This window comes from Enterobacter sp. CRENT-193, assembly GCF_002787395.1.
Taxonomy (GTDB): domain Bacteria; phylum Pseudomonadota; class Gammaproteobacteria; order Enterobacterales; family Enterobacteriaceae; genus Enterobacter; species Enterobacter hormaechei_C.
In genome coordinates this window covers 2685412-2794607 of the sequence record NZ_CP024812.1, presented here as the reverse complement: position 1 = coordinate 2794607, position 109196 = coordinate 2685412, and the positions used below count along the sequence as shown (strand labels likewise).

At 54.4% G+C, this 109196-nt stretch carries 133 protein-coding genes, 1 tRNA gene and 3 pseudogenes (1 of these 137 running past the window's edge); 43 read left to right on the top strand and 94 right to left on the bottom strand.

The features are described from left to right. Positions 1–521, bottom strand: the 5' portion of a protein-coding gene (gene pphA, locus CU081_RS13975) for a protein-serine/threonine phosphatase (protein WP_003859884.1). The gene continues 124 nt to the left of window position 1, outside the view; 521 of the gene's 645 nt are visible here — the first part of the coding sequence; it begins with the start codon at positions 519–521; its stop codon lies beyond the left edge, outside the window. Between the two features lie 167 nt (positions 522–688). Between pphA and CU081_RS13970 the strand changes: the two genes are divergently transcribed. Continuing rightward, entirely contained in the window at positions 689–1669 is a 981-nt protein-coding gene (locus tag CU081_RS13970) for a VirK/YbjX family protein (RefSeq protein ID WP_003859879.1), read from the top strand. 477 nt (positions 1670–2146) lie between these two features. Further along, on the top strand, positions 2147–2818 hold the full coding sequence (locus CU081_RS13965) for an SOS response-associated peptidase (protein ID WP_047724439.1): 672 nt from the start codon (positions 2147–2149) through the stop codon (positions 2816–2818). Positions 2819–2884: 66 nt separating this feature from the next. Here the strand turns inward: CU081_RS13965 and CU081_RS13960 are convergent, their stop codons facing one another. The 3 genes from CU081_RS13960 to CU081_RS13950 form a co-directional block, all read right to left on the bottom strand. Then, positions 2885–3292 carry a cell envelope integrity TolA C-terminal domain-containing protein gene (locus CU081_RS13960; RefSeq protein WP_032666022.1) on the bottom strand — a complete coding sequence of 136 codons (408 nt, stop codon included), beginning with the start codon at positions 3290–3292 and terminating at the stop codon, positions 2885–2887. A 142-nt stretch (positions 3293–3434) separates the two neighbouring features. Beyond that, positions 3435–4703: a Y-family DNA polymerase gene (locus CU081_RS13955; RefSeq protein ID WP_003859872.1), complete on the bottom strand. Its 1269-nt coding sequence runs from the start codon at positions 4701–4703 to the stop codon at positions 3435–3437. Further along, positions 4703–5008 (bottom strand): hypothetical protein, encoded by a 306-nt coding sequence (locus CU081_RS13950; protein ID WP_003859869.1) that lies wholly within the window; start codon positions 5006–5008, stop codon positions 4703–4705. The genes CU081_RS13955 and CU081_RS13950 overlap by 1 nt, the downstream gene beginning before the upstream one ends. Before the next feature lie 112 nt (positions 5009–5120). Between CU081_RS13950 and CU081_RS13945 the strand changes: the two genes are divergently transcribed. From CU081_RS13945 to CU081_RS13935, 3 genes are read left to right on the top strand one after another with little or no spacing between them, the layout of a single operon-like run. Then, positions 5121–5483, top strand: a complete 363-nt coding sequence (locus CU081_RS13945) for a GtrA family protein (protein ID WP_003859867.1) — start codon at positions 5121–5123, stop codon at positions 5481–5483. After that, positions 5480–6409 carry a glycosyltransferase family 2 protein gene (locus tag CU081_RS13940; RefSeq protein WP_003859865.1) on the top strand — a complete coding sequence of 310 codons (930 nt, stop codon included), beginning with the start codon at positions 5480–5482 and terminating at the stop codon, positions 6407–6409. Before CU081_RS13945 ends, CU081_RS13940 begins: the two co-directional genes overlap by 4 nt. After that, entirely contained in the window at positions 6402–7712 is a 1311-nt protein-coding gene (locus tag CU081_RS13935; protein WP_039268929.1) for a DUF3329 domain-containing protein, read from the top strand. The genes CU081_RS13940 and CU081_RS13935 overlap by 8 nt, the downstream gene beginning before the upstream one ends. 679 nt (positions 7713–8391) lie before the next feature. Here the strand turns inward: CU081_RS13935 and CU081_RS26140 are convergent. The 23 genes and pseudogenes from CU081_RS26140 to CU081_RS13820 form a co-directional block, all read right to left on the bottom strand. After that, positions 8392–10815 (bottom strand): SGNH/GDSL hydrolase family protein, encoded by a 2424-nt coding sequence (locus CU081_RS26140; RefSeq protein ID WP_003859861.1) that lies wholly within the window; start codon positions 10813–10815, stop codon positions 8392–8394. Between the two features lie 55 nt (positions 10816–10870). Continuing rightward, positions 10871–13348 (bottom strand): host specificity factor TipJ family phage tail protein, encoded by a 2478-nt coding sequence (locus tag CU081_RS13925; protein ID WP_047724443.1) that lies wholly within the window; start codon positions 13346–13348, stop codon positions 10871–10873. Beyond that, positions 13335–13700: an NlpC/P60 family protein gene (locus CU081_RS13920; RefSeq protein ID WP_047724445.1), complete on the bottom strand. Its 366-nt coding sequence runs from the start codon at positions 13698–13700 to the stop codon at positions 13335–13337. The genes CU081_RS13925 and CU081_RS13920 overlap by 14 nt, the downstream gene beginning before the upstream one ends. A gap of 13 nt (positions 13701–13713) precedes the next feature. Beyond that, positions 13714–14184 (bottom strand): hypothetical protein, encoded by a 471-nt coding sequence (locus CU081_RS13915; protein ID WP_015571561.1) that lies wholly within the window; start codon positions 14182–14184, stop codon positions 13714–13716. Continuing rightward, positions 14184–14681: a hypothetical protein gene (locus tag CU081_RS13910; RefSeq protein WP_047724447.1), complete on the bottom strand. Its 498-nt coding sequence runs from the start codon at positions 14679–14681 to the stop codon at positions 14184–14186. Before CU081_RS13910 ends, CU081_RS13915 begins: the two co-directional genes overlap by 1 nt. After that, the gene (locus tag CU081_RS13905; protein ID WP_047724448.1) at positions 14681–17008 is read right to left on the bottom strand and encodes a tape measure protein; all 2328 of its coding nucleotides are present in this window, start codon (positions 17006–17008) and stop codon (positions 14681–14683) included. The genes CU081_RS13910 and CU081_RS13905 overlap by 1 nt, the downstream gene beginning before the upstream one ends. A 57-nt stretch (positions 17009–17065) precedes the next feature. Beyond that, positions 17066–17440, bottom strand: coding sequence for a membrane lipoprotein lipid attachment site-containing protein (locus CU081_RS13900; protein WP_032619448.1), 375 nt, complete (start codon positions 17438–17440; stop codon positions 17066–17068). 72 nt (positions 17441–17512) lie between these two features. Next, a complete protein-coding gene (locus tag CU081_RS13895; protein WP_047724452.1) occupies positions 17513–18256 on the bottom strand; it encodes a DUF6246 family protein in 744 nt (247 codons plus the stop codon). A gap of 50 nt (positions 18257–18306) precedes the next feature. Next, positions 18307–19062 (bottom strand): Ig-like domain-containing protein, encoded by a 756-nt coding sequence (locus CU081_RS13890; RefSeq protein ID WP_047724454.1) that lies wholly within the window; start codon positions 19060–19062, stop codon positions 18307–18309. 58 nt (positions 19063–19120) lie between these two features. Then, positions 19121–19504 (bottom strand): phage tail termination protein, encoded by a 384-nt coding sequence (locus CU081_RS13885; RefSeq protein ID WP_047724455.1) that lies wholly within the window; start codon positions 19502–19504, stop codon positions 19121–19123. Then, positions 19501–19869 carry a hypothetical protein gene (locus CU081_RS13880; RefSeq protein WP_047724457.1) on the bottom strand — a complete coding sequence of 123 codons (369 nt, stop codon included), beginning with the start codon at positions 19867–19869 and terminating at the stop codon, positions 19501–19503. The genes CU081_RS13885 and CU081_RS13880 overlap by 4 nt, the downstream gene beginning before the upstream one ends. 2 nt (positions 19870–19871) lie before the next feature. Beyond that, a complete protein-coding gene (locus CU081_RS13875) occupies positions 19872–20222 on the bottom strand; it encodes a hypothetical protein (RefSeq protein WP_047724459.1) in 351 nt (116 codons plus the stop codon). Beyond that, positions 20222–20395, bottom strand: a complete 174-nt coding sequence (locus tag CU081_RS13870; RefSeq protein WP_047724461.1) for a hypothetical protein — start codon at positions 20393–20395, stop codon at positions 20222–20224. The genes CU081_RS13875 and CU081_RS13870 overlap by 1 nt, the downstream gene beginning before the upstream one ends. Then, complete coding sequence (locus tag CU081_RS13865; RefSeq protein WP_047724463.1) at positions 20395–20775, bottom strand: DUF7370 family protein; 381 nt, start codon at positions 20773–20775, stop codon at positions 20395–20397. The genes CU081_RS13870 and CU081_RS13865 overlap by 1 nt, the downstream gene beginning before the upstream one ends. A gap of 2 nt (positions 20776–20777) precedes the next feature. Continuing rightward, a complete protein-coding gene (locus CU081_RS13860; RefSeq protein WP_047724465.1) occupies positions 20778–21143 on the bottom strand; it encodes a hypothetical protein in 366 nt (121 codons plus the stop codon). Between the two features lie 9 nt (positions 21144–21152). Beyond that, positions 21153–22250: a major capsid protein gene (locus CU081_RS13855; protein ID WP_014884000.1), complete on the bottom strand. Its 1098-nt coding sequence runs from the start codon at positions 22248–22250 to the stop codon at positions 21153–21155. Between the two features lie 9 nt (positions 22251–22259). Continuing rightward, positions 22260–22694 (bottom strand): hypothetical protein, encoded by a 435-nt coding sequence (locus tag CU081_RS13850; RefSeq protein ID WP_047724469.1) that lies wholly within the window; start codon positions 22692–22694, stop codon positions 22260–22262. 362 nt (positions 22695–23056) lie between these two features. Beyond that, positions 23057–23894: pseudogene (locus tag CU081_RS13845) on the bottom strand (DUF2213 domain-containing protein); the annotation flags it as partial. A gap of 92 nt (positions 23895–23986) precedes the next feature. Next, positions 23987–24181 (bottom strand): hypothetical protein, encoded by a 195-nt coding sequence (locus CU081_RS13840; RefSeq protein WP_044704353.1) that lies wholly within the window; start codon positions 24179–24181, stop codon positions 23987–23989. 31 nt (positions 24182–24212) lie between these two features. Beyond that, a complete protein-coding gene (locus CU081_RS13835; RefSeq protein WP_163270229.1) occupies positions 24213–25193 on the bottom strand; it encodes a phage minor head protein in 981 nt (326 codons plus the stop codon). Beyond that, complete coding sequence (locus CU081_RS13830) at positions 25147–26538, bottom strand: DUF1073 domain-containing protein (protein ID WP_205913759.1); 1392 nt, start codon at positions 26536–26538, stop codon at positions 25147–25149. Before CU081_RS13830 ends, CU081_RS13835 begins: the two co-directional genes overlap by 47 nt. An 80-nt stretch (positions 26539–26618) precedes the next feature. Next, positions 26619–28091, bottom strand: coding sequence for a terminase (locus CU081_RS13825; RefSeq protein ID WP_044704357.1), 1473 nt, complete (start codon positions 28089–28091; stop codon positions 26619–26621). Continuing rightward, positions 28091–28606 (bottom strand): terminase small subunit, encoded by a 516-nt coding sequence (locus tag CU081_RS13820; protein WP_044704358.1) that lies wholly within the window; start codon positions 28604–28606, stop codon positions 28091–28093. Before CU081_RS13820 ends, CU081_RS13825 begins: the two co-directional genes overlap by 1 nt. Before the next feature lie 27 nt (positions 28607–28633). Here CU081_RS13820 and CU081_RS13815 point away from each other — a divergent pair, with 27 nt between their 5' ends. Then, positions 28634–28969 carry a hypothetical protein gene (locus tag CU081_RS13815; protein WP_022651103.1) on the top strand — a complete coding sequence of 112 codons (336 nt, stop codon included), beginning with the start codon at positions 28634–28636 and terminating at the stop codon, positions 28967–28969. Positions 28970–29028: 59 nt separating this feature from the next. On the opposite strand, the gene CU081_RS13810 is transcribed toward CU081_RS13815, so the two are convergent. The 25 genes and pseudogenes from CU081_RS13810 to CU081_RS13680 all read right to left on the bottom strand — a co-directional run bounded on the left by CU081_RS13810 (position 29029) and on the right by CU081_RS13680 (position 39496). Beyond that, entirely contained in the window at positions 29029–29244 is a 216-nt protein-coding gene (locus tag CU081_RS13810) for a hypothetical protein (RefSeq protein ID WP_046695771.1), read from the bottom strand. Between the two features lie 319 nt (positions 29245–29563). Further along, positions 29564–29659: pseudogene (locus tag CU081_RS26835) on the bottom strand (Rz1-like lysis system protein LysC); the annotation flags it as partial. Beyond that, on the bottom strand, positions 29643–30029 hold the full coding sequence (locus CU081_RS13800) for a DUF2570 domain-containing protein (protein ID WP_044704953.1): 387 nt from the start codon (positions 30027–30029) through the stop codon (positions 29643–29645). The pseudogene CU081_RS26835 and the gene CU081_RS13800, both read right to left, overlap by 17 nt. Then, positions 30026–30466: a lysozyme gene (locus CU081_RS13795; protein ID WP_044704956.1), complete on the bottom strand. Its 441-nt coding sequence runs from the start codon at positions 30464–30466 to the stop codon at positions 30026–30028. The genes CU081_RS13800 and CU081_RS13795 overlap by 4 nt, the downstream gene beginning before the upstream one ends. Further along, positions 30453–30758 (bottom strand): phage holin family protein, encoded by a 306-nt coding sequence (locus CU081_RS13790; protein ID WP_122008274.1) that lies wholly within the window; start codon positions 30756–30758, stop codon positions 30453–30455. The genes CU081_RS13795 and CU081_RS13790 overlap by 14 nt, the downstream gene beginning before the upstream one ends. A gap of 189 nt (positions 30759–30947) precedes the next feature. After that, positions 30948–31022 (bottom strand) — tRNA-Ile (locus tag CU081_RS13785). A 474-nt stretch (positions 31023–31496) separates the two neighbouring features. After that, a complete protein-coding gene (locus tag CU081_RS13775) occupies positions 31497–32186 on the bottom strand; it encodes a bacteriophage antitermination protein Q (RefSeq protein ID WP_058663714.1) in 690 nt (229 codons plus the stop codon). Beyond that, on the bottom strand, positions 32183–32299 hold the full coding sequence (locus tag CU081_RS26545) for a hypothetical protein (RefSeq protein WP_023330677.1): 117 nt from the start codon (positions 32297–32299) through the stop codon (positions 32183–32185). Before CU081_RS26545 ends, CU081_RS13775 begins: the two co-directional genes overlap by 4 nt. After that, positions 32286–32486 carry a hypothetical protein gene (locus CU081_RS13765; protein WP_072206104.1) on the bottom strand — a complete coding sequence of 67 codons (201 nt, stop codon included), beginning with the start codon at positions 32484–32486 and terminating at the stop codon, positions 32286–32288. Before CU081_RS13765 ends, CU081_RS26545 begins: the two co-directional genes overlap by 14 nt. Next, entirely contained in the window at positions 32483–33088 is a 606-nt protein-coding gene (locus CU081_RS13760; RefSeq protein WP_058663713.1) for a recombination protein NinG, read from the bottom strand. The genes CU081_RS13765 and CU081_RS13760 overlap by 4 nt, the downstream gene beginning before the upstream one ends. After that, positions 33081–33251 carry a NinE family protein gene (locus CU081_RS13755; RefSeq protein WP_058663712.1) on the bottom strand — a complete coding sequence of 57 codons (171 nt, stop codon included), beginning with the start codon at positions 33249–33251 and terminating at the stop codon, positions 33081–33083. Before CU081_RS13755 ends, CU081_RS13760 begins: the two co-directional genes overlap by 8 nt. Continuing rightward, positions 33244–33693: a recombination protein NinB gene (locus tag CU081_RS13750; protein ID WP_058663711.1), complete on the bottom strand. Its 450-nt coding sequence runs from the start codon at positions 33691–33693 to the stop codon at positions 33244–33246. The genes CU081_RS13755 and CU081_RS13750 overlap by 8 nt, the downstream gene beginning before the upstream one ends. 210 nt (positions 33694–33903) lie before the next feature. After that, positions 33904–34185: a hypothetical protein gene (locus tag CU081_RS13745; protein WP_023330682.1), complete on the bottom strand. Its 282-nt coding sequence runs from the start codon at positions 34183–34185 to the stop codon at positions 33904–33906. 145 nt (positions 34186–34330) lie between these two features. Further along, the gene (locus tag CU081_RS13740) at positions 34331–34585 is read right to left on the bottom strand and encodes a hypothetical protein (protein ID WP_058663710.1); all 255 of its coding nucleotides are present in this window, start codon (positions 34583–34585) and stop codon (positions 34331–34333) included. A gap of 276 nt (positions 34586–34861) precedes the next feature. Continuing rightward, positions 34862–35056, bottom strand: coding sequence for a hypothetical protein (locus CU081_RS13730; RefSeq protein WP_058663708.1), 195 nt, complete (start codon positions 35054–35056; stop codon positions 34862–34864). A 3-nt stretch (positions 35057–35059) separates the two neighbouring features. Further along, complete coding sequence (locus tag CU081_RS26540) at positions 35060–35581, bottom strand: hypothetical protein (protein ID WP_058663707.1); 522 nt, start codon at positions 35579–35581, stop codon at positions 35060–35062. 3 nt (positions 35582–35584) lie between these two features. Then, positions 35585–35788, bottom strand: coding sequence for a hypothetical protein (locus tag CU081_RS13720; RefSeq protein ID WP_047724863.1), 204 nt, complete (start codon positions 35786–35788; stop codon positions 35585–35587). Between the two features lies 1 nt (position 35789). Further along, a complete protein-coding gene (locus tag CU081_RS13715) occupies positions 35790–36176 on the bottom strand; it encodes an ead/Ea22-like family protein (protein ID WP_047724860.1) in 387 nt (128 codons plus the stop codon). Next, a complete protein-coding gene (locus CU081_RS13710) occupies positions 36173–36481 on the bottom strand; it encodes a hypothetical protein (RefSeq protein ID WP_053004007.1) in 309 nt (102 codons plus the stop codon). Before CU081_RS13710 ends, CU081_RS13715 begins: the two co-directional genes overlap by 4 nt. Further along, on the bottom strand, positions 36478–36774 hold the full coding sequence (locus CU081_RS13705) for a DUF4406 domain-containing protein (RefSeq protein ID WP_047724857.1): 297 nt from the start codon (positions 36772–36774) through the stop codon (positions 36478–36480). Before CU081_RS13705 ends, CU081_RS13710 begins: the two co-directional genes overlap by 4 nt. Beyond that, positions 36771–37070, bottom strand: coding sequence for a hypothetical protein (locus CU081_RS13700; protein ID WP_047724854.1), 300 nt, complete (start codon positions 37068–37070; stop codon positions 36771–36773). The genes CU081_RS13705 and CU081_RS13700 overlap by 4 nt, the downstream gene beginning before the upstream one ends. Continuing rightward, complete coding sequence (locus tag CU081_RS13695) at positions 37067–37861, bottom strand: replication protein P (protein WP_047724852.1); 795 nt, start codon at positions 37859–37861, stop codon at positions 37067–37069. Before CU081_RS13695 ends, CU081_RS13700 begins: the two co-directional genes overlap by 4 nt. Then, a complete protein-coding gene (locus CU081_RS13690; protein WP_047724849.1) occupies positions 37843–38571 on the bottom strand; it encodes a helix-turn-helix domain-containing protein in 729 nt (242 codons plus the stop codon). The genes CU081_RS13695 and CU081_RS13690 overlap by 19 nt, the downstream gene beginning before the upstream one ends. Before the next feature lie 133 nt (positions 38572–38704). Further along, positions 38705–39247: a toxin YdaT domain-containing protein gene (locus CU081_RS13685; protein WP_047724847.1), complete on the bottom strand. Its 543-nt coding sequence runs from the start codon at positions 39245–39247 to the stop codon at positions 38705–38707. Positions 39248–39277: 30 nt separating this feature from the next. Then, entirely contained in the window at positions 39278–39496 is a 219-nt protein-coding gene (locus CU081_RS13680; protein ID WP_022650973.1) for a helix-turn-helix transcriptional regulator, read from the bottom strand. Positions 39497–39604: 108 nt separating this feature from the next. On the opposite strand from CU081_RS13680, the gene CU081_RS13675 reads away from it, so the two are divergent. The 3 genes and pseudogenes from CU081_RS13675 to CU081_RS26530 all read left to right on the top strand — a co-directional run bounded on the left by CU081_RS13675 (position 39605) and on the right by CU081_RS26530 (position 41314). Further along, entirely contained in the window at positions 39605–40264 is a 660-nt protein-coding gene (locus CU081_RS13675; RefSeq protein WP_058663706.1) for a LexA family protein, read from the top strand. 192 nt (positions 40265–40456) lie between these two features. After that, positions 40457–40810 (top strand): annotated as a pseudogene (locus tag CU081_RS26535) (hypothetical protein); the annotation flags it as partial. A gap of 63 nt (positions 40811–40873) precedes the next feature. Beyond that, the gene (locus CU081_RS26530) at positions 40874–41314 is read left to right on the top strand and encodes an NYN domain-containing protein (protein WP_226343055.1); all 441 of its coding nucleotides are present in this window, start codon (positions 40874–40876) and stop codon (positions 41312–41314) included. 137 nt (positions 41315–41451) lie between these two features. On the opposite strand, the gene CU081_RS13665 is transcribed toward CU081_RS26530, so the two are convergent. Beyond that, positions 41452–41649: a hypothetical protein gene (locus tag CU081_RS13665; RefSeq protein ID WP_058691551.1), complete on the bottom strand. Its 198-nt coding sequence runs from the start codon at positions 41647–41649 to the stop codon at positions 41452–41454. Positions 41650–41977: 328 nt separating this feature from the next. Between CU081_RS13665 and CU081_RS13660 the strand changes: the two genes are divergently transcribed. From CU081_RS13660 to CU081_RS13575, 19 genes are all read left to right on the top strand, one after another. Further along, positions 41978–42511 carry a hypothetical protein gene (locus CU081_RS13660; protein WP_072203011.1) on the top strand — a complete coding sequence of 178 codons (534 nt, stop codon included), beginning with the start codon at positions 41978–41980 and terminating at the stop codon, positions 42509–42511. 158 nt (positions 42512–42669) lie between these two features. After that, positions 42670–42939: a hypothetical protein gene (locus CU081_RS13655; RefSeq protein ID WP_058663634.1), complete on the top strand. Its 270-nt coding sequence runs from the start codon at positions 42670–42672 to the stop codon at positions 42937–42939. After that, on the top strand, positions 42936–43094 hold the full coding sequence (locus tag CU081_RS26290) for a hypothetical protein (protein ID WP_057059821.1): 159 nt from the start codon (positions 42936–42938) through the stop codon (positions 43092–43094). The genes CU081_RS13655 and CU081_RS26290 overlap by 4 nt, the downstream gene beginning before the upstream one ends. Then, the gene (locus tag CU081_RS13650) at positions 43091–43300 is read left to right on the top strand and encodes a cell division protein FtsZ (protein WP_006809788.1); all 210 of its coding nucleotides are present in this window, start codon (positions 43091–43093) and stop codon (positions 43298–43300) included. Before CU081_RS26290 ends, CU081_RS13650 begins: the two co-directional genes overlap by 4 nt. A gap of 71 nt (positions 43301–43371) precedes the next feature. Further along, the gene (gene gamL / locus CU081_RS13645; RefSeq protein WP_045330311.1) at positions 43372–43656 is read left to right on the top strand and encodes a host nuclease inhibitor GamL; all 285 of its coding nucleotides are present in this window, start codon (positions 43372–43374) and stop codon (positions 43654–43656) included. Positions 43657–43673: 17 nt separating this feature from the next. Continuing rightward, positions 43674–44519 carry a phage recombination protein Bet gene (bet, locus tag CU081_RS13640; RefSeq protein ID WP_058663635.1) on the top strand — a complete coding sequence of 282 codons (846 nt, stop codon included), beginning with the start codon at positions 43674–43676 and terminating at the stop codon, positions 44517–44519. Then, the gene (locus CU081_RS13635) at positions 44516–45196 is read left to right on the top strand and encodes a lambda exonuclease family protein (RefSeq protein WP_058663636.1); all 681 of its coding nucleotides are present in this window, start codon (positions 44516–44518) and stop codon (positions 45194–45196) included. The genes bet and CU081_RS13635 overlap by 4 nt, the downstream gene beginning before the upstream one ends. Continuing rightward, a complete protein-coding gene (locus CU081_RS13630; RefSeq protein ID WP_058663637.1) occupies positions 45193–45621 on the top strand; it encodes a hypothetical protein in 429 nt (142 codons plus the stop codon). The genes CU081_RS13635 and CU081_RS13630 overlap by 4 nt, the downstream gene beginning before the upstream one ends. Next, positions 45618–45767, top strand: a complete 150-nt coding sequence (locus CU081_RS13625) for a DUF1317 family protein (protein WP_058663638.1) — start codon at positions 45618–45620, stop codon at positions 45765–45767. Before CU081_RS13630 ends, CU081_RS13625 begins: the two co-directional genes overlap by 4 nt. Next, positions 45764–46291: a hypothetical protein gene (locus CU081_RS13620; protein WP_058663639.1), complete on the top strand. Its 528-nt coding sequence runs from the start codon at positions 45764–45766 to the stop codon at positions 46289–46291. Before CU081_RS13625 ends, CU081_RS13620 begins: the two co-directional genes overlap by 4 nt. After that, positions 46267–46929 carry an MT-A70 family methyltransferase gene (locus CU081_RS13615; protein WP_058663640.1) on the top strand — a complete coding sequence of 221 codons (663 nt, stop codon included), beginning with the start codon at positions 46267–46269 and terminating at the stop codon, positions 46927–46929. The genes CU081_RS13620 and CU081_RS13615 overlap by 25 nt, the downstream gene beginning before the upstream one ends. Next, positions 46926–47642, top strand: coding sequence for a DNA cytosine methyltransferase (locus CU081_RS13610; protein ID WP_072058660.1), 717 nt, complete (start codon positions 46926–46928; stop codon positions 47640–47642). Before CU081_RS13615 ends, CU081_RS13610 begins: the two co-directional genes overlap by 4 nt. Positions 47643–47651: 9 nt before the next feature. Continuing rightward, the gene (locus CU081_RS13605) at positions 47652–47870 is read left to right on the top strand and encodes a hypothetical protein (protein WP_047720562.1); all 219 of its coding nucleotides are present in this window, start codon (positions 47652–47654) and stop codon (positions 47868–47870) included. Further along, entirely contained in the window at positions 47867–48088 is a 222-nt protein-coding gene (locus tag CU081_RS13600; protein WP_047725134.1) for a hypothetical protein, read from the top strand. The genes CU081_RS13605 and CU081_RS13600 overlap by 4 nt, the downstream gene beginning before the upstream one ends. Continuing rightward, positions 48085–48315 carry a hypothetical protein gene (locus CU081_RS13595; protein WP_047725137.1) on the top strand — a complete coding sequence of 77 codons (231 nt, stop codon included), beginning with the start codon at positions 48085–48087 and terminating at the stop codon, positions 48313–48315. Before CU081_RS13600 ends, CU081_RS13595 begins: the two co-directional genes overlap by 4 nt. 91 nt (positions 48316–48406) lie before the next feature. Further along, positions 48407–48622 (top strand): TraR/DksA family transcriptional regulator, encoded by a 216-nt coding sequence (locus CU081_RS13590; protein ID WP_053004013.1) that lies wholly within the window; start codon positions 48407–48409, stop codon positions 48620–48622. A gap of 56 nt (positions 48623–48678) precedes the next feature. After that, on the top strand, positions 48679–49200 hold the full coding sequence (locus CU081_RS13585; protein ID WP_047725139.1) for a hypothetical protein: 522 nt from the start codon (positions 48679–48681) through the stop codon (positions 49198–49200). 120 nt (positions 49201–49320) lie between these two features. After that, positions 49321–49593, top strand: a complete 273-nt coding sequence (locus tag CU081_RS13580) for an excisionase (protein ID WP_023300430.1) — start codon at positions 49321–49323, stop codon at positions 49591–49593. Continuing rightward, positions 49562–50647 (top strand): tyrosine-type recombinase/integrase, encoded by a 1086-nt coding sequence (locus CU081_RS13575; RefSeq protein WP_039268953.1) that lies wholly within the window; start codon positions 49562–49564, stop codon positions 50645–50647. Before CU081_RS13580 ends, CU081_RS13575 begins: the two co-directional genes overlap by 32 nt. 322 nt (positions 50648–50969) lie before the next feature. Here the strand turns inward: CU081_RS13575 and CU081_RS13570 are convergent, their stop codons facing one another. From CU081_RS13570 to yobA, 3 genes are read right to left on the bottom strand one after another with little or no spacing between them, the layout of a single operon-like run. Beyond that, positions 50970–51308 carry a YebY family protein gene (locus CU081_RS13570; protein ID WP_003859787.1) on the bottom strand — a complete coding sequence of 113 codons (339 nt, stop codon included), beginning with the start codon at positions 51306–51308 and terminating at the stop codon, positions 50970–50972. Between the two features lie 16 nt (positions 51309–51324). Beyond that, positions 51325–52194, bottom strand: coding sequence for a copper homeostasis membrane protein CopD (gene copD / locus CU081_RS13565; protein WP_022651438.1), 870 nt, complete (start codon positions 52192–52194; stop codon positions 51325–51327). Between the two features lies 1 nt (position 52195). After that, complete coding sequence (gene yobA / locus CU081_RS13560) at positions 52196–52567, bottom strand: CopC domain-containing protein YobA (protein WP_022651439.1); 372 nt, start codon at positions 52565–52567, stop codon at positions 52196–52198. Between the two features lie 137 nt (positions 52568–52704). Between yobA and CU081_RS13555 the strand changes: the two genes are divergently transcribed. From CU081_RS13555 to exoX, 3 genes are all read left to right on the top strand, one after another. After that, entirely contained in the window at positions 52705–52935 is a 231-nt protein-coding gene (locus CU081_RS13555; protein ID WP_003859784.1) for a DNA polymerase III subunit theta, read from the top strand. Positions 52936–53046: 111 nt separating this feature from the next. Then, the gene (locus tag CU081_RS13550) at positions 53047–53697 is read left to right on the top strand and encodes a carbon-nitrogen hydrolase family protein (RefSeq protein ID WP_003859783.1); all 651 of its coding nucleotides are present in this window, start codon (positions 53047–53049) and stop codon (positions 53695–53697) included. A 24-nt stretch (positions 53698–53721) separates the two neighbouring features. Beyond that, complete coding sequence (gene exoX, locus CU081_RS13545; protein ID WP_015570288.1) at positions 53722–54384, top strand: exodeoxyribonuclease X; 663 nt, start codon at positions 53722–53724, stop codon at positions 54382–54384. Here the strand turns inward: exoX and ptrB are convergent. Beyond that, positions 54366–56441, bottom strand: coding sequence for an oligopeptidase B (gene ptrB, locus CU081_RS13540; RefSeq protein ID WP_022651440.1), 2076 nt, complete (start codon positions 56439–56441; stop codon positions 54366–54368). The genes exoX and ptrB overlap by 19 nt on opposite strands. 75 nt (positions 56442–56516) lie before the next feature. Then, positions 56517–57167 carry a tellurite resistance TerB family protein gene (locus CU081_RS13535; protein ID WP_022651441.1) on the bottom strand — a complete coding sequence of 217 codons (651 nt, stop codon included), beginning with the start codon at positions 57165–57167 and terminating at the stop codon, positions 56517–56519. Positions 57168–57338: 171 nt separating this feature from the next. Between CU081_RS13535 and purT the strand changes: the two genes are divergently transcribed. Beyond that, entirely contained in the window at positions 57339–58517 is a 1179-nt protein-coding gene (gene purT / locus CU081_RS13530; RefSeq protein ID WP_022651442.1) for a formate-dependent phosphoribosylglycinamide formyltransferase, read from the top strand. A gap of 74 nt (positions 58518–58591) precedes the next feature. Here the strand turns inward: purT and kdgA are convergent, their stop codons facing one another. The 3 genes from kdgA to zwf form a co-directional block, all read right to left on the bottom strand. Continuing rightward, the gene (gene kdgA, locus CU081_RS13525) at positions 58592–59233 is read right to left on the bottom strand and encodes a bifunctional 4-hydroxy-2-oxoglutarate aldolase/2-dehydro-3-deoxy-phosphogluconate aldolase (RefSeq protein ID WP_003859774.1); all 642 of its coding nucleotides are present in this window, start codon (positions 59231–59233) and stop codon (positions 58592–58594) included. 39 nt (positions 59234–59272) lie between these two features. Next, the gene (gene edd / locus CU081_RS13520; RefSeq protein ID WP_015570284.1) at positions 59273–61084 is read right to left on the bottom strand and encodes a phosphogluconate dehydratase; all 1812 of its coding nucleotides are present in this window, start codon (positions 61082–61084) and stop codon (positions 59273–59275) included. A 233-nt stretch (positions 61085–61317) separates the two neighbouring features. Further along, positions 61318–62793 (bottom strand): glucose-6-phosphate dehydrogenase, encoded by a 1476-nt coding sequence (zwf, locus tag CU081_RS13515; protein ID WP_022651443.1) that lies wholly within the window; start codon positions 62791–62793, stop codon positions 61318–61320. 356 nt (positions 62794–63149) lie between these two features. Between zwf and CU081_RS13510 the strand changes: the two genes are divergently transcribed. Together CU081_RS13510 and pyk are read left to right on the top strand one after the other, a co-directional pair. Next, the gene (locus tag CU081_RS13510) at positions 63150–64019 is read left to right on the top strand and encodes a MurR/RpiR family transcriptional regulator (protein ID WP_003859769.1); all 870 of its coding nucleotides are present in this window, start codon (positions 63150–63152) and stop codon (positions 64017–64019) included. A 114-nt stretch (positions 64020–64133) separates the two neighbouring features. Beyond that, positions 64134–65576 carry a pyruvate kinase gene (pyk, locus tag CU081_RS13505; protein ID WP_058647327.1) on the top strand — a complete coding sequence of 481 codons (1443 nt, stop codon included), beginning with the start codon at positions 64134–64136 and terminating at the stop codon, positions 65574–65576. Between the two features lie 43 nt (positions 65577–65619). Here the strand turns inward: pyk and lpxM are convergent, their stop codons facing one another. The 3 genes from lpxM to znuA all read right to left on the bottom strand — a co-directional run bounded on the left by lpxM (position 65620) and on the right by znuA (position 68988). Next, positions 65620–66591 (bottom strand): lauroyl-Kdo(2)-lipid IV(A) myristoyltransferase, encoded by a 972-nt coding sequence (gene lpxM / locus CU081_RS13500; RefSeq protein ID WP_022651444.1) that lies wholly within the window; start codon positions 66589–66591, stop codon positions 65620–65622. Positions 66592–66708: 117 nt separating this feature from the next. After that, the gene (gene mepM, locus CU081_RS13495) at positions 66709–68028 is read right to left on the bottom strand and encodes a murein DD-endopeptidase MepM (protein ID WP_003859762.1); all 1320 of its coding nucleotides are present in this window, start codon (positions 68026–68028) and stop codon (positions 66709–66711) included. Between the two features lie 15 nt (positions 68029–68043). Next, the gene (znuA, locus tag CU081_RS13490) at positions 68044–68988 is read right to left on the bottom strand and encodes a zinc ABC transporter substrate-binding protein ZnuA (protein WP_003859760.1); all 945 of its coding nucleotides are present in this window, start codon (positions 68986–68988) and stop codon (positions 68044–68046) included. A 77-nt stretch (positions 68989–69065) separates the two neighbouring features. On the opposite strand from znuA, the gene znuC reads away from it, so the two are divergent. Both znuC and znuB read left to right on the top strand, forming a co-directional pair. After that, a complete protein-coding gene (gene znuC, locus CU081_RS13485) occupies positions 69066–69821 on the top strand; it encodes a zinc ABC transporter ATP-binding protein ZnuC (protein ID WP_003859757.1) in 756 nt (251 codons plus the stop codon). Further along, entirely contained in the window at positions 69818–70603 is a 786-nt protein-coding gene (znuB, locus tag CU081_RS13480) for a zinc ABC transporter permease subunit ZnuB (RefSeq protein WP_003859755.1), read from the top strand. Before znuC ends, znuB begins: the two co-directional genes overlap by 4 nt. Positions 70604–70655: 52 nt before the next feature. On the opposite strand, the gene ruvB is transcribed toward znuB, so the two are convergent. The 6 genes from ruvB to aspS form a co-directional block, all read right to left on the bottom strand. Beyond that, positions 70656–71666 (bottom strand): Holliday junction branch migration DNA helicase RuvB, encoded by a 1011-nt coding sequence (ruvB, locus tag CU081_RS13475; RefSeq protein WP_003859753.1) that lies wholly within the window; start codon positions 71664–71666, stop codon positions 70656–70658. An 8-nt stretch (positions 71667–71674) separates the two neighbouring features. Next, the gene (ruvA, locus tag CU081_RS13470) at positions 71675–72289 is read right to left on the bottom strand and encodes a Holliday junction branch migration protein RuvA (RefSeq protein WP_003859751.1); all 615 of its coding nucleotides are present in this window, start codon (positions 72287–72289) and stop codon (positions 71675–71677) included. A gap of 80 nt (positions 72290–72369) precedes the next feature. Further along, positions 72370–72891 carry a crossover junction endodeoxyribonuclease RuvC gene (gene ruvC, locus CU081_RS13465; RefSeq protein WP_003859749.1) on the bottom strand — a complete coding sequence of 174 codons (522 nt, stop codon included), beginning with the start codon at positions 72889–72891 and terminating at the stop codon, positions 72370–72372. A 34-nt stretch (positions 72892–72925) separates the two neighbouring features. Further along, positions 72926–73666 carry a YebC/PmpR family DNA-binding transcriptional regulator gene (locus CU081_RS13460; RefSeq protein WP_003859747.1) on the bottom strand — a complete coding sequence of 247 codons (741 nt, stop codon included), beginning with the start codon at positions 73664–73666 and terminating at the stop codon, positions 72926–72928. 27 nt (positions 73667–73693) lie between these two features. Further along, positions 73694–74137 carry a dihydroneopterin triphosphate diphosphatase gene (gene nudB, locus CU081_RS13455; RefSeq protein ID WP_003859745.1) on the bottom strand — a complete coding sequence of 148 codons (444 nt, stop codon included), beginning with the start codon at positions 74135–74137 and terminating at the stop codon, positions 73694–73696. Between the two features lies 1 nt (position 74138). Then, positions 74139–75911, bottom strand: coding sequence for an aspartate--tRNA ligase (gene aspS, locus CU081_RS13450; RefSeq protein ID WP_003859743.1), 1773 nt, complete (start codon positions 75909–75911; stop codon positions 74139–74141). A 262-nt stretch (positions 75912–76173) separates the two neighbouring features. Between aspS and CU081_RS13445 the strand changes: the two genes are divergently transcribed. From CU081_RS13445 to cmoB, 5 genes are read left to right on the top strand one after another with little or no spacing between them, the layout of a single operon-like run. Next, positions 76174–76740 (top strand): hydrolase, encoded by a 567-nt coding sequence (locus CU081_RS13445; protein WP_003859741.1) that lies wholly within the window; start codon positions 76174–76176, stop codon positions 76738–76740. Beyond that, entirely contained in the window at positions 76737–77555 is an 819-nt protein-coding gene (locus CU081_RS13440; protein WP_100185495.1) for a DUF72 domain-containing protein, read from the top strand. Before CU081_RS13445 ends, CU081_RS13440 begins: the two co-directional genes overlap by 4 nt. Before the next feature lie 51 nt (positions 77556–77606). Beyond that, positions 77607–78002 carry an MAPEG family protein gene (locus tag CU081_RS13435; RefSeq protein ID WP_003859737.1) on the top strand — a complete coding sequence of 132 codons (396 nt, stop codon included), beginning with the start codon at positions 77607–77609 and terminating at the stop codon, positions 78000–78002. A 40-nt stretch (positions 78003–78042) separates the two neighbouring features. Then, on the top strand, positions 78043–78786 hold the full coding sequence (gene cmoA, locus CU081_RS13430) for a carboxy-S-adenosyl-L-methionine synthase CmoA (RefSeq protein WP_003859735.1): 744 nt from the start codon (positions 78043–78045) through the stop codon (positions 78784–78786). After that, a complete protein-coding gene (cmoB, locus tag CU081_RS13425; protein WP_022651447.1) occupies positions 78783–79754 on the top strand; it encodes a tRNA 5-methoxyuridine(34)/uridine 5-oxyacetic acid(34) synthase CmoB in 972 nt (323 codons plus the stop codon). Before cmoA ends, cmoB begins: the two co-directional genes overlap by 4 nt. Positions 79755–80014: 260 nt before the next feature. Here cmoB and cutC read toward each other — a convergent pair whose 3' ends face one another. Both cutC and CU081_RS13410 read right to left on the bottom strand, forming a co-directional pair. After that, the gene (gene cutC / locus CU081_RS13415; RefSeq protein ID WP_003859732.1) at positions 80015–80758 is read right to left on the bottom strand and encodes a copper homeostasis protein CutC; all 744 of its coding nucleotides are present in this window, start codon (positions 80756–80758) and stop codon (positions 80015–80017) included. A gap of 78 nt (positions 80759–80836) precedes the next feature. Further along, a complete protein-coding gene (locus tag CU081_RS13410) occupies positions 80837–81397 on the bottom strand; it encodes a VOC family protein (protein ID WP_003859731.1) in 561 nt (186 codons plus the stop codon). A 238-nt stretch (positions 81398–81635) separates the two neighbouring features. On the opposite strand from CU081_RS13410, the gene argS reads away from it, so the two are divergent. Then, positions 81636–83369 carry an arginine--tRNA ligase gene (gene argS / locus CU081_RS13405; protein ID WP_003859730.1) on the top strand — a complete coding sequence of 578 codons (1734 nt, stop codon included), beginning with the start codon at positions 81636–81638 and terminating at the stop codon, positions 83367–83369. Between the two features lie 34 nt (positions 83370–83403). Here argS and bglB read toward each other — a convergent pair whose 3' ends face one another. The 16 genes from bglB to CU081_RS13325 form a co-directional block, all read right to left on the bottom strand. Further along, positions 83404–84543, bottom strand: coding sequence for a beta-galactosidase BglB (bglB, locus tag CU081_RS13400; protein WP_003859729.1), 1140 nt, complete (start codon positions 84541–84543; stop codon positions 83404–83406). Between the two features lie 4 nt (positions 84544–84547). Continuing rightward, positions 84548–86131, bottom strand: a complete 1584-nt coding sequence (locus tag CU081_RS13395; RefSeq protein WP_003859727.1) for an MFS transporter — start codon at positions 86129–86131, stop codon at positions 84548–84550. Positions 86132–86392: 261 nt separating this feature from the next. Then, entirely contained in the window at positions 86393–86785 is a 393-nt protein-coding gene (flhE, locus tag CU081_RS13390) for a flagellar protein FlhE (RefSeq protein ID WP_003859725.1), read from the bottom strand. Further along, complete coding sequence (flhA, locus tag CU081_RS13385; protein ID WP_003859723.1) at positions 86785–88863, bottom strand: flagellar biosynthesis protein FlhA; 2079 nt, start codon at positions 88861–88863, stop codon at positions 86785–86787. Before flhA ends, flhE begins: the two co-directional genes overlap by 1 nt. After that, positions 88856–90004: a flagellar biosynthesis protein FlhB gene (flhB, locus tag CU081_RS13380; protein ID WP_003859720.1), complete on the bottom strand. Its 1149-nt coding sequence runs from the start codon at positions 90002–90004 to the stop codon at positions 88856–88858. Before flhB ends, flhA begins: the two co-directional genes overlap by 8 nt. 150 nt (positions 90005–90154) lie before the next feature. Further along, a complete protein-coding gene (cheZ, locus tag CU081_RS13375) occupies positions 90155–90799 on the bottom strand; it encodes a protein phosphatase CheZ (RefSeq protein WP_003859718.1) in 645 nt (214 codons plus the stop codon). A 10-nt stretch (positions 90800–90809) separates the two neighbouring features. Next, on the bottom strand, positions 90810–91199 hold the full coding sequence (gene cheY, locus CU081_RS13370; protein WP_000763862.1) for a chemotaxis response regulator CheY: 390 nt from the start codon (positions 91197–91199) through the stop codon (positions 90810–90812). 17 nt (positions 91200–91216) lie between these two features. Beyond that, on the bottom strand, positions 91217–92266 hold the full coding sequence (locus CU081_RS13365; RefSeq protein WP_003859716.1) for a protein-glutamate methylesterase/protein-glutamine glutaminase: 1050 nt from the start codon (positions 92264–92266) through the stop codon (positions 91217–91219). Next, positions 92263–93129, bottom strand: coding sequence for a protein-glutamate O-methyltransferase CheR (cheR, locus tag CU081_RS13360; protein ID WP_003859714.1), 867 nt, complete (start codon positions 93127–93129; stop codon positions 92263–92265). The genes CU081_RS13365 and cheR overlap by 4 nt, the downstream gene beginning before the upstream one ends. Before the next feature lie 19 nt (positions 93130–93148). After that, on the bottom strand, positions 93149–94750 hold the full coding sequence (gene tap / locus CU081_RS13355) for a methyl-accepting chemotaxis protein IV (RefSeq protein WP_100185494.1): 1602 nt from the start codon (positions 94748–94750) through the stop codon (positions 93149–93151). Positions 94751–94794: 44 nt separating this feature from the next. Then, positions 94795–96462 carry a methyl-accepting chemotaxis protein II gene (tar, locus tag CU081_RS13350; RefSeq protein WP_022651451.1) on the bottom strand — a complete coding sequence of 556 codons (1668 nt, stop codon included), beginning with the start codon at positions 96460–96462 and terminating at the stop codon, positions 94795–94797. Positions 96463–96547: 85 nt separating this feature from the next. Beyond that, positions 96548–97510 carry a Csu type fimbrial protein gene (locus tag CU081_RS13345; RefSeq protein WP_100185493.1) on the bottom strand — a complete coding sequence of 321 codons (963 nt, stop codon included), beginning with the start codon at positions 97508–97510 and terminating at the stop codon, positions 96548–96550. After that, positions 97507–99891, bottom strand: a complete 2385-nt coding sequence (locus CU081_RS13340; RefSeq protein WP_022651453.1) for a fimbria/pilus outer membrane usher protein — start codon at positions 99889–99891, stop codon at positions 97507–97509. The genes CU081_RS13345 and CU081_RS13340 overlap by 4 nt, the downstream gene beginning before the upstream one ends. Then, a complete protein-coding gene (locus CU081_RS13335) occupies positions 99867–100628 on the bottom strand; it encodes a fimbrial biogenesis chaperone (RefSeq protein WP_022651454.1) in 762 nt (253 codons plus the stop codon). The genes CU081_RS13340 and CU081_RS13335 overlap by 25 nt, the downstream gene beginning before the upstream one ends. 16 nt (positions 100629–100644) lie before the next feature. Further along, positions 100645–101193, bottom strand: coding sequence for a Csu type fimbrial protein (locus CU081_RS13330; protein WP_032609535.1), 549 nt, complete (start codon positions 101191–101193; stop codon positions 100645–100647). A gap of 7 nt (positions 101194–101200) precedes the next feature. Further along, on the bottom strand, positions 101201–101773 hold the full coding sequence (locus CU081_RS13325) for a Csu type fimbrial protein (RefSeq protein ID WP_003859701.1): 573 nt from the start codon (positions 101771–101773) through the stop codon (positions 101201–101203). A gap of 425 nt (positions 101774–102198) precedes the next feature. Between CU081_RS13325 and CU081_RS13320 the strand changes: the two genes are divergently transcribed. Beyond that, positions 102199–103458, top strand: coding sequence for a dicarboxylate/amino acid:cation symporter (locus CU081_RS13320; RefSeq protein ID WP_003859700.1), 1260 nt, complete (start codon positions 102199–102201; stop codon positions 103456–103458). Positions 103459–103503: 45 nt separating this feature from the next. Here CU081_RS13320 and cheW read toward each other — a convergent pair whose 3' ends face one another. The 6 genes from cheW to flhD all read right to left on the bottom strand — a co-directional run bounded on the left by cheW (position 103504) and on the right by flhD (position 108909). Continuing rightward, positions 103504–104007 (bottom strand): chemotaxis protein CheW, encoded by a 504-nt coding sequence (cheW, locus tag CU081_RS13315; RefSeq protein ID WP_003859699.1) that lies wholly within the window; start codon positions 104005–104007, stop codon positions 103504–103506. Between the two features lie 19 nt (positions 104008–104026). Then, a complete protein-coding gene (cheA, locus tag CU081_RS13310; RefSeq protein ID WP_003859698.1) occupies positions 104027–106036 on the bottom strand; it encodes a chemotaxis protein CheA in 2010 nt (669 codons plus the stop codon). A 4-nt stretch (positions 106037–106040) separates the two neighbouring features. Then, on the bottom strand, positions 106041–106970 hold the full coding sequence (motB, locus tag CU081_RS13305) for a flagellar motor protein MotB (protein WP_100185492.1): 930 nt from the start codon (positions 106968–106970) through the stop codon (positions 106041–106043). Further along, positions 106967–107854, bottom strand: a complete 888-nt coding sequence (gene motA, locus CU081_RS13300; protein ID WP_003859696.1) for a flagellar motor stator protein MotA — start codon at positions 107852–107854, stop codon at positions 106967–106969. The genes motB and motA overlap by 4 nt, the downstream gene beginning before the upstream one ends. 123 nt (positions 107855–107977) lie before the next feature. Continuing rightward, positions 107978–108556 (bottom strand): flagellar transcriptional regulator FlhC, encoded by a 579-nt coding sequence (flhC, locus tag CU081_RS13295; RefSeq protein ID WP_003859695.1) that lies wholly within the window; start codon positions 108554–108556, stop codon positions 107978–107980. Between the two features lie 2 nt (positions 108557–108558). Then, positions 108559–108909 (bottom strand): flagellar transcriptional regulator FlhD, encoded by a 351-nt coding sequence (gene flhD / locus CU081_RS13290; RefSeq protein WP_003859693.1) that lies wholly within the window; start codon positions 108907–108909, stop codon positions 108559–108561. Positions 108910–109196 lie beyond the last annotated feature (287 nt).

Here is a 109196-nt window from a genome sequence, read left to right as displayed (position 1 = left end):
CTAATGCCCTGCCCTTTGCCCACCATAAAGCCCATTAACCGGTCGCGATCCCACAGCACGCGCTGGGCATCCACCGGCTTATGCCAGCCATATTCGGCGGAGGGATAATCCGCATGAGCAATCACGTTGAGACCGTTTTTGCAGGTTATTTCAATAATGTGCGGTAAGTCCCGACACGCGTCGAGTAAACCCTTCGCCTGTTTTTGTTGAGCGTCCTTAAGCCCGGTAAACCAGTTACCACCATTTATCGACCAGAGACTAAAATCATTATTTTTAAGCGCATCTAACGCCATTTGCTCGTGATTACCGCGTACCGCATAAAACCAGTTTTCCTGCATCAGCTGTAAACATTTTACGCTGTCAGGCCCGCGGTCGATAATATCCCCCACCGAGATCAGCAGATCCGTATCAGGATTAAAATGTCGTCGTTTCAGCTCATCCATAAGCCACTGATAGCAACCATGAATATCGCTGGCAACCCAGATATGACGCCAGTGTTCTCCCTCTATTTTCTGATACATAACGCCTCCTGTAAGAAGTATAGCTGCCACAGAAAATGTCATGAACTGGCGTCGGATTTCGCGAATCCAAACAAACCATAAACCAGCCGGAAATAAAGATCGCTGCGCTATTAATCCCTTATTCCCTGGCCTTTAAAATAGAGCGGAATAAAAAGAGGGATTTTCACGTGTCAAACATACACCTGCAAAACGATGTTTTTTATCCGCATCGCACAAATATTATTTCTGAACTGGTGAGAGGAAAACGCGTTCCCGGCCCAATCTGGCACAAACGTGATTACCGGTTAAAGTTCCTTCTGCGCTCGCTTTTATTCTGGTCCTCCACCCATCGCATGCTGGAGGCCCTGTCCGGGCGCGATGATTTCGACAGGCTGCTCACCTCTCAAATTACCTTGCCGAGCAAAACTCACCGCCAGTATCTGATGCGCGGCCTGAACTCAAACGACCGGGCCGATGCTATCGTCAGCCACTATCAGTGGATTGATAGTCTGAAAAACATCGCCCTCGCCCACGCGCTGACCAGCCCGCAAGAGGTGCCGGTTGTCCGGTTCGAGGCAAAAAACGGCGAAATCTATACCGTCCACGCCTCGTCCGCAGGTAAGGCCGAACGCGAAGGCGAAAGCACGCTTTGGCTGCACGACAATGACAATACGCTGCTTGCCAGCCTGACGTTCTGTGTCGCACGCAGTAACGGCCGTACGGTGCTGGTGATCGGCGGCCTTCAGGGTCCACGTCGTCATGTTTCACGGGAGGTGATTAAACAGGCTACCCGTGCCTGCCATGGTCTTTTCCCGAAACGCGTGCTGATGGAGGTGATCTTCCAGCTTGCCTCACGCTCGAACATCAGCGCGATTTTTGCCGTCAGCGATGAAGGCCATGTTTTCCGCGCGCTGCGCTACCGTCTGAGCAAAGGCCGTCATTTTCACGCCAGCTACGACGAGTTCTGGGAAGGCCTGAACGGAAAGAAACTCTCCCCCTTCTGCTGGCAGTTGCCGCTCCAGATGGAGCGTAAAGCACTGGAGGAGATTGCCAGCAAAAAACGCGCCGAATACCGTCGCCGCTTTGCGTTACTTGATGATATTGCGGCTTCCGTACAGGCGCGCATTGATCCCGCAGTCGTCTCAGGCAAAATACAAACAAAAATTTAACAAAACAGCCAAAAAGGACTGGACTTACGCCTGCCGGGTTGTGGTATGTTTGAGGCAGGCGCACAGGAAGTGAACCTTCTGCTGAGACGAAAACCGGATTTTATCGTTTATTTTCATGCGGATAAAAAGAGACCGAATACGATTCCTGTTTCCGCTTCAACCAGTCTTTTTTGAATTTATTCAAATACTTACATACCAGAAACCCGTTTTTAACGGGTTTCAATGCTTACCAATACATCCATTCAAGATCAAACCGTTGCCATCTTTTTCGTGTGGGCGACGAGTGAACTTCGGGATCGCTTCGATTCGAAATCTCCCCAACTTTGCGTAGCTCCTTCCAGTTTCGTAACACGCTGCTTTACGCCTTCCCATACCATCAGCATAATCCCCACCGATCCGATTGTAAGACTTAACTAGCGCGCGCTACTTTTTCTCCCTGCCCTATACTTTCAGTCTGACATCCGACTGGAGGTTTCTATGTGTGGACGTTTTGCACAAGCACAAACCCGTGAAGAATATCTGGCCTACCTTGCCGATGAAGGCGATCGCGACATTGCATATGACCCGGAACCTATTAGCCGGTACAACGTGGCGCCCGGCACCAAAGTGCTGCTGCTGAGCGAACGCGATGAGCAGTTACATCTCGATCCGGTGTTCTGGGGCTACGCGGCCGGGTGGTGGGATAAAGCACCCCTGATAAACGCGCGCGTCGAAACCGCAGCCATCAGCAGAATGTTTAAACCTCTGTGGCAGCATGGCCGGGCGATCTGTTTTGCGGATGGATGGTTCGAATGGAAGAAGGAAGGCGACAAGAAACAACCCTACTTCATTCACCGGGCCGACGGGCATCCAATATTCATGGCGGCGATCGGCAGCACGCCTTTTGAACGCGGCGATGAAGCTGAGGGCTTTCTGATCGTGACATCTGCTGCTGACAAAGGTCTGGTCGACATTCACGACCGCAGTCCTCTTGTTCTGTCACCAGAAGCCGCCCGGGAGTGGATGCGTCAGGATGTTGGCGGGAAGGAAGCCGAGGAGATAATTGCCGACGGAACAGTTCCCGCCGACAAGTTTATCTGGCACGCCGTTACGCGTGCCGTGGGGAATGTTAAGAACCAGGGGCAGGAACTAATCGAGGCAGCACAATAAAAAGTTAAAGAAACCAGGCGCGTTCTAAATGAGCGAGAAGTGAACATTTAGATAGGCATCGCCTTGCTATCCGCCCATATTAAAGCCGGATTTTTGAAAATCTCTGTAGACTTCCGGATTGTTGAAGGCCGGGAATTTAGCTTTATGAGCTGCTGATTCAATCGCTTCGCAATAGGCTTTATTACCATTGCTGGTTGATATTTTTAAAGCCGTGCCATCCTGAGCAAATTCAATATGCAACCTGCATTTTTTTCCCTTCCATTTCTGAGGCTCATCAAGTTTGTCATTTATTGCCGCCCTGATTGCCCGAGCTTGCTTACCCCATTCATCCTGATCATCCCAGCGTCCTGAACTGCAATTACCCGTAGCTGTGGTCTTATGGCAGTCAGAAGGATGCAACGGCGCACATCCCGCGACCAGGCTGAACGCAATGGTTGATATAACGATTTTCTGTACTGTATTAGACAATCCCATATCTTGCCCCTAAATCCCTTTAAACCTCAGCAATATTGGCACATTCTTCCTTCATTCTGCCATCTTTTCAACTACTAATTTTTTTGCAATAGCAATTCTTCGTCCCCTTCTGGAATAAAGCGGACCAAGACATCAAGAAAATTTATCGGACTCTAAGCAAATCTGAATATCTCGTGGTATATCGAGGCGACAGCATTTCACGCTTCATCTGCCACTGCTGCTGTATACCCTGCCCGGCAAAGTAGAGCGTTCCCTTTCCGTCCTTTGCATTCAGGTGATCCAGCACTTCCATTAACTTCTCGCTACCAGCCCGAGGCGCACTGTCGTCGAACAGGTTGAGCTGAGCCACGCCCTGACTGAAGAAGTCACCAAGCATGACACCCGCTTTCTGGTACCGGTGACCGTCCTTCCATATTTTGTCCAGACACTTTACCGCGGCGTTGATGATGTCTCTGCTGTCCTGAGTTGGCGTGAGCAGCCTTACCGATGCGCTGTTTCCGTAATACGGCTCATTAAGGGCAAATGGAGAGGTCTTGACGAAAGCGGAGATAAAACGGCAGTACTGATGCTCACCACGTAGCTTTTCAGCTCCACGGGCCGCATAACTGCAAATCGCCTGCCGCATGTGTTCATAGTCAGTAATACGTTCGCCAAACGATCGGCTGCATACAATTTCCTGCTTTACCGGGGCGAACTCCTCCAGATCCAGGCATGGCTCGCCGCGCAGCTCCCGGACGGTTCGCTCCAGCACAACGTTAAAGTGCTTGCGGATAATCCACGTGCTTTGTTCTGAGAGGTCCAGTGCGGTTTTGATGCCCATAGCGTTCAGCTTCTTGCTGATGCGCCGGCCAACTCCCCAGACATCCTCCACAGGAACAAGCGCCAGTAGCCTTCGCTGCCGGTCGACGTTTGAGAGGTCAACCACCCCGCCGGTCTGCCGTTGCCATTTTTTCGCAGCATGGTTAGCCAGCTTCGCCAGCGTCTTGGTCTGGGCTATGCCGACGCCGACTGTAAGATGCGTCCGCTGTAAAATAGTCGCGCGGATCTCTTTCCCGAACTCAGTCAGGTCCCGGCAGTTCCTTACTCCGGTCAGGTCGCAAAAGGCTTCGTCTATGCTGTAAATTTCCACGCGCGGGCTCATTTCTTCCAAGGTGGTCATTACCCGGCTGGACATGTCTGCATAGAGCTCGTAGTTGCTGCTGAAGCAAACAACACCAGCGCGCCGGAATAACTCCTTCTGCTTGAAGAACGGCTCACCCATCGCTATCCCGGCAGCCTTTGCCTCGGCGCTGCGTGCTATTACGCAACCGTCGTTATTCGACAGAACGACAACAGGTCTTCCGCGCAGATCGGGCCTGAATATTGTCTCACAGCTCGCATAAAATGAGTTCACATCGACAAGGGCAAACATCACATCACCGGATTGTCGTCTGTGAACGCCGCAGCGCCATTGATAAAAAAGGTCACCACTCCCATTACATCGACTTCATCTAAAGCATCACCTTCTATGCTTTCACCGTCTTCGGTGATGAGCGCCCCGCCCATAACGACCGCGAACTGTAGTTGTCCGAACGCATTTACCAGCACGCGTGTTCCGTTGGATGGCACAAGATCAGGCTGAAAAAGCGCATAACCGCCTGACGTTTCAACCAAGCAGGAGTAGCGGTTAACGCCACATAATTTTTCAAGCCTGAATCGCTGAGCTTTTGCCTCCATGGCCACCTCCCAAAACAACTGTATTTATATACAGTATCGTCAAATATGAGAGTCGATCAAGTTGGACAGTGATGCTAAACTTCAGACCTTTCCGAATTCACTGATTTCTATAATGTTAAAGTTATTCGCCAAGTACACATCAATAGGTGTTATCAACACGCTCATTCACTGGGTTGTGTTCGCTGTTTGCATCTACGCATTTCATACAGGCCAGGCACTTGGCAACTTTGCCGGATTCGTCGTGGCGGTGTCATTCAGCTTCTTTGCAAACGCCAGGTTCACTTTTAAGTCCTCCACAACCACGATGCGCTACATGCTGTATGTCGGGTTTATGGGATCCTTGAGCGCAGCTGTTGGTTGGGCTGCCGATAAGTCCGGTATGGCTCCGATTGTGACTCTCATTCTCTTCTCCGCCATCAGTCTGGTGTGCGGTTTTAGTTATTCAAAGTTCATTGTCTTTAGGGATGCGAAATGAAAATTTCTCTGGTAGTTCCTGTCTTTAACGAAGAAGACGCGATACCTATTTTTTATAAAACTGTTCGGGAATTTGAAGGGCTTCAGCAGCATGAAGTAGAAATAGTCTTCATCAATGATGGCAGCAAAGATGCTACAGAGTCGATAATTAATGCGATTGCTGTTGCAGATCCACTTGTAGTTCCGCTGTCATTCACAAGAAACTTCGGTAAAGAGCCTGCTCTGTTCGCCGGCCTTGACTACGCGACCGGTGAAGCGATTATCCCGATTGATGTAGATTTGCAGGACCCTATCGAAGTCATTCCTCATTTGATTGAGAAATGGCAGGCCGGGGCTGATATGGTTCTTGCTAAACGCTCAGATCGCTCAACAGATGGCCGACTGAAGCGCAAGACAGCTGAGTGGTTCTATAAACTCCATAACAAAATCAGCAACCCGCAGATCGAAGAAAACGTTGGTGACTTCCGCCTGATGTCGCGTGATGTTGTGGAAAATATTAAGCTCATGCCAGAGCGCAACCTTTTCATGAAGGGCGTGCTGAGTTGGGTTGGCGGCCGCACAGATGTAGTCGAGTATGCCCGAGCCGAGCGTGTTGCAGGTAGCACGAAATTCAACGGCTGGAAGTTATGGAACCTGGCACTTGAAGGTATCACCAGCTTCTCTACATTCCCTCTTCGAATGTGGACTTACATTGGCCTGTTTGTTGCTGGAGTGGCGTTCGTTTACGGCGCGGGGATGATTTTCGACACCTTAGCATTCGGTAATGCTGTCCGTGGTTATCCTTCTTTATTAGTATCCATACTTTTCCTTGGTGGCATCCAGTTGATCGGCATTGGTGTGCTTGGTGAATACATTGGCAGGATATACATTGAAGTAAAAATGAGACCTAGATACATAATTAAGGACAGGGGAAAATATAATGATTAACAAGTTGATAAAAAACAACTTTTTTTCCTTAATTGTATTAAGCACAGTGTTCATCTTGATTTATTCATTAAATCATATGACGATGTATGTTGCTGATGACTTTGTGTATAGATTTGTATACCAGACAAATCCATCTCCCACTGCTGTTCCTATTGACGGAATTCAGTCAATCATTGAGTCTCAGATTCGTCACTATGAAATATGGAATGGACGGTTCGTGGCTCACTCGCTAGTGCAATTTTTCATGCAATTCGACAAACCAATATTCGATATATTTAATTCGATTGCATTCATTATCATAGGCATGCTGGCTTTGCTGGTAGCAAAGTCAATTTCGAATATTAAGGAAATTGGCTTTGCAGTTCTGATTACATTTATGATGTTATGGCTTATAATTCCAGAGTTTGGTTCATCAGTTCTTTGGATATCTGGCTCCATGAATTACTTATGGATGTCTATAATTTATACTGCATTTATATTGGTAAGCATGAGAGAGGATAGGCCTCGAGCATTCAAACTTTTCCTGTATCTAATCTTAAGCTTCTTGGCTGGCGCTACAAATGAAAACAGCGGCCCAGCCTCCGCACTTATCGTTGTGATGCTGGCGGGTTATGAATACATGGTAAATAGACGAATCAGTTGGTGGAAAATAAGCGGCGCTGTTATCGCAATGGGGGGGTTTATCCTAATGATGAGCTCCCCTGGTTCGCAGAAGAGGGGTGGTAGCAATTTCTCGTTAGATATTTTCGCCTCTCGTTTTGCTGACATATTATACTCCAGCATTTCTTTATTTTTGCCTTTTTATGCACTCCTAACTTTCATACTAGTGGTATGCACATACAAAAATTTAGTTTCCAAAAGAGATGTGTCGTTCACCATAATCTTTCTTACCGGGCATTTTGCGTCAATATATAGCATGGTAGCGGCACCTTCTTTCCCTGAAAGAACGGCTTTCGGGGCGGCCATCATGCTACTAATATTATTGGTTCATTACATATGCAAGATTAGCTCTTCATCAGCATTGTTTAAGGCAATAGTGTTTTCTTTATACACGTCATGCATTGCCACCTATACTTATGCAGCCACTGACATTCACAACACATACAAAGAGTTGAGGATGCAAGTTAATGTAATACAGGCTTCCGCGCCTGGTTCTGATATCATTGTGCCGATGATTTCTAAACCAAAATCACAAGCTAATGCTTATAGAAATGCGATATATTTAACACACCGTAAAAATTCATGGATGAATATGTGGGCGGCAAGGTTCTATAATATGAAATCAATATCTGGGAAAGACTAAAAAAAGGCCCTTACGGGCCTTTTTTATACTCATTCAGCATATGCCGTACAGTAAGTCAGTCTGGTACTGTTAATCTTTATTGGTACCTCACTTGTATTAAGGTGGTGAAAATGAAATTTTTATCACCTGTGGCACCTTTAGTTCTATAGGCTTATTTTCCCAAACTGCAAATTAATTACTTTATTTTAGAGGCATTCAGTAGTAGCTTTCGGAGCAAACAATTCATATATATTAGGTAATAATTATGTTGCTGGTTTACTGAAAAAATAAATTTGATCGATATCGGTTCATGGCACTTTTTTTTGCATCGCAAGCCGCCATAAGTGTAATGGAGCATGCATGCATCAAGTAAATTCGTGGTATGACTTAAATTTGCCTGCGCAACAGCACTATTTGTGCTGCTTAACTCCAAGTTTGGATGGGTGTAAGCCATGCCGACTTACTTTTCCTCGGTCTCTTTGGCACCTAGTCTATTCAATGGTGCTTAGAAGATGATATCTCATTTTACTTTTGGTAATCTAGATATAATACTAACGTTTTTTAATAGTCACTCAGACCGCTTAATAAGGAATGCGCTGAAATCAACGCACACGCCCTGATGACCCATCTGTTCATATTTTCCCCAGTCACATCTAAAATTTTCTCTATGATAACAGTTGACATCCATGTCATGAAATACTTATGAGCCCATATCGTAGGCGTTGTAAGTTACGTTGAAAGTCGCGCTAGATGATGAGGCATTCATAACCCCTAACACCCCGCCTGGCTTTTTATAGAATGCTGAATATGTATTTGTACCAACAATGTTCATAGAAGCACCGTTGATAGGACTTACTGTCTGGTAGAAGTACACCTGAAAGACTTTAGTGGCATCTACAGTGGTATTTGTCCAAGTAGACACTACACCAGAAACCATTTCACCAACCCGAAGCACTGCACCATTACGTTGAATGGCATACCCATTTTTTTCATCAGGATCGTAAAATAGTATCATTCCAGTTTGATCTGATAAGGGCTCATTTATCAGAAGACTTCCAGCGAGATTCTGTCCAGCACTAAACCAGTTTGGTAATGAAGCATATTGTGATCCATCAAAGAGATTCGATGTTATCCCATCCAGTGCATTTACACGCTCTATTAATGTTCCACTAAAGCCGGCTTGCTTTGCAAGCCTGAGGTTATTTATCGAAACCTTTGTCTGGTTCATTTTTCCAGTGATCAACGCTGGAACATACACCAGATTTGGGCTCCCGTCGTAACGTACACTGATGTAATTGATCCCATACCGTAGCCTTCCTATATAAGTGGTCAATGTTTTCTTTTCGCCCAAAACACCAGATGCAAGGCGCTGAGAGTTATGTAATCTACGCAGGTTTTCAGGCTCTGCCTCTGCCATATCTTTGCCAGCTGGTGATCTGACATTTATGATGTGGTTTCTTCCTGCCGCAGTAAAATCACTGTCACGAGTATATGGCTCCAGAAGGAACAGGCTCATATCATCTTCTTCACAAAATATGAAAGTAGACAATGTTACGTTCTCTGATGAAACGGTTGCTTGAGCAACTTTACTCATCTTGTTTAACGCGGGAGTACCTGCCGCATTCTCCCATGTGAATTGATAATGCGTTCCTGAGCTAGCTCCTACGCAATCCCAGAATTTGTCAGCATTTGCCCATGAAACCATTTCCCCCGGCTTTACAGAAGGTATAAACGTGTCTTTACATACCTCCCAAAGCATTGCGTTACCCATATCTGCCTGACCGAGTGGCTGCGGATGTGTGTAGTCAAATGTACCGTCTGACTTAACGTAATAGTTCTTGAGGTTTCGAAGATCTGAGCTGCCTCGTTTACGTAAATACGTTCCAAGGTCAAAATATTCAACTCCAGGGTACTTCGATGCCAGTGTGCGCTTAATTGCTCCCTCAAGCCCAGAGCGGCTACTATCATTCATATTGCAAGTAACCAATCCCACGGAACAACCATAGCCCCACGATTTTCTGATTAAGGCATCAAAATTATCTAGATAACTTTCGAAATTAACCCCATCGACGTCATTCCATCCCATAGAAATAAGCAGTGTATCAGGTGCTGTATTACCATATGCCGCATTCTGGAAGAATCCGTAATCGAAATTACGATAGCCCCAGCCATCAGTTAATTTAGCACCAGACTTTGCGCAGTTGTAACCTTTAAATGCAGGGTTTGAAGTCCATCGGCTGATTGTCATGTTTAAAGTGTAAACAAAATGAGCAAACCAGGAATGACTTCCTCCATTATCAGAATGATTATAATTAGTTGAGCTGAGGTTTCTTTCTGTTCCGCCAGAATTTGGGTTGATTGTCCATGTCTGCTTGCCCCATGCACCGTCAGTAATAGAATCACCAATAACCCCAATGCTTACTTGCTGCGCACCCTTTTTCTCCATGCCTTGATGAATTACGCCGCGCACTGTAAACAAGCTGCCTTTGCAGGATTTTGAAACATCGAATTCATGATCAAATCCCCAAGGATCTCTCGTTAAAATCTTACCTTCACCGATGAATTTACGAACATCATCTTCTGGAAGAAAGTTACAGCGTACAGTTACATCTTCAGGGATATAAATTACCCCTTGGAAGGCATAAGCTGCATTTCTGTTATCCGTGGTTTGATCAACGACAAAACCCGGCACATAGAAGCAGGATGTTGCATCTTCCCTGTACTGCCCTCTGCTCAGCTCCGTGCGAAGCGAAGCATCCCCTACACTTACCCACTTCCCTTCACCTATCCCGCCAGTGCTATTTGGTGTAGAACCAGCGGGAACTACTTTGGGGAGTGCGCCGTCCCACCTGTAGAACTCCCCATTACTTTCCCACTGGAGAGCAGTGTTAATATTGTCGACGGTAGCACCAATTTCAAAAGACTTCTTCGTGATGTAGCCATAACCCAGAATTGCCTGATTTGCATCGTAATTTATTCCAGTGATTGTACGATGCCGGTCACCAAATCTATCAACATAAGCATGATTTTTTGAAGTCACAAACTCATCAATTTTCCCCGCATTAAACTTCAGGTCACGTGGTGATTCGCTTGGAACAGGAAGGTTTGTTGGTGTCGTAGCCATATTAATTCCATAAAAAACCCGGCGCGAGGCCGGGTGTTGTTTGTTGGGATGGGGCTTATTCGTAGATGGCGTCGCTGTATTCTGCGACGGTCAGAGATACCGTGTTATCTGTGTTCGGTTTGATGCTGTTGACCGTCCATAGCTGACTGTCCAGTTCCTCCACGGTCGCAATGAGGTAGCGCGACGGAAGCTGCACAGTGTCTCCGTTCCAGATATTGAGCTGAATGTTGGGGATAGCCGCGGTGAATCCGTACTTCGTGTCGCTACGGGCGGTGGCCGGATAGCGCAGACTTGGGTTACCCAGGCTGTCGGTAACCAGCACATACATCGAGCCGGTAAACGTGATCGGCTCGCTGGTATCGAAGTCATTCCCGGAGCGGCCGGTGACGTAACCACCCTGCTGGTTGCTGTCGTAGATGTCTGGCATCTGAATGACGCTACCGACCTGGATAATGCCGTCCTCAAACACTTTGGCGTTCATCTTCACGCGCGAGTAGATCAGGCGTTTGGTTTCGCGTAATGCGCGCTCCCGGGCCTGATACTCGTTACGGAAGCCGACTATCTCCAACTTATTCGGGTTTTCCGCTTCCTGCTCGACGATGGCGCCGTTCAGCACGCGGTAGTTGATGTACGTCTTATTGTTCGTGGTCGGGTGGACGTAGGGCACCTGTACGCCGTCGTAGCCGCCAGGAAGTGTGGCCTCGTACGTCATTTTGTAATCGTCCGTCTTCATGTTGGCCCGGTTGAATACGGCCGCCGGGTAATCAACTTTCTGATCTCGGGTGAATGTCAGCACGCCGTCGTCCCAGTACGCCACAACAGACGCCGCATTGCAGATCGCCTGCACACGGTCGCCCAGCGAGTCGTTCTCGTCATCAAACGTGTAGTCGAAGTAACCCAGGCGCTCATCAGGCAGGCTTTCGGCGATCGAGTACAGCCCGTACAGGTCAATGCTGCTTACCGGCTGCTCACCCATGATGAGCCAGGTGTGAGCCACCGCATCAGCGAACGAGCGCGACGGCCTCAGGGTGTAATCCACCATCTGCGTGTCCAGGTCGTACGTAATGGTATGGCGCGTCACCAGGGCGTTATATTTGCGCTCACGGCTCCCCAGGGCATTCTCGGTCGCCCGGACTTTTACGCGCACCAGCGTGTCGGTCGGGTGAACGACGTTTGTCCTGATGTTGATGCTGTGGATCTCTTCAACCTTGAGCAGTGACGCGTCACCGGAGTTATCCGTGCGCTGGAAACTGACCGCATACTTTCCAAATCCGCCGGTCGGAGTGATTTTGTCGGTTCGGTAGAAGACTTCGCTGGTCGACTGGTGCGGCGTCGTCTGCCGGTACGTAAACGTCTGCTGCGTACCCGGGACCTGGTTGTAGTCGTCGTCGATTTTCCAGATGACAACCTTCCAGTTGGTCTCTTTCTTCCCGCCGAGGCTGGACTGTGTATGCAGCCACAGCTGAGTTGACTCGACCGGGGAAAAGAACGGCCCAACCACCAGCGCCTCGTTATCGTTAAGGATGAATTTCGTGGTGTTGATCGTGGCATTCGCCGGGATGTCCTGCGGTCCTTCGAGCTGGTTCATCGTAAACGTGTACCAGCGCACCGGGTTAACCACTGCACCGTCGTTTGTTTCAACGGCGGAAATCAGCGTGCCGGAGAATGTAGCATCGGTAGTCACGTTGCCGGAGGCCGTGCTGTACGTCACATTGATGGTGAAGGTCACCGCGTGCGGCAGCACCAGCCCCATGAAATAGTCGAACTCAGCTTGTTTCACGATTTTCATCGCTATCTGGCCGCCGGAATACGTTCCGCTGACCACCGTGTTTGCCGTTGCTGTTTCTATAGGGAAGTCGCTGGCTTCGTTCTGCCCGGGGACCTCCTGCCCGTCGACGTCATCGAACCCGTATCCCTCGACGATCTGCGGGATAACTTCTCCTGGCTGGAAAAACTGGAATTCGGCACCGGCCAGAGAGCCCAGGCTCGATTCTGAGTAGCGCACAGACTCGTAATCGTATTTGCCGATCCCGATGCACATCCATTCAGTGACGTACTTCAGGCCGCCGTCTGTGGAAGTCTGGTGTACATATTCGAATACCGACTCCTGAATCAGATCCGGGAACGAACGAATCTGGCCATAGATATCCGGCTTGGCCTTGTAAACGCGAGCGGTATTTGTCTGACCGGTCAGGCTATTGTTGGGCGAGTCGACGGTATTACCGCCGTTGTTCGCTATAGCTGGCTTCGGCGCCAGGAACGAAAATACCTGGCCCACCACTTTAAAGATCGGGCTCAGGATGTCGTCGACAATGCCCTTTGGCTGGTCGAATATCTGGATGTGGTCCAGCTCGCTCAGTTCAAACGCCAGCTCATCATCGTCTCCCAGCTTTACGCCGTTGCGGACGATCAGCAGGTCGCGGTGAAAAGTAGCGTCATTGGCCGCCAGCCAGTCATAAAAAAGGGTGCCGTTTGGCACCCTGCAACGCAGCTTAGGCGTTCCTGGAAAATTCGATATCTCAACCAGCGCCATATTCGAAAAACTCCACTTTGGTGAATGCCCGCTGAATGACCAGCAACGAGTCCATGCGCACGCTTCCGTTCTCTCCACGCGAGTGTAGCGCCTGCCGGTTCAGTACCAGGCCAACGTGTGCCGGTTGCGTGCCGCGGTACCCGACGAATATCCCGCCCTCGACCGGTTTATCGACCTTGCGCCAGAAAACGACGTCTCCCTGATAGCAGGTGAAGAAATCTTCCCCGGCTTCGTAACCTGGCGTCTGGTGCAGCTCAATGTCGAGCACATGTCGGTAATACAGCACAACCAGCCCCCAGCAATCAGTCTTTACGAATGAGCAGGCGCGGTTAGACCACGGCACGCCGATCATCCTGCTGATAAAATCAGAGGTACTGAAGCCCCGTGTATTCGACTGGATCATATGGTTGGCCAATGTTGTTATTTAGCGGGTTTGTCATTGATAAAGTAACTGATGCGTTATCTGAAACAACATCGACAGTTTTTACAAATAATGTCCAATTCTTCATTGGCGTAGAGGTATCAACTCTATCGAAAACCTGACGAGTTGCCGTGATAGGCGACAGCCTGGAAACACCACTCCACTTCTTCATCAGCGTTTTGATATCTGAAGACAGTCGCCCAAGCTTCACCGTTGCGTCGATTACCGGAGTTCCGCTCTGCTGGCTCTCTTCGATTTCAAACCGCGCAGGCGTGTACGTCTGGCCGCCAAGCGTCTTCGGGAAGAACTGTTTGTCGACGAGGCGGACGTAACCAAAGGAGGGGTGATAGAACGTGATGGTGTTGTAACAGCCGCTAATCGGGCGCTTCTGATTATATTCACGATATGAAGGCATCAGGGAATCCTCGGAAGACTTTCTGGATCGCGTCCGTCCGGATAGCCAGTCACCACGATATCAAGCACTGAAGGCCACGGCGGCGGCAGCTCAACAATTACGTCGTCAAACTCGTCGTCAGCGTTGTACAGATGGTTGGCAATAACGGTTCCTGTCCATGTCACCACCCCGCCGTCGATACTGGTTTGCACCGGCATCTGCGTGAAGTGAAGCTCTTGCAACTGGAGACCACTGCCGCCCAGATTGATATTCATCCTGAACCAGTTCAGGCCCCGGTTGAGATAGTTTGGGCTGCGTAGCCACTGCTGGAATGCTCGTTCCTCAGCCAAGGTGAAAATCCACGTCAGGGACCAGGTCACTTTCAGGTCGTCAGTAAGGTTCTGGAAGATAGCCGGGCCGACCGCTGGCTGATCGGTCTGGAACCCGGTATCGAGCGTCATGTTTTTGCTGGCCTTCTGCGCCAGCGGTAGCCAGTCGGGATAGTCGATAATTGGCATCAGCCCTGCCCCCTTGGCGTGCGTTTAACATTCATGTTGCTGGTTATGGCGTTACTGATTGGCCCGCCGTTGTTCAGGTCAGCGACAATTACATCCACAGTCACTCCACCATTAGCATCCGTACCAGCCTGCGCATCGACCGAGGATGACGTGTAGTTCTGAATGTTGATTACCACCCCACCACCTCCACCGGCTGTCATTTCTTTATTGCTGATCACCCTGCCGTTGTCGCCCGGTATCATGTACTGCTTACCGGTGCTGGCCTGGTAAATCTCTGGCATGCCACCTTCGCCGACCTGATACATCCCACCAGCCGAGACAGGCCCGCCGTTTTTACGTTTTCCTGACAGTGCCAGGATGCCAGCCATCGCACCAAGACCAATAGCCACTGCACCGCCGAATGAAGCCACGGAGGACATGATGGCCGCCGGAGTCCATGCCGCCGTAGTAGCCGCAGCCGCAGCCGTCGAAGTCGCTGTCGTGGTTGCGATGCCTGCCGCCTGTGCGGTGGTGGATGCTGCAACCGCCGCGGTAGTGGCCGTCTGGCCCATAATGGCCGACTTAACCCACTCGACGCCCATCTGCACAAAAGTGTTTACTAGGCTATTTAAAACAGTTCTTCCTAAAGATTTAGCTGCCTCTTCAGCGTCCATGCTTTTGGTGATAAGACCAGTCAGAGTGTTAGAGGCATTATTGCCGAATGCGGTAAATGCCGCCGCTGCTGCCTGAGTGGCCGCGTTCTGTTGCGCCCATTCTTCCCACATTGCAGCGTTACGCTGATCACGATACTGCTGCTCAATAGCGGCACGCGCTGCCTCAGCCTCCCCGATCTTCTGCGGGTAAAGCTGGGCGTAAAGCTGGATGTCAGCAATGTCTTTCTGATACTGGCTATCCAGCCCGGCAGTTTTGCTGGTTTTACCCTGGATGGTACTGAACTTATTTGCAGCCTCTGTGCGCTCCCGTTCAGCCTTGGCCTGCTCACGCAATGCGTTGGCATTGTCCCAGGCTTTTCCTGCCAGTTGCCCGGCCAGCAGAACTTGTTCCTGCGTGGCTGTGTTACCGAGAGACTGTTGCGCATTAAGCACGGCCTGCGCTCTGGACAGTTCACCAACACTGCCAGCCGACAGCTCGGCCTTGTGCCTCAGTTCATCCAGCTTTTGATTAACAGATTCTTGAGCTTTGGCGTATTGCTCAGCTTCTTTCTGTGCCGCAGACTTTCCGCCCTTCGCTTTAGAACCACCTGTAGTGGCAGTGGCTTTTATTTCGATAGGTTTAGTGGCTGCGGCTGTTTTCTGAACCGCATCCCAACCGGCGCGAGAGGCCTTCTCCCACGCTTCAGCTGTAAGTTGCGCGGATTTCTCCTCGTTCTCTTTCTGCCAGTCACCAAAGCCAAGCCAACTCCATGTTCTCGCTCGCTTGGCGTACATTTCGGCTTCAGAGCGCAGATCTGCTATTTGCTGACTGGCGGTAGCGGCCTGCCCAGTAAGCCTGCCAATGGCAACAGCAAGAGAATCGATAACCAGAACCATCCCGTTGCTTGCCCCTGTAGCCTGGTTAATATTATCAACCATGGTCAGGAAAGAGTTGGTGAGAGCGGTATTCGCCTGGGAAAGAGTGCGCGGGAGTTTCTCGAATTCTGCGTTCACTGAGCCGGTTTGCTTCTGAATGGCGTTCAGAGCATCTTCTGCCGTCAGTTTCCCGTCCAGCATCAGTTGACGCAGTTCGCCGATACTTACGCCCATCCCGGCGGCGATCTGCCGCGCCAGTTCCGGCATTTGCTCAAGGATGGAGTTGAACTCCTCCGCCCGAACCGTACCGGATGAAATTGACTGGCCGAACTGACGAAGAGCATTCGCCATTTCTTCGGAAGAGGATCCGCCAATGCGACCTATTTTCTGAAGTGTTTCGGTGAGCTGGATGATCTGGCCGTTCGTCGCGCCGGTATCGCGCAACGCCGTGCTGAGAGTCTCCCACAGCTTCGCTGTATCCTGTAGCGAACCACCCGTTGCCGAACTGATGCGCATCAGACTCTGCATAGTCTGCGAGGCTGTCGCTGCGCTACTAGTGAGCCTCTCTATACGCGCGTTGAGCTGGCTCATGTTGTCAGCAGCAACGAGAAACGCCTTACCCCAGTCAACTACGAGTGAGGCGGCAATTGCCCCGGCGACTCGGTTGATGTTCGTCTGCAACTCATCCATCTTTTTGGCTGCATTGGTCGCCGAGTTGCCGATGGAGTCGAGCGACTTATTGGCCTTTCCCTGGGCCTTGAGCAAGCCAGATACATCGGCCTCGATGTCGTAATAAATCTCGCCTGCTTTCTCAGACATCAGTTTTCTCCGGGCATAAAAAAACCCACCGAGTGGTGGGTTAGTTATTCGTGTCGTTTATTGGCATCGTTCTGTGTAGGCCGGTGGTGGAGGCGTATCTTTCGAACTGAGGAAGTGATCACCAAGGGTGTAGTCGACGCCTTTTGAGAACATCCCCTTCGATTTCATTTTCAGCTCAACAAAGAAAGGATGGAACCCTGCATAGGCACCGAAACCGTTCTTTCCGTTAATTTCCCCGCAAACAACAGCATTAACATGACCGTCATCGGCATCTGTCATCTTCACGACTTTCACGTTACGGAATTGTGCGCTGTCAGGATCCAGTAGATTGGCGGACACTTCAGATTGTGCCAGCGAAATTGCCTTCTCCTCGCCCGGCTTGCAGCCAGCCAGAACCAGTGGAATCACCAAAGCCAACAGTATTTTTTTCACTCTTATCCCCTGAGTTTTATTGTCGAGCCATATTACGCCCGGTCAGGCGATTAAGGTACATCCATTATTAACTCAGGCCGCTTTCTTTGCTGATTTTTCGCGCTCAATCATTTCCTGCCAGCGGCGATCGTCATCGTCCATAACAGCGTCATACTCTTCCCTGGTGAAGCCCTTCTGGTCAGGGTATTTGGCGTTAAGCATCATGGCAAACTCGGTCATAGTAAGGTTTTCAGCCTCTTCTCTGCTGATCCCGAAATGGTTTCGCGCCGCCATGATGTATTCAGTCGCATGAAACTCCGGCGTCGTTTCCTTGCTTTCGTGCTTCTGCAACTTACGAACCTTCGCCCGTCCGATAACGCCATGCATGATCAGCGACTGAGCTATCAGAATCAGGTTCTCAGGCGGAAGCGCGCCGCGGTGCCATACAAATGTGCGCCTGCCAGTACGTGAAATCTCATGCCAGCCTGTCAGCTCAGAAACGTCCTCGTCACAGCAGGACTGAATGACGTTAATAGCCGAGAGCAATGCCTCACGCACAAACGCGGCAGAGCCTGCTGCATCAAGTGCCCAGCGTGGCAGCGAAACGTCACCGAAATAATGGGCGTAAAATCTGCGCTGATGCTCTGGTATCGCACTGTGAATTTCGCGCGCCGCCTCAAGCATCTTTGCCACATCGTCATTGAACAGTGCATAGAAAGTGCGAACGATATGTTCTGGCTCGCCGATCCGAGTCATGTTACGGAACGATGGCCGGAAGAAGTATTCACGGCCGCCAGCACCAATCAGGCACTCTCCAATTTCTTTCAAAGGGGTCATATCGCTCTCCATAACCAGTATCAAGGGCAGCACGCCGCCCTTTGTAGTGATTACGGCGCGGCAGTCACGGTCACAGCACAGGTGTCGGTGAAATCACCGTCAGCAGTGGTAGCCGTAATAGTCGCGGTGCCCTCGGCTACTGCTGTCACCAGGCCGGTTGAACTGACAGTGGCTATGGAAGGTGCCGAAGTGGTCCAGGTGATCGCTTTGTTAGTCGCATCTGTTGGCTGAACCGCGCCGCTCAGTTGCTGGGTTGCGCCAACGACCAGAGAAGCAGTTGCGGGTGTAACCTCAACGCCAGTGGCCGCGATAGAATCAGCTACCTCAAACACAACAGTGTCAGCGTCGTAGACCTTCCACTCGCCGGAGAAGGTGGAGATATCGTTAGTACCGAAATCACCAGACCATGACGTGGTGTTCATGTAGCCCTGGATGTATGTGCCAGCATCTTCGCCAGCAAAATCAAATCTAACCCACAGAGTCGGCTGTCGACCGGCTTGCAATTCATCGAAGATGTATTTGCCCATTCTCCAGGCGCCAATTTCTGTACTTTTGTCCCTCTTGCGAGCCTCGCCTTCACCAGAAATTGTAATGTCCATGTTATTGACCAGGTTCTCAACCAACGCCTTGGAATCATCAGCCTCGGAATTAATTGTGTTCATCGAATAATCAAAACCCTTGGTCGTCATAGCGCCGAGACGCTTCCATTCAGAAAGCGCTGGCACTGCGTCGGGGCAGCCATAGGCCATGCGTAGCACAGCTACTTTCCCGATCAGCTTGCCAAAATCATTAGCACAGCCTTGCATGTGTACCTCTCAAATAAAAAAGGCCGCCGGATGGCAGCCTGATGGGTTGGTGATTGGGTTATTCGCCGTAGACGCACATGAACTGGAGCCGGAAGACCAGGCGGCCCTCTTCGGTCAGGATAGGTGCAGGCACATTTCCGAGGTTTTGAATCAGGCCAAGGCATTCGTCGGTAATGTCGTTCTGTTCGACATAATTGATAATCTCCTGAGCCTTCTCAGCGGCTGCGCGGCGCTTGTCCTTAGCGGAGATGACATCCACCAGCACGTAGTGGTCAGATCCGAGGTCATTTCGGATGTCGGTACCACCGTTAGGACGGAACACGATGAATGCGTCGGTTAACTTGGCTGTATCGTCCCAAGCCAGCATCTGAACAATGAAGCCAGTGGTAAGCCCGGCATCAACGAAGTAGTTACGCACGCGCTCGTACATGGCTGGTGTCATACTGAAAGCTCCTTGCGCATTACGGCATCAATCTGGCTGCGAGTGTCTTCAAAGCCTTTAGTGAGGAACTCTTTCTGCGCAGTTGCGCGGCGGAAGGTTTGCGGCACGTTCGGATCGTGAACGAAAACAGCGTAGTTCGCGGTGTATCCAACTCGCCCTGTCAGTCGAACGCCGTTGTTAATCAACTCCCGATACTGGCTATTAAGCAGCGTTGAGGTATCGATCGGCGTATAAAGTGCGGCCTGTGAGCTGCCGATTATCATCGCTGACTGTAATGCCCGGACAACTTTGCGCCCTTTCACGTCGTTGATAATGAGGTTTAGCCCGGCTTTCGACTGCTTAACGCCGCGTACTTTGATGCCCATGGCTACACTCCAGTCAGGATGGCGTAATCATCCGCCAGTCGTTCAAACGTGTCGGCATAGCGAATAACCTGCCGCACCTCGTCGGCACCAGCCACAACCGGGTCGGCTTCCGTCGATACGCCAATCAGCAGGTAATCACCCGCAGCCGCCAGCGCGAACTCCGTCCAGATAGTATTCTTCACGACGATTTCGGCGCCCAGGCTGGCTAACTTTTTGCTGAGTCCGCCCTCGTAATCACAGAGAATTTGCTCAGGCACGGCATAGCCCAGCGGGTCGCCGTATTCGTCATTGCCTTCCAGCTTTCGCCAGATGGTCGCCGTGGCGGTATAGCTCCAGTTCGCTACCGATGACATCAGCCCTCCTTCCAGCGCAGCACCTTCGCGCCAGTCGCCCGGATGCGCGGGCAGTTGATGAACCACTCGCCATCCGATTTCACGTAGCCGGTTGTCTCCCGCCCGGTGTCGGTCATCACCCAGACGCGGGTGAACGAGCGCGGAAGACCGTGCTTAACTGATTTGTACATCATCAGCAGCCCCCGACCACCATGAACAGGCCGACGCTGTTACCAGCGCTGATCGGCAAGTCACCGGTGCATCCGCTGGTATCGAGCCGGGCCAGTGAGTCGCGAAGCCAGGTGATGCTGTCGTCGCCATATTCAAACGAGCGGGACGCACCAGACGGTGCACCCTGCGATTTGATGCGGCGCGCACCGGAAGACGTAGCCATCAGCGCTGCTGAGTACATCAGGATCAACTTCGCGGTGCACTCGTCATACCCCGCGCCATCAAGGCACGGGATAATCTTGTTTACCACGCAGAGGATCGGATCCAACAGCGCCCCCGGGATGGAGTAACCCAATTCACCGAGGAACGCCTGCACGTCTGCCGCTGTGATTGGGTCAGCCATGGTTATTTCGCCTTCTTGATAGCTTCTGCCAGTGCTGCTTCGGCTTCGTCAGCGCGTTTTGTTTCTGCTGCCAGCGCGTCGGCATGAGCCTTGTCTTTAGCTTCACCATCGGCGATTAGCTTTTGGTTCTGCTCCAGTGCGTCGGCGAGTTGCTTTTGAAGGGCCGTCAGATCTGCCGCAGGAGCGGAAGGAGTAGCCACTTCGAAGGTAAGCTTCTCGCCTTTCTTCTTGTCGGTCTCCTTCGCCTTGCCAGTGCTGATCCAGCGCTCAGCTGTTGCATCGTCCACATCCACCACTGAACCAACCTCCAGCTTGCGGAGGTTGGCACCGGCGTGCAGGTTGCTTGTCACGATTTCTACCAGTGCCATGATTTATCCTTAGCTTGATGCGTGAATTACGGAGTATTTGTTGTTGATGTCCTGCTTGACCATCAACCCCATTGCACCCCAGGTGCGCCAGATGTAGTCGCTGTTGTACTCCGGCCGCGGAGATGCAACGGTACCGATAGCCTGGCCGACGATTGGAGCGATGACGCCTGCACTCAGTGGAACGATGACGATTTCGTTACCTGTGAGCTGGCTGTCTTCTTTAATCGCTGCAACACCGGTCAGTTTCAGGATTTCATCCATGATCGTGCCGGACTGGAAGTTGTCGGAGAAGTAGCGTTCCAGGTTGGAGATGATTTCACCGGATACGTACCAGGTCTGCTCTGCATACTGGTTGTTCACGCGGCGCATCTGATCACGCAGTGCGATTGCGCCAGCGCGGATGTCCTGAGACGTTGCTGTGCCAGAGGTAAAATCGATGTTCAGGCCTGAAGCGCCAAGGTCGATCTGCGCTACGCGCTCATCGTCACGCAACCCTTTCCAGGTCAGACCGTCAAACACTGCGAAGTTGCCAGCTTTGTCGCGGAAGCCGTTGAAGATGTAGTCAACGTAACGACGCTGAACGTCTTCAACCGAACCACGCTGCGCATCAGCCTGCGACTGCAATGCCTGCGGGCTGTTGAAGATTGGATCACGCCATTCGAACTTAAAGCCCGAGTCGTGGATAGGCACCATGGTGCCATCGAAGGAATAGCTACGAGCATCGAGTGCCGCGCCGACCTGTCCGGACATGGAGGTGTGAGCCCAGCCGCGGCCACCGGTACGAGCGTAGTCGTAACGAGACTGTTCGATTCGAACGGAGCGAGAAAGCGGCATTAGATCGTTCAGCAGAGTGAACTCGGTATTCGGCTCGAACTGCTGAAGAACAGTTGTGTCGAAAGCGCGATACAGGCGACGAATATCGTCAACTGCGTTCACCGCATCGAGATAAGGAGCGTTTTCTGCATCGCCACGGAACTGAGTGCGCGCCAAGAAATCCGCTGCTGCCTGAGCACTGGCGTTTCGCTCAATTTCAAGAGCGCGCCATTGCGCCTGATTTACCGCGAGGTTACCGGTCTTTTCACCGATAGACTTGGAGAATACAAACATATCCGCTCCTTATTTAATTACGACACGAAGCAGATCGCCTGCCGCCGTTGTGTATGATTTATCTTCCTCGACGTAGCAGCGAACCGACTCGTCGCCAGCAGCCACTTTGACTCGGCCGTTTGCAATCGAGAGCGCTTGCCCCTTCGTGTAGGTACCGGCTGCTGCACGAACGTTTAAGAACATGCCCGGCAGAGGCTGAATACCTACGACAAGCTCGCCAGCAGGGATAGCGTCGTCCACTGACAGGCAGCGCAGATAGTCTTTGTTGGCCACATACAGAATTGCAGCCTCATTGCCATCCACAGAGGCAGTGAACTTGTCCGCTGCACTGAAGAAGCCAATGGTACCCGGCGGAGTAGATGCCGCGGCCGCGCCTTCACGGTTAAGCAGCGGATTAGGGAACACGCCGCCGGCGTGGATGATATGCTTTCCGTCTTTAGCCATTTTTTACTCCGGCATTTCGCTGACTGATTGGGTGTTAGTAGCCTGATGGCGGAATGCACCGTTCAGGCCAAAAGATGTCTGGCACTTGGCATACATGGCGTCGAGCGCCTTACCATCCAGATCTGAGACTTCTTCATCGCTCATGTTCATCGCCAGCTTCACAGCCGCGCGCTTTTCGCCTTTCTCTTTGTCGGCGTTCGCGTTCAGGCTGTTGAAAACGACGTCCACGCGATCGGCGAGTGTTTTCGCCCACGCTGGCATCTCTTCGCTGTTGGTGGTCTGCTCTTTATCCTTCTTGTCATCCGCCTCTTTCTTCTCACGTGCGGACTTCTCTTCAGGCGTTTCTTCTTTGCTGTCGGCGTTTTCTGCCAGCATCTGGTTGTATGCGTCCATCAGTTCGGCATCGGTTTTACCGTCAACCGATTTACCTTTGGCCTTCAGCGCATTAACGATGAGCTCTTTCATCGGGTCTGTTTCCTTCTGGGTTGAATCGCTGTTGGCGCCGAAAAACGCCTTTAGCTGGTTGAAAAATGATTTGAAAGCGGGGTCTTGCGAGTCTGGGTTATTGGACTCTTCGAGATTGACGACCTCGATTTCAAGTTCGTCACCTTCGGCGTTTACGAAGATGCCCACGCCCTCCTCCGGCGTACCGGCGCCAGGCTCATCGAGCAGCACAGCAACATGGTCAAACATCATGTTTGTGGCAATCTCGTTGTACTTCTTGCCCTTCGATTCGCCGTTGGCGGCGATACCTGAATAGAGCAGGCCTGTGGAGATGTGGATCGGGTCAGAGTTGGTGCCGGCCAGCATCTCATCCAGGCGGTTGATCAGGCGCTTGCCCTTGTCGCTCGACTCGGCGTACTGGCGGTTAACGTACATGTCGCCCGTAACCTTCCCGTCTTTGTGGCTGACGTTCTGTAGCCAGGCGCCGACGTGGTATTCGTTCACCGCCCTGACATCGCGCGCCGATACATGCTTGCCGTCCACTTTTGGGTGGCCCAGCGGCATCGGGTTACGTTCAAGCGTGTTGTAGGCCTTTTCGATTTCTGCTGCCGGGTACAACTTCCGGTTCATCACGATATCGTCCACGACAGGCGTGATGCCGCGAACCACGATATGTGGCTTGCCGTCGATGGTTTCAGTGGTGATGTTTGAAGCGGAGTTGACGACGGTCAGCACGTTAACGCGGTTGCGCTTCATGCTGGGTCCTCGTTAGTGGATTTCAGGCAATAAAAACCCAGCACTATGGCTGGGTCGCTAATGGTTTAGGTTGCTCTGAAACTTACTTGTAGTTAATTTACCCGATTGAATGCGGTAATGATTACTGCGTCAGGCATTACCATTCTTTGTTTGGCTATTTCTTTTGCTGTATTCATAAAGAAAACATCCGGCTCCAATCCTTCAGGATCGGCTACAACTGTCGATCCTGTAAGGTAGACCTGTCCATTTTTCAAGATTTGGTAAGCTACAAAATATTTGTTAAGCATGACTACCTCTATCGCTCTGAATGAACGGTTATTATGCCCCTTCTTTCCAGCTTATCCTCTCTTTTTTTAGCTTATCCGCCAGCCCCTCGTTGAAGATGCTGCCGTCGTCGTTGAGCAGCACCGGAATCTGGCTGCAATAGCAGTTGTACCGGTTGCCATTCTCAGCGTAGAAGTCGCGTACCTCTTCTGTGGTGTAGACCTTTCCGTGACGGCTGGCGTGCCAGGTGCGCGTAGTTGGCTTGAGCGCCGACAGCCACAGAAGGCCGGCATTCATCCCCAATCGGTCAGCAGCCCAGTCCGTTTCATTCCACTGAGCCTGCCGCAGCGCGCCGACCTGCTCAGTCTGAGCGATGGTTTTGGCCTTCGACATCGACACATCGAGGCGCTTGCTGATTACGCTGGCCGTCTCGCGAGGATTCACCCCGCGCGCTACCGCATCGGTGATGATGTTTGTCAGGTCGCCGCGGGCGGTGTCGCTGATGACCTTCCAGTCACTGAACGTTGTCAGTCTTGCCGCCGCTATCTGGTTCAGGTAGCCGAGGCTGCTTAAAAGCTGCTGGAGCGTCGTCTGACTGGCGTACGCCTGCGACTGCACCGACAGGTTGGTGAAGGCGTTTAGCGTGCCGCGGTCATATTCCGCAATGACGTAGTCCATCGCCCACAGGTTCTGACTGCCGCCCTCGAGAAGCTCATCATCCAGAATCGACTGCACCACCTGGAGCAGGTCGGCCAGTTCAGCAGCTGTCATGTCATAGATGAACTTACCGGCATTGACCTGATACAGCGAAGGCTCTGCACCTTCGTTGTTGCACATCATCCATGACCGCTGTGCGTTCGCCTCTCGCTGCTGTCCTGTCAGCCTTTGGTCAAAGAGTGCCTTCAGCCTGCGCTTAATGTTCAGATACCGATCTTCGATAACGTTGAACATCCGACTGACCTGCCGCGATGATTGCGTCGGGTCAGCTTTATTGCGCGGTACGATTGGCGTCCCGATTCTGGTTTGCGCTGTCATCATCATCTGTCAGCGGATCCTTATCGGCTTGCTTTACATCAGGGTTAGGTGGCGACACGACCTTGCGAGGCTCCAGCTCACCGACTGCGCGGATTTCGTTTTCATCCACCGCCGGAGTGCCGTATGCCTGCTGTGTGTCTTTCGCCACGACGGCCATTGCCTGCATGTTGGCAATCTTCTCTTTTTCGCTCGGCGCGAGCAGATCAGACCATGCCAGCGTGACCTCTCCGGATGATGGCGGGTCAATTACTCCTACGGTCCAAAAGCGCTCAAGCACGCTCTCGATCACCGTCGACTGGAATCCCCAGCGGCGGCCGTTACAGCGCTTCGCCCAGTCTGTTTTGTCCTCATCGGAAGCAAGTCGCCCCGTCTGCTGACCAAACAGTATGGTGAACGGGCACTGGATCGAAGATGCAAACTCGTTGGCGGCCACTGTCCAAGTCGGGGATGGGTCTGCCGCCGCAACGGAGAGAACAGACGGCGTGCCGGCCTGCATAACCAGGGCCGCATCCGTGCCACGGTTCATCTTGGCGACTTTGTCGTTAAGCGCCTCGCCCAGGTCTTTGTAGCCAGATTCTATGGCTTGCTTTGACAGGTTCGCAATGTTGGTTTCTTTGTCGAACGCAATCCCGAGCTGGCGACTTGCATTCTTCAGGAAACCTTCGGCACTACCACCAGATACCTTTTCGAGGTCGAGAAGTTTGTTGTAACCAGCGCGCAGGAAAGGCACGCCAGAGAGCATGTTCTCGTCTTCTGAGCCTTCGCAGAGAATGATGATTCTCTCTGGGTGCACGGTAACGCCGCGCACCGGGCCATACGTGCCATCATCACCAACTGGCTGCTCGTTGAAGTTGTACGAGATTGGCTGGCCGTACGTTTCTGAAAGCGTGTCTGTATCGAAGTTGCCTGGCTTGATCTGCGATTCCCACGCGGGGATTAGCTTAACGATAGGTCCGCTACCGATATTTCGCAGGGATTTAACCTTCGCCCGATCTACCGGCTCATGCCATTCCCTGCCGTCGCGGAACTGAATGAGCAATGCCGAGTACCGGCCAACAAGATTGCGGCGATCCGCATCCTTAATTTTCGGCCAGTGCTTCTTCAGCAGCTTAGTGGCTGACTTTTCCCAGTCCGTTGTCTCGGTTGACTCCTTACCGTCGTCGCCGTCGATGATCGTCGGGTTATCAACCCAGCACGAATCAAGAAGCTTATGGACTGCGGCAAACGCCACCGCGTTGCGCTCGTATGCCCGGTAGTAGCGGTCGAACTCGAGACTGTTTGGATAGCCAAACTCATCCCACAACTTCGTGCGTTTGGTATTTCCCGGCTGGCCCGCGTACAGCATGCGCTGCCGCCCGATAGCATCAGCAAGGGCATTAACGAGGAACTGCTCCCCGGTGCTTAATTCACTCACTGATGAGCTCCTTAGAAGAATACTGCGCCGACCTGCTTGTGATTGTTCTTCGCTACTGCAAAGTAACGGAAGCCGTCAGCACCGTGTGATGTGAAGTCATGAAGCGGTTTATCTTTCCAGCACCCGCGCTTGTCGTCCCACTCCTTGCGGTAGCCCTCGAGGTGAGATATGCCCTCGGCACACTTCTCCTCATCGAATACACAGGACGGAAGGATTTCGCGCACCGACTCAATGCCAGTGTCTATTCCCACTTTCGGAACCACCTGAAACGTCATGCTGTAAACCTGCCCGTCGATTTCATACCCTTCACGGGCAAGTTCTCTGCGGGATTTGGCGTCAGCACCGAATTCACGGTTATCGATGTCGTGCGGACCCCAGTGCTCACCGTACTCATAACCCCTATCCTTCAGCACCTTCATGTAGTGCCTCAGCCCCTCTCCGGAGTTTTCGTAGTAGTCGATGATGTGGAATTCTTCGCCGACCTCGCGAACGAACCAGATCGCCGTGGAGTCCCCCACGCCGATATCCCAGAACGTGTGCACCGGGAGGTGTGAGTTATCCGGGATTTGGCCGATCCGCTTATTGGTGTAGAGCCAGCGGAATTGCTTGGCGTAGTACGCGCCCTCGACCGACTGCTGGAACGCCTCAGCCGGAATGGTCGGGTATTCGCGCTTCATATCGTCGCCGAGAGTTTTCTCTTTGGCGTAGTACCAGGCTTTCTGGCGCTCATTGACGACTACGCCGTGCTTCGCTTCCATCTCTGCGAAGTATTCCAGCAGGCGCACCGGCAGAGGTTCGACCGGGTCGATTGCGTACTGTGGGTTCTTCCACCAGGAGAAGAAGAAAAACTTCCAGTCCAGCGCGGATAAGGGTTTGCCCTGTAGCAACGCCTTCTCTGCCGTCTGGCAGTAATCAAAGAAGTAACCCGCCCGTCCCTCTGCCGTGCTCTCGATAGTAGCGAAGCATCCCGTCGATACCGCCTCAAACGCACCAGTGACGATCTCACGGGCTTTGTCCGGATACTTGGCGCATATCTTTCCAAACTCGGAAACGTGAAGGTAGCGCAGCGTACCACCACGAAACGACGTACTGACGTATAGCGAGCCGCCCTTCTTAAAGACCAGCTCACCAGACGAGTCATTGCTCGCCGGGTTGGCCGCCTTTATCTCTGCTGGCAGCTTGTCGTATGCGTACTTCACCTTTTCTCGGAACAAACGCTTTGCGTCATTCAGCGTGTGGGCAATCAGGGCGCACTTCGCCGACTCGAACAGAGCCGCGTCGAGCTGGATGATGCACACCTCAGTGGTGAAACCGAGCTGTCGAGCTTTCAGGATGATGTTTCGGGTGTGGATCCCCTCGAAGTATTCCCGCTGCTCAGGCGTCATCCTGAAGCGCGTTGGCTTTCCCTCTTTGTCGGTGATCCAGTAGAGATTGTTAAGCCGCCAGTCTTTGTCGGCCAGCAGCTTGAGGTGCTCAGGTTTCATTACGCCCCCTGAGACAGTGAATCCATCAGGTCAGATATTGAATCAACTACGTGCTCTGTTTTCACCTGCTCACGGAATGCCTGGACATCGATGTGCTTACCAATCAGCTCAAGGTTCTTCACCTTATCAGGCCACTTAATCTTCTTGAGCAGTGCGGCGGTGTTTCCCTCGGCTGACATCTCAACGACATCCAGCCCCGATAGCGTTGTCCTCCAGACCTTCGGCCACTGAGAAACCGGCTTCAACTCTCCGGTCGAGGTCAGGATATCCAGCACGTCCATCTGGTCAATCTCAACGAGACGATTCAGGACGTATGTCGCATTTATACCAACCAGATCATTGCGTTGCGCTTTAAGTTCGGCAATTCTGGACTGGATGTCAGGTTTTGACAGGTTTTCGGACGCGGTGCGGTTAGCTGTCTTTGCGCTGTACCCCGCCCGAATAGCCGCTTGCGTGGCGTTTAAATCGATGAGGTACTCGCGACAGAACATTTCTTGCTTGTCGGTGAGTGCCATGTTTATTCCAAGTTAAAAGGAGTTTATATGTCTACAGAATCACTTCTTGATGCGATGCTAAAACATGATCGTTTTCATAATCAAAATGCGATGGTTCCAGGAATAGCCCAAAGAGCAGTTGATAATGGGTACGACAGCCTAACCGCAAAGCAACAGGCTGTTTTAGACCCTTTCTTAACCGAGAAATGTGATGGAGTAACCAACCCGGGAGGACATCATAACGACTGCCAAGTCATCCTTGAGGGTGACGATCTCGAAAGTGCTATTGAAAATGAAATGTATTATGGAGGGCTGCTATGCCCTTCATGCGTCGACGAGAAGGAGCATTACAAGGCTGAATGGGAAAGAATTCAGCGCGAGTAATTCATAACCATTTTTATATTTGGCGGCCTGATCTATCAGCGTGGTCGCCTCTGTTTCGGCTAATCTGCCATCTCGTTTAACAGTTCGGTCTGCTCTGCCGGTACTGGCGTGAACTGCACGCGCTTCACGTCGTCAGGAGCGAAGTAAAGCCACTCGCCCGTTTCGGTCGCCAGCGGCACAAAGCCGTTCACCAGCTCAGGCTGACGTCGTGACATCTTGCCCGTGAAGGTTTCGCCTGTTTGGGTGGTTAGCGTGATTTGGTAGATGTCGGACATTGAGAGCCTCTTTATCCGCTTGTGAAGTCCAACATGTTGGACAAAGTGATATCTGCATTAAAGACCACTCCTAATGGAAGGGATCCGCAGCAAAATAATTAGAGACCACTATAGAACCTGAGATTCGAAACTGACTTAGGTTAAACATTCGGAACCGTACAGCCTTAAGAAGGAGAAATCATGCAATTCATTAATAGTTTCGCACCAGCAATCAACGACATCATCCATCTCATTTGTCTGCTGATTGCACAGCATTACGGCGTTCTTCAATACTTCTAATCCCCGCCTTATCCAGATTGCACTGCCCCAGCGCCGTATAGAGCTGAGCGTTTAACTCCAGACTTGCCTGCCACGTGAACGGAACCACCATTCCGGGGATCGGCGTGTCTGCTGTCAGGTCAGCGCTTATCGGCACCACTGGAGCCGGAACGTAAACTGTCTGCGTATTCCCGCAGGCTGTCAGCAGCAGCAGAAGGAACAAGCTGGTTAGCGCACGGATCGCCTTCAAGCGCCTGTTTGATGTAGACAATGCGTGTCTCGCTCTTTTGAGCCAGTTCGTTCTTTGCATTCTGGGTAGCCTGTGAGATGTCACGGATGAGGTTCATCGTGGTGATCACGTTGCTGGTGATCGCCTCCGATGTTTCTGCCCTGACCGTCGCTTTATCGAGCTGATCTCGGTATTCCAAGGCACTCTGTCTATAGTGGCGCATAATTAATGCCATCAGAGCAATCAGCGCCACGACAGCTATATGCACCCAGTAACGCTTTACCAGCGCGCTAATCACGACAGAAACAGAGCGCGCTCCGCCTCACGCCGACGAGTCAGCCCGTTAAGGACTTTGCCGCCAGCTTTGTTCCAGCGCAGGAACTCATCGGCAGCGCCAGCGTAATCACCGGCGTTGAGTTTTCGCAGAAGGGTCGATGTCGACAGTGACCTGGCGCCGAGGTTGTACGTGAACGACACCAGGGCGTCGAATTGCCCCTGAGTCAGGCCAACTTTGACCAGGCGGGACACATCGCTTTCGTAGCTGACCAGCCCAGTTTTCAGCAGACGCTCTGCCGTTTCCTGCTTAATCGTCATCCCGGCGCAGATTGGTTTACCGTCGACAGGCTGAGTCCAGCCATAGCCAATCGTCCACACTCCGACGCTGTCCTGGTACGCGGTGAGTTTGCAGCCTTCGAACTGCTTGATCAGGGCAATGCCTTTCTCACTGGTTTGCATTCTTCATCCCCGTCAGGCGTTCCCAGAAGTACGTCAGTGCCACTGAGCCCATCGCTCCGCTGATACCAGACGTAACCAGAATCATGTAAAGGCTCAGCCCACTTTCAACGCTGATCAGCCCACCAATGAGACCGGTAAAACCGGACACTGCAATTTGTGCCAGCGCGTTAATCCAGCTCCAGGTGGCTTTGTTCTGCTTCACGTCAATAAGGTATCGGACCAGGCCGCCCCAGCATGACAGGGCAAGGACAATCAGCCATGACACTCCGGCAATGCTTTCTTTATCTTGCATACGTTTAGCCATATCACCTCCGAAAAACGGGGTGCTGTTTGTGTAGTGGGGAAAGGCCGTCAGACACGATAGATACGTGGCATCTGGAATTGATTGTCTGCGGCCTGAATAAAAAACCCGGCGACAGGCCGGGAAGATGAGGGTAAGGCAATGTCGGCTCTATGGCCGAAGGGTCCCAGGTACTGGGTTTGGGTCGCCCGTCTGGATTCGAACCAGCAATCAACCAATTATGATTTGGGAGCTTTACCGCTTAGCTACAGGAAAATAAAAAGGCCGCCTGAGCGACCTGTCTGTTGAGTTGCAACTTCACCACATTTTGAGCCCACGTAAAAAGCCTCTTAGGCCTTCAGCGTGCCTCCTGTAATGCGATGTGCACTCATCGATAACATCATGAGCTGACACAAAGCGAAGCGACTTACAACCGACCTCTTTGTGCAACTTGTTTTTGACGTTGAATATTCGAACACTAAAAGCATCATCCACCTTTCTGATTTCGTAACGATAGGTGATGTTGTTAGTGCCGCCAACGTAAAGCTGGAAGTTCTTCATGATGAGGCCTCTCTGTTTTAACTGGAGGCCACATTTTACATAAGTAAAAAATGATTTTTAACTTTTAACGACCATTTGGTTTACAGAAAGCACAATAAACAAAGCCCCGCACGATGGCGAGGCTCTTAATTCTTTGTCGACCTACGAAGCTATGGCGACGATATCAGATTTACATGAAATATATGCGTTTCAGTTCGGTTTTGCAAGAGTTGCGTGCGAATTTGTCGCCTTTTGTTGTGAACGTGATCGCGTTACTGAGATAAGCGCACCGCTATCGATCCGCTTAAATGTGGTCCGCATAGTCAGCCAGTGAGGCAGATACGTTTCCGTCCAGGTGGACTTCGCCACGCCAGCCATTTCTGCCAGCGCCTGATATTCGTACGTCTCACGCCCCGCCAACTCCGCTTTGACGTCCTGCGCCGCCAGCCAGATAAGTTTCTTCAGGCGTTCCATCGTCTTGCCGGCCACCTTCTTCGCGCCGAGTTGCTCCCTGAACTCTGCCCACGCCCACTGAGTTATCGCCACCTGGTACTCGAAGCGGATATTCTCGCTGTAGTTCCACAGCAGCCACGCTTTCTGATGCTCATCCAGTGACAGCACGGCGCGGCGCCATGACGCTGTACCGAACTCTACCGGGCTGACCAGCGCGATGGATGAGCCCTTGGCGCGCGACTGGCTGCCGCTCATCGGCGTCCCCTCAGGGTTCACTTTCCGACCGGTGACCGGGTCGGTGATTTTCTTCCGGCCCCGGCTGCGCGCTGTCGCGGTGAATTGCGCGTTCTCTGCGAAAGCTACCAGTTGCCCTTTCGTAGCACCGCTCAGATCTGCGGTCGCCACAATGAGCTGCTGACGTACGTATTCCAGTTGCTGACTGTTCATGCGGCTTCCTTCTGTGGCTGGTTGGTTTTGGTCTGGCTGTGCTTGGCTACTGGCGGCAGGTTGGCGCGCTTAACGCTTTCGGCCTGGTACTTTTCGAAATCAGCTCTGGTCATGATTCCACCACTCCCGTGCTGACTTTCTGTATTCAGGGGTTTCTGTCTGACAGATAATTTCCGCTCGATCGCCGCTTATCAGTTCGCGAGCTTTTGCATACAGCCTTTCTCTTTTAGAAAGCTGCGTCGTTTCATACCAAGTGCTGGCAACGAACTTTCTCGCTTCAGCTGGAGTGAATGCCTTCATGCAGCCTCCCGCTGTTTAAGTGCTTTTAGCTTCGCGCGGTACTCGTCACGAAGGCGGATGTAATCTTCACGCTTCCATTTCGGTAGCTCGTGTGGGCCCATCAGCGCATCAAACCGAGCCTGCCCTATCTTCTGAATGAGTGCAGGTCGGTAGTTGATGAGGTTCCCTGAGAGATGGTTATTGCAGGGGGCACATTGCCGATGACAGTTGTCTTCGTCGAAGCGTAACTCTGGATTAGCCCCGGTCGTGCGGAAGTGGCCGGCATGGTACTGGCCTTCGTGGTGGCGGCCACAGCTTATGCAAGGCAAATGGCGGTCGCGGTAGCGGATAAACTCGTTAAAAGCCTGCTGAGCCTGCTTGATGAAGTAGCTGAGCGGTTTAACCTGTTGCTTCTTCTCAGCAAGGCGCCGGCGATCTGCTTTCTCAGCTTCATGCTGCTCCTTGATGCGTTTCGCCGCGGCCTTAACCCTCTCCTTCTCGCGTTCTTCCATCGCGAGGATTGCGCCGTGCTCCGGGCTGCACCAGCGGATCCGGATGTCGTGGAATTTCGGCAAGAAGTATTCACCGCATACTTTGCACTTACGGCGGGATGGTTTACGCATGTTTCCTCCGTGCCGCGAGGCGCAGCCATTTCTGATCAACTAGGCGGGCGGTGTAGCCCTTAAGGGTCGGGATATCGGACGGCTTAACCACGGCCTTACGCTTGCGGCGCGCCGGAACGTTGAAGATGTGATTTGTGATGACGCGCGCGAGAGGACTACCCACGGGAAGACCTCCACTCTTGCGCCCAGGCGATGCGCCTATTGGATGCTTCGGAGAACTTCACGCCGCGGTCGGTGCCGAACCAGTAAATTGCCTCAATGACGTCGACCATGTAGCGCTTGCTGGATTTGGATGTGCGGACGCCGAAATAAACGCGGCCGCCGTTGATGCCCGGCGCGGATTTCTGCTCCTGGTCCTGAGTCTGATTCACCAGAACGGTGATCAGGTCCTTCCACTCTTCGCGGGTCAGCTTTTCGCCGTGCCAAACCACCTGGTCAGACAGGTCTTTCAGCAGCGGCCACATCAGGCGGTTTTGCTTGTCTGTGCGGGTCTCCTCCCGGGCCTCGACCACCATCGGCGCGCGAGGGTTTACTGGCAGGGTGCGAATGTACGCTATGAGGTTGTCTTTAACGGTGTCGTTAACGATGCAGTAGTGCTGCTTCATACGCCACCTCCGAGAGGTAACGCAGAATGCAGAAAATCGCAGGTGCATTTCTGCATCTGTGGCAAGGTGAGGAGTTCAGATTGTGGTCGCATTTAAGTCCCCTTAAATGCGCAGAAGTCACCGGAGTTGTTCAGGCTCCGATGACATGATTATGGACGGTTGATTCAACAAAATCAACGTAAGAGAAAGGCCTCCGGAGAGGCCAATGAGTTAGTCGTCCACGCGTTTAAAGCACAGCGGGCAAACATCATTTCCACCGTGCTCTTCGTATGCGCCTTTAACGGCATCAGTCATCTCTTTAAAATTTTCAAATGGATGACCACCATTGCTTTTTTTATAAGCTCCAGCTGCGTATTTATAGATGTTAGCCTCATCTACGCCTTCATCAACATAAGCGCCCTCATGATGGGGGCACTGCGTTAAAGCGCCAACCCTACCAAGCATCTCCAATGCCCAACACTCTTGTTTCATGCAAAGTTGATCGATACTCATAACGCCTCCTGTTGGTCTTACATCGCCAAATGAATGTACCACCAAGAAAGAGGAAATGAAGCTGTTAAATTGTAAAACATGTGTATATATCAATGAGTTAAAATAGTTTGCTATTTTTTCTTACAGCCTTTCTGCATCGAATGGGTTAGGCATCATGAGACACCACTGTTGGCGAACTTAATGGGCAGGCGATACCGATCGGGTGCTTACCATTGCAGATAAAGCACCGCATCTCGCTAAGCACCTGAGGATATGTATTGATCGTCTTCGGAGGATTGTCCTCGCTCAATGCATCACGGAACGCGACCGCAACAACCCTCCCGCCGAAAGCTTCCATATGGGCATGTACTGGCGGCTCCTTGCCGTCTTCGAACTCAATGACGAAAGTAAACTTGCCCATCACTTCACCTCCTGCCGCGGTGCTGCTGCCCACTGCTTACATGCCTCAATCTGCTCTTCTGTGAAGTATGAAAATGCTCCCTCATCACTCCATCCGACACTACGAAAGTTTTCAGGTAACGGCCCTTTTTTCTTACGCTCGCAACAATAAAACTCAACACAGTCAGCTATCGGAACAGGCCTAGTAAACTTCCATGTAAACCCCGCTTTCCTCATTAACTCCCTTGGCTCTCCACTGAAGTAACTAATGATTATTCTCTTGAATTTTGGCATCCAATTACTCCTGCTGCGGTGCTGACGTTTCAAAGACCAGATCATTACCACCGCATGCAGGGCATTTGACGTCCTCAATCAAGTTACCTTTCACGAATTCCGTGTGCTTGCACTGCTGGCAAGTCATTTTCATCTCAGTTTTGAATTGGTATCCAACTTCGCTACCTGAGAAGTTATTGCCGTAAATTTTTAAACCCATTATTTAGTCTCCTGCCGCGACGCGTAACTGTCTAACTAGTGCTGAATCCCTGTTAATTGGAACAAGGGTTTCTGGATATTCATCCATGACAGCAAGCAAGCCATTTACAACATCCGTCAACTCATCACGATTACTTCCACGTTCGGCACCCTGAAGCATGGCGGCGCGTATTGTGCGAGCAATGTGTTCACGAAGCTGCTGGCTCCCGTGATACTTGAATGCTATATCACGCAGCTCGTTCACCAGCTCACGGATCTGATGGTCTTTCATTCCTACCGGCGCTGGCGGTGCGGGGTATAACGGTGTGCCATGCGGTAGGTCATTAAAGCTAGGCTTCTTGCTGATACCTCCACTACCTGAACGCTCGTCACGTAATGCCACCGCCTCCGCTTCGAGCGATGCCAGCGCCCGCTTCATCGCCGCAAGCGCCATGGCCGCATCTTCGTTTACAACTCCGGGCACTGCATCGCGCTCTTCTTCAAGCTCCGCGATTGTCTGCTGGAGCCATTCTTTGGTTAATGTCATGGGTTAGTCCTCAACCTTGCTGCCGCACAGTGGGCAGTAAAAGAATTTACGAGCGAAGCCAGGGTGCGGAATAGCAAAGCGCTTTGTCTTCTCATTCCAGTCTTCGATTAATTTTTCAAAATCGGCTTCGGCAGCCTTCCAGTCACCGGCGAGGATCGACTTTGTGCCGATAATTCCGACGGCACAGCGATCACATTTATCAGCCATATCACTCTCCTTTACCGGCTGCGGCTGCCATCATTTGCAGATATTCGTCTGCATCCTGAACCCATTGACCACCAACGCCGTAATATCTGTGTGTGATTATGTCGATGGTTGCCATAGGGTCATGCTCAAGTAGTTGGCGCAGAAAGCCTTCGAGGTCGCCAGCGCTGTGCTTGATTACTGGAGACCTTCCGGGATGACGAACAACGAGGAATTGATTACCCTCTTCACGCACCTCCTGTGCCTCCAGCTCAGCAATCCTCTTTTCCTTGGCTTCCAGCTCATCCAGCAGCGCCAGCACATCCCGAGTGGGGACCATGAAGTTCGGCATGAAGTTATCTTTCGCTTTTTCTGCTGTTAGGCGCAGCCCCAGTTTGTCGATGTTGCTCATTGTTCATCCCCTTGGCGAACGCCGATGGCGAAGCTACGCAGCCCCTGCTGCACCCATGTTGAAAATTGGTCGCTTTTGGCTGCCATATCCACACCCTGCGCCCGCACTTCAGCCAGGAAAGCGTCGGTCGCTGGGGTTGAATCAAGCACTTCACAAACATCGTCGTTCTTGCCATCGCGCTCAGTTCGGCAATATCCGCACATGATGTAACTGTCAGCATGCTTTTCAATCGCTGACTTCAGCCCCGCATTCTCCGCAGCCAGCGCCGCGCACTTGGCTTCCAGTTCTTCGTATGTTGGTTTCATGCGGCAGATCCTTCAAATTGGTAAGAAATTTTAATTCCCAGCTTTTTAGCCATGGCATGCTCAGCGACGGCACCTTCCGACTCTTTCCACCCATGCAGCATGTGAATGGCGTCGGCGCAGCGAAGCATCGCCAGGCAGATGTCCATATACTCACGCTGAGATAAACCATCCGGGAGCGTGGCCGGATTTAATGCCACATGACCACCTGATAACATCTGCTGTGCTACTGCGTTAAACATCGGACGGTTGTAGTTTTCGTAACCCGTCATTGGTCCTGCGATGTAAATTTTCATACCCCTACCCTCCCCCAAACCATCAATACTCGCTTCATAGCCGCGCTGTTGCGGCACTCCTGAAATATTCCGTTGGTGCAGCTGCGCGCGGTGCCATCCTGTTCTTCTGGCGTCGCCAGGCGATAAGTCACCGTTCGCCAGACCTTGTTCACCCGGACAATCTTGCGGGCCCGCTCCAGATCGATAGCGTTCTTCGTGATGCAGTTGATGGTCATGCCGCACTCTGTGGCCACATCCTTCGCGGTGAAGGTCCGGTGCGTTTCGAGATAACGCAGGATTGCCTGTTTGCCTTTCATTGGATAAGCCCTCTCTCTTTCCCGCGCTGATACTCTTCCCAAAGCCATTGGGCCGGGGTTAGAGCTCCGAGAGTCGCTGCGTTTGGCATGCACCCGAAGCTTTTTCCTTCCGGGTGATAACCGGCCTGACGGCTCACGTGATTTGTCGGGATCACTTCATCAGAATTCTCGAGCGCCAGGATGGGAGATGGTATTTTTTCCCCACCAGCAACTTTCAGCGCCCATTCCTCAAGTTTTTTTGACGCGTATTTTTCAGTTTCAGCCTCGCTCAGCTGGCGCTGGTACATCGCTCTGCGCGTATCGGTCACAATCCAGTACATGACGTCATGAGACCACGGGAAAGCTTCTGCTCCGCCGGTATGCAGCCCTTTTTCGCGGCTATACCGATGAAACTCATTCATCACATCAGCCAGGCCAATGCCAAGCACCGTGCCGCTATCCTTGCACCATTTGATGAATTGCCCCGGCGACGGCCAGAAAGGTGATTCACTGGCGCGGGCGTGCCGTACTCCGGCAGAAAGCTGTTCGCGTGTGCGGATCCCATTCTCTGAAAACGCTGCGATCCACTGACGCTTTGCCGTTTTCTCGTCTGCGTCAGTTTTCAGGTTTGTCTGCGTAGACGCAGGGAAAATCTGCTTCAGCTGCCGAAAGAGAGAATCAACAAGCCCCTCAGCCTCAGGGTTGATAACCTTCTGCTGGTCGTTACTTCCGTTCGCCATTCTGGAAAGTAGCGCGCCATCACGGCCGTTAACGGCTTGCATAATCTGATTATTCACAGGAAGTCCTCCCATCCCTCGCGGCTGTTCCAGTGAGGCGCTTCCTGCTCGGCACGACCACGCTTAGCCAGCGGGTTAACCCTGGCATTCCGGATCCAGACTCTGAAAGCCGAATTCCAGTCGATTAGCTGCGTGCCACGGGAAAGGTGATAGTCCCGGAAGTTCAGCAGCTCAGTTTCAATGCTCACCCCCTTCTCGGCAGCCATGGCAATGTGATCTGCCGACGGCTTAAACAGGGGCGGGAATGGAATCTCCCCGTTTGGTGAAATACCGATCCGACGTTTAGCGGCTTCGCTCATAAAACCTTCGCGCCCAGAGAGAGAGTTAGGTTCAATGACTGGTTCAAAAGAGTGACTGGTTCTGGTGCCATCTGGTGGCACAGGGGGTGTGCCATCTGATGGCATAGGGGGTGCTTCGTCGTGGCATACCCCTGTGCCATTTAATGGCATAGGGGTGGCATCTAATTTGAGGTAATACACATTTGACGTGTTACCTTTTCCGTTGTTGACGCCGACACGGTTCTCACGCTTGATAAGACCCATTTCTTCAAGCGCATCAATATGGTTACGAACAGCCGTTCGGCTGCATTCGCATTGGTCGGCGATGTGTTGATACGAAGGCCAGCATTCGCCTTTGTCGTTGGCGTTATCAGCCAGCTTAATCAGGACGAGCTTACGCAGTGAGTTTCCCACTTTGACCCCCATTGCTTTCGCCATAAGTGACATGCTCACGTGCTACCTCCGGTTTGTTTACTCTCTTTGATTTACTTGGCATAATTGCCTCGCAATTGACTGACGTTTATTGCACCTGAAAGCCGTTGGTGTTACAGCACCGCGGCTTTCGCCATTTCTGTACTTCTCACATAACCCCCAGCATCGACGTGACCATCGTCATCAACGGTCCTGCCTGCTCCGGCATGAGGCGGAACAGCGACGCAATACCCTCGCTTACCTCTTTCAGCTTCTGATGCTCTGGAGCGTCCAGTAGCACGGCCTGTTTAGCTTCGGCGCACTCTTTCATCGCAGAGGCGATCAGCGACATCGTGTCGTTCTGCGGCGCCAGGCGGTTGCGAAATTCCAGCGGCAGCACGGCCATGATTGCGGGCGTCAGCTGGCGCACGTTCTCGCGGTACTGCTCAGAGTCGAAACGGTTATCCAGAAAGCGAAAAAGTTTCTGGCGCGCCCTGCTGATGTCTTCCGGGAAGCTGATGGCGGTCCCGCCCTGCTCCCGGTATTCGTTGATGATCAGCGCCGAAACGACGTCCTGATTGTCCAGCGCCGACGACCATGCCCGAACCGCATCGCGGATCTTTTCGTGGTCTGGCGCCGCTTTAGCTTGAGCGCGGTTTATCATCGCTCCCGGGTGTATTCCGGTATTGTGTTGATACGCAAGTGAATGCATTGCTTTCCCTTTCGTGGTTAGGGCCGCCAATTAGGCGGCGTTGTTGCTGATTGGTGGAAAAACGTCATCAACGCTTACTGAAGCGCCATGCTTATTCAGAGCTGCAACAATCGCCCGGCACTGCTCAAGGCTTAAGCTGCGTTTATTTTTTTCGTAATGGCAAACCGCACCTGTCGACAGGTTCAGCTCTTCGGCAATCTGTCGCTGAGTCAAACCGATGTTTCTGCGGATTTTTCGGATATTGTTCATGTCGGGTCTCCTTTAAACAACTTAAATATACGTTTTGTATTCTTTGTTCGCAAGTAAAATATACGAATTGTGGCTCGCGCAAATATATACAACTTGTATCATTCGGGTATGACTATGAAATGGTACGACTTAGCTAAGACCCTGATGAAAAGTCAGGGCATCAATCAGGAACAGCTGGCGGAGCACCTCGGTATTACTAAAGGTGCGGTAAGTCATTGGCTGAACGCTCGGCGTGAGCCAAGCCTTTCCGAGATCGCAAAAATATTGCAGTTCCTTGGCAAAAAGAACTTCTCCGTAGGAGCTGGCGGTATGATCATTGACGACACGCTTAAGGGTGATGTGGAGTACGCTGGCCCCTACAATCCTGGTAACAAGTATCCAGTAATCAGCAGTGTCCAGGCTGGTTCATGGTGCGAAGCGGTTGAGCCATACACCCTAAAAGATATAGATCTGTGGCTTGAGTCGAATGCTCACATTCAGGGTGACGCGTTCTGGTTGCTCGTTGAGGGCGAGTCAATGACAGCCCCTACTGGCTTGAGCATACCTGAAGGAACCTATGTACTTTTCGACACCGGTAGAGATGCGGTAAATGGCAGTCTGGTAATAGCAAAGCTATCCGATTCGAACGAGGCAACATTTAAGAAGCTGGTGATCGATGGTGGGCAGAAGTACCTGAAGGGCCTTAACCCGCAATGGCCACTCGTGCCGATTAATGGTAACTGTCGAATTATCGGTGTTGCTGTAGAGACGAAGATGCGGCTGGTCTGATCGGCAAGGTGTTCTGGTCGGCGTATAGTAGGTAGATGGTCATCCCTCTATGGTTGACAATAGTAAAATATACAATTTTGTGTTGACGGCCTAGTTAACTTGGCATAGATTTATCAAACCAAGCCCAGCCCCGTTCGCAGACAATTGTTAATATCTGCATAACGGCTCTGGGCTATTTTTTTTGGGATTTTTATGAAGAAGGCAGCAATTTTAATTGATGCAGGATTTTTCATGCAAAGGGTGCACTCGACGCATCGTAAGCACTTTGCTGAACATGAGCTTACAGCGCAGTGCATCATGAAAGTCATATGGTCTATGGTTCTTTCCCATTTAAACGGAAAGCGGCAATCTCAAGAACGGAGAGATCCTCTTGAACTTTATAGAATTTACTTTTATGACTGCCCACCTTTAGACATTCAAACCCGCCTCCCGCTTCCAGACCCGGGAAACAAGACGACTGGCCGCAAAAACTTTAAGCTTGAGAAATCTTATATTTTGAGAACCGAGCTGCATGAAGAATTAAGAAAAACTCGGAAAACAGCCTTAAGGCTTGGTCATCTCGTTGATAATAAGCGCTGGCAGTTGACAACTTTCTCCCTTGACGCGCTTATGAAAGGGACGAAGAAATGGGATCAACTGACTAATGATGACTTTTACTATGACATTAAGCAAAAACAGGTGGACATCAAGCTTGGAATGGACATAACCACTCTGGCTTATGAAAAACTTGTTGATGTTATTGTACTAGTCGCTGGCGATTCAGATTTTGTACCCGCAGCTAAACACGCCAGGATTAAAGGGATTGACTTCATTCTCGATCCACTCAGGCAGAATGTTACGCCTTCTTTGTCGGAACACATTGATGGGGTCCAGTCATATAGTTTGATATCAGGCCTTGCCGACGCTTTGCATGCTGAGCCCAACCCAGCCCCTGAATGGTGGGAAGACCGCAAAAAAGGGAAGGCCAGGGGTAAGAGTAATAGCGGCAAGCGCGAATATGGAAGCACCCAAGTTGATGCAGCAAAGAAGCACCAAAGGAATAAGCGTTAGTCTATTAAGCCCGGCCACCGCGCCGGGTTTTTTATTGCCCACCCATAAAGCTATCCCCCATTCTGCCGATAACTATCCAGCCTGAAGCTGATAACAATAACTATCGCAACACTACCTGCCCGCCCGTGCGGGCTTTTTTATTGCCCCTTCCTCACCAACTCCGCATCATCCCTGTTAGCTCCCTTCCCTATCACGTTTCCTGTTTCCTTCCGGTACTGCTTCAGCTTGTCGATGATGTTTTGCTGGGTAATGGGTAAATCAGCCAGTGACAACTCCATGACCGCCCGCCCCATCGCCTGAATTTTCATGCTTATACGCTCTTCATCCAGAACCATGCACATCCCTCCTGCTGTTTTTTTAAGCGTAGCACTGGTATTTAAAAAAATAAATCACCTTAGAATACAATTTGTTATCACAAAACCACCCACCAATTATACATTTCGTATTGCATGATAAGAATACGTTTTGTATATTCAATCCATCGAAACGAAACATCGACAGCTGAGCGAAGTTAGCCAGCGGCGAAGTGGAGATTCGGTCAGTCGAACGGCGCGACAGTAAACCATGCGTCGGACGCCCGGCGGGCTCAGGGAGAGCGGCAATGGTGCGTAACTGGAATGTTTTGTAGTGGGGTGTGGCTGGGCCTGCATGGACTGATCACCCATGAAAACTTCGGTTCGAATCCGGAGCACTCCACCACAAAGCATTTCTCCCGCATCAGCGGGTAACTACAGAGCCAACCTCAAGCACCGGGCGCCGATGCTTGGTGATGGTAATACTGCCATCTCAACCGCACAGGAGACGATGATCGTGTTCTGGTTGGATTGGAAAAGTCTTCTTGGCCCGCCAGCGCGCGGGCATTTTTTTGGAGGTTGCATGTTTGCTACTGACATCTCACTGAAATACGGCACTCATCAGCCAGAGACGATTCTGGAAACAATGCCGATTGAAGAAGCCTCCGAAATCATCAAGGAGAAGCTTCGTGATGAAGTGCGCCAGGAACTCGAGTGCGAGTATGGCGATCGCCTTTATGAGGCTGAAGAAGAGGCATCAAACTGGGAAAGCAGAGCTGATGACTATGAAAGCGATGCGACTTGCCTGGCTAAGGCCATAAGAGAGGCTTTTGAATCTTCGAGCTTTGAAGATGCAAAGGTAATCCTCGAGCGAGCGATGCACGACCACAAATACTATTTCTGAAGACCCGCCACGGCGGGTTTTTTCATACCTCAGTCGCTTCTCCGAGGCGGCTTAGTTATGACAACCGGCGGCCATCCACCGCCCATTGAAACACTGAATAAATGCGTTGAAGTCTTGTATTAACTGTTCCGTTCGCCGCGATAAGGCCAAGAGGATTTATGACAATTGATTTTGCAGTGAAAGCTACAGGTATTGATGTTTCAACAAGTGGTTACCGCGACCACGTCAATTTAGAAGTTCGTGGCGTGGAACTCTCAGACCTTGTCTCTGAAATTGAAGGGAAAGCGCTCTTTCAGGAAATCGATCTTGATGACTACATAGACTGGGCTGAGGCCGCTGGTCACATCGAAGACATTCTTGAACGGCTTGATGTAGATGAAGTTATCGCATGGTTGCGCAGCAACGGGCACCTGGAGACTGAATCATGACAGTCACCCACAACGGCAAGCAGTACACCGCCAAAAAGCTCAACGATAACGAGTGGCAGCTGACGTCGGTATCGGCACCGCGGGAAAAACTGGTGCTGAACCGCTGGCAGATGCATATCGCTGGCCTCCTGAAACAGGTTGAGGTGAAGGTATGATCAACCATTACGGCACCACCCCACTCATTCGCCAATGCGTCACGCCCGGCATGATGGCAATGCATGAAGGCCGAACTTATCGCGTCTCAGCAGTCATTCAGGAGCGAAAATGGGTATACCTGCACACCGATGCAGAAATCATCCGCCTCAGTGACTGCGTGATTGACGTTCTTCTGGACGGTCACGGCAACCCTATCCAGCACTAACCACCCTATTCAACCGATCGGCCTGGCTTCTGCGGGCGGGATCTGCACATCCAAATTTCAGGAGTTCAGCCATGAACGCATACCTCACTTACGACCGAATCGAAGAACGGCGCTGGGTTGAGCAGCAGCTCACCGACGAGAAGGAGAAGTGGATCGACGACAGGGCACAGCAAATCATCGACATGATGCCAAATGAGCCGTCCGGCCTCTTCCACTTCACGATCCCGATTGACTCCAGTCCATACGAAGGACTTCGCAGCGATAAAGCTGGCGAGGCCTACAACGATTTCATTTCGGCAGTTGCTTACGCCCAGGCGGAATACGACTGGGAACACCGTACCGGCTGCCCGTTTTAATTTTGAGGGGATTAACGATGGCAAACGAATTAACAATCACGGCGAGTGCGCTGGCGGAAAAAGGTATCGACGTCGCTACCTGGAGCGCGCTGAAGAACAGTATCTACCCTGGCGCCAAAGACGAATCGGTAATGATGGCGCTCGATTACTGCCGTGCCCGCCAACTGGATCCACTACTGAAGCCTGTCCACTTGGTGCCGATGAGCGTCAAAGACTCAAGAACGGGTAAAAGCGAATGGCGCGACGTGGTCATGCCGGGAATCGGGCTTTACCGTATTCAGGCAGACCGTTCCGGCGATTATGCCGGCGCCCGCGAACCAGAGTTCGGTCCAGACACGACGCAGACGCTTTCTGGTGTCGAGGTAACCTTCCCTCAGTGGTGCAAATACACCGTCTACAAGCGCATGCCTAGCGGAGAGATCGTCGAGTTCAGCGCCAAAGAATACTGGATTGAAAACTACGCCACCGGCGGACGCGACACCACGGCGCCGAACGCGATGTGGAAAAAGCGCCCATACGGCCAGCTGGCTAAATGCGCAGAAGCCCAGGCGTTGCGTAAGGCATGGCCTGAGATTGGACAGCAGCCTACCGCCGAAGAAATGGAAGGAAAATCACTGGATGTTGATATCCGTGACGTCACTCCCCGCAGCACAACAGAATCACTTCCACCAGCAGCAAGCGAAGAAACACTCCAGGCGATCACCGATCTCTTAACAGCCCTGGATAAAGACTGGGAGAAAGACTTCCTCCCACTGTGCAGCGACATCTTCAAACGGCAAATTCTTGAGGCGTCAGAACTCACTGAAGAAGAGGCGCAGAAAGGGTTTGGCTTCCTTCAGAAAAGGGCTAAGGCGGCAGCATGACACCAGAAATTATCCTTGCCCGGACCGGTATTGACGTAACCACTATTCAGCAAGGCGACGAGGCGTGGCACAGGCTGCGCCTCGGCGTTATCACCGCCTCTGAAGTGCACAACGTCATCGCCAAGCCAAGATCGGGAAAGAAGTGGACAGACATGAAAATGTCCTACTTCCACACGCTGCTCGCCGAGGTATGCACCGGCGTCGCGCCAGAGGTTAACGCCAAGGCGCTGGCCTGGGGCAAGCAATACGAAGAAGACGCCCGCACCCTCTTCGAGTTCACCACCGACGTGAAAGTCACGGAGTCTCCGATCCTGTTCCGTGACGAGAGCATGCGCACTGCATGCTCCCCTGACGGCCTTTGCAGTAATGATTTCGGCCTCGAATTGAAATGCCCGTTCACATCCCGCGACTTCATGAAATTCCGCCTTGGCGGTTTCGAAGCCATCAAGTCTGCGTACATGGCCCAGGTGCAGTACAGCATGTGGGTGACGGGAAAAGAGGCCTGGTTCTTTGCCAACTACGACCCGCGCATGAAGCGCGAAGGCATTCACCACGTCGTCGTTGAACGGGATTCGCAGTACATGACCGATTTCAACGAAATGGTGCCGGAGTTTATCGAGAAGATGGACGAGGCGCTGGCGGAGATCGGCTTCACATTCGGGGAGCAGTGGAAATGAAACGCACACCCTTCTACCGCAGGCCCGGGCGAACCGGACAATTCTCCGGCCTTCGTGAGCGCGTTATCTGGATGATTCAGACGCGCGGCCGCCCGGTAACCGGCAGCGAAATCGCTGAGAAGTTTGGCGTAACGCTCATCGAGTTTAACCGGGTAGCAAACGGTATTACCCGCGGCTCCGGACAGATAGCGCAGATCGTTGAGTCGGAAAAGTGGATCAACGAGGACGGCATCTGCGACCGGACTTTCGACCTCGTCACGAAGCCGAAGGTTGTAACGCCGCAAGGTAAATCGCGCCTGTTCACCCGGCGCGCTATAGAGCAATCGCAGGAAGGCAGACGGCAGGAGTGCATAGCGCGTGCCGCCCGCCGTCGCCGCCTAATTGCTAAGGGCCTCTACATTGACGAAATGGAGTCCATCCTATGACTCACGCTCACGACGACATCAGGGTTGGCACACTATGCCTTCCCTTCATTGGTAACGGCTGGCTAATGCCATGGGGTGAAGTGGTCAGCAATCCATTAAAGGACCAGCTCGCTGAGGAATATCGGGAAAGGCAGGAGGCGGCATGAGCGAAGAATATGTCAGCGAGCTTGAGCTGGGGAAGTGCGGAGAATATTACGCAATTTTTAAGCTGGCCAAGCAGGGTTTTGTTTGTTTCCCATCAGACCAGGGGTTGCCATACGACATTGTGGTTGAGGCCAACGGTAGGCTCCTTAAGGGGCAAGTTCGCTCGACGCTGAAAATGCGCGATTACGGAAAATCAAAAAGTGTTTACCGGTTCGGCACGAGAACGGGGAAAGGTTATGCCCGTGCCGCGTCACTTAGGACGTGTGACTTCTACGCCTTCGTTGTCATCGATGAAGAGAAGATAGCGTTCATGTCTACGGCGGAGCTAGCCAGCACAAAAAACCCTGGAACGCTTATCCAGACGATGGAGTTTAGATCTTCGAATGGAATTTACCCAGGGAGAGTTTATTCCAACGGCACCCAAAGGATGCTTGATTATTCACGGAATATTGAGAGCTATGAAGATTTCAACCGTGTCGTTTCTCTGATGGGAGGAAGAAGATGCCGAATCAAAAATACAGCTTAATTATGGCCGATCCGCCATGGTCTTACGGCAACACCATCAGTAACGGAGCCGCTGGCGATCACTACTCCACCATGAAGCTCATCGACATAAAGCGCCTGCCTGTGTGGGAGCTTGCCGCCGAAAACGCAGTGCTGGCGATGTGGTACACCGGCACGCATAACCAGGAGGCTATCGAACTGGCCGAGGCCTGGGGATTTACCATTCGCACGATGAAGGGCTTTACCTGGGTGAAGCTGAATCAGAACGCCGAGCTGCGCATCAACAAGGCGCTGGCCGAGGGTGAAATCACCGACTTTTACGACTTCCTCGATCTGCTTAACGCCGAGACGCGTATGAACGGTGGCAACCACACCCGGGCCAATACCGAAGACCTGCTGATTGCCACCCGCGGCGCCGGGCTGGAACGAAAGCACGCAGGGATTAAGCAGGTGGTATACAGCCCGCTCGGAGCGCACAGCGAAAAGCCGTGGGAAGTGCGGCACAGGCTGGAGATGCTCTACGGTGATGTTCCGCGCATTGAGCTGTTTAGCCGCAGCGCGGCGCCAGGCTGGCACCACTGGGGAAACCAGTGCGCCACCGCCGCGGTAGAACTTCTGCCCGGCTGCGCAGTTGAAGTTTTAAAAATGGAGGTGGCATGAATGAGTTGGCTCTTTTCGCAGGCGCTGGCGGGGGAATACTCGGCGGACACCTCCTTGGCTGGCGAACAGTTTGCGCAGTTGAACGTGATGCCTACGCAGCACAAGTTCTCGCGCAACGACAAAACGATGGAATCCTCAGAGCTTTCCCGATTTGGTCTGACGTGTGCAGTTTTGACGGAAAGCCATGGAAGGGAATTGTTGACGTCGTTTCTGGAGGATTTCCGTGCCAGGACATCAGCTCGGCCGGTCGTGGAGCAGGAATCGATGGTGACAAATCAGGCCTATGGAAAGAAATGGCACGAATCATCGATGAGGTACGACCTGAATACGTATTCGTGGAAAACTCACCCCTCCTTATTGGAAGAGGGCTTGCCGTGGTCATCAGTGACCTTGCCGAAATTGGGTTTGATTGCCAGTGGAGTCGTGTTTCAGCAAAAGAACTTGGCGCGCCTCATAAGCGAGACCGTTTGTGGCTGGTCGGGAGAAATGTTCGCTACACCGCAGGCGAGGGATTACCGGTCCGGTTCTCTGGACAGATGGAACGATCCGCGACGCTCACGGAACCTCAACGACCAGGTTGGTGGCCTTCTGAACCCGAGGTGGGAAGAGTGGCTAATGGGGTGGCCCATAGGGTGGACCAAATTAAAGCCCTTGGCAATGGACAGGTTCCTCGAGTGGCAGCAACAGCATTCTCCATGCTCACCAAGCCATGAGGAGGCCGCATGACGCCAGAAACAGACAACGCCATCCGATCCGCCTGCCGCCGCTGCACCGAAGAAATACAGCAGGCCATGCGCAAGAAGCCTAAGCCTAACTGGAACGAAACGGTGCCTCCCATCATCAACAAGCATCACAAGAAAATTGAAGCTCTGGGAGTTAGCCTCCTTGAGTTCGTCGTTTACACAGGTCGGCTTAATCGCCGCTTCGGAGTTGAATCGTGAAAAGATTTCTTTTTACCACTGAGGTCAAGCAAGCAGAAGGTTCGCAGACCTTCAGAGTGGATGCTGAAAGCCTGGAAGAAGCCATGGAGATTCTTGAAAGTGGCGGAGGTGATATTTACGAACACGAAGTTGAGGTTGTCGATATAGGCGAATTTAAGTTCGATCGCGAAACTGACCTTGCTGACTTCGGTGATTTTCCTGAAGGCGGTGCAGCATGACCAAATACGCGAAACTGGATAGCGAAGTTTTAAGCGCTATCGGCTCTCAGCCAACCTCTTTTTCGGAGCTATTTAGCCCTTCCGTCAGGCAGGAGTGCCTCGTCATTGCTGAAGCAGAAGGAAAGCACCCGATGGACGTCTTCCGCATCCTTGATCGCCGGCTCCAGTCGCTCAGGAAGCTTGGCGTTATTCAGCACGTCAAAGGTAAAGGATGGATACAGCCATGAAATCGCAAATCACCAGGTCGCTATCGCGGCCTTTTTTATTGCTGGCGTTCACCTTCAACCGAATTAACCGACAGTTCCGGGAGCATTGAAAATGGCCGATATCATCGACACAGCAGCAGAGATTGAAGAGCTTCAGCGTAACGCTGCCCTTTCCGCTCACCGGATCAACCGCAACGCCGTATCAGCTGAGCGTTGTGAAGAATGCGACGAACCAATTCCCGAGCTGCGGCGCGCTGCCGTACCCGGCTGTCAGACGTGCGCCAGTTGCCAAGAAGAGGTTGAGTTGAAGTTAAAAATTTTCAGGTGAAGTAATATGCAGATAGTGCTTTCTTGGATCCTACTAACATTTACAAGGATATGCTCATGAGTGGAAATGAGTTCGATTATTACGACCTAACTTCAAAAATAATCATTGGGCTGGTAACCGGTATTGTAGCTGCATTCTTAACCGCTAAATTTGCCCTCAATCGATTTTACAAAGAAAAGTGGTGGGAAAAACGACTGGCCTCATTCACCGATGTAATCGATAAAGCATATAGGGTCAAAATGACTGACCGCTATTTTCTGAATCTAGAATATAGCCTCACGCAGGAACAAGATGAAACGTTTAACAGACACCCTCCTGAACAGGAAAAGTTACTCACAGACCTTTATTGGGAGGATATACAGGAACTTGAGCGAATAGCTCAACTTTCTGATTTTACGTTAACCCCAAAAGCATCTAAGTTGTTGAATAATTTTGTCAAAATGAGAGCAGAAACTCGCTCAGACTATAGGGATGATGCAATAAATTCCCTGGATGGCGCTGAAGCAGATCTTGGGGCATCAGAAACATTACTGGATGGGCTTGTGCAGGAAGCTAAAAGGGCACTGAAAATAAAGTAATATTTACAACCATTAACAACTAAATCTCACCGCCTACGGGCGGTTTTTTCTTATCTGATTTCGATTAATCAAAACGTCAACGCAGCCTCGCATACAATGCCAGGTGGCTAAGGAGTTCTCATGGCTAAGCTTCTCAACTTGCAGGAATGGGCTGCTGAGGTCTACACGACTCCACCCTCCCTTTCTACTCTGCGTAGATGGACGCGGGAGGGGCGAATTTATCCCGCGCCGGAGCTGCACGGAAAGGAATATAAAGTTCAGCCTGACGCTATCTACGTGGATCCGCGCAAGAAGAATCTGCGCGCTAAACCGAAACACACCAAACTGCCGTCCGGCGGCACCTTACTGGAGAGACTGACTCATGGCGAAAAGGCCAGTACGTTACGACGCTAACCTGCCCCGTAACCTGACCTATCGTAAAAGAGACAGACTTTACAGCTGGCGCAATCCGGTGACCGGGCAGGAGATTTCTCTTGGCCGGATTGATCGCAAGGATGCTGTTGCCCAGGCCATTGAGGCCAACAACTACATCGACCAGAATTACCTTCCCTCTTCTCTCCTGGATCGCATAAAAGACGTGCCCACTTTCACAGTGGCTGCATGGCTGGAGCGTTACGAGGTAATTCTCGAGCGTCGCGAGCTGAAACCAAACACGATGAAGGTCAGGCGAAACCAGATCGCCACCATTAAGGAAGAGTTCGGCAAAATTCCCCTCGCTTCTGTCACGACAAAGGACATCGCCTCATTCCTTGAAGCGTACATTCTCTGCGATAAAAAGAGCATGGCTTCCGGGCTCAGGTCTGTGCTGATGGACATCTTCAGGGAGGCGATCGTAGAAGGTCATGTCGACAGGAACCCGGCCGAGCCGACGCGAACGCCGACACCGAAAGTTAAGCGAGAGCGCCTGTTGCTCGAACAATTTACCGTCATCCGCCAGGCCGCGTTAACTCATTCTGACTGGGCGCCTAACGCATGCGATCTGGCACTAGTCACCGGCCAGCGTCGTGAGGATATTTCACTGTTCAGGTTCAGTGACATTAAAGACGGGAGGCTTTTCGTTACGCAGGAGAAAACAGGTCACAAACTGGCGCTTCCCCTTGATTTGAGGCTAGACGTCGCTGGGCTTGTGTTGCAGGATGTCATTGATCGATGCCGGGTTAACAACCCTTCCGACTTCATGCTTTACTCTCCTGTCCGCCGCGGGGGAAGAAAGCCGGGGCCGCTGACTCCTGACGGACTCACCCAGGCCTTTGCAGAGATAAGGGATTCGACCGGGTTAAAATTCGGACCTAACCCACCTCCTTTCCATGAGATCAGGAGCCTGGCGAGTAGGCTATACGAAAAGGAGCGCGGAGAAGAATTTGCTCAGCGTTTACTCGGCCACAAAAATTTAACAATGACAAAAAAATACCTGGACGCACGCGGTGCAGAGTATGTTATGGTTTAGACAGGATATGGAATATTCGAGTAATTTTCGGGGGATTTCGTGTTGAGACCGAAAAAACCTTTGAGAAACAAATAGATAAAAAGAGACCGAATACGATTCCTGTATTCGGTCCAGGGAAATGGCTCTTGGGAGAGAGCCGTGCGCTAAAAGTTGGCATTAATGCAGGCTCAATCGCCTTGCCCTTTAAGAATAGATGACGACGTCAGGTTTTCCAGTCCACAGTAAAAGTGGTCTGAAAAAAAGCGTCAGAACATCACTAAATGTGAAAAACCGCAGAGCTTTTACAAGCACCTGCGGTTTTTTTTTACTGGAAACCTGACGGCTAGCAGAGCTTTTCAGCGCGCTCAATAAACGGTGCCAGACTTTTCTTCTGCCCGGGGTTTGCCGGGTCATCCACCTGGATCACGCTGACAGGCTGTCCGTTACTTTTCCCGCTGGCCACCTGCTGCTCCGCTACGTCATTTAACGGATACTGCACGAGCGTACTGGGATTGATGACATACAGCGCGTTACCGGGACGGCAGGTGAGCATGACCTCTTCACGATTAAATGCCCAGTTGTCCTTGCCCACTTCAAACCGGCTGACGGTGATGACCTGCGGCGCGGCCAGCGCACTGCTGGCACAGGTGAGAAGTAAAAGAGAAAGCAGTGTCTTTTTCATATGTTATTTAACCTTGTCAGAAGGGTTCCCAGGTCGCGAACAGGCTGACGGCCGCCAGTACCAGCGCGCCCAGCACCACCTCTGCCTGTGTCATCCTGATAAAAATCTGTTGTTCCCGCCCGGCCTCCGGGCGAAAGCGTGGCACAAGAAAATACCGATTCGCCAGCGCAATTGCCACCATCATCATGACCAGCGCACATTTGAACAACAACAGCTGGACATAAGGCGCATGCCACGGCACGTTTATGCCAACAATAAAGAGCGTATTGATTATCCCGGTCAGCAGCACGCCTGCCACGGCGTAATGCCCCACGCGGGAGAAGCGCATCATGGTAAAGATAGCGGCTGGCTGCCAGCGGCCTTTCGCCAGACGCATACAAAACAGCAGCGGCAGTAAACCACCCACCCAGGTCGCGGCGCAGAGCAGATGAAGCGCATGGTTGAGACGATGCAATGCTCCCGGTGCGCCACCGTTCATCGCGGCATGTCCCACGCCCGCCAACAGCACCAGCTGCCCCATCACGAGCAGTAACAGCCGTGAGCCTTTTTGCGGGGTAAGCCATGCAGCGCCCGCCGTCACAGCGGCCAGCACCATTTGCCACAACCAGACGCCGCCAAATTGCGTTCCCAGCACGCTGCGCCAGACCGCCGGACGAATGACATCGCTCCAGCCGTTGCCCATCAACCCACTTTGCAGGCCAAACATCAGCAGAGCCGCCATCAGGCTGATTAAGGCCGCGAGTTTCTGCTGCCGCTGGAAACGCCGGGTCATGAGGCGCTGCAACGAAGACGGTGCAAACCAGACGCTGTAAAGCGCGTTGCCGAAAAGCAGCATCAGCGCAGCAAAATGGATAAAGCGTAACGCGACGTAGCTCAGGGCCAGCATACTATTTCACGCTAAAGTGATAGCTGCCCTTGGTTTTGTGGCCGTCCACGGAGACCACGTGCCAGTCCACCGTGTAGGTGCCGGTCGGCAACGGTTTCTCAAGAGGAACAATCAGCTTTGCGTTATCCTTCTCGTCACGCTTCACCGCGCCGGTCTGGATCTTGTGCTGCTGCGCGTCCGTCACCACCACGCCGCTGAAGGCAGGCTCAATGCCTTCCGAGAAGTTCAGGGTAATGACCTCTGGTGCCACCGCAACGGTATTTTCCTGCGGGGATTGCTGCTTAAGATGCGCATGGGCCAGAGCTGAGGGCGCGGTTGCTGAAGAGAGCAGAAATGCCAGCGCGCACGCGACGCGGGAAGGGGTAAAATGCATTACAATCATTCCTTTTCGTTATGCCTGAATGCTAAAGAATAACTCTGTATAATTAACGAGTCGAGGAACATCCTTTGCTCCCTTGTCATCGTGGAACAATCGCGGTAACGTTGCCGCCGCAGAAAAAGGAGAAGGAAATGAACGTTAACCTGGCCGCCCTTCCTCAGGACGAGATGGACAAAGTGAATGTCGATCTCGCCGCCGCGGGTGTCGCATTCAAAGAGCGTTACAATATGCCCGTCGTAGCTGAAGTGGTAGAGCGTGAACAACCCGCACATCTGCGCGACTGGTTTCGCGAACGTCTCATTGCGCATCGCCTCGCCTCCGTCAATCTCTCGCGCCTGCCGTACGAACCTAAAGTTAAATAAGCTTAACGTCTCGTTACACTTCCTTACGCGTTATGTGGCAGGATAAGAAAACCCTGATAAATTTAGGTGTAATCTTAAAATCCCAGCGACTTAGTGTATAAGGAAGTCACGATGTCACGATGGAATATTGCCGCGGCTCAGTATGCTCCGCGGCACAACTGTGTTGATGAGCACGTAAAACATCACCTGCACTTTATTGCCGAAGCTGCCTGGCATGGGTGCGATTTGATCGTCTTTCCGGAGCTTTCGCTTACCGGCCCAGGCGGAACATCCTTACCCCCACCTCCTGACGATTTGCAGCTTGCCCCCCTCCTTCACGCCGCCCAGTCACGTTTCATCACGGTGATTGCTGGTATTACGCTCCAGCAACACGGCCAGCGCCAGAAAGGACTCGCGCTTTTCACCCCTAACCTGTCGACCATCCGGCGTTATCCGCAGGGCAACGGTGCGGGTGTTATTCCTGGCGATAAAAGGTTAACCATCGTGGATAACCAGGCTGACGCCCCGGAACTGGACCCGGAGGCAACGCTGTTCACCAGCAGCCTGGCCGTGGGCGAGCACCGCTGGCGACAATCGATCGGTTCGTTACAACGCTTCGCGCACAAGTACGCCATCGCGGTATTAATGGCGAACGCGCGCGGCGGTAGCGCGTTATGGGATGAAAAAGGTCAGCTGATTGTACGTGCCGATAAGGGAGAACTGCTGCTAACCGGTTCTTTAGGCCAACAGGGTTGGCAAGGCGATATCATTCCATTAGGCTAGGCATTTTAGGATCAGGAGCGATCAATGCTGCGCGTTATCGATACCGAAACCTGTGATTTGCAGGGTGGAATTGTGGAAGTCGCTTCTGTCGACGTGATTGACGGAAAGATAGTCAACCCAATGAGCCATCTGGTGCGCCCGGATCGTCCCATCAGTGCGCAGGCGATGGCTATACATCGCATTACGGAATCGATGGTGGCGGATAAGCCGTGGATTGAAGAGATCATCCCTCTTTACCACGGTAGCCAGTGGTATGTCGCCCATAACGCCAGCTTTGACCGCCGCGTGCTGCCGGAGATGCCCGGCGAATGGATTTGCACCATGAAGCTGGCGCGCCGTCTGTGGCCAGGGATCAAATACAGCAATATGGCGCTGTATAAGTCGCGCAAACTCAGCGTGCGGACGCCGGAAGGGCTGCATCATCACCGTGCCCTCTATGACTGCTACATCACCGCAGCGCTCCTGATTGATATCATGAATACTTCCGGCTGGACGCCAGACGATATGGCGACCATTACCGGGCGCCCCGCGCTACTGACTACCTTTACGTTCGGTAAATATCGCGGGAAGCCAGTATCGGAAGTGGCGGACAAAGATCCGGGCTATCTGCGCTGGCTGTACAACAACCTCGACAGAATGAGCCCGGAACTGCGCCTGACGCTGAAGCATTATTTAGGCGAAGCCTGAGTCCCCGCCCGGCCTGGCAGCGTATCCTGCGCCAGGCCAATCAAAAAGGCGTACTCCAGCGCCACCCCTTCATAGGATTTAAATCGCCCTGATTTCCCTCCGTGCCCTGAGTCCATATCGGTACACAGCAGCAGCAGATTATCGTCAGTTTTCAGCTCACGCAGCTTCGCCACCCATTTCGCGGGCTCCCAGTACTGCACCTGGGAATCGTGCAGGCCGGTGGTCACCAGCATATGCGGATAGGCTTTCGCCTCGATGTTATCGTACGGGCTGTACTCTTTCATGTAGCGATAATAGGTTTCATCCTGCGGATTCCCCCACTCCTCAAACTCCCCGGTGGTCAGTGGAATGGACTCATCCAGCATGGTCGTCACCACGTCCACAAACGGCACCTGGGCGATAACGCCTTTAAACAGTTCAGGCCGCTGGTTGATCACGGCGCCCATTAGCATGCCCCCGGCGCTGCCCCCCATGCCAAAGCAGAGCTGCGGATCGCCATAACCCTGCGCGATCAGCGCATCGCAGACATCAAGGTAGTCGTTAAAGGTATTTTTCTTTTTGAGAAATTTTCCGTCTTCATACCAGTGCTGACCCAGTTCGCCGCCCCCGCGAATATGGGCAATCGCATAAACAAAACCGCGGTCGAGCAGGCTCAGCCTGCTGCTGCTGAAATCGGCGTCCATGCTTGATCCATAGGAGCCATAGCCATAGACGAGGATGGGGTTTTTACCTTTGTTGAAGTGCGCCTTGTGATAGACGAGCGATACAGGGACTTCAACGCCGTCGCGTGCGCTCACCCACAGGTGCTCACTGCGATAATTTTCCGACTCAAAACCCCGGACCTCAGCCTGTTTAATCACCTGACGCTGCCCGGTGTCCATATCCAGTTCAAACAACGTATCCGGGGTGGTCATCGACGAATAGCCGTACCGCAGGCGGGACGATTCCGGTTCCGGGTTAAAGCCGATCCACGTTACGTAAGCCGGGTCATCGAACGCAATGCCCACCACTTCGCGGGTTTTGCGGTTGATTTGGCGGATACTGGTCAGTCCGCGCTGACGCTCTTCCACCACCAGCCAGTCGGTAAACAGGGTGAACCCCTCCAGCATCACCTGATCGCGCGCGGGAATTAACACTTCCCATTTGCGTTCATCGCGCACTTTGGTTTTATAAAGGCCAAAGTTTTTGCCCTCGCGGTTCGAACGCAGGTAAAAGCTGTGCTGGAAGTGATCCAGGCTGTACTCATGATCTTTACGGCGCGGCAGGAAGCACAGCGGCTGCGCATCCGGCAGCTCTGCATCCAGCAGCAGCACTTCTGAAGTGGTGGCGCTGGAGAGGAAAATGATCACGTAGTGGCGAGACGACGTTTTGTGCAGGCTGACATAGAACGTCTCGTCTTTTTCCTCGTAGACTAATTCATCGTCGGCGGAATCGGTCCCCACCGTATGACGCCAGACCTGATAAGGCAGCAGCGTTGAGGCATGCTTTTTAACGTAGTAGACCGTTTCTGAATCGTTACCCCAGACGAAATCGGGGGAGACATTATCCAGCATTTCGGGATACCAGTTTCCCGTTTCAAGATTGCGGAAACGCAAACCGTACTGGCGGCGGGAGAGGTAATCCTCAGCCAGCGCCATAATGGCGTTATCGGGGGAAATGGACATGCCGCCCAGCGTATAAAACTCACTGTGGGCAGCACGTTTGTTGGCATCCAGCAGGATCTCCCATTCGTCCCACTCGGCGCTCAGCACAGACTGGCGCTGGTAGATGGGATATTCGTTTCCCGGCTCATAAATATGGCGATAGCGATAACCGTTTTTGCACCACGGGGCAGAGACATCACGCTGGGGGATACGCTGCACCATTTCGTTCAGGAGCTGATCCTGAAGCGCCTGCTGGCTGGCCATGACCTGGCGGCCATAGTCGTTTTCCTCGTGCAGATAGTCGAGCACCTCTGGCCGGGAACGTGAATCGTCCCGCAGCCAGTAGTAGTTATCGATACGCGTATCGCCATGCGTGGTGATCGCATAAGGAGTACGTCGGGCTTTTGGAGGCATGGCATTCTTACTTTTTCGTTTTACATCCTATAAGGTTGGCAAAACACGCGTATGATGCAAGCGAAACATGGCCTTCTAGCCCGCGAGAGTCTGCTTCTGCTGCTGAATATCCTGCTCAATTCCCTCGCGAACGTCCTGGGGGATCTTCAGCGCATCGCCCAGGGCGTTCAGGTAGCTGCGCTCCATAAAGTGATCGATATCGATGGCGGCACAGCTCAGAAAATAGAGCTCCAGCGCCTCTTCTTTGTTTTTCACGCCTTGCGCCAGACGCTGCGGATCGAGCGGCTGTTCGATGGCCTGCGCCACCAGCGCCCTGCCCTGCTCCTCAACGCCCGCTTCCCGCATCTGCTGTTCAATTGCGGCACGTTCACTGGCATCAATATGCCCGTCACTCTTGGCCGCAAAGACCAGAGCGAGGATCAGCCGCTCGGTGCGTAAATCTAACGGCGATACCTGCTTCCCGTACTGCGGTTCATCCTGATGCGCGTTGCGCACCTTATCTTTGTATTTGCTCCATAAGACGGAACCTGCAATAGCCCCTCCGCCCGCCAGCAGCGCGCCGGTACCGTATTTGGTAAGCAGTTTCCGCGATGATTTATTGGCAACCAGCAAACCGGCCAGCCCGCCGAGCGCACCCGGCACCAGCAGCTTGCTCAGACCCTGCTCGCCCGACGACGAGCCTTTTTGTCCCAACAGGGATTGCAGTTGATTCATCCAGCCTGACATATTTTTCCTCACGTAACAGTGCGTAACCTTCACAGCCTAAGCGAGCGGGTGTCAGGAAATGTCTGTCAGTGCTAAAGAAGCGCAAATTTCACCGCTGTCCGTATATCCCCATACAAGACAGACGCAAACGTTTTCGTTTATACTGCCCGCATCTTTTTCAGGGGGATTTTTATGACTCGTTTAGGAACCGCGCTGCGCCCTGCCGCGACGCGCGTCATGCTGTTGGGATCGGGTGAACTGGGTAAAGAAGTGGCCATTGAATGCCAGCGTTTGGGCGTGGAGGTGATTGCAGTGGACCGTTACGCGAACGCCCCTGCCATGCACGTTGCGCATCGCTCGTACGTCATCGATATGCTTGACGGCAATGCGCTGCGGGCGTTAATTGCCGAGGAAAAACCGGATTTCGTGGTGCCTGAAATTGAGGCCATTGCCACTGAGATGCTGGTTGCCCTTGAGCAGGAAGGCCAGCGCGTAGTGCCTTGCGCCACTGCGGCAAAACTGACCATGAACCGGGAAGGCATTCGTCGCCTGGCGGCAGAAGAATTACAGCTCCCGACCTCCAGCTACCGTTTTGCCGGGGATAAAGCTGCGTTTCTCCAGGCCGTCGAAGAGATTGGCTACCCGTGCATCATTAAGCCGGTAATGAGCTCCTCCGGCAAAGGGCAGAGCTTTATCCGCGACAGCAGCACGCTGGACCAGGCCTGGGACTATGCCCAGCAGGGCGGTCGTGCCGGTGCCGGGCGCGTCATCGTGGAAGGCGTGGTGAAGTTTGATTTCGAAATTACCCTGCTTACCGTCAGTGCCGTGGACGGCGTTTATTTCTGCGACCCGATTGGTCATCGTCAGGAAGACGGCGATTATCGAGAATCCTGGCAGCCGCAGCAGATGAGCGCGCTGGCGCTGGCACGCGCGCAGGAGATCGCCCGCAAGACGGTGCTGGCGCTGGGCGGCTACGGCCTGTTCGGCGTGGAATTGTTTGTTTGCGGCGACGAGGTGATCTTCAGCGAAGTCTCCCCTCGCCCGCACGATACCGGGATGGTTACGCTGATTTCACAGGATCTCTCCGAGTTCGCGCTGCACGTGCGCGCTTTCCTCGGCCTGCCGGTTGGCGGCATCCGTCAATACGGCCCGGCAGCCTCCGCGGTGATCCTGCCGCAGCTGACCAGCCAGAATGTCAGCTTTGATAACGTCGAAGGTGCGGTTGGTGCAGGCTTACAGGTCAGACTGTTCGGCAAACCGGAGATCGACGGAAGCCGTCGTCTGGGCGTGGCATTAGCAACCGGGGAAAACGTGGACGAAGCCGTCGCGAGAGCGAAAATAGCGGCTGCGAACGTCAGCGTAGCAGGATAAAAAAACGGGCCGAAAGGCCCGTTTTAACTGTCTGGCTGGCCGGGTTAGGCGCAGCCGACACCCGGCAAACAAACTTACTGTTTCGCGCCTTCTACCGCTTCGCGAGCCAGTTTAGTGATGCGATCCCAGTCGCCTGCTTCCAGCGCATCCGCCGGAACCAGCCAGGAGCCACCGATGCACAGCACGCTTTTCAGCGCCAGGTAGTCACGGTAGTTTGCCGGAGAGATGCCGCCCGTTGGGCAGAAACGCACCTGGGAGAATGGGCCCGCAATCGCCTGCAACGCTTTGGTGCCGCCGTTCGCTTCAGCCGGGAAGAATTTGAATTCTTTCAGGCCGTAGTCCATGCCCAGCATCAGTTCAGAAACGGTGCTGATACCCGGGATCAGCGGAATAGAACCTTCGGTTGCGGCTTTCAGCAGGGGCTCGGTCAGCCCCGGGCTGATGGCAAACTGTGCGCCCGCTTCGGTCACTTCCGCCAGCTGCTGCGCATTCAGAACCGTACCTGCACCGATGATCGCTTCCGGCACTTCTTTGGCGATAGCGCGAATCGCATCCATCGCACAGGCCGTACGCAGGGTCACTTCCAGAACACGAACGCCACCCGCAACCAGCGCCTTCGCCATTGGGACAGCGTGCTCAAGTTTGTTGACCACAATAACCGGCACGACAGGGCCAGTAGTCAGGATTGCTTCTGCACTTGTTTTCCAGTTTTTCATCAGAGTTTTCTCTCGCCAGATCGTTAAAATCAAGTCGTCTTAAAACGTAATACAGGTTGCGCCCTGCTCCGCACCGGAGAGTTTCTCACGCAATGCACCAAACATTTCGCGTCCGGTACCCACGCGGGATGCGCTCAGGTCAGGAATATGTGGCTGACGCGCCGCCAGCTCTGCTTCGTCCACCAGCAGGGTTAACTCGCCTGTCTGACCGTTAACGCGGATCATGTCACCATCACGCACTTTCGCCAGCAGGCCGCCGTCGTAGGCTTCCGGGGTGACATGAATCGCTGAAGGCACTTTACCGGATGCCCCCGAGAGGCGTCCATCGGTCACCAGTGCAATTTTGAAACGGCGGTCCAATAATACACCAAGCGGCGGCATAAGTTTATGTAATTCTGGCATCCCGTTCGCTTTTGGTCCCTGATGACGCACCACGACCACACAGTCTTTATCAAGCAGACCCGCGTCAAAAGCAGGTAAAACGTCGTGCTGGCTTTCAAACACCACCGCCGGGGCTTCAATCACCTGATTCTCTTCCGGCACGGCAGAGGTTTTCATCACGGCACGTCCAAGGTTACCGCTCAGCACTTTGGTGCCGCCGTGAGGAGAGAACGGCTGTTCGAAGGTTGCGATAACCTGAGGATCGAGCGAGTCGCTCGCCCCTTCGCGCCAGTCCAGCTCACCGTTGTTCAGCCAGGGTTCAAGGGTATAGCGATGCAGGCCAAAGCCCGCCACCGTGTTGACATCCTCATGCAGCAGGCCGCCTTTCAGCAGCTCGCGCATCAGCACCGGCACGCCGCCCGCGGCCTGGAAGTGGTTGATGTCCGCCGGACCGTTCGGGTACAGACGCGCCATCAGCGGTACCACAGAGGAGATATCGGAGAAGTCATCCCAGTTAATCAGAATGCCCGCCGCGCGCGCCATCGCGACAAGGTGCATGGTATGGTTGGTTGAACCGCCGGTCGCCAGCAGGGCGACAATCCCGTTTACGATAACTTTTTCATCCACCATTTTGCCCATTGGCATCCACTCGTTGCCGTTACCGGTCAGGCGCGTCACCTGACGGGCTGCGGCTTCGGTCAGCGCTTTACGCAGTGGCGCATCCGGCTGGATGAACGACGAGCCCGGTAGCTGCATCCCCATAAACTCCACCACCATCTGGTTGGTGTTGGCCGTACCGTAGAACGTACAGGTGCCCGGCGCGTGATAAGACGCGGCTTCCGCTTCCAGCAGTGCCTGACGGTCCGCTTTTCCTTCGGCATACAGCTGACGGATACGGACTTTTTCCTTGTTTGGCAGACCGCTTGCCATCGGGCCTGACGGCACAAAAATCGCTGGCAGGTGGCCAAACGACAGCGCGGCCATCACCAGCCCCGGGACGATTTTGTCGCACACGCCCAGATAGAGCGCGCCATCAAACATATTGTGAGACAGGCCCACTGCCGCTGACATGGCGATCACTTCGCGGCTCAGCAGGGACAGCTCCATACCGTCCTGGCCCTGGGTTACGCCATCACACATGGCCGGCACGCCGCCTGCAACCTGGCCCACCGCGTTCACGCTGTGCAGCGCATTGCGGATGATAGACGGGTAGACCTCATACGGCTGGTGGGCTGAAAGCATGTCGTTATAGGAGGTAATGATGGCGATATTGTTACGCAACATGCTTTTCAGCGCGTCTTTATCACCAGGCTGGCAGGCTGCAAAGCCGTGGGCCAGATTCCCGCAGGCCAGCTGTGAGCGATGGACCGTTTCACTCTTCGCCTGTTCGATGCGGGCAAGGTAGGCAGCACGGGTCTCTTTCGAGCGTTCAACAATGCGTTGTGTTACGCGTAACAATGTCGGATTCATAAAAGCTCCTCTAATTTATCTGTCCAGGCTCGGGAGTTTACACAGTTTCTGACGGTTGTTAACAACGCTGAAACGCCTGATATCCGGAGCACAGGGGCAAAATGTCTGAAGGGAGTGTAATAAAAAAAGCTCCGCGGGTGAATCCACGCGGAGCTTAAAAGATAAAAATTATGCCACTTGCTGTGTTAGATCATGTTACCGGTAAAATAACACCTTTGGGCTAGAGAAGGTGGTTATTCAAACTCGTTCCAGGAGCGGCCATCACGGGTGATCATCGCAACGGAGGCGACAGGTCCCCATGTTCCCGCCTGATACGGTTTTGGCGCGTCCTGATCGGCTGCCCACGCTTCGGTGATGGAGTCGACCCACTTCCACGCCTCTTCCACTTCATCGCGGCGGACGAACAGCGCCTGGATACCACGCATGGTTTCCAGCAGCAGACGCTCGTAAGCGTCGGCCAGATGCGTCTGGTTGAAGGTTTCAGAGTAGCTCAGGTCGAGCTTGGTGGTTTGCAGGTTGTGTTTGTGATCAAGACCCGGCACTTTGTTCAGGATCTGAATATCCACACCCTCGTCCGGTTGCAGACGGATGGTCAGTTTATTCTGCGGCAGTTCCTGCCAGGATTCTTTGAACAGGTTCAGTTCCGGATTTTTGAAGTAGACCACCACTTCGGAGCATTTTGCCGGCAGACGTTTCCCGGTACGCAGGTAGAACGGCACACCGGCCCAGCGCCAGTCGTCGATATCCACGCGGATCGCCACAAACGTCTCGGTGTTGCTGGACTTGTTCGCGCCCTCTTCTTCCAGATAGCCAGGAACTTTTTTCCCCTGGGCAAAACCTGCGGTGTACTGGCCGCGCACGGTTTTCTCACGCACGTTGGAGCGGTCAATACGGCGCAGTGATTTCAGCACTTTCACTTTGGCGTCACGAATGCTGTCGGCCGTCAGATCTGACGGTGGAGACATGGCAATCATGCACAGAATTTGCAGCAGGTGGTTCTGGATCATGTCACGCATCTGGCCGGCCTGGTCGAAGTAGCCCCAACGGCCTTCGATGCCCACCTCTTCCGCCACGGTAATTTCCACGTGGTCGATAGTGCGGTTGTCCCAGTTGTTCACAAACAGGGAGTTGGCAAAACGCAGCGCCAGCAGGTTCAGTACCGTCTCTTTGCCCAGATAGTGGTCAATACGGTAAACCTGACACTCCTCAAAGAACTCGCCTACCTGGTCGTTGATTTCACGCGAGGTCGCCAGCGACGTACCCAGCGGTTTCTCCATCACTACGCGCGCCGGTTTGGCGTTCAGCTTCGCCTCGCCCAGACCTTTGCAGATGGCGCCGAAGGTGCTTGGCGGCATGGCGAAATAGTTAATAGTGACACGATTTTCCTGGTCAAGCATTTCACCCAGACGGGTAAAGGCGCCTACATCGTTGACGTCCAGGTTGCAGAAATCGAGACGCCCGCTCAGCTTACCCCAAAGGCTTTCATCGATTTTCTCTTTCATGAACGTTTCGAGCGCCTCACGCACGACTTTGGTATAAGCCTCCTTATCCCAGTCTGCGCGCCCTACCCCAAGGATCCGGGTGTCGGGATGGATCTGGCCCGCTTTTTCGAGCTGATACAGGGAAGGCAGCAATTTTCGGCGTGCAAGATCGCCTTTCGCGCCGAAAATGACCAGGTCACATGCCTGGGCTGTTTGCGTTACCGCCATGTCATTCTCCTCAGTTAGATCGCCTGGTACTCTGCCAGGTATCGTTGTAATTTTATTACAATGCACTGTACTGCTTTTACGCGTTTCCTGAAACCATTAGCGCTTAACGTCGCGTGCGATACGGTGATTTTTCGTCGCCTGGGCCATTACGCCCGTCTGATGACGCAACAAACGTCGATTCTTTGCGCAACGGGGTCAGAGCAAAACCCGACGTCGATCAAGTAATGAAAAAAAACAACAACATTTCTTGTCGACGATTACCCTTTCGGGAGTCCTGGGGGTAATATCGGCTAAATCGAATCAAGGTTTCATCTCTTTATGAAATCGTTTATGCCCTCATGAGCGTCTTGTTAACAATGAACATGCTGGAAAAAATCCAGTTTCAACTGGAACACCTTAGCAAATCCGAGCGCAAAGTGGCTGAAGTTATTCTCGCCGCGCCCGCTCAGGCGATTCATTCAAGCATCGCCGCTCTGGCACAGGAATCGGGCGTCAGCGAACCGACGGTCAATCGATTCTGTCGTAGTCTGGACACGCGCGGCTTTCCTGATTTTAAACTGCATCTGGCCCAAAGTCTGGCAAACGGCACCCCGTATGTTAATCGCAATGTCGATGAAGACGACAGCGTTGATGCATACACCGCAAAAATATTTGAATCGGCAATGGCCACGCTCGACCACGTTCGCCAGTCTCTGGACATGAGTTCAGTAAATCGCGCGGTCGATCTTCTCACGCAGGCCAAACGGATTGCCTTCTTTGGCCTTGGCTCGTCCGCCGCCGTGGCGCATGACGCCATGAATAAGTTCTTTCGCTTTAACGTGCCGGTGATTTACTCCGATGACATTGTGCTGCAACGCATGAGCTGTATGAATTGTAGCGAAGATGATGTCGTGGTACTCATCTCTCATACGGGCCGCACCAAGAGCCAGGTGGAGCTGGCGCAGCTCGCGCGTGACAACGATGCGATGGTCATCGCCCTGACGACGGCAGGTACGCCGCTCGCCCGGGAAGCGACGCTCGCCATTACCCTGGACGTACCGGAGGATACCGACATGTACATGCCGATGGTCTCCCGCCTGGCGCAGTTGACGGTCATCGACGTACTGGCGACCGGTTTTACCTTACGCCGGGGCGCAAAATTCCGGGATAACTTGAAGCGGGTCAAGGAAGCCCTGAAAGAATCGCGTTTTGATAAAGAATTGCTTATAAAGAGCGATGTTCCCTAATAACGACGAAGTACGATTTACGGCATTCGGTCCCCTCGCTACTGCCTTGCGATAGATGAAGGCCGATTCTATGTTCACGCAACACCAAAGTTGTTTCAGTCAACGGAGTATTACATGTCCAGAAGGCTTCGCAGAACCAAGATCGTCACCACCTTAGGCCCGGCCACCGACCGCGATAATAACCTCGAAAAGATTATCGCCGCGGGTGCTAACGTGGTGCGTATGAACTTCTCTCACGGTACGCCAGAAGACCATAAATTACGTGCCGACAAAGTGCGTGAAATCGCAGCTAAACTGGGCCGCCATGTTGCTATCCTCGGTGACCTGCAAGGTCCAAAAATCCGCGTATCGACCTTTAAAGAAGGCAAAGTCTTCCTCAACATCGGCGATAAATTCCTGCTGGACGCCAACCTGAGCAAAGGCGAAGGCGATAAGGAAAAAGTGGGTATCGACTACAAAGGTCTGCCTGCTGACGTTGTGCCTGGCGACATCCTGCTGCTGGACGACGGACGCGTACAGCTGAAAGTGCTGGAAGTTCAGGGTATGAAGGTGTTCACCGAAGTGACCGTCGGCGGCCCGCTCTCCAACAACAAAGGCATCAACAAACTCGGCGGTGGCCTGTCTGCCGAAGCGCTGACCGATAAAGACAAAGCGGATATCGTGACCGCAGCGCAGATCGGCGTGGATTATCTGGCCGTCTCCTTCCCGCGCTGCGGTGAAGATCTGAACTATGCTCGCCGCCTGGCGCGCGATGCAGGCTGCGATGCGAAAATCGTTGCAAAAGTGGAACGCGCTGAAGCGGTCTGCGATCAGGACGTGATGGACGACGTGATCCTGGCGTCTGACGTGGTGATGGTTGCCCGTGGTGACCTGGGCGTGGAAATTGGCGACCCTGAACTGGTCGGTATCCAGAAAGCGCTGATCCGTCGCGCGCGTCAGCTGAACCGCGCGGTGATCACCGCCACCCAGATGATGGAATCCATGATCACCAACCCAATGCCGACCCGTGCAGAAGTCATGGACGTGGCGAACGCCGTGCTGGATGGTACTGACGCGGTGATGCTGTCAGCGGAAACCGCGGCGGGCCAGTATCCGGCGGAAACCGTGGCCGCCATGGCGCGCGTCTGCCTGGGTGCAGAGAAGATCCCAAGCATTAACGTCTCCAAGCACCGCCTGGATATCCAGTTCGACAATGTGGAAGAAGCGATTGCGATGTCCGCGATGTACGCAGCCAACCACCTGAAAGGGGTCACGGCGATCATCACCATGACCGAATCTGGCCGTACCGCGCTAATGACGTCCCGTATCAGCTCCGGTCTGCCGATCTTCGCCATGTCCCGTCACGAGCGTACGCTGAACCTGACGGCGCTGTATCGCGGCGTGACGCCAGTATACTTCGACAGCACCAACGACGGCGTGGCCGCCGCGCACGATGCCGTGAACCTGCTGCGCGACAAAGGTTATCTGGTATCCGGTGATATCGTTATCGTGACGCAGGGTGACGTGATGAGCACCATCGGCTCAACCAATACCACCCGCGTACTGACCGTAGAGTAAGCTCTGATCCCCTCTCCCCTAAGGGGAGAGGGGTGAAGGTTTCCTATTTCTTCGGGAAAAGTTCTTTACGCTTGTACGGCTCTGTTTCGCCAGGTTTACGCGTTTTGAGCAGCTTCAGGATCCACGTATATTGCTCCTTATGCGGCCCCACCAGCACTTCCACCTCTTCATTCATGCGGCGTGCGATGGTGTGATCGTCTGCGGTCAGCAGATCGTCCATCGGCGGACGTACCTCAATGCTCAGGCGATGCGTTTTACCGTCATAAGCCGGGAACAGTGGGATCACGCGGGCGCGGCAGACTTTCATCAGGCGACCAATCGCTGGTAGCGTGGCTTTATAGGTTGCGAAGAAATCGACAAACTCGCTGTGCTCAGGACCATGGTCCTGATCGGGCAGATAGTAGCCCCAGTAACCCTGACGTACCGACTGAATGAAAGGCTTAATGCCATCGTTTCGGGCGTGCAAGCGTCCGCCAAAGCGACGGCGCACGGTATTCCAGACGAAATCGTAGATTTTGTTTCCCTGATTATGGAACATCGCCGCCATTTTCTGGCCCTGCGACGCCATTAACATCGCCGGAATGTCGACCCCCCAGCCGTGCGGCACCAGGAAAATCACCTTTTCATCATTGCGACGCATCTCGTCGATGATCTCCAGCCCTTTCCAGTCAACGCGTTCGACGATCTTCTCCGGCCCTTTCAGTGCCAGTTCCGCCATCATCGCCATCGCCTGCGGCGCAGTGGTATACATGTCATCAATGATTGCTTCGCGTTCAGCGTCGCTTTTATCCGGGAAACAGTACAACAGGTTTATTTGCGCGCGTCGGCGCGCGCTTTTACCCAAGCGCCCTGCCAGGCGCCCCACTTTACCGAGCACCGGATCGCGGAGGGAAGCAGGTAGCAACGCCATGCCAGCAAACGCGTATACGCCAATCCAGGCGCCCCAGTTACGCGGGTGGCGAAAAGATTTTTCAAACTCAGGAATGTACTCAATATTGTTTTTTTTGGTTTCCATGCGGGTTCCAGGGTCTGGTGACGCAAAAATATATGCGGATAGTGTAGCGAGGCTGCCGCCCGCGCACAAAAGAAAAAGCCGGCGCATACTGACGCCGGCTTTTTAAATCAGGAGAGCTTAGTCGAAGCGCAGCTGCGGCATCACCTCTTTCACCTGCGCCAGGTAATCTTTGCGATCTTTTCCGGTCAGCCCTTCGGTGCGCGGCAGTTTCGCCGTCAGCGGGTTAACCGCCTGCTGGTTGATCCACACTTCATAGTGCAGGTGCGGCCCCGTCGACCGGCCGGTGTTACCGGACAGCGCGATGCGATCGCCACGTTTCACCTTCTGGCCCGGTTTGACCAGCAGTTTACGCAGGTGCATGTAGCGGGTGGTGTACGTACGACCGTGACGAATAGCAACGTAATAGCCAGCAGCACCGCTGCGTTTCGCCATGACCACTTCACCATCTCCTACCGCCAGCACTGGCGTGCCCTGCGGCATAGCGAAGTCAACGCCACGGTGCGGCGCTACGCGGCCCGTTACCGGGTTCAGACGACGCGGGTTAAAGTTGGAGGAGACGCGGAACTGTTTCGCCGTTGGGAAACGCAGGAAGCCTTTTGCCAGACCCGTACCGCTGCGGTCATAGAACTTACCGTCTTCCGCGCGAATAGCGTAGTAGTCTTTGCCGTCTGAACGCAGACGAACGCCCACCAGCTGGCTCTGCTCGCGCTTACCGTCCAGCATTTCGCGGGACATCAGGACAGAGAACTGATCGCCTTTTTTCAGTTTGCGGAAATCCATCTGCCACTGCATGGCTTTGATCACCGAGCTGATTTCAGCGCTGGTCAGGCCGGCATCGCGTGCGCTGGAAACAAAGCTGCCGCCGACGGTCCCTTTCATGACGCTGTTAACCCAGTCGCCCTGCTGCAATTCACTGGTCATTTTGAAACCGTTTGCAGTGCGATCGTAGGTGCGGGTTTCGCGACGGGACATCTCCCAGGTCAAACGTTGCAGATCGCCGTCGGGCGTTAAGGTCCAGGAAAGTTGCTGACCAATTTTCAGGTTACGCAGCTCTTTATCGGATGCGGCGAGCTGGCTGATGTTGCCCATGTCGATACCGTACTGGTTCAGGACGCTGCTCAGCGTATCGCCAGTGGATACAACATATTCATGAATGCCAGCTTCATTCTGGATCTTGTCATCCAGCTCATCCTGGGGAATCGCTTCATCTTCCTGAGCGGCCTGATCGATAGGCTCGCTGGCCTCGGGCAGCAGAGAGCGGATCTCGCTCTTCTCCAGTTCGATGGTTTTGATGATTGGGGCGGAACTCGGGTGGTAAACATAGGGCCGCCAGACGGCGACCGCTAATGTGAGAACTGTAAGCGACCCCAGCATAACGCGGTGGGGTCGAGGCAGATTGTTAAATGCCAGGGCGACAGAGCGGGCTATCTGTTGCACGTATTCACTTCCTCGTTAATCTCCTTTCAGGCAGCTCGCATACTGATTCGCCAGTTGGCTGAGGAACTGCGAATAGCTCGCTTTGCTCAACTGGATGTTCGTACCTAGCGGGTCAAGGGTTCCCATGCGCACGGATGTTCCCCTGGCCACGGCTTCTACGACCGCTGGCCTGAACTGTGGCTCAGCAAAAACGCATGTCGCTTTTTGCTCAACCAACTGTGTTCTGATTTCATGTAAACGCTGCGCACCAGGCTGAATTTCAGGGTTGACGGTAAAATGCCCCAGCGGGGTCAGACCGTAATGTTTCTCGTAATACCCGTAGGCATCATGAAAAACGAAGTACCCTTTTCCTTTAAGCGGTGCGAGCTCGTTACCCACCTGTTTGTCGGTTGCGGCTAATTGAGCCTCAAAATCCTTCAGGTTGGCGTCGAGTTTGATTCGACTTTGCGGCATAAGTTCCACTAATTTGTCGTGGATTGCAACCGCTGTAAGCCGCGCTATCTCTGGGGAGAGCCAGAGATGCATGTTGTATTCACCGTGATGGTGATGGTCGTCACCTTTTTCACCATGAGCATGGTCGTGGTCATGCTCATCACCCTCGTCCTCAGCTCCTTTCATGAGTAACGGTTTCACGCCGGACAGCCCGGCAATCGTCACCTGTTTCTCAGCGGGAAGCTGTCTGGCTGACTTCTGCATGAACGCTTCCATCTCAGGACCAATCCAGACGACTAAGTCCGCGTTCTGTAAGCGTTTTACATCAGATGGACGCAGAGAATAATCATGCTCGGAAGCCCCGTCAGGCAGCAGAACCTGTGTCTCAGTGACCCCGTCCGCGATGGCAGAGGCGATAAATCCAAGCGGTTTAAGCGAAGCGACAACAGCGGCGTTAACATCTTGTGCTGTTGTACCCCAAAGAGCAGCGGATAAAGCTGCGAAAAGAAGCGTATTTTTCTGTAACATAATGCGACTAATCATCGTAATGAATGCGTGGAATGTGATATTATAACATTCGATGACTTCTGCAAGCTTAAATTGACATGACGACTTTAGTTTCTCTTGAAAATGTTTCGGTCTCATTCGGCCAGCGCCGCGTCCTTTCTGACGTGTCGCTGAATCTGAAGCCCGGCAAAATACTCACGCTGCTCGGCCCTAACGGTGCAGGCAAATCGACGCTGGTGCGCGTCGTATTAGGCCTGGTAGCCCCTGACGCAGGTGTTATCGTCCGCGAAGACAAATTGCGTATCGGCTATGTGCCGCAAAAATTACATCTTGATGCCACCCTGCCCCTGACGGTGAGCCGCTTCCTGCGCCTCCGTCCCGGTACGCGTAAAGCGGATATCCTCCCGGCGCTGAAACGCGTTCAGGCGGGACATCTTGTTGAGGCGCCCTTGCAAAAGCTGTCGGGCGGTGAAACCCAGCGCGTATTGCTTGCCCGTGCCCTGCTCAGCAGCCCTCAGCTGCTGGTCCTGGACGAGCCGACGCAGGGTGTTGACGTCAACGGTCAGGTTGCGCTGTACGATCTGATTGACCAGCTCCGTCGGGAGCTTAACTGCGCGGTGCTGATGGTCTCCCATGATCTGCATCTAGTGATGGCCAAAACCGACGAAGTGCTGTGCCTGAACCATCACATTTGTTGTTCCGGCACGCCGGAAGTGGTGTCAATGCATCCCGAATTTATCTCCATGTTTGGCCATCGTGGCGCCGAACAGCTGGGCATCTATCGCCATAATCACAATCACCGCCATGATTTACAGGGACGAATTGTCCTGCGTCGGGGAAATGGACACTCATGATTGAACTGTTACTGCCCGGCTGGCTGGCCGGGATTATGCTTGCCTGCGCCGCGGGTCCACTCGGCTCGTTTGTCGTCTGGCGCAGAATGTCCTATTTCGGCGATACGCTGGCCCATGCTTCATTGCTGGGTGTCGCGTTTGGTTTATTACTGGACGTGAACCCGTTTTATGCGGTGATTGTCGTCACGCTGCTGCTGGCTGCCGGTCTGGTCTGGCTGGAAAAACGCCCTCACCTGGCAATTGATACCCTGCTCGGCATTATGGCGCACAGCGCCCTGTCGCTGGGCCTGGTGGTAGTGAGCCTGATGTCAAACATCCGCGTAGATCTGATGGCCTACCTGTTTGGCGATCTGCTGGCCGTCACCCCCGAAGATCTCATTTCCATTGCCATTGGCGTGGCGGTGGTGCTCGGGATCCTGCTGTGGCAGTGGCGGAGTTTACTGGCGATGACCGTCAGCCCGGATCTGGCCTTTGTCGACGGCGTGAAGCTTCAGCGTGTGAAGCTGCTGTTGATGCTGGTGACGGCGTTAACCATCGGCGTGGCGATGAAATTTGTTGGCGCGCTGATCATCACGTCGCTGCTGATAATTCCTGCCGCCACGGCGCGCCGTTTTGCGCGTACGCCGGAGCAAATGGCCGGTATCGCGGTGATTATCGGAATGATTGCGGTGACGGGCGGGTTAACCTTCTCGGCGTTTTATGACACGCCAGCGGGGCCGTCGGTGGTATTGTGCGCGGCGGTGTTGTTTATTTTCAGTATGATGAAAAAGACCGCGCAGTAGTCAGCATGTCCCCGGTGGCGCTTCGCTTACCGGGGCTAGAATTTATCGCTACTTACGGCATCGCGGGCGGCGTAATGCCGAAATGATTCCATGCCCGCACCGTCGCCATACGACCGCGCGGGGTACGCTGCAAGAAGCCTTGCTGGATCAGATACGGCTCCAGCACATCTTCGATAGTCTCACGCTCTTCGCCAATTGCCGCCGCCAGGTTATCCAGCCCTACTGGCCCGCCAAAGAACTTATCCAGCACCGCCAGCAGCAGCTTACGGTCCATATAGTCAAAACCTTCAGCATCGACGTTCAGCATATCCAGCGCCTGGGCGGCGATCTCGGCCGATATAGTGCCGTCGTGCTTCACCTCGGCAAAGTCACGCACCCGGCGCAGCAGGCGGTTGGCGATACGCGGCGTACCGCGGGAGCGCTTCGCCACTTCAAACGCCCCCTCTTCGCTCATATCCAGCCCCATGTAGCGCGCGCTGCGCCCCACAATATGCTGAAGGTCGGGCACCTGATAAAACTCCAGACGCTGCACGATACCAAAACGGTCACGCAGTGGAGAGGTCAGCGAGCCGGCGCGGGTCGTGGCGCCAATCAGGGTAAACGGTGGCAGATCGATTTTGATCGAGCGCGCGGCCGGACCTTCACCGATCATGATATCCAGCTGGTAATCCTCCATTGCCGGATAGAGCACTTCCTCCACCACCGGCGACAGGCGATGGATCTCGTCGATAAACAGCACGTCATGCGGTTCGAGGTTGGTCAGCATCGCCGCCAGGTCCCCTGCTTTCTCCAGTACCGGGCCGGAAGTGGTACGCAGGTTAACGCCCATTTCGTTGGCGACGATATTCGCCAGGGTGGTTTTACCTAACCCCGGCGGACCAAAAATCAGCAGGTGATCGAGCGCATCGCCGCGCAGCTTTGCCGCCTGGATGAAAATCTCCATCTGAGAACGAACCTGCGGCTGGCCGATATACTCATCCAGCAGTTTGGGACGGATCGCGCGATCCACCACGTCATCTGGCTGAATGGTGCCTGCCGATACCAGGCGGTCTGCTTCAATCATCCTTTACCTCACAATGCAGCGCGCAGCGCTTCACGAATCAGGGTTTCACTGCTGGCATCCGGTTTAGCAATTTTGCTCACCATCCGGCTGGCCTCCTGAGGTTTATAGCCCAGCGCCACCAGCGCGGCAACCGCTTCCTGCTCGGCATCATCATCCGATGCAGGCGCGCCCGGGGAAGTCAGCACCAGATCGGCTGCCGGCGTGAACAGATCGCCATGCAGACCTTTAAAGCGGTCCTTCATCTCGACAATTAAACGCTCGGCAGTTTTCTTCCCGATGCCCGGAAGTTTAATTAACGCAGCCGGATCTTCACGCTCAACGGCGTTCACAAACTGTGGCGCTGACATACCGGACAGAATCGCAAGCGCCAGCTTCGGCCCGACGCCGTTGGTTTTGATCAATTCGCGGAACAGGGTGCGTTCCTGTTTGTTATTGAATCCGTACAGCAGCTGAGCGTCTTCACGCACCACAAACTGGGTAAAGACAACCGCCTCTTTGCCCGCCTCCGGAAGCTCGTAGAAGCAGGTCATCGGCATATGGACTTCATAGCCCACGCCACCCACTTCCAGCAGCACTAACGGGGGTTGTTTTTCAATGATGATGCCTCTGAGTCTGCCTATCACGTGACGCTCCTGCGTTCTGGAAGAAATTATCTGCCGACATAATAAAAAAAGGCTGGATAAACATCCAGCCTGATTTGTCATTATCGTAACCTGCCTCGCGCCAGATTGAGCCGCGACTCGCTCATTTGCATCGCATTCTGGCTGACGTGACAGTGGGTAATCGCAATGGCCAGCGCATCCGCGGCGTCGGCCTGCGGGTTCGCAGGGAGCTTCAGCAGGGTACGCACCATGTGCTGCACCTGGCTTTTCTCCGCGCTACCAATGCCCACCACCGTCTGCTTAACCTGACGGGCCGCATACTCGAACACCGGCAGATCCTGGTTCACGGCGGCAACAATCGCCACGCCGCGCGCCTGACCGAGCTTTAACGCCGAGTCAGCGTTTTTCGCCATAAAGACCTGCTCGATGGCGAAATAGTCCGGCTGAAACTGAGTGATGATCTCCGACACGCCCGCATAGATGAGCTTCAGGCGCGACGGCAGATCGTCCACTTTGGTGCGAATACACCCACTGCCGAGGTAGGTTAACTGGCGTCCCACCTGACGGATAACGCCATACCCGGTGACGCGTGAGCCTGGGTCAATCCCGAGGATAATCGACATCACGCGTCTCCTGTAACGGATCTACACGCTCTCATCAGAGAGTCGCTGCAACCTCATCAGAGATTTCACCGTTGTGGTACACTTCCTGTACGTCGTCGCAGTCTTCGAGCATGTCGATCAGACGCAGCAGTTTCGGTGCGGTTTCCGCATCCATGTCCGCTTTGGTAGACGGGATCATGGAGACTTCAGCGTTATCCGCCTTCAGGCCAGCCGCTTCCAGCGCATCGCGCACGGCACCCATCTCTTCCCATGCGGTGTAAACATCAATAGCGCCGTCGTCGTAGGTCACCACGTCTTCCGCACCGGCTTCCAGCGCCGCTTCCATGATCGCATCTTCGTCGCCTTTCTCGAAGGAGATGACGCCTTTTTTGCTGAACAGGTACGCTACAGAACCGTCAGTGCCCAGGTTGCCGCCGGTTTTGGTGAACGCGTGGCGCACTTCCGCAACGGTACGGTTACGGTTGTCGGACAGACACTCAACCATCACCGCCGTACCGCCAGGACCGTAACCTTCATAAATGATGGTTTCCATGTTCGCGTCTTCATCACCGCCCACGCCACGTGCGATTGCACGGTTCAGGGTGTCACGCGTCATGTTGTTGGACAGGGCTTTATCCACCGCTGCGCGCAGACGTGGGTTAGAGGCCGGATCGCCGCCGCCCAGACGCGCCGCTGTCACCAGCTCACGAATGATTTTGGTAAAGATTTTACCGCGTTTGGCATCCTGTGCCGCTTTGCGGTGTTTGGTGTTGGCCCACTTACTATGACCTGCCATAAAAAGTTCTCCAAAAATCGCGCCTTCTCAGGCAGCGTTAATTACAAATTCTTCAATCGCCTGCCGGTTGCTCCACGACTTGGTCAGTGCGGCGGCATCCGCCGCATCCACCCAGCGGTAGGTCAGGTGTTCCGTGAACACGATCTCCCGCTCATGGGGAAGCGCAAGGCAGAACCATGATTCCGTATTGCGCTCAATTCCCGGTGCATAGCGATGACGTAAATGGCTAAAAATTTCAAACTCCACCGTGCGCTGACAGTCCTTCAGGGTCAGTTGCTCGTAAGCAACATCAATGGCGACCTCTTCCTTTACTTCACGCGCGGCGGCCTGCGGTGCGGTCTCCCCCTCTTCCAGGCTGCCGGTAACCGACTGCCAGAAATCCGGATCGTCGCGCCGCTGCAACATCAGCACCCGCTTCGTGTCTTCTGCATAAATGACCACCAGAACCGAAACGGGACGCTTATATGCCATATCAGTTTTTCTCTTCCTTCTTCACCACCTCAATGCCCAGCTCAGCCAGTGCGGCCGGGTTGGCAAAGCTTGGCGCTTCGGTCATCAGACACGCGGCGGCAGTGGTTTTCGGGAAGGCGATCACATCACGGATGTTATCGGTGCCGGTCAGCAGCATGGTCAGACGGTCAAGACCGAAAGCCAGACCCGCGTGCGGAGGCGTACCGTATTTCAGCGCGTCCAGCAGGAAGCCGAACTTCTCGCGCTGCTCCTGTTCGTTGATGCCCAGGATGCCGAACACGGTCTGCTGCATTTCACCGCTGTGAATACGCACGGAACCACCGCCCACTTCGTAGCCGTTGATGACCATATCGTAGGCGTTTGCCACTGCGTCTTCCGGTGCTGCCTTCAGCTCTGCCGGCGTCATGTCTTTTGGCGAGGTGAACGGGTGGTGCATCGCGGTCAGGCCGCCTTCACCGTCGTCTTCAAACATCGGGAAGTCGATCACCCACAGCGGCGCCCATTTACTTTCGTCGGTCAGGTTCAGGTCTTTGCCGAGCTTCAGACGCAGCGCGCCCATCGCATCCGCAACCACTTTCTTGTTATCTGCACCGAAGAAGATCATGTCGCCGTCCTGCGCGCCGGTGCGCTCCAGGATCGCTTCCACGATGTCCGCGTTCAGGAATTTCGCCACCGGGCTGGTGATACCTTCCAGACCTTTCGCACGCTCGGTCACTTTAATATAGGCCAGACCTTTCGCGCCGTAGATCTTGATGAAGTTGCCGTAGTCGTCGATCTGCTTACGGCTCAGAGCCGCTCCGCCCGGCACGCGCAGTGCCGCCACGCGGCCTTTCGGATCGTTAGCCGGGCCAGCAAAGACCGCGAACTCAACGGCTTTCACCAGGTCTGCCACGTCCACCAGCTCCATCGGGTTACGCAGGTCTGGTTTGTCGGAGCCGTAGCGACGCTCGGCTTCCGCGAAGGTCATGATTGGGAAATCGCCCAGTTCGACGCCTTTCACGTCGTTCCACAGGCTACGTACCAGGGCTTCCATCACTTCACGCACCTGCTCAGCGGTCATGAAGGAGGTTTCCACATCGATCTGGGTAAATTCTGGCTGACGGTCAGCGCGCAGGTCTTCGTCGCGGAAGCATTTCACAATCTGATAGTAGCGATCGAAGCCAGACATCATCAGCAGCTGTTTGAACAGCTGTGGAGACTGCGGCAGCGCATAGAATTTGCCTTTATGGACGCGGGATGGCACCAGGTAATCGCGCGCGCCTTCCGGCGTGGCTTTGGTCAGCATCGGGGTTTCGATATCAAGGAAACCGTGGTCATCCATAAAACGGCGCACCAGGCTGGTGATTTTCGCACGGGTTTTCAGGCGCTGAGCCATTTCCGGACGACGCAGATCCAGGTAGCGGTATTTCAGACGCGCTTCTTCGGTGTTGACGTGGTTGGAGTCCAGCGGCAACGCTTCCGCGCGGTTGATGATCGTCAGATCGGACGCCAGCACTTCGATAGCGCCGGTCGCCATGTCGGCGTTGACGTTTTTCTCGTCACGCGCACGCACGGTGCCCGTCACCTGAATGCAGAACTCATTGCGCAGCTCAGAAGCCAGCTTCAACGCATCAGCGCGATCCGGATCGAAGAACACCTGAACGATACCTTCGCGGTCACGCATATCAATAAAGATAAGGCTACCAAGATCGCGACGACGATTGACCCAACCACACAGGGTGACCTGCTGCCCGACGTGGGACTGACGCAGCTGCCCGCAATATTCTGTACGCATGAGATATCCCTTAATTAGCCGCAGGCTGATTGTCGCCTGTCTCGCAGGCTACGATGTCGCAGCTTTCTGTATGTCACAACTGGATGAAAAAAGGCGGCTATTATACTGGAAATTCTGCCGCACGATAAGAGCGAAGCACGGCCTGACGCGCGTTTGCTGAACTCTTATTGCCTATTCTCACAAAAATTAACAAAATTATCCGACCGATAACAGGCCATCACGTCGTAAGGTGTAGAAAAGCAATCATTTGACGGGAGCGACGATGTTTACACTTGATGCCACCAAAACCGCCCTTGTGGTCATTGATTTACAGGAAGGCATTCTGCCTTTTGCCGGTGGTCCGCACACCGCTGACGATGTGGTCAGCCGCGCTGCGCGCCTGGCAGAAAAATGTCGCGCCAGCGGCTCGCCTGTTGTTATGGTGCGCGTCGGCTGGTCCGCTGATTTCGCCGAAGCGTTAAAACAGCCGGTTGATGCTCAGGCCCCGGCGCAGGCGCTGCCGGACAACTGGTGGACATATCCTGTCTCGCTCGGTAAACGCGACGGCGATATAGAAGTCACCAAACGCCAGTGGGGCGCATTCTACGGCACCGACCTGGAGCTCCAGCTGCGCCGTCGCGGGATCGACACGATTATTCTGTGCGGGATCTCCACCAACATTGGTGTGGAATCCACCGCCCGTAACGCCTGGGAGCTGGGCTTTAACCTGGTGATCGCGGAAGATGCGTGCAGCGCAGCCTCTGCGGATCAGCACCAGGGCAGCATGACCCATATCTTCCCGCGTATCGGTCGCGTGCGCAGCACGGATGAGATCCTCAGCGCGCTATGATGTACGTGGGCCTGTCCCAGTGGTCGCACCCGAAATGGGTGCGCCTGGGTATTACCAGCCTTGAAGAGTATGCCCGACACTTTAACTGCGTGGAGGGCAATACCACGCTGTACGCCCTGCCCCGCGCGGAGATCGTCGAACGCTGGCGTGAGCAAACCACCGACGACTTCCGCTTTTGCTTTAAATTCCCGGCGACCATCTCCCACAACGCCGCGCTGCGCAACTGCGATGATTTAACCCACGAGTTTTTCACCCGGATGTCGCCTCTGGCCAACCGTATTGGCCAGTACTGGCTCCAGCTTCCCGCCACGTTTGGCCCACGCGACCTGCCCGCCCTCTGGCAGTTTCTCGAGGCCCTGCCACTTGATTTCACCTACGGCGTAGAAGTGAGGCATCCGGAATTCTTTGCCAAAGGCGACGCGGAGAAAGCGCTCAATCGCGGCCTGCATGAACGATCGGTCAACCGCGTGATCCTCGACAGCCGCCCCGTGCACAGCGCAATCCCGCACAGCGAAGCCGTTGTTGATGCCCAGCGCAAAAAACCTAAAGTGCCCGTCCATGCGATCGTAACGGCGCAGAACCCGATGGTCCGGTTTATCGGCAGCGATAACATGCAGCAAAATGAGGAGATGTTCGCCGTCTGGCTGCAAACGCTGGCGAAATGGGAGCACACCACCACGCCGTACCTTTTTTTACATACGCCGGATGTCGCACAGGCGCCTGAACTGGTCGATGCTCTCTGGCAGGCCTTGCAGCAGGCGGTTCCGTCGGTTGGCCCCGCGCCGTCCATCCCACAACAATCTTCTCTTTTCTGAAATCACCCCCTATCATAGAGACGTGCCATCTGCCAAAAACAGGGAGTTAGTATGGTCAGCGCGCTGTATGCGGTGTTAGGTGCATTACTGCTGATTAAGTTTTCATTTGATGTTGTGCGCCTGAGAATGCAGTACCGCGTCTCGTACGGTGACGGGGGCTTTTCTGAGCTGCAAAGCGCAATCCGGATCCACGGCAACGCGGTCGAGTACATTCCCGTCGCGTTAATTTTACTGCTGTTAATGGAGATGGATGGCGCTGAAACCTGGATGGTGCACGTCTGCGGGCTGCTGCTGATAGCAGGGCGTTTGATGCATTATTATGGTTTTCACCACCGGCTGATCCGCTGGCGTCGTTCCGGCATGAGCGCGACCTGGTGCTCGCTTTTGCTGATGGTGCTGGCTAACCTTTGGTATATGCCGTGGGAGTTGGTTTTCTCCTTCCATTAGCGCACAATATGCCCCTTTATTTTTCCCGGATTTTTACGTTATGTCAGATCGCGACACGCTTTTTTCCGCGCCTATCGCCAGCCTGGGCGACTGGACCTTTGATGAACGGGTAGCCGAAGTCTTCCCGGATATGATCCAGCGCTCTGTTCCCGGTTATTCCAATATTATCTCCATGATCGGCATGCTGGCGGAGCGTTTTGTTCAACCCGGCACGCAGGTCTATGACCTGGGCTGTTCGCTGGGAGCGGCAACGCTGTCCATTCGTCGTAACGTTCATCACGAAGGCTGCAAGATTGTGGCTGTCGATAACTCACCGGCCATGGTCGAACGCTGCCGTCGCCACATTGACGCGTATAAAGCCCCTACGCCTGTGGAGGTGGTAGAAGGCGATATCCGCGATATCGACATCCAGAACGCCTCGATGGTGGTTCTGAACTTTACCCTTCAGTTCCTGGTGCCGGACGATCGTCAGCGGTTGCTGGATAAAATTTATCAAGGCCTGAACCCGGGCGGCGCGCTGGTGTTGTCTGAGAAATTCAGCTTTGAAGACGCCAGCGTGGGCGAACTGCTGTTCAACATGCACCATGATTTCAAGCGTGCAAATGGCTACAGCGAGCTGGAGATCAGCCAGAAGCGCAGCATGCTTGAAAACGTCATGCTGACGGATTCCGTAGAAACCCACAAAGCGCGCCTGCGCAAAGCCGGATTTGAACACAGCGAACTGTGGTTCCAGTGCTTTAACTTTGGTTCTCTGGTGGCGCTGAAAGCCGGAGACGCAGCATGATCGAGTTCGGTAATTTCTATCAGCTGATTGCCAAAAACCATCTTTCCCACTGGCTGGAAACCCTGCCTGCGCAAATTGCCACCTGGCAGCGCGATCAGCAGCATGGTCTGTTGAAGCAGTGGTCCAACGCCGTGGAGTTTCTGCCTGAACTGACGCCTCATCGTCTGGATTTACTGCACAGCGTGACGGCGGAGAGCGAAGAACCGCTCCCGGCCGGGCAGATCAACCGCATCGAAACGCTGATGCGCAACCTGATGCCGTGGCGCAAAGGGCCGTTTTCACTTTACGGCGTAAACATCAACACCGAGTGGCGCTCCGACTGGAAGTGGGATCGCGTTCTGCCGCATTTATCCGACCTGACCGGGCGCACCATTCTGGACGTGGGCTGCGGTAGCGGCTATCACATGTGGCGCATGATCGGCGCAGGCGCGCATCTGGTCATCGGTATCGATCCGATGCAGCTGTTCCTGTGCCAGTTTGAAGCGGTGCGTAAGCTGTTGGGTAACGACCAGCGTGCGCACCTGTTGCCGCTGGGTATTGAGCAACTCCCTGCCCTGAAAGCCTTTGATACCGTATTCTCGATGGGCGTGCTGTACCACCGTCGTTCCCCGCTGGAGCATCTCTGGCAATTGAAAGATCAGCTGGTCAGCGGCGGCGAACTGGTGCTCGAAACGTTGGTTATCGAAGGCGATGAACATGCCGTTCTGGTGCCGGGCGATCGCTATGCGCAGATGCGCAACGTTTACTTCATCCCTTCCGCGCTGGCGCTGAAGAACTGGCTGGAGAAATGTGGGTTTGTCGATGTACGCATCGCCGATGTGTGCGTGACGTCGATTGAAGAACAGCGTCGCACCGACTGGATGATCACCGAATCGCTGGAGCAATTCCTCGACCCGGACGATCACAGTAAAACCATCGAAGGCTATCCGGCCCCGATGCGTGCGGTATTGATTGCGACGAAGCCGTAGTTTGTGCCGGGTGGCGGCTGCGCCTTACCCGGCCTACGCGTCGCACGTTTTCTCCAAAATAGTTCAAGTTGCAGCAAGGCGGCAACGCAGCGAATCCCCGGGAGCTTACATCAGTAAGTGACCGGGGTGAGCGAGGCGGCCAACGCGGCTGCGGCTTGAAATATGAAGGAGAAAAAAAGGCCCCTGTGTAATTTGCAGGGGCCTGGTACAAGCAAGCATCATATTGGGCGACATGATGCGCGGTAAAAATCGGTACGTTGCTACACGTGATGACGTTCAATCAACGATTTCATTACCGCAACCGACTCTCCATCCACACCGTAGCGCGAGTACTCATCCGCTTCAGCATCCGTCGACATTGACAACCCTGTATTGCGATAACGCATGGGTGAAGGTATCCATTTACCCGCTGAGCTGTGCAGCTCTTCCACCTCTGCGTTTAAAAACAGTTCCAGATTGCTGGCGCGTACTCCTGCGCCCGCCATGATTATTGGAACACCGGAATGTGCTTTTAGTTCCGTAATTAATTTCAGTCCTTTTTCAGCCGAGGACTGCTGGCCCGACGTCAGAACGCGCGCCACGCCCAGTTCTGCCAGCGTATCAAAGGCTTGTATCGGATCCTGACACATATCGAACGCACGATGAAAAGTGACCACCATCCCCCGGGCGGCGCGCATGACCTGACGCATACGCGGAAGATCGATGTTGCCGTCTTCGTCCAGTACACCGATCACCAGCCCCGGAAAACCTAAATCACGGACGAGGGCGATATCCTCAAGCATGGCACTGAACTCACCCGCCGTATAACAAAAATCACCGCCGCGCGGGCGAATAATCGGGTGCACCGGAATAGTGATGGCCTGACGGGCTGATTTCAGCACGCCAAAGGACGGGGTTAATCCTCCTTCTTTCGGTGCCGCGCAAAGCTCGATGCGATCGGCCCCGTGCCGTTGCGCAGTGACGGCACACTCCACGCTGTAACAACAAATTTCCAGCAGCGCCATGTCATCCTCCTTAAATTTCACTCAACGTACCATCGTGTCACGTTGCCCGATTGGTGTCTGGATCGACGCTCACAATGCTTACGCTTCGCTGGCGACGATCTGCTCGATAGTCCAGGGATGGAATTTCACCGTCACGTTGCCGTCCGTTACGGCAAGCGTAGGGTTCGGTAAGCGTTCGCGCTCCCCTTTTGGCGAGCTGGTTTTGACGAAAATACCCGGCTGGCTTAACCCCTCGTCGGAAAGCAGCGCCAGCGCACGGGCGTTCAGCGTCTCGGGCTCCCCATGCAGAACAATTTCGATATGCTCCCAGCCTTCGTGCGGATAACGCTTCTCTCCTGGCCAGGGCAGTTCCACAACGGTGAATTGCCAGTGCGCCACCGTTACCGGCGCATGAAGTTTGAACAGGCAGATCGGGCGACCGTTAATGATATTCTCCGACAGCAGTTCTCCGCACTGTTCAAAGCCACGCCGCCAGCGTTCGGCAGTGGCATTCTGGTGGCAGCGCAAAGAGATGTGATCGGCCTCAAGCGGCGCGATATCCAGCCCGAGACGGGTGGCAAGTTCTGTGAACGCCTGGGTGAAGCGCGGTAAATCTGCGGAAATATCATGCAGTTCGTCAATGGTGTGCCAGTTCGCCATAGGTCAGTCTCGTTTCGTGTCGCAAAGCCGCTAATTTACTCTGTTGCCCCCTGTCGACCAACCGCAGAATCACGGTTTTTTCGACTGCATGATTATGCATACCGTCTTCGCCTGGATTCTGAGCGATCTTCGCCCCCCGCAGGGCTGACGCCCGAAGGCATTTGCAGTATACTCCCGCCCTAAATTCTTAAACTGGCGTGGGTGTTTTTTACCCGCATCAAAAACGTAAGGTATCCAGGTGAATATTCAGGCTCTTCTCTCAGAAAAAGTCAGTCAGGCACTGATTGCCGCAGGTGCGCCTGCGGATTGCGAACCACAGGTTCGTCAGTCAGCGAAAGTACAGTTTGGCGACTATCAGGCTAATGGCGTGATGGCAGTGGCTAAAAAACTGGGCATGCCGCCGCGACAGCTCGCTGAGCAGGTACTGACGCATCTGGATCTCACCGGCATCGCCAGCAAAACCGAAATCGCCGGTCCAGGCTTTATCAACATTTTCCTTGAGCCTGCATTCCTGGCAAGCCACGTTGACGCGGCGCTGAAATCTGACCGTCTGGGCGTGGCTCAGCCAGAAGCGCAGACCGTGGTGGTTGACTACTCCGCGCCAAACGTGGCGAAAGAGATGCACGTCGGTCACCTGCGCTCCACCATCATCGGTGACGCGGCAGTGCGTACCCTGGAGTTCCTTGGTCACAAGGTGATCCGCGCTAACCACGTAGGCGACTGGGGCACGCAGTTCGGCATGCTGATCGCGTATCTTGAAAAACAGCAGCAGGAAAACGCAGGCGAAATGGCGCTGGCAGACCTGGAAGGTTTCTACCGTGAAGCCAAAAAGCACTATGACGAAGACGAAGCCTTCGCCGAGCGCGCGCGCAGCTACGTGGTGAAACTTCAAGGTGGCGACCCGTACTTCCTCGAGATGTGGCGCAAGCTGGTGGACATTACCATGTCCCAGAACCAGCTTACCTATAATCGTCTGAACGTGACCCTGACCCGTGACGACGTGATGGGTGAAAGCCTGTATAACCCGATGCTGCCAGGCATTGTGGCGGACCTGAAAGCTAAAAATCTGGCGGTGGAAAGCGAAGGCGCAACGGTGGTGTTCCTTGATGAGTATAAAAACAAGGAAGGCGAACCGATGGGCGTGATCGTCCAGAAAAAGGATGGCGGCTATCTTTACACCACCACCGACATCGCCTGTGCGAAATACCGTTACGAAACCCTGCATGCGGACCGCGTGCTGTATTACATCGACTCCCGTCAGCATCAGCATCTGATGCAGGCGTGGACTATCGTGCGTAAAGCGGGTTATGTGCCGGATTCCGTGCCGCTGGAACATCACATGTTCGGCATGATGCTGGGTAAAGACGGTAAGCCGTTCAAAACCCGTGCGGGCGGCACCGTGAAGCTTTCCGATCTGCTGGATGAAGCGCTGGAACGCGCGCGTCGCCTGGTGGCCGAGAAGAACCCGGACATGCCTGCTGACGAGCTGGAGAAACTTGCTAACGCGGTGGGAATTGGCGCGGTGAAATACGCGGATCTCTCCAAGAACCGTACCACCGACTATATCTTCGACTGGGACAACATGCTGGCGTTTGAAGGCAACACGGCGCCATACATGCAGTACGCTTACACCCGCGTACTCTCCGTCTTCCGTAAAGCCAATATCGACGAAAGCGTGCTGGCGAATGCTACGGTGTCTATTACCGAAGACCGTGAAGCACAGCTGGCTGCCCGCCTGCTTCAGTTCGAAGAGACGCTCTCCGTGGTCGCGCGTGACGGTACGCCGCACGTTATGTGTGCTTACCTGTACGATCTGGCCGGTCTGTTCTCTGGCTTCTACGAACACTGCCCTATCCTCTCTGCCGAGAACGAAGCGGTGCGCCACAGCCGCCTGAAGCTCGCGCAGCTGACGGCGAAGACCCTGAAGCTCGGTCTGGATACTCTGGGTATCGAAACCGTAGAGCGTATGTAAAAAATAAACCCGGCAAGCGCCGGGTTTTTTATTATCAGAAATACTTCCGCAAATACTCCGTCAGGCACAGTATCGCCATCGCCTGCCCGTACGGCATCGACGTGAGCGGTATCTGGCGATAAAACTCAAGATCGCTTCCCATCCCGGTCCCGAACGAGGTTTGCAGCAGCTCCCCTTCCGGCGAGATGTTTTTCACGATACCGCGAATCGCTTTCTCCGCCACCTCTGCGTACTCTGCGCCGACATAACGCTTGCGCACGGCTTTCAGAATGCCGTAGGCAAACCCTGCCGTGGCCGACGCCTCCAGATAAGATTCAGGATCGTCCAGCAGCGTATGCCACAAGCCACTCTCGTCCTGACATTTTGCCAGTGCGGCGATCTGCGCGTTCAGTACCTGCACCAGATAGCGACGAACGGCGTTGTTTTCCGGCAGATCCACCAGCTCGAGGAAATCCGGGATCACGATGGTCAGCCAGCTGTTGCCGCGCGCCCAGCGGGCCCGGGCAAAGTTGTGATTGCCGTCGTAATTCCAGCCGTGGAACCACAGCCCCGTCTCCCGATCCATCAGGTTCTGTACGTGGAGCAGGAACTGATAGATCGCCTCCTCGACGTACTCCGGCTTGTTCAGCAGCTTGCCGATTTTCGCCAGCGGCAGCACCGTCATCATCAGCGTGTCATCCCACATTTGCTGATGGTTCTCTTCCGCCAGGGTGATGTGCTGCATGCCACCATGTTCGGTGCGCGGCATCTCATTCATCGCCCATTCCGCCCAGCTTTCCAGCCACGGCAGCCAGGCCGGGTTTTTGGTCTCTTCGTAGCGATACGCCAGCGTCAGGAACGGCGACATGGTATTCACGTTTTTGGTGGTTGCGCCTTCAGCGAAACGGTCAGTAAACCAGCTGTCGATAATCTCGCGCATGCCCTCGTCACCGGTCTGGCAGTAATACTGCCAGATACCGTATAAACCGACGCCGTGGGTCCATTCCCATCCGGCCCAGCCTTTGGTGTCGATCACGCGCCCGTCGTCCAGCCGCAGTAAAAACTCACCCGTTTTGTCGTGGATATTGACCAGGTTATGCGTCACCTTTTGAATCAGCGATTTCAGCTCATCCCTGGCGATAAAGCGCTCAGGCTGACGCAGTAATGGGCTATGTTTGACAGGCCAAACTTTCATCATCTTAACCTCTGTTGTATGTCGAATTCAGTACCGCGCGATCCTTCAGCGAAGGGGCCGCCGGCTTATTGCGATTCAGATAACCGATATTGTTGTTGCCCCACAGGGATTCATACGGCATACCGGCCAGCATCTCCACGGTGGCGCGGGCCTGCGGGGTCACCGCCTCTGGCATCGCATGGCCGGACTCGCGCATTTTCGCGGTCTCTTCACGCAGGGTGCTGTGGGTCTGCAAATTGAGTTTGAAGCGCAGGGAGACCAGGAAGCCGCAGAACAGTACCAGAATGGTGCCGACGCTCAGGATCATCAGAATGGTATGGCTCACTTCCGCAGGCTGCACTTTTTGACCGCTGACAAAGCCAGACATCTGCATCACGATCCCCACCAGCATTACCGCACCGGCCTGGGACGCTTTACGGGTCAGCGTCATGATGCCCGCGAAGATCCCTTCGCGACGCTGACCGGTGATCACTTCGTCCACGTCAGCAATGTAGGTGTAGGTATTCCACGGTACGTAGTTGATCCCCCCGCGACCAAGACCGGCAACCGCAGAGATCAGCAGCAGCAGAGCGTAAACGTCGCTCAGGCCCGCGTAATAAAGTACCGCGTAAGAGAGCGAAGCCAGACCAAACAGCACGACCACCATGCGGTAAGACGGCGCAGGTCCGAAGCGAATGCACAGCGGGATCATGCCGATCACGGCGAGGAACTGGAAGATGGCCATCGTGCCCAGCAGGTTGGACGCCATTGACGCCTCCTGCATCAGCACAAATACCACGTAATAGGTAAACACGGCATTAAAGACGTCCTGTGCGATGTAGCCGCCAAGGTACATCCCCAGATGCTGGCGGAAAATCTTGATACGCAGCGTCGAACTTAATTCAACAAAAAGGCGATTCAGGCTCTGCCCAAGGGTCAGCTTTTTCTTCTCTTCTTCGGCACGCAGGGCCGCTTCAGACCACTCTTCCCGCGGGCGCTCCCAGGTAAAGAACCAGACGAACGTAAGCATCAGTGCGCAGAGTACGGAGAAGACCAGGCTTGCATAGAAGAAGGAGATCGCGTTGTCTTTGCCGAAATGCGTGAGCAGGATCCCCGGGAGGAAGGAAGCCAGAATGGCGGACATCTGCGCCATAGAGATACGCGCCCCGGAGAATTTGGTTTTCTGTTTGAAATCGTCCGTCATCTCCGGCACCAGCGTTTCGTATGGCACCAGGATCATGGTGTAGACGATATCAAAGATCAGATAGGTCAGCAGGTAGTACCAGAAACTCATGTCCCCTACCCACATCAGCGAGTAGCTGAAAACGCAGGGAATACCGAGCAGGATGAAGAACTTACGACGGCCAAAACGCTTGCCCAGCCAGGTGGTGCCAAAGTTATCGGTTAAAAAGCCCATTAACGGGCTGACAACCGCATCCAGCACCCTTGCGGCGGCGAAGATAAAGGTTGCTTCAATCGGTGTGAGTCCACAGAAGGTGGTATAAAAATACAAAAGCCAGGCGGCCGTCAGGGCGGTGGTTCCCGCCCCGAGGAAGTCCCCTGACCCGTAAGCAAGATAATTTGCGAGTCCAATTTTACGTGTTTTCATTGCCGTCAACCCTAATCAGTTTTGGGAGACTCCCTGTAAGCAAACCTCGTCCGGGAGTTTTTACACGGCTACAGTAAAAGTATCGACCTGTTGATACCTTTCTGTTTCTGCCATCACAAAGGGGTGAATGGCAAAAATGCAAAGAGTGTCAATACGCGTGTCACTGATTTATAAAACAGCGTTTCTTTTGTATCAAAAGGGAAGGTCAATTTTGCGAGCCAGCCTTCAGAAATGCCTGAAGACTGGTGAAAAGGCAGGCAGTTAGCGGTAGTTGACGAGCACCTCGTTGCGCTGAACTTTCAGCGCCGGGATCAGACGTCCACCGCCTGGCACTTCCCAGATAAAGCGTAAAGGCTCCTGAGCAGACACCCCGTTGAAGGCCTGGGTGGTGCCACTTTGTCCCTCGATTTCCGCGCAGCGGGTCAGCGAGCACAGACGCACCCGCAACCCGGCTGGTGTGGGTCCCGTCAGGGTGTAATTCCAGGCCACCAGCGTCATCTGCCCGGACACGGGCTCAGAGGCGGACAACGGACGGGAGGAGATCGACTCCCCGCGATGGTTGAGCGTTAAGCCTATACTGCTGGCCTGCCATGCCCCCTCGCCTGCGGCCTGCGCCGCCAGCGGGAAAAGTAAGATCCACAGCCACTTCCGCATTATTTCCCTCCTATGGTCGCCGTCATGCGAATATTGCGGTTATCGGACAGCTCCATATTCGACAGCACCACCAGCTGGTTCAGGCTCCGGCGCAGGAAGCGCGACAGCAGCGGACGCAGCGCATGATTCACCAGCAGCACCGGCGGCGCGCCCAGCATCTCCTGACGCGCCAGCGCCTCCTGGGTTTGCGCCAGTAATCTGTCCGCCAGACCCGGCTCCAGCCCGCCACCGCCCTGCAACGCCTGAAGCAGCAGCCGTTCCAGCGGCGTATCCAGGCCAATGACCTGCACTTCGCCGGTTCCCGGGAACCATTGCTGGGTAATGGCGCGTCCGAGCGCCACGCGTACCACCGCCGTCAGTTCGTGCGGATCGCTTTGCAGCGGCGCATGTTCGGCCAGCGTCTCAAGGATGGTACGCATATCGCGAATGGGCACCTTCTCGTCGAGCAGGTTTTGCAGCACTTTATGCAGGGTGGTTAAGGTCAGCACGCCCGGCACTAAATCTTCGGTCAGTTTCGGCATCTCCTGCGTTACGCGGTCGAGCAGCTGCTGCGCCTCCTGACGACCAAACAGTTCCGCAGAGAACTGGCCAATCAGATGGTTGAGGTGCGTCGCCACCACGGTACTGGCCTCAACAACCGTGTAACCCTGGATCTGCGCCTGCTCTTTCAGAGCGCTCTCAATCCAAATTGCCGCCAGACCAAAGGCCGGGTCGGTCGTCTGCTCACCCGGCAACGTGCCTGCGGCCGTGCCCGGGTTAATTGCCAGCCAGCGGCCGGGGTACGCATCACCGCTGCCGATTTCTACCCCTTTCATCAGGATGCGATAGCGCGCGGGCGGGAGATCCATGTTGTCCCGGATGTGGACCACCGGCGGCAGGAAGCCCATATCCTGGGCGAATTTTTTACGAATGCTGCGGATACGGCCAAGCAGTTCACCATCCTGCTGGAAATCCACCATCGGGATCAGGCGGTACCCCACTTCCATCCCCAGCGAATCTTCGAGCTGAACGTCGTTCCAGGTGGCCTCCACCGCCTGGGTGTTCTCAGGCATTTTGACCGGCGCTGGCTCTGCCTTAGGCTGCGTTTCACGGCCACGCATCCACCAGGCAAGGCCCAGCAGCGCGGCAGTAAACAGCAGGAATACCAGGTTTGGCATGCCAGGCACCATACCGAGCAGGCCCAGTACCGCCGCGGAGAGCAGCATAACGCGCGGGTTGCTGAACAACTGCCCCACCATCTGCTCGCCTACATCCTGATCGGTGCTGACGCGGGTCACAATCACACCCGCCGCGGTGGAGATCACCAGCGCCGGGATCTGCGCCACCAGACCATCACCAATGGTCAGCAGCGTATAGCTTTCCGCTGCGTGGCCCATGTCCATGCCGTGTTGCAGCACGCCGACAAGCAGGCCGCCGACGACGTTAATCACCATGATCAGAATGCCCGCGATGGCGTCACCGCGCACAAACTTACTCGCACCGTCCATGGAGCCGTAGAAATCTGCCTCCTGGGTCACTTCGGCACGGCGTTTTTTTGCTTCATCTTCCGCGATCAGCCCGGCATTCAGGTCGGCGTCGATGGCCATCTGCTTACCCGGCATCCCGTCGAGCACGAAGCGCGCGCCTACTTCTGCGATACGCCCCGCACCTTTAGTGATAACCATGAAGTTGATAATCACCAGAATGACGAACACCACGATACCGATGGCGAAGTTGCCGCCCACCAGGAAGTGACCGAAGGCTTCGACCACCTTGCCCGCCGCCGCCGCGCCGGTGTGCCCTTCCATCAGGATGATACGCGTGGAGGCAACGTTCAGCGCCAGACGCAGCAGCGTGGTGAACAGCAGGATCGTTGGAAACGCGGCGAACTCCAGCGTGCGCTGGGTGAACATCGCCACCAGCAACACCATGATGGACAACGCAATGTTGAAGGTGAAAAGCAGGTCGAGAATAAATGCCGGTAACGGCAGCACCATCATAGACAGAATTAGCAGGATCAGAATCGGTCCGGCAAGGATCTGCCATTGCGTCGATTTCAGGTTGCCGGGCAGGCGCAACATTGCCACCAGATTAGCCATCAGTGTCCTTCTCGTTCAAAAAATCCAGTGCTTCAGGCACCGGAAGGTTCTCAGGTTTTACAGGTCGTTGACCGCCCGCTAAACGCCAGCGTTTCAGTTGCCACACCCAGGCCAGCACCTCTGCGACAGCGGCGTAGAGCTGGCCCGGGATCTGTTGTCCAATTTCCGCGTGGCGATACAGCGCACGGGCCAGCGGCGGTGCTTCCAGGATCGGTACGCGGTTTTCCGTCGCGATTTCACGAATGCGCAGCGCAATCAGTCCGGCCCCTTTCGCCACCACTTTCGGCGCGCTCATTTTGTTTTCGTCGTACTGAAGCGCCACGGAGTAGTGGGTCGGGTTGGTGACGATGACGTCGGCTTTCGGCACATCTTCCATCATGCGCCGACGCGCGGCGGCACGCTGCATCTGCCGGATACGGCCCTTCACGTGGGGGTCGCCTTCCATCTGTTTATATTCATCGCGGATGTCCTGACGCGACATTCGCAGCTTTTTGATATGGGAATAGATCTGGAAGATAACGTCGAACGCCACCATCGGAATAATGCTGAGTACCACCAGCAGCGAGCATAACCCGACCAGGTTCAGGGCATTTTTCATCGCCGTCATCGGTGACTCGCTGATCAGGCGCATCATCTCCGGCCAGTGGTGCCACAGAAAAAACCCGGCTGTACTGCCCATAAGAAGCGATTTCAGGATCGCTTTAAGAAGCTCAGCCCCGGTTTGCGCGGAGAACATTTTCGCAATACCGGGTAGCGGGTTGAGCTTGGAGAATTTCGGTTGCAGCGATTTACCGCTGAACACCAGGCCACCGAGCATGACCGGCGAAACAAGGGCCACGATGACCACGCCCGCGATCAGCGGCAGCAAGGCGATCATCGCGCTTTTCACAAGGTTGATGATTTGAATGAGGATCAGATTGGGGTCATTGACCATGCTGTGATCAAAACGTAAGCCAGCAGAGAGCATTCCCGCCAGTCTGCGGGCGAGCATCTCCCCGCCCCACCAGATTATGCAGACGCCCACCACCAGGATCAGCAGGGATGTCAGCTCTCGGGATCGGGGGATCTGCCCATCCTCACGGGCTTTTTCAAGTCGGTGGGGTGTGGGGGCTTCTGTTTTGTCGTCGTTCTCTTCTGCCACTGTGCCTGCTCGCAGCCCATTAATTCACGGGTATCATGCCAGCGCAGAGAAAATCCAATGGCGGGAAAAGCCCGTTTATTCGGGCTCTTTTCGCTGTTTTTGTTCTGAGCTGCCTCAGGCCGCGTTAACGACCTGAGGCAGAACGGGCAATCAGAAACCAAGGCTATCCAGCAGATCGTCCACCTGATCCTGGCTTGCCACCACGCCCGCTTTGCTGGTGTCAAGCTGTGGACCATTGAGCAGGCTTTCGTTCTCGCGTTTCGGACGGGCAGCCGGTTCCGGAATGTTCTCCAGCAGCACCATCAGCAGCTGACGTTCAATCTCCTGAATCACATCCATCATGCGCTTGATCACCTGGCCGGTAAGGTCCTGGAAATCCTGCGCCATCATGATGTCCAGCAGCTGGGCGTTAGTGAAGCTGGTGTGGCCCGGCACGTCACCCAGGTACTGACGGGTATCCGTTACCAGTTCGCGGGCATCCGCCAGCTCAATAGGGTTCTCAAACCACTCATCCCAGCGTTTGCTCAGCGCTTTCGCACCCTTCTCCATGGCATCCTGGTGCGGCTGCGAGGCTTCAACGCTGTTCAGCGCACGCTCGGCCGCCTGCGCGGTCATCTGCACGACGTAGTCCAGACGGTCGCGCGCGTCAGGGATGGCTTCCGCCGCTTCGGCGATCGCCTGGTCCAGCCCCAGCTCACGCAGGCTGTCGCGCAGCATGCGGGTCAGGCTACCAATGCGGGCAATAATGTCGCTCGGCGAATGTTCTTCAACGGGTTTCATAGCAGGTTGCAACATATCCATCACCTCACATGCCGAGTTTCTCGAAGATCTTCCCGAGCTTCTCTTCCAGAGTCGCCGCGGTGAATGGCTTCACCACGTAGCCGCTTGCGCCCGCCTGTGCAGCGGCAATAATGTTCTCTTTCTTCGCTTCTGCGGTCACCATCAGTACCGGCAGAGAGGCCATACCTGCATCCGCGCGGATGGTTTTCAGCAGTTCGAGACCGTCCATGTTCGGCATGTTCCAGTCGGAAATCACAAAACCAAACCCGCCAGCCTGGAGCTTGTTCAGCGCATCCACCCCGTCTTCTGCTTCTTCAACATTGTTGAAGCCCAGCTCTTTCAGCAGGTTGCGCACAATGCGACGCATGGTGGAAAAGTCATCCACAACCAAAAACTTAAGCTCTTTATCCGCCATAAAATAATACTCCTGAGTCAAATACGTATTGCCTGTCCGGCACTGATTTTCGCCAGCATCTGCTGGCTTACCTGGCTAAGATCGACCACTTCGCTTACGCCACCCATATTGATGGCCTCGCGCGGCATGCCGAACACCACACAACTTGCTTCATTCTGCGCAATCGTCCAGGCGCCAGCCTGGTGCATCGCAAGCATTCCGGCGGCGCCGTCGTTGCCCATCCCCGTCAGGATCACCCCAACGGCGTTGCGCCCCGCATGTTTCGCCACCGAATGAAACAGCACATCCACCGACGGACGGTGCCGGTTAACCGGCGGCCCGTCATGAATTTTGATTTGATAGTTCGCCCCGCTGCGCGCCAGCTCCATGTGCTTGTCACCCGGGGCGATATAGGCGTGACCCGGCAGCACGCGCTCGCCGTCTTCCGCCTCTTTCACGCTGATCTGGCACAGCTTATTCAGGCGCTCCGCGAACGAGCGGGTAAAGCCCGGCGGCATATGTTGCGTAATCAGAATACCCGGGCTTGAGAGCGGCAATGGCTGGAGTACATGGCGAATTGCCTCTGTTCCTCCGGTTGACGCGCCAATCACCAGCAACTTTTCCGAGCTGAGTAACGGCCCCGCCTTCAGGGTTGCCGGGGCTGCCGTCGGTTTATGCGCGGCAAGCTTCGCCCGGGACGCGGTGCGGATCTTCTCGGCGATCATCTCGCTGTACGCCAGCATCCCCTCGCGAATGCCGAGCTGCGGCTTGGTGACAAAATCCACCGCCCCCAGCTCCAGCGCGCGCAGGGTGATTTCTGAACCCTTACCGGTCAGAGATGACACCATCACCACCGGCATCGGGCGCAGGCGCATTAATTTTTCCAGGAAATCGATGCCATCCATGCGCGGCATTTCAACATCCAGCGTCAGCACGTCGGGGTTATATTTTTTGATTAAATCCCGCGCGACCAGCGGATCGGGCGCTGTCGCCACCATCTCCATATCGCTGTGGCTATTGATGATTTCGGTCATGATCTGACGCATCAGCGCCGAATCATCGACAGACAATACCCTGATTTTACTCATGCTTTTTCCTTACTCAGCGCATATACCGTTTGCCCACGCAGGCTAAACTCACGCACGAGGTTGCTGAAGTTTTCCGAGTGCCCGGCAAACAGTAAACCGTCAGGCTTGAGCAACGGAACAAAGCGACGCAAAATGTCCTGCTGCGTCGTTTTATCAAAATAGATCATCACGTTACGACAAAAAATGGCGTCGAATGGCCCCGGCACGTTGTACTGCTTATCCAGTAAATTAACGGGGGCAAATTCCACGCAGTTCGCCAGCTCCTGGCGTACGCGCACCAGTCCTTCATGCGGGCCGGTACCGCGCATGAAGTAACGCTGTAGCTGCTGGGGAGACAGCGTTTTCAGCTCATCCTGGCGATAAACGCCGTTACGGGCTTTTTCCAGCACTTCCGTGTCGATGTCGCTGGCGTACACTTTCCAGCGACCCGGCGCCATGCCCAGGGTGTCCGCCAGGGTGATGGCCAGCGAGTACGGCTCTTCCCCGGTAGAGGCCGCCGCGCTCCAGACGCGATACTCTCCGCCACGGCGGCGGGCGTGTTCCGCCAGCACCGGGAAGTGATGCGCCTCGCGGAAAAACGCGGTCAGGTTGGTGGTTAATGAGTTGATAAATGCCTGCCATTCGGCGCTGTTCTGGTTCGCTTCGAGCATGCTCAGATAGCGGCCAAAATCGTCCAGCCCCAGCGTGCGCAAGCGCCGCACCAGCCGGTTGTAGACCATGTCTCGCTTATGGTCCGCAAGCACGATCCCCGCACGCTGGTAGATTAACTGACATATCCGACGAAAATGCGCGTCGGACAGCGCGAGGCGCTGTGTCATCTGCAACAATAATGACGTTTGCCCTGAGGGCATGGGTGATGTCATAGCGCCTTCTCAATCACATTCAGGATACAACGGGCACGGCCTGTGACCGTCCGACTTCTGTTACTGCTTCAACGTGCTCTTTCACATTAAATACGGCGACTAACCCGGTAAGGTGATCCGCCTGGTTTGCCAGCTGATCGGTCGCAGCCGCCGCCTCTTCCACCAGTGAGGCGTTCTGCTGTGTAACCTGATCCATCTGTGTAACGGCCTGCGCCACCTGCTCAATACCACGGCGTTGTTCATCAGACGCCGAGGCAATCTCGCCCATAATGTCGTTAACCCGCGTCACGGAGGTGACTATCTCGTGCATGGTCTGCGCGGCGGTATCCACCAGCGCGGAGCCCTGCTGAACGCGGGAGACCGACTCTTCTATCAGCCCTTTGATCTCTTTCGCCGCATTGGCGCTGCGGCTGGCGAGGTTTCGGACTTCACCGGCAACCACCGCGAACCCGCGCCCCTGCTCGCCGGCACGCGCCGCTTCCACCGCCGCGTTCAGCGCCAGAATATTGGTCTGGAACGCGATACCGTCGATAACGCTGATAATGTCGCCAATTTTCTGCGAGCTGGCGGCAATCTCCTGCATCGTGCTGGCAACGTGAGAAGCCTGATCGCCCCCACGTTTCGCCGTCATCGCGGCCTGTTTTGACAAGTCGGACGCCTGACGCGCGTTATCGGCGTTCTGGCTTACCGTCGCGGTCAGTTGCTCCATGCTGGCCGCCGTCTGCGCCAGCGATGCCGCCTGCTGTTCAGTGCGGGAAGAGAGGTCGTTATTGCCTGCCGCAATCTCGGAGATCCCGGTATGCATGGCGTAACTGCCCTGGCGAACGTTGCTTACCGTTTCCCGCAGCGAACTCTGCATCGCCTTCAGGCTGGCGAAAATCGCTGATATTTCATTCCTGCCATACACGGCCACCGGACGCGCCAGGTCGCCCTTCGCAATACTGTCGAAGTGACTGCTGACGATGGCCAGCGGCTGGACGATCATTTTGCGCGACCACCACAGCGAGCCGCCGGTCAGCAGGGCCGCCAGGATTACCATAGTCAGGAATATCACCCCTGACATGCGGTAACTGGTACAGCTGTCCGCACCGGCACGCGCCACAAACTGGTTAATATCCTGCTGCCATGCGTTAAAGCTGTCGTCAAACGCCGCCTGAGACGCCTGCACCGGCGCGGTCAGGAAGTCAGAAAGCTGGTTGTTCTCCAGCCACGTCGCCTGATGGTCTAGATCGCCGTACCACACATCAAAGGTCTTTTTCATGGCGACTTTGAGCGCTTTCTCTTTCTCACTGACCGCCTCCTGCGCCGTAAAAGCCTTAAACTGCGCGTCGGCCTGCTTCAGGCTGCTGCGGGCCACAACCATCAGCGCCTTAATATCCTCCGGCGGATAGCTCAGCGCGGTTAACGTCCCTGCTTTGTTCAGCGCAGTGCTTGCCTGCAACAGCACGGCACGCGTTTGTGCCAGTGCGGAGCGCTGCTGATTACTCGTCTCAACTTCCTGCAAATTCTGATAGCCATCGCGAAACGCCCAGAAAGACAACCCGTTACTGCCAACCTGCAAAACCCCACACAGGATCAGAATCAAAAACAGTGTGGTCGAGATACGAATACGATTTAACATCCACGCTCCCATCAAGCGGCAAGCAGCCGCGGTTTAATTGTCAGTCAAAATGTTTCCCAGTTTTCATCTTGTCCGGTCACCGCTGCGCGCGTACGTGCTGTCACGGGCGCCGGGGCTGCTTCGCCGTACACCGATCGCGAGCTGACCGTATTTGTTGTTTTTGAAGTAAGGCGGAACGCCGAGACGGCCATTTTCAGGCGGCTCGCCTGGTCCTCCAGCGCAGCGGCCGCGGCAGCGGACTCCTGCACCAGGGCGGCGTTTTGCTGCGTCACACGATCCATTTCCGATACCGCCAGGGCGACCTGGTCAATACCACGACTCTGCTCATCCGATGCAGAGGCGATTTCACCCATGATGTCCGTCACGCGCGTCACGGCATTCACGATGTCATTCATGGTTTCACCCGCACTTTCCACCAGCACCGAGCCGGTATCCACGCGTGAAACAGAGTCTTCAATCAGAGCTTTGATCTCTTTCGCCGCATTGGCGCTGCGGCTGGCGAGGTTACGCACTTCGCCGGCGACTACGGCAAACCCGCGGCCCTGCTCGCCCGCACGCGCCGCTTCAACGGCCGCGTTCAGCGCCAGGATGTTGGTCTGGAAGGCGATGCCGTCGATAACGCTGATGATGTCGGCGATTTTCTTCGAGCTGTCGGCAATGTCATGCATGGTTTTCACCACGCCGTCGACCACCCGACCCCCGCGCTGGGCGGTATCGGACGCGCTTTCTGCAAGCTGCGACGCCTGACGGGCGTTGTCGGCATTCTGCTTCACGGTCGCGGTGAGCTGCTCCATGCTGGCCGCCGTCTCTTCCAGAGCGGACGCCTGCTGTTCGGTACGGGACGAAAGATCGTTGTTGCCCATCGCGATTTCACTCGTGCCGGTATAGATGGCATCCGCCCCCTCGCGCACGTTGGCGACGGTATCAATCAGCGAACGCTGCATATGGTCGACGCTGGTTGCCAGCTCGGTGATCTCATTGCGGCCAGAAACGGACAGCGTTTTCGTGAGATCGCCCCGGCCAATATCACGGATATGGGCAATGACGCGGCCAAGCGGGTTAAGAAGGATATGACGAATGCCGTACCACACGGCCACCAGCACTATGACCAGCGCGAGGGCGAGAACCGCCATCTGCCATTTCGCGAAACGGTAGTCGTTCTGGCTTTGCGTGAACGCGGAGTGATAAAGCTCGCCGCTGGCTTTAGCGTACTCGCCGAGCGCCGCGCCGAGGGCGTTCTGCATTCCCTGGGTCGGCTGCGCGAAATAGGCGTCCATATTGCCCTTCTCCAGGAACTGCACCAGCTCCGTGAGGCCGGCGAAGTAGGCCTGATATTTTTCATCTATGTTCGCGCTCGCCTGCGCCATTGCCGGCTGAGGGGCGATTTTTTTGAAGGCGTCGTAATGTTTCGCCGCGTCTGCCAGCGTGGCGCGCGCATTCTTCAGCAGTTCCGTTTTTGCGCTGCTCTGCTGGTTATTTGGGTCCATCATCATGCGGGCAGACGAGCGGCTCAGGTTGATACGCGTCTGCAACATCAGATCCCAGGTCGTGGTCAGTTCGCTTTGCTGCATTCGCAAATCGTTCGAGGCCGCGAAGCTGTCCTGGTTCTGTTTTAACGACGAGAAAAAGAGGCCGCCAGAAGTAAGCTGAAGAAGTGCGAAAATGACCAGCACCATCATAAGCATTGTGACAACGCGGATACGGTTCAACATACAACACCTTCTCATAGATTTATTAACGGTGTTATCGGCACAGGCCACAGGAACTTTACATTTGCGAAAGGGAAAAGCGCGGGAGTCAGAATGCGACGTCGACAATCAGCGTGTCGGTGTAGGTTCCGGCAGGCGGCGTGGCCTGGCTGGTCAGAACTTTGGCGGTGTAGTTGTAGGTACGTAAAAGCCCGTCCGTACTGACCTGCGATGAGCTGGCGCTGGCCCAGCGCTCGCTGCCGCTGCTACCCCAGCGGTTGCTGGTCGCCTCTTTGTAGATGTCGTAACTCATGAAGTTGCTGCCGCTGACCATACGACGCACGTTGTTCAGGGCATTTGCCCCATTATTAATGCCTATGGTGTAGGTGCTGCCTTTGGTACAGGTGACGGCAACCGACTGTGAAACGGTGGGAAAATTTTGCACCAGCGGCGCGCTGTTAAAATTCACGTCCGGCGTGGTCATGGTGCTGCAATCGTTGGTGACGGTCATGTTGAGGAGGATCGAGGTGGTTGCCGTGCCGGTTTGCGGGGTCAGGCACGCTCCGACCGCGCCAACGGCGCACACGTTGTAGTTAATGCTGAACGTTAACAACACCTGATACGGCCCGCCGGTGACGTTCTGCCCCATTACGGTCCGGAAATAAAGGGGAATGTTGTAGCGCCTTGAACCCAGCAGCCCGAGCAGCGTGTTTCCGCTCCAGGTATAGGCTTTGCTGATTTGTATTTCACTGTTTCCGCCGCAGCCGGACGCCCCGCACAGGCGCGTAGGAATGACATCGGTAATAGCCGCGTTGTCCGTACGCTTCATGGTCGCCCGGCTATTCGCAAAGACGGATGCCGAAGTGTAATTCAGCGTCACCGAGTCGTTGGTTAACAGGTTGAGAACGGTATCGCAGGTCACCACCAGCGTGCCCGTCGTTTCCACTTCCCCGGTGCCGCTGAGTGCGAACGAGGTGACGCTGCCAAACGAGGCATTCACCGTACTGACGGTACAGGCCGCCCAGCTGCCGCCGGAGCACAGCAGCAGAAGCGCGATTAACAGGCGTCTCACGGCGCCTCCCGACAGGTCAGCGGACCGTAGGTTTGCAGCTTATGCTCAGGGTTTGCGCCAACGGTCAGCGTTGCCGTACAGCGTTTACCCTCCGGGGTGATGACCTCAAGCGGATTCACATCGTTGAGGTTTTCCAGCCAGGCGAGGCCGTCATAGCCGACAACCGCGCTGCTGCGGGATGCGCGTCTGACCTGGCTTCCCACCGGGATCGCATTGCCCTGCGCATCGTGCAGAATGACGCTGGCAACCCGCTCCTGCTCCATCGGGAAATCCACCAGATAACCGTTATGCCGACGAATCGCCACCCGACGCTCGGTCTCTTTCAGCCGGGTATCCGCAGGTAAGTTCAGGGTATCAATGCGGTAGCTTGCCGGGTAATAGGCGGAAACGCCGCTGACCAACAGATAACCTTTGTTATTGGTTTTACCAACCGGCTGGTTTTCGTAGCTGACGGGTACGTCCGGATGTCCGTCGGTGCTGATCACCACAAACGCATCGTTGATTTTGTTCGCCGCAAACAGCTCACCGTCCATCAGCACAACAGAACCCATCGCCTCGCCCCACCAGGTCATCATGCCCTTCTCACCGTAGCCGCCGCCCTGTAGCTCCACATTGTTATTCCGCCAGCCGAGCGTAGCCTGCTGATAGTTACTCGACCGCGACTGGTTGGCCCAGGCCATGTTCCAGCTAAAGCCGCCGTCTGAAGGCATCGAGTGGTTGTAGTTAATGCGTTGAGTGCTGCCTGCGTCAGGGGTGTTTTCAAAGGTGACGGCGGCGCTGTCACGTTCGCCGAGGGGAACCTGCAACGACAGCGCAACCGTCCAGTCGCCCCGCTGCTGGTCACGGCTGGCAGCCAGATAAATACTGCTTGAGCCCCACAAATTACGGCTCCAGGAGAGGTTGAGCAGCTCAGTTTTTTTGCTGTCAAAACTTTCAACCCCGATCCACGCCGCGCCGATATTGCCGTAACCGCCGAGGTTAAAAGTTAAGGAATACTGGTCGGTATTGCGGCTCAGGCTGGCAACGGGGTTATCATTTTCATCATAAACGGTGGGCTGATCGTACAGGGCGAGGTTGCCGAAGCCACGGTCGCGCCGGGTATGCTGGGTCGCTACGCTAAACTCGCTGGTGTTGTACTGATAGCCCCAGTTTATCTGGCCGCCGCTATCGCCGCGCATGCGGCTTTGGGTCCACGAGGTATTTACCACGCCAAAACGCCCGAGCTTCAGCACCGTGCCCGCTCCGCCGAGCGCCAGCGACTCCGCCCCTTCCGCATGCCCCTCCAGCGTCAGCCAGTCGGTCACCCCGTAGCGATACGATCCGCTGCCCGCCGCCGGGCCATAGTCAAAATTCTCAATACCGTAGTTACGCCGCAGGCTGCCCAGCGTCACGGCGCCGTCGCTTAACCCCTGCTTAAGCAGATCGCTGCTGACATAAAACGGCAGCGTGGTACTCACCTGACGACCCAGCGCATCAGTGGTAACCAGCACCGCATCCCCGGCACCGTTGATATACGGCAGATTGGTGAGGGTAAACGGCCCCGGCTGAAGGCGGGTGGAGCCGGAACGGTAGCCATTAATAAAGAGATCGACCGAGGTCGGGACAGCCGCCTCGCCGGAAAACGCCGGCAGCGGCCAGGTCACCAGATCAGGACGCAGGGAGAAGTCGCGCCCGTAGCTGATCCCGCCCATGCGCACGCTGGTGCTCCAGCTCAGCGCATCGCTGATGACGTCCCCGACGGTCCAGGTGGTGGCATCTTCCTCGTTGGTGATCAGAAACGTTGAGTCGTAGCGCACGTACCCTTCCTGCTGCCCGCTGTTACCGGTGAAATTCTGCCGGGCGTAACCCGTCGATGAAAACGAATAATCCTCATTGAAATAGCGGAACTCGTGCCAGACCGACGCCTGGCCGCCCGTGTGCTCGGAATGGTTGGTATAAACGTCGTAATTGAGCAACGCGCCGCGGCCATAGTGCGGCTTGCTATGCGTGTTCTGTTCGCTGAACGGCGTGATCCGCGCGGCGACCCAGTCCCGGGGGACCGTCAGCAACAGACGCTGGGCCGTGCTGTCGTACTCTGCGCGTACCGACGTAAGCGTCGAGAGATTCACCTCTCCGGCAGGCACATGCGCGGGCGGCAGCCCGGCGCGGAGCAAATCCGCGCCCGAAATAAACCAGGCACCCTCGCGCTGCGTCACCGGCACCACCAGACCCGTGTCATAGTGGTTCAGCACCAGGGCGAGCTGGAATACTGCTTCGCCGTTCATCGTCCGTGCATCCGGCGGCGGCGGTAAACTGTCGTCACCGGTTTCGGCAAAGGCGCTGGTACTGACGCAAAGCAGGATCATCATCGCCGGTTTCAGTTGACGGGCGTCGATTGCCATTGCGTATCCCTGGCATTAATTTGCGCGCTCATCCGGTTCGGCTGATAAATCCCTGCCGGAAGCGGCCAGCTTCGGGTGCTGCCTGGCAGCACATAACCCAGCAGCCCCTCGGCAACCGTGCGTTTTTGCCCGCCCTGCTCAACCGCAACCTGGCTGAGCCGGACGTGAACATCCCCCTGATTACGGACCTGAAGCGCGGGTTTCCCCCCCTCCTGAACGACCCGCCAGCTCAGCTGTTGGGTGTTCGCCAGCGCGTGGTGTGCCCCTTCGTTGAGGGTGGGGATCCCCTGCCCATAAACAAATAAAGGAATCGAATAGCGCATTTGCAGTTTGAGGCCCATGGACGGTTCCGCTTTGGCATCCGGCTGGGGAATTTCATCCACAATAATGCGGTAGGCCTGCTCAACCCCCGACGGGATCGTCCCCTGCTTGATCAGGCGAATAAGCTGTTTACTGCCTTTAGCGATAGTCACGATCGGCGGGCTGGCGACCACATCCTGCTGGGCGGTGTAACGCTCATATCCGCCCTCCTGTTTCCAGCGCACAATGCGTATCTGCATTGTCGTGGCGCTGTTGCCCTGATTCTGGATCCACAATTCAGTTGCTCTGGCCTCTGCCGAAAGCCACGGATCGATGGGCCACAAAAGAATGGTTGCCGCTGCCTGCGCCTGGCCCGCTGCCAGAGCCGTTGCCCCCAACAGACCCACCAGGCCTGATCGCCTGAAAAATGGCTTCATCGATGTTCTCCCTTTCCTACCATGACAAGGTCACGGTGAGTTGATCTGAATATGTTCCCGGCAGGCTAAACCCCGTCAGGAGCGCGACGCCAAAAAGAGGCAGCGCGATGTTATTGCTGTTGGTATAGGTAATCGGTATGGCCTGGTTAACGCCAATTTCACTGTTCGCGGCCAGTGAGCTGCTGCTGTAGAGCCGGTAACCGACCACCTCTGTCCCGCCTGAACGCGTCATCCGCCTCACAGAGCTATAATTCTGACCGCCGTTAATGCTCATACTTAGCGCCACACCCGGTGTGCAGGCGATGGACAACGCGCCGTCGGCGACAAAGCTGGTGCTGACCGGCGTGTTGTCCACGCCATTGCGGGTTCCAAAATCCAGCGTCCCAAAGCGCCCGCCCGTGCCGGTACTCACCGAGCATCCTGGTACTACCGTCGCGCTCACCCTGAAGGACTGGGATGTCACCGCCCTGGCGTCGCAGATCATCATCAGCCCGACGATCAGGGCCAAAAAAGGGTGCACGACGCCCTCTGCGCTTTCGCGCAGACATAAACACAATGCCTTCATGGCTGAATCAGTAGGTGACGCTGACGTTAATCGTGTCGGTATAGGTTCCCGGTACAACCGTTACGCTATTGCCGCCGCCCGTTATGCGCCCGTAGAGGGTATAGCTGTTCACCCCGCCCGCTGTGGAAGCTACGGGCAACGCGGCGTTGTTAGCAATCACGTTGTTGTACCCGCTGTCGCTATAGAGGCTGTATGCCACGCCCTGTGCCGCATTGGCGGTGTTCACCAGATATCGGGCGGGTGTGCCGGGGGTGCCGACAACGGTTCCGGGTGCGGTCGCGTTGGTGTTGCCGGTGATCGCCACCGTGTAACTGGCAGTGGTACATTGAATGGTAAAGGTATTTCCGCCGCTGGCCCCGGTTAACTGGGTTGTCAGGGTGGAGAATGTCGCAGGATGGGTCCCGAAATCGAGTGTCCCGAAGTTAATGCCGTTTTGCGTTGGCGAGCCGTTGATCAAACAACCGTTCGTCAACGTCAGCGTCGCCCCGATAGTACCGCTACTGGTGACTGCCAGCGCCTGACCGACAGTCGCCGCCGTCAGCAGTGTACCCGCGCAGATAAAAAGAAGTTTTCTTTTCATTTACCACCCTCCAGAAGAAATAATGGTCCGCTTGCCATATTTTATTCATACTGTTCAGTATGTTAGCCCCGCTTAAACATTCCCCGGCGCGGTTACTGAGAATTTAGTTTATGGTTCACGCTTCAACCACTTTCAACGAAGGTGAGACACCCGCCCCCAATTAACAGACTATTAACAAACATTACAAAGAGTTAGCAAAATAAAACGGGCATTATTCTTGCTTAATCTGAGGATATATCGCGTGTAATGTGATCTGCATCACAATATATCGTTATGATAAAAACAACGAATTTCATAAAAATTAAAAACAAGTTGTAACTCACGCAGCTTTACTTCAATTTATGCCTCGAATATTTTCCTGCGCTTAAATAAAAATTTTGTATGCATCGACGCAGGAAACTCTTTTAGCGCATAGAGGATTTTTTGTGGCAAGTGCAAACAAACTCACGCTCTTCATCGTGATTTTCATGCTGGCGGGTATTCTTTCAGGTGCGGCGATCCATGAGTATGCTTCGTCCGACGCGATACAGGCCTGGTCGGAGAACATTACGCTACTGACCGATATTTTCCTGCGGCTGATTAAGATGGTGATTGCACCGCTGGTGTTCAGCACCCTGACGGTGGGCATTATGAAGCTGGGTGAAACGTCGACGATTGGGCGCGTCGGGGGTAAAGCGATGGTGTGGTTTATCAGCTCATCCGTGCTTTCCATTCTGGTGGGGCTGTTTATTGTTACCCTTGAACAACCCGGCAGCGGTCTGAACCTGAGCATACCCACAGAGACGGTTGATACCGGCCTGGCCGTTAGTGGGATGTCGCTGAAAGCCTTCCTGTCACACACCATTCCAACCAGCATTGCCGGCGCGATGGCGAACAATGAGATCCTGCAAATTGTGGTCTTCTCGATGTTCTTCGGCATTGGCGGCGCGTCACTGGGCCAAAAATTCAACGCCCCGCTGGTCGCGGCGCTGGATGTGGTCTCCCACATTATGCTGAAGGTGACGGGCTACGTGATGTACGTTGCGCCGCTGGCCATTTTTGCCGCAATTTCGTCCGTCATTGCCACCCAGGGGCTGGGCATTTTGCTGAACTATGCCTCGTTTATTGGCGGTTACTATGTGGCGATCCTTCTGACCTGTCTGGTATTGCTGGCGGTAGGTTACATGGTGCTGAAAAAAGAGATTTTTCGTCTGGTGGCGATGCTGAAAGATCCGGTGCTGGTCGCGTTTACCACCAGCAGCTCTGAAGCGGCATACCCGAAAACGCTGGAGCAGTTAGCGCGCTTCGGCTGTTCACGGAATATCGCCTCTTTCGTCCTGCCGATCGGCTACTCGTTTAACCTGGTCGGCTCCATGGTGTACTGCTCGTTCGCCTCAATGTTTATCGCCCAGGCGTACAACATTCACCTGAGTTTCACCGAGGTGACGGTGCTGATGTTAACGCTGATGCTGGCCTCGAAAGGCATTGCGGGTGTACCGCGCTCGTCGCTGGTGGTGCTGGCGGCAACCATTCCGAGCTTTAACATTCCGGTGGCCGGGATCCTGCTGCTGATGGGGATTGATCATTTCCTGGATATGGGACGGTCCGCCATTAACGTGCTGGGGAACGGGATTGCGACAGCGATGCTGTCGCAGAATGAAGGGGCGCGGGAAGCGGAGGCAGAGCTGGTGGAGCAGGAGGCGTAAGGATACAAAAGAGCCGGGTGGCGCTGACGCTTACCCGGCTTCATTTTATGCTACATGATTCGCCGCAATATCCAGCAGCGCCATCTCTTCACTGTTCAGCAGCTTCTCAATATTCACCAGAATTAGCATACGCTCGCCGAGCGCACCCAACCCCGTCAGGTATTCCGTCGACAGCGTGACCGCAAACTCCGGCGCAGGACGGATTTGATCTGCGGTCAGCGACAGTACATCAGACACGCCATCCACCACGATCCCCACCACGCGCTGCCCCAGATTCAGGACGATCACCACCGTGTTATCGTTGTACTCCACATCGCCCTGGCTGAACTTCACGCGCAGGTCCACGATAGGCACAATCACACCGCGCAGGTTGGTCACACCCTTGATAAACGCTGGCGTGTTCGCAATGCGCGTTACCTGGTCGTAACCACGAATTTCCTGCACTTTCAGGATGTCGATACCGTACTCTTCATCACCTAAAGTGAAAACCAGGAATTCCTGCCCCGATGGCTCGCCCGCCAGTTTCGTTACGTTACTCATACCGGTCATGTTATTACCTTTTACTTAATCAGGCGGCTGTGTTCGCCACACGTTGTTCACGATTTAATCCCTGAAGTGCCGATACATCGACGATCAGCGCGACGCTACCATCACCCAGGATGGTGGCAGCAGAGATCCCCGGCACTTTGCGGTAGTTACTTTCCAGGTTCTTAACCACCACCTGATGCTGACCAATCAGCTGATCAACCAGCAGCGCGTAGCGGCGTCCGGCGCTTTGCAGGATCACAACGATACCCTGCGTGGCCTCGGTTTTTGCCCCGTCCACTTCGAACACTTTCCACAGTTCCACCAGCGGCAGATACTCGCCGCGTACTTCGAGCACGCGCTCCCCGCCCGCCAGCGGATGCAGATCTTCTTCACGCGGCTGGAGGGACTCCATCACCGCGTTCAGCGGCAGAATAAAGACTTCGTCCGCCACTTTAACGGACATGCCGTCAAGAATGGCCAGCGTCAGCGGCAGCAGGATACGAATCGTGGTGCCTGCACCCTGCTTAGACTGGATCTCAACGTGACCGCCCATCTCCTGAATGTTACGTTTCACCACGTCCATGCCCACGCCACGGCCGGAAACGTCGGTGACCTGCTCTGCGGTTGAGAAGCCCGGGGCAAAAATCAGCATGCCCACTTCTTCGTCCGTCATGTTTTCGTTGACAGCCATTCCCTGCGAGATCGCCTTCGCCAGAATGCGCTCGCGGTTCAGGCCCGCGCCGTCATCGGTCACTTCGATGCAGATGTTGCCGCCCTGATGTTCCGCTGACAGGATCAGGTTGCCCACGGGCGATTTTCCGGCTGCCACGCGATTTTCCGGCAGCTCGATGCCGTGGTCGAGGCTGTTACGCACCAGGTGCGTTAACGGGTCGATAATGCGTTCGATCAGGCTCTTGTCCAGCTCGGTGGAGCTGCCCATCAGCGTGAGTTCGATCTGTTTGTTGAGCTTGCCGGCCAGGTCGCGCACCAGGCGCGGGAAGCGGCTGAAGACATATTCCATCGGCATCATGCGGATGGACATCACCGATTCCTGCAAATCGCGGGCGTTACGTTGTAACTGGCCCATGCTGGTGATGAGATCGCCGTGAGTCACCGGGTCCAGCTCGTTGGAACGCTGGGCCAGCATCGACTGGGTGATCACCAGTTCACCCACCAGGTTGATTAGCTGATCCACTTTCTCCACCGCCACGCGAATGCTCGTGGACTCGCTGGAACGCGCCGCCGGTTTTTCACCGCGGGCCGGGGCAGCCGTCTCTTTTGGCACGGCTTTCAGTGCCGGGGCAGCGGCAACTACCGCAGGGGTATTCTCTGCCGGAGCTGGCGCTTCAACGGCCGCCGCCTCGGTTTCAAACGCAATCTGATCCGCTTCAATGACGAAGCAGAGCACTGCCACGATGTCATCCTGACCGATCCCGCCGTCAAGCGTCGCGGCCAGGCTGTCTTTGCCCTTCACCACGTTGCTGAGCGTCGCCAGGTTCCCCAGCTCCTCTTCCAGCAGGTTGACCTCGTTCTCCTTCAGACGTGACAGCACCACGCGCAGTTTTCCTGCGGGCGCGTCAGGCGCCGTAGCGGGTTCGGCCACGGCGTCAACAACGCTCAGTTTTGCCGCAGGGACAGCGGGCGCAGACGCCTCACCTTTGGCTTCCAGCGCTAACTGACGCAGCGCGTTGCAGATGTATTCAAAGCTGGCGGCATCAGGCTCTGCCGAACTTTTATAGGCGTCGAGCTGTTCCTGCATAATATCTTTCGTTTCCAAAAACAGGTTGATAATGTCGGTATTGAGCTGCATCTCACCGCGTCGTGCTTCATCCAGCAGGTTTTCCATTAAATGGGTGGTTTCCTGCAAAATGGTAAATCCAAACGTTCCGGCTCCGCCTTTAATGGAATGCGCCGCACGGAAGATGGCATTGAGCTGTTCTGAGTCCGGCGCCTCGGGCACCAGATCCAGCAAATGTTGCTCCATATCGGCCAACAATTCGTCGGCTTCATCAAAAAATGTCTGGTAAAAATCGGTAATATCCATGCTCACGCTATCACCTCGGATTGGCTGGTGGCGATGTTGGAACGGCAGCCGAAGGGACGGCCCCAGGCTGTTTTAAATCGTCCAGTGACTCATTCTGACTTTCGGCGTTTTCATACAGGATGGCCTGCTCCGCCTGCTGGTTCAGCACTAAAAGACTGATACGACGGTTGATGGCGTCATCCGGTCCGCGGTCGGTAAGGCGCATGGTTGCAGCCATGCCGACCACGCGCAGGACCTTGCCATCATCAAGCCCACCCGCCACCAGCTCGCGACGCGAGGCGTTGGCGCGATCGGCAGAAAGCTCCCAGTTGCTGTATCCTTTCTCTCCCGTGGCGTACGGGAAATCATCCGTGTGTCCGGACAGGCTAATTCGGTTAGGAATACCGTTCAGTACCGGTGCAATCGCACGCAGAATATCGCGCATGTAGGGCTCGACATCGGCGCTGCCGGTTTTAAACATCGGCCGGTTCTGGCTGTCGATGATCTGAATACGCAGCCCTTCCTGTACCAGGTCAATTTTCAGATGCGGACGCAGTGCGCGCAGCTTAGGGTCCGCTTCAATCAGCTGATCCAGGTCACCGCGCAGTTTTTTCAGGCGCGCCTGCTCCATTCGTTTTTTCAGCTCGTCGATGTTAGGCTGTTTTTTCACTTCGCCCTGCTGCTGGGTGTAATCATCACCGCCGCCGGGGATCGGGCTGTCGCTGTTCGAAATGCGCGGCCCGCCGGTGACCGCCGTCGCCAGCGGCGTCCTGAAATATTCCGCAATCTGGATAAGCTCTTTCGGGCTGGAGATGGAGATCAGCCACATCACCAGGAAGAACGCCATCATGGCGGTCATAAAGTCGGCGTACGCGATCTTCCAGGAGCCGTGAGAACCGTGCCCGTGCCCCTTATGCTTGCGCTTTTTTACGATGACGATCGGATGGGACTGGTTTTTCATGCGTCCTCAGTTGTCGTCTGTTGGTTGGGGTTTTTCACCGCGCGCACGTGCTCTTCCAGTTCGATAAACGACGGACGTTCGCTGGAGTAGAGCGTCTTACGACCAAATTCGACGGCGATCGGCGGGGCATAACCGTTGAGGTTTGAGAGCAGCGTAATTTTCACGCACTGCATCATTTTGGTGGTTTCGGCGCTCTTCTGGCGCAGCACGCTCGCCAGCGGGGAGATAAAGCCGTAGGCCAGTAAAATACCGAGGAACGTCCCCACCATCGCGTGGGCAATCAGCGCGCCCAGTTCAGCCGCCGGGCGATCCGCCGAGGCCAGGGCATGTACCACGCCCATTACCGCCGCCACGATGCCAAACGCCGGAAGCGAGTCGCCCACCAGCGCCAGGCTGTTGGCCGGCACTTCGGATTCGCTCTCATGGGTTTCAATCTCTTCGTCCATCAGGGCTTCAATTTCGAAGGTGTTCATGTTGCCGCTGATGATCAGGCGCAGGTAATCGACGATAAAATCGAGCATCATCGCGTCGGCCAGAATACGCGGGTAGCTGGCGAAAATTTCGCTCTCTTTCGGGTTTTCGATGTCCCGCTCCAGCGAGAACATCCCCTGCTGACGTGACTTCGCCATCAGGCGATAGAGCAGCGCCAGCAGATCCATATACATGCTTTTGGTGTATTTCGAGCGACGAAACAGCAGCGGAATCGCCTTCAGCGTGCCCTTGATCGATTTACCGTTGTTACCAACGATAAAAGCCCCTACCCCTGCACCGCCGATGATGACAAGTTCAGCCGGTTGATAGAGTGCTCCAAGGTGCCCGCCGGTCATCATGTAACCGCCGAAAACTGTACCGAGAACTACCAGGTAACCTAATAAGATAAGCACGACATCATCCTTCCGCTAGTGACTATGGCAGGACGTTCATTTCGAGCGCGAGACCTGAACGCAGGGTAAAAAAAAGCAGCGGTAATCGCTTACCGCTGCTGGAATCTTGCCCACAGGTTCGGGTTAAACAGCGTGTTCGATCTGTTCATCCAGCAGTTGTGGAATAATATCGGCAGCATCCCGGGAAAGTTTACGTCTTTTTACGGCTCGGGATGGAGGCTGGCACAAACTACAGGCGAAGCTGCCCGCAGGCTGATGCGCGTGGGTAATAAAATTGCCGTCACAGCAGTTGCAGCGCGACAATTCAAGCATGCCGCTTTCAACAAAACGCACCAGCGTCCAGGCGCGGGTCAGCGCCAGCAGAGGTCCCTCTTCCTGCTGCGGGCATTGCTCAAGGTAAAGTTTGTAGGCTTTGATCACGGCATCAACGCCGCTGCATAAACCCGTTTTAAGCAGGTACTGCCAGGCGTTACAGAACATGGAAGCATGAATGTTCTGCTCCCAGGTCATGAACCAGTCAGTGGAAAACGGCAGCATGCCTTTTGGCGGCGGGCTACCACGCAATTCTTTGTACAGCTTGATCAGACGACCACGGCTCAACTGCGTCTCGCTTTCCAGCATTTGTAAACGCGCGCCCAGCGTGATGAGTTCCATTGCCAGCTGGATATCACGGGCTTCCTGAACAATGCTTTTTTCGCTCATTGTTAAGCCCTTTTCTTCCGGGCTACGTCATCAGGCTGGCTGATTTCGTTGAGCAGGCGGGTGGAGAGAAGAATACCGGTGTGGATTTGTTGCAGATCGTCCACGCGGGATTCCTGAGTCAGACGCGTAATGGTCTGCGGGTTATCAAAACGGAACTGGCAGACAAGTTGATTGGTTTCAGCCAGCTTGACCATTTGCGGGAGGGTTAATCCACCCAGCATGGTTGCCATCTCTTCGTTAACACCCAGACGAAACATCGCTGACGGTTTGTCCTGACTAATCAAACGCTGCGCGAGCAATAAATACGACAAATTGATGTCATAAATATGTTTTAGCAACTCGGATGTATGCATTTTTCCCATCCCGAATAACCAACTATTATTTTTATGCGGAAAGACCGCACCCCGTGATGTCGCCGGGAAATCACCCGGTATAAAAAGAAAAGGCCAAATGCATAGTTGAATTTAGGTTTGTACGTCGTAAAGCGCGTGACCGGTTAACATGGCCAAAATGTCGGTTACACATTTTATCTTTTCTTACAAATAACTAAGATTTTTCCTAATTCGACGCAAACTCTACTCGTCAGTTTTGACACATACAATGCAGCCCCCCTGGAATTTAAAAAAAATGTGATCTTCGT

What these genes read in the sequence shown, in the direction of transcription:
- CU081_RS13960 (WP_032666022.1), bottom strand. Translation starts at nt 3,292, where the DNA reads ATGGGATTGTCTAATACAGTACAGAAAATCGTTATATCAACCATTGCG.
- CU081_RS13880 (WP_047724457.1), bottom strand. Translation starts at nt 19,869, where the DNA reads ATGGGCATCAAAGTACGCGGCGTTAAGCAGTCGAAAGCCGGGCTAAAC.
- pyk (WP_058647327.1), top strand. Translation starts at nt 64,134, where the DNA reads ATGTCCAGAAGGCTTCGCAGAACCAAGATCGTCACCACCTTAGGCCCG.
- flhA (WP_003859723.1), bottom strand. Translation starts at nt 88,863, where the DNA reads ATGGCTAATCTGGTGGCAATGTTGCGCCTGCCCGGCAACCTGAAATCG.
- CU081_RS13790 (WP_122008274.1), bottom strand. Translation starts at nt 30,758, where the DNA reads ATGCAAGATAAAGAAAGCATTGCCGGAGTGTCATGGCTGATTGTCCTT.
- CU081_RS13620 (WP_058663639.1), top strand. Translation starts at nt 45,764, where the DNA reads ATGAGCGAAGAATATGTCAGCGAGCTTGAGCTGGGGAAGTGCGGAGAA.
- CU081_RS13410 (WP_003859731.1), bottom strand. Translation starts at nt 81,397, where the DNA reads ATGGCGAACTGGCACACCATTGACGAACTGCATGATATTTCCGCAGAT.
- CU081_RS26140 (WP_003859861.1), bottom strand. Translation starts at nt 10,815, where the DNA reads ATGGCTACGACACCAACAAACCTTCCTGTTCCAAGCGAATCACCACGT.
- CU081_RS13835 (WP_163270229.1), bottom strand. Translation starts at nt 25,193, where the DNA reads ATGACAGCGCAAACCAGAATCGGGACGCCAATCGTACCGCGCAATAAA.
- lpxM (WP_022651444.1), bottom strand. Translation starts at nt 66,591, where the DNA reads ATGGAAACCAAAAAAAACAATATTGAGTACATTCCTGAGTTTGAAAAA.
- CU081_RS13895 (WP_047724452.1), bottom strand. Translation starts at nt 18,256, where the DNA reads ATGACCCCTTTGAAAGAAATTGGAGAGTGCCTGATTGGTGCTGGCGGC.
- cheR (WP_003859714.1), bottom strand. Translation starts at nt 93,129, where the DNA reads ATGACATCACCCATGCCCTCAGGGCAAACGTCATTATTGTTGCAGATG.
- yobA (WP_022651439.1), bottom strand. Translation starts at nt 52,567, where the DNA reads ATGCATTTTACCCCTTCCCGCGTCGCGTGCGCGCTGGCATTTCTGCTC.
- ruvB (WP_003859753.1), bottom strand. Translation starts at nt 71,666, where the DNA reads ATGATTGAAGCAGACCGCCTGGTATCGGCAGGCACCATTCAGCCAGAT.
- CU081_RS26290 (WP_057059821.1), top strand. Translation starts at nt 42,936, where the DNA reads ATGACAGTCACCCACAACGGCAAGCAGTACACCGCCAAAAAGCTCAAC.
- CU081_RS13795 (WP_044704956.1), bottom strand. Translation starts at nt 30,466, where the DNA reads ATGCAAACCAGTGAGAAAGGCATTGCCCTGATCAAGCAGTTCGAAGGC.
- zwf (WP_022651443.1), bottom strand. Translation starts at nt 62,793, where the DNA reads ATGGCGGTAACGCAAACAGCCCAGGCATGTGACCTGGTCATTTTCGGC.
- CU081_RS13555 (WP_003859784.1), top strand. Translation starts at nt 52,705, where the DNA reads ATGAACGTTAACCTGGCCGCCCTTCCTCAGGACGAGATGGACAAAGTG.
- CU081_RS13775 (WP_058663714.1), bottom strand. Translation starts at nt 32,186, where the DNA reads ATGAACAGTCAGCAACTGGAATACGTACGTCAGCAGCTCATTGTGGCG.
- CU081_RS13460 (WP_003859747.1), bottom strand. Translation starts at nt 73,666, where the DNA reads ATGGCAGGTCATAGTAAGTGGGCCAACACCAAACACCGCAAAGCGGCA.
- CU081_RS13965 (WP_047724439.1), top strand. Translation starts at nt 2,147, where the DNA reads ATGTGTGGACGTTTTGCACAAGCACAAACCCGTGAAGAATATCTGGCC.
- motB (WP_100185492.1), bottom strand. Translation starts at nt 106,970, where the DNA reads ATGAAAAACCAGTCCCATCCGATCGTCATCGTAAAAAAGCGCAAGCAT.
- CU081_RS13815 (WP_022651103.1), top strand. Translation starts at nt 28,634, where the DNA reads ATGTCTACAGAATCACTTCTTGATGCGATGCTAAAACATGATCGTTTT.
- CU081_RS13340 (WP_022651453.1), bottom strand. Translation starts at nt 99,891, where the DNA reads ATGGCAATCGACGCCCGTCAACTGAAACCGGCGATGATGATCCTGCTT.
- flhE (WP_003859725.1), bottom strand. Translation starts at nt 86,785, where the DNA reads ATGCGGAAGTGGCTGTGGATCTTACTTTTCCCGCTGGCGGCGCAGGCC.
- CU081_RS26540 (WP_058663707.1), bottom strand. Translation starts at nt 35,581, where the DNA reads ATGACATTAACCAAAGAATGGCTCCAGCAGACAATCGCGGAGCTTGAA.
- CU081_RS13705 (WP_047724857.1), bottom strand. Translation starts at nt 36,774, where the DNA reads ATGAAAATTTACATCGCAGGACCAATGACGGGTTACGAAAACTACAAC.
- CU081_RS13810 (WP_046695771.1), bottom strand. Translation starts at nt 29,244, where the DNA reads ATGTCCGACATCTACCAAATCACGCTAACCACCCAAACAGGCGAAACC.
- CU081_RS13940 (WP_003859865.1), top strand. Translation starts at nt 5,480, where the DNA reads ATGAAAATTTCTCTGGTAGTTCCTGTCTTTAACGAAGAAGACGCGATA.
- CU081_RS13605 (WP_047720562.1), top strand. Translation starts at nt 47,652, where the DNA reads ATGACGCCAGAAACAGACAACGCCATCCGATCCGCCTGCCGCCGCTGC.
- CU081_RS13685 (WP_047724847.1), bottom strand. Translation starts at nt 39,247, where the DNA reads ATGCATTCACTTGCGTATCAACACAATACCGGAATACACCCGGGAGCG.
- CU081_RS13695 (WP_047724852.1), bottom strand. Translation starts at nt 37,861, where the DNA reads ATGGGAGGACTTCCTGTGAATAATCAGATTATGCAAGCCGTTAACGGC.
- CU081_RS13585 (WP_047725139.1), top strand. Translation starts at nt 48,679, where the DNA reads ATGAGTGGAAATGAGTTCGATTATTACGACCTAACTTCAAAAATAATC.
- CU081_RS13330 (WP_032609535.1), bottom strand. Translation starts at nt 101,193, where the DNA reads ATGAAGGCATTGTGTTTATGTCTGCGCGAAAGCGCAGAGGGCGTCGTG.
- CU081_RS26545 (WP_023330677.1), bottom strand. Translation starts at nt 32,299, where the DNA reads ATGACCAGAGCTGATTTCGAAAAGTACCAGGCCGAAAGCGTTAAGCGC.
- CU081_RS13395 (WP_003859727.1), bottom strand. Translation starts at nt 86,131, where the DNA reads ATGAAAACACGTAAAATTGGACTCGCAAATTATCTTGCTTACGGGTCA.
- bet (WP_058663635.1), top strand. Translation starts at nt 43,674, where the DNA reads ATGGCAAACGAATTAACAATCACGGCGAGTGCGCTGGCGGAAAAAGGT.
- CU081_RS13595 (WP_047725137.1), top strand. Translation starts at nt 48,085, where the DNA reads ATGACCAAATACGCGAAACTGGATAGCGAAGTTTTAAGCGCTATCGGC.
- CU081_RS13625 (WP_058663638.1), top strand. Translation starts at nt 45,618, where the DNA reads ATGACTCACGCTCACGACGACATCAGGGTTGGCACACTATGCCTTCCC.
- CU081_RS13925 (WP_047724443.1), bottom strand. Translation starts at nt 13,348, where the DNA reads ATGGCGCTGGTTGAGATATCGAATTTTCCAGGAACGCCTAAGCTGCGT.
- CU081_RS13615 (WP_058663640.1), top strand. Translation starts at nt 46,267, where the DNA reads ATGCCGAATCAAAAATACAGCTTAATTATGGCCGATCCGCCATGGTCT.
- CU081_RS13760 (WP_058663713.1), bottom strand. Translation starts at nt 33,088, where the DNA reads ATGCGTAAACCATCCCGCCGTAAGTGCAAAGTATGCGGTGAATACTTC.
- CU081_RS13510 (WP_003859769.1), top strand. Translation starts at nt 63,150, where the DNA reads ATGAACATGCTGGAAAAAATCCAGTTTCAACTGGAACACCTTAGCAAA.
- CU081_RS13550 (WP_003859783.1), top strand. Translation starts at nt 53,047, where the DNA reads ATGTCACGATGGAATATTGCCGCGGCTCAGTATGCTCCGCGGCACAAC.
- cmoB (WP_022651447.1), top strand. Translation starts at nt 78,783, where the DNA reads ATGATCGAGTTCGGTAATTTCTATCAGCTGATTGCCAAAAACCATCTT.
- CU081_RS13650 (WP_006809788.1), top strand. Translation starts at nt 43,091, where the DNA reads ATGATCAACCATTACGGCACCACCCCACTCATTCGCCAATGCGTCACG.
- CU081_RS13875 (WP_047724459.1), bottom strand. Translation starts at nt 20,222, where the DNA reads ATGTCATCGGTAGCGAACTGGAGCTATACCGCCACGGCGACCATCTGG.
- copD (WP_022651438.1), bottom strand. Translation starts at nt 52,194, where the DNA reads ATGCTGGCCCTGAGCTACGTCGCGTTACGCTTTATCCATTTTGCTGCG.
- CU081_RS13690 (WP_047724849.1), bottom strand. Translation starts at nt 38,571, where the DNA reads ATGTCACTTATGGCGAAAGCAATGGGGGTCAAAGTGGGAAACTCACTG.
- CU081_RS13955 (WP_003859872.1), bottom strand. Translation starts at nt 4,703, where the DNA reads ATGTTTGCCCTTGTCGATGTGAACTCATTTTATGCGAGCTGTGAGACA.
- znuC (WP_003859757.1), top strand. Translation starts at nt 69,066, where the DNA reads ATGACGACTTTAGTTTCTCTTGAAAATGTTTCGGTCTCATTCGGCCAG.
- CU081_RS13440 (WP_100185495.1), top strand. Translation starts at nt 76,737, where the DNA reads ATGATGTACGTGGGCCTGTCCCAGTGGTCGCACCCGAAATGGGTGCGC.
- CU081_RS13590 (WP_053004013.1), top strand. Translation starts at nt 48,407, where the DNA reads ATGGCCGATATCATCGACACAGCAGCAGAGATTGAAGAGCTTCAGCGT.
- CU081_RS13445 (WP_003859741.1), top strand. Translation starts at nt 76,174, where the DNA reads ATGTTTACACTTGATGCCACCAAAACCGCCCTTGTGGTCATTGATTTA.
- nudB (WP_003859745.1), bottom strand. Translation starts at nt 74,137, where the DNA reads ATGGCATATAAGCGTCCCGTTTCGGTTCTGGTGGTCATTTATGCAGAA.
- flhD (WP_003859693.1), bottom strand. Translation starts at nt 108,909, where the DNA reads ATGCATACATCCGAGTTGCTAAAACATATTTATGACATCAATTTGTCG.
- ptrB (WP_022651440.1), bottom strand. Translation starts at nt 56,441, where the DNA reads ATGCCTCCAAAAGCCCGACGTACTCCTTATGCGATCACCACGCATGGC.
- CU081_RS13680 (WP_022650973.1), bottom strand. Translation starts at nt 39,496, where the DNA reads ATGAACAATATCCGAAAAATCCGCAGAAACATCGGTTTGACTCAGCGA.
- CU081_RS13325 (WP_003859701.1), bottom strand. Translation starts at nt 101,773, where the DNA reads ATGAAAAGAAAACTTCTTTTTATCTGCGCGGGTACACTGCTGACGGCG.
- CU081_RS13830 (WP_205913759.1), bottom strand. Translation starts at nt 26,538, where the DNA reads ATGCTGTACGCGGGCCAGCCGGGAAATACCAAACGCACGAAGTTGTGG.
- znuA (WP_003859760.1), bottom strand. Translation starts at nt 68,988, where the DNA reads ATGTTACAGAAAAATACGCTTCTTTTCGCAGCTTTATCCGCTGCTCTT.
- CU081_RS13710 (WP_053004007.1), bottom strand. Translation starts at nt 36,481, where the DNA reads ATGAAACCAACATACGAAGAACTGGAAGCCAAGTGCGCGGCGCTGGCT.
- CU081_RS13365 (WP_003859716.1), bottom strand. Translation starts at nt 92,266, where the DNA reads ATGAGTAAAATCAGGGTATTGTCTGTCGATGATTCGGCGCTGATGCGT.
- CU081_RS13580 (WP_023300430.1), top strand. Translation starts at nt 49,321, where the DNA reads ATGGCTAAGCTTCTCAACTTGCAGGAATGGGCTGCTGAGGTCTACACG.
- CU081_RS13870 (WP_047724461.1), bottom strand. Translation starts at nt 20,395, where the DNA reads ATGATGTACAAATCAGTTAAGCACGGTCTTCCGCGCTCGTTCACCCGC.
- ruvC (WP_003859749.1), bottom strand. Translation starts at nt 72,891, where the DNA reads ATGTCGATTATCCTCGGGATTGACCCAGGCTCACGCGTCACCGGGTAT.
- tap (WP_100185494.1), bottom strand. Translation starts at nt 94,750, where the DNA reads ATGTTAAATCGTATTCGTATCTCGACCACACTGTTTTTGATTCTGATC.
- exoX (WP_015570288.1), top strand. Translation starts at nt 53,722, where the DNA reads ATGCTGCGCGTTATCGATACCGAAACCTGTGATTTGCAGGGTGGAATT.
- cheW (WP_003859699.1), bottom strand. Translation starts at nt 104,007, where the DNA reads ATGACCGGTATGAGTAACGTAACGAAACTGGCGGGCGAGCCATCGGGG.
- CU081_RS13610 (WP_072058660.1), top strand. Translation starts at nt 46,926, where the DNA reads ATGAATGAGTTGGCTCTTTTCGCAGGCGCTGGCGGGGGAATACTCGGC.
- tar (WP_022651451.1), bottom strand. Translation starts at nt 96,462, where the DNA reads ATGTTGAACCGTATCCGCGTTGTCACAATGCTTATGATGGTGCTGGTC.
- purT (WP_022651442.1), top strand. Translation starts at nt 57,339, where the DNA reads ATGACTCGTTTAGGAACCGCGCTGCGCCCTGCCGCGACGCGCGTCATG.
- CU081_RS13660 (WP_072203011.1), top strand. Translation starts at nt 41,978, where the DNA reads ATGAAAACTTCGGTTCGAATCCGGAGCACTCCACCACAAAGCATTTCT.
- CU081_RS13890 (WP_047724454.1), bottom strand. Translation starts at nt 19,062, where the DNA reads ATGCAAGGCTGTGCTAATGATTTTGGCAAGCTGATCGGGAAAGTAGCT.
- CU081_RS13920 (WP_047724445.1), bottom strand. Translation starts at nt 13,700, where the DNA reads ATGATCGGCGTGCCGTGGTCTAACCGCGCCTGCTCATTCGTAAAGACT.
- CU081_RS13820 (WP_044704358.1), bottom strand. Translation starts at nt 28,606, where the DNA reads ATGGCACTCACCGACAAGCAAGAAATGTTCTGTCGCGAGTACCTCATC.
- CU081_RS13635 (WP_058663636.1), top strand. Translation starts at nt 44,516, where the DNA reads ATGACACCAGAAATTATCCTTGCCCGGACCGGTATTGACGTAACCACT.
- gamL (WP_045330311.1), top strand. Translation starts at nt 43,372, where the DNA reads ATGAACGCATACCTCACTTACGACCGAATCGAAGAACGGCGCTGGGTT.
- CU081_RS13765 (WP_072206104.1), bottom strand. Translation starts at nt 32,486, where the DNA reads ATGAAGGCATTCACTCCAGCTGAAGCGAGAAAGTTCGTTGCCAGCACT.
- CU081_RS13885 (WP_047724455.1), bottom strand. Translation starts at nt 19,504, where the DNA reads ATGACACCAGCCATGTACGAGCGCGTGCGTAACTACTTCGTTGATGCC.
- CU081_RS13750 (WP_058663711.1), bottom strand. Translation starts at nt 33,693, where the DNA reads ATGAAGCAGCACTACTGCATCGTTAACGACACCGTTAAAGACAACCTC.
- CU081_RS13860 (WP_047724465.1), bottom strand. Translation starts at nt 21,143, where the DNA reads ATGGCACTGGTAGAAATCGTGACAAGCAACCTGCACGCCGGTGCCAAC.
- edd (WP_015570284.1), bottom strand. Translation starts at nt 61,084, where the DNA reads ATGAATCCGACATTGTTACGCGTAACACAACGCATTGTTGAACGCTCG.
- CU081_RS13905 (WP_047724448.1), bottom strand. Translation starts at nt 17,008, where the DNA reads ATGTCTGAGAAAGCAGGCGAGATTTATTACGACATCGAGGCCGATGTA.
- flhC (WP_003859695.1), bottom strand. Translation starts at nt 108,556, where the DNA reads ATGAGCGAAAAAAGCATTGTTCAGGAAGCCCGTGATATCCAGCTGGCA.
- CU081_RS13935 (WP_039268929.1), top strand. Translation starts at nt 6,402, where the DNA reads ATGATTAACAAGTTGATAAAAAACAACTTTTTTTCCTTAATTGTATTA.
- znuB (WP_003859755.1), top strand. Translation starts at nt 69,818, where the DNA reads ATGATTGAACTGTTACTGCCCGGCTGGCTGGCCGGGATTATGCTTGCC.
- cheZ (WP_003859718.1), bottom strand. Translation starts at nt 90,799, where the DNA reads ATGTTGCAACCTGCTATGAAACCCGTTGAAGAACATTCGCCGAGCGAC.
- CU081_RS13730 (WP_058663708.1), bottom strand. Translation starts at nt 35,056, where the DNA reads ATGGGTTTAAAAATTTACGGCAATAACTTCTCAGGTAGCGAAGTTGGA.
- CU081_RS13700 (WP_047724854.1), bottom strand. Translation starts at nt 37,070, where the DNA reads ATGAAAGGCAAACAGGCAATCCTGCGTTATCTCGAAACGCACCGGACC.
- CU081_RS13535 (WP_022651441.1), bottom strand. Translation starts at nt 57,167, where the DNA reads ATGTCAGGCTGGATGAATCAACTGCAATCCCTGTTGGGACAAAAAGGC.
- CU081_RS13720 (WP_047724863.1), bottom strand. Translation starts at nt 35,788, where the DNA reads ATGGCTGATAAATGTGATCGCTGTGCCGTCGGAATTATCGGCACAAAG.
- CU081_RS13335 (WP_022651454.1), bottom strand. Translation starts at nt 100,628, where the DNA reads ATGAAGCCATTTTTCAGGCGATCAGGCCTGGTGGGTCTGTTGGGGGCA.
- CU081_RS13715 (WP_047724860.1), bottom strand. Translation starts at nt 36,176, where the DNA reads ATGAGCAACATCGACAAACTGGGGCTGCGCCTAACAGCAGAAAAAGCG.
- CU081_RS13825 (WP_044704357.1), bottom strand. Translation starts at nt 28,091, where the DNA reads ATGAAACCTGAGCACCTCAAGCTGCTGGCCGACAAAGACTGGCGGCTT.
- CU081_RS13840 (WP_044704353.1), bottom strand. Translation starts at nt 24,181, where the DNA reads ATGCTTAACAAATATTTTGTAGCTTACCAAATCTTGAAAAATGGACAG.
- CU081_RS13655 (WP_058663634.1), top strand. Translation starts at nt 42,670, where the DNA reads ATGACAATTGATTTTGCAGTGAAAGCTACAGGTATTGATGTTTCAACA.
- CU081_RS13575 (WP_039268953.1), top strand. Translation starts at nt 49,562, where the DNA reads ATGGCGAAAAGGCCAGTACGTTACGACGCTAACCTGCCCCGTAACCTG.
- CU081_RS13745 (WP_023330682.1), bottom strand. Translation starts at nt 34,185, where the DNA reads ATGAGTATCGATCAACTTTGCATGAAACAAGAGTGTTGGGCATTGGAG.
- CU081_RS13630 (WP_058663637.1), top strand. Translation starts at nt 45,193, where the DNA reads ATGAAACGCACACCCTTCTACCGCAGGCCCGGGCGAACCGGACAATTC.
- CU081_RS13570 (WP_003859787.1), bottom strand. Translation starts at nt 51,308, where the DNA reads ATGAAAAAGACACTGCTTTCTCTTTTACTTCTCACCTGTGCCAGCAGT.
- CU081_RS13865 (WP_047724463.1), bottom strand. Translation starts at nt 20,775, where the DNA reads ATGGCTGACCCAATCACAGCGGCAGACGTGCAGGCGTTCCTCGGTGAA.
- CU081_RS13675 (WP_058663706.1), top strand. Translation starts at nt 39,605, where the DNA reads ATGACTATGAAATGGTACGACTTAGCTAAGACCCTGATGAAAAGTCAG.
- CU081_RS13945 (WP_003859867.1), top strand. Translation starts at nt 5,121, where the DNA reads ATGTTAAAGTTATTCGCCAAGTACACATCAATAGGTGTTATCAACACG.
- CU081_RS13910 (WP_047724447.1), bottom strand. Translation starts at nt 14,681, where the DNA reads ATGCCAATTATCGACTATCCCGACTGGCTACCGCTGGCGCAGAAGGCC.
- CU081_RS13855 (WP_014884000.1), bottom strand. Translation starts at nt 22,250, where the DNA reads ATGTTTGTATTCTCCAAGTCTATCGGTGAAAAGACCGGTAACCTCGCG.
- kdgA (WP_003859774.1), bottom strand. Translation starts at nt 59,233, where the DNA reads ATGAAAAACTGGAAAACAAGTGCAGAAGCAATCCTGACTACTGGCCCT.
- CU081_RS13915 (WP_015571561.1), bottom strand. Translation starts at nt 14,184, where the DNA reads ATGCCTTCATATCGTGAATATAATCAGAAGCGCCCGATTAGCGGCTGT.
- bglB (WP_003859729.1), bottom strand. Translation starts at nt 84,543, where the DNA reads ATGAAAGTTTGGCCTGTCAAACATAGCCCATTACTGCGTCAGCCTGAG.
- cmoA (WP_003859735.1), top strand. Translation starts at nt 78,043, where the DNA reads ATGTCAGATCGCGACACGCTTTTTTCCGCGCCTATCGCCAGCCTGGGC.
- CU081_RS13665 (WP_058691551.1), bottom strand. Translation starts at nt 41,649, where the DNA reads ATGGTTCTGGATGAAGAGCGTATAAGCATGAAAATTCAGGCGATGGGG.
- cheY (WP_000763862.1), bottom strand. Translation starts at nt 91,199, where the DNA reads ATGGCGGATAAAGAGCTTAAGTTTTTGGTTGTGGATGACTTTTCCACC.
- CU081_RS13950 (WP_003859869.1), bottom strand. Translation starts at nt 5,008, where the DNA reads ATGGAGGCAAAAGCTCAGCGATTCAGGCTTGAAAAATTATGTGGCGTT.
- CU081_RS13740 (WP_058663710.1), bottom strand. Translation starts at nt 34,585, where the DNA reads ATGGGCAAGTTTACTTTCGTCATTGAGTTCGAAGACGGCAAGGAGCCG.
- CU081_RS13850 (WP_047724469.1), bottom strand. Translation starts at nt 22,694, where the DNA reads ATGGCTAAAGACGGAAAGCATATCATCCACGCCGGCGGCGTGTTCCCT.
- cutC (WP_003859732.1), bottom strand. Translation starts at nt 80,758, where the DNA reads ATGGCGCTGCTGGAAATTTGTTGTTACAGCGTGGAGTGTGCCGTCACT.
- CU081_RS26530 (WP_226343055.1), top strand. Translation starts at nt 40,874, where the DNA reads ATGAAAGGGACGAAGAAATGGGATCAACTGACTAATGATGACTTTTAC.
- aspS (WP_003859743.1), bottom strand. Translation starts at nt 75,911, where the DNA reads ATGCGTACAGAATATTGCGGGCAGCTGCGTCAGTCCCACGTCGGGCAG.
- CU081_RS13435 (WP_003859737.1), top strand. Translation starts at nt 77,607, where the DNA reads ATGGTCAGCGCGCTGTATGCGGTGTTAGGTGCATTACTGCTGATTAAG.